The following is a 115,343-nucleotide window of genomic DNA, read 5'->3' as shown; positions in this document are numbered from 1 at the left end:
ATCTAAACAATCTCTTATCTCCAGTTGCTTTAATAAACTCTCTTTATCTACTCTTATACCCATAGAGGATAACTCAAAAGCTCTATCCAATACTGGATTCCAAAATAATATATCACCATTTAAAGTCCAATCATCATAATCAGGTGAACGGCCATCATGTGCCTCTCCTGATTTTAATTCTCCTCCGATCCCAATAATAAATACTGCCCCTTTTTCTTTACATATTGCATCTTCTCTTTCTTTTGAACTTAATCCTTCATACATATCTTCTAATTCTTGACTTGTAATAAATGTGATTTCTTCTGGTAAATCAAGTTTCAACTCAATGTATTCGCTACAAATATATTCTCCTGTTTTCTTAAAAACTTCATAAATATCTCTAACGATTTGTTTTAGTTTTCCTAACGTACGGTCTTCTCTAGAAAGTATTTTTTCCCAATCCCACTGATCCACATATAAAGAATGTAAATTATCTAATTCTTCATCTCTTCTTATAGCGTTCATATCAGTATATAAACCTGAACCACATTCAAATCCATATCTATATAGTGCAAGTCGTTTCCACTTAGCTAAAGAATGGACTATCTCTGCTGATTGACCTTGAATATCTTTTATGTCAAAACTTACAGCTCTCTCAACCCCATTTAAATTATCATTAAGTCCTGTTTCAGGAAATACAAATAATGGTGCTGAAACTCTTGTAAGATTCAATTTTTCAGCTAACATCCTTTCGAAATGATCTTTAATTTTTTTAATAGCAACTTCTGTCTCTCTAAGATTAAGTTTTGATTCGTATCCTTTTGGTAACATTAATTTACTCATAATATTATTCCTCCTCTGTAATTTAAAACGCTTTTTATATTTTAATTTAAAATAATCCTATTTGAAAAATTGTAATAAAAAAACTCCCGTCCTATAAATATATAAGGACGAAAGTATTATTCGATATGCCACCTTAATTAGCAAAATTTTCTTTTCGGTACAGAATTATTTCGATACCTATCTGATATAACGGTCAGCCCCCGTCATCACCTACTCTGATAAATCATTTCAGATTGAAACTCAAAGGTGTTCTTCTTTATAAACTCCATATCGATCTCCCACTATCACCGACTCGCTGTAATTTCTGTTTATAAGTACTCTCCTTATCAACGTTTTATTACTTTAATTCAATAAAATTTATGAATTAATTATATCTAATTAATTTCATATTGTCAACTATTTTTTTAATAAATTAAGTTATTTTGAATTATTTCATTTCTTAACTTTCACATTATCAACAATTCACATTTTTAAGATACTTCAAATATCCCGCTACATTATCAATACTACTGATTTTTTTTCTAATTGCATATATGTCATCGCTACTTAATTCATTTTTTCTGCTTAATACATCTATTTGTAATTGATTTAAAATAGAATTTACTCTAGCAATTATTAACCATTCTGAGCTCTCATCATATCCAATAATACAAAGTTTAATTGGCAGTGTAAAAAAAAGAATCTTTCTATTTATGCATAACATCCCATTCCTGTTCTTAATTTTTTTACTGTACTTTTTTACTTCCTTTTTCTTAATATTTCTAACTTCTAGTAATGACCTTTTTTTTATTTTAAAGTTGATATTTAATCTTCTATCTATCTCCTTTAAATAACACTCATCAGTACTTTCAACAATATTCCATTTTCCATTGATAGAATTTAAATCAATCATTTATTTCCTCCAAAAACTTTCATTTATACCTATACACTAATAAAATGTGCAGGCTTGACTACATAAAAAGTTTATTCATAGTTATTATCTACAATTCTTTATTCTTTAACCGTACACATAAGATTTAATAAATGGTATACGAGTCAAGTTTTCCTTCATTATTATATTCAAACTTTATTTCAAAATTTTTTTCATCTTTTAATAACATATTTAAAAAAACTAAATCGCCTTCCCAAGTGGGCATTTTCAAAACTTTATCCTTATCAATCCATTCCAAATGCCCTTCTGGAGAATCAATCAAGTCACCAGTAAATTCATTTGCAGTATATAAAAATACATACCAATCAATATTATCTTTAAATTGAGGAAAAGTTAGGATTCCTCTTAATTTAGGATTCATAATATTTAAACCACTTTCCTCTTTAACTTCTCTGATAATGCATTCTGCAGGAGATTCTCCTTGTTCAATCTTTCCACCTAATCCAATCCATTTTCCTTCATGAACATCATTTTCCTTTTTATTTCTCTTTAAAAGTAGTATTTTTTCATCTTTCTCAATATAACACAATGTTCCCAGTTTCATATCAATTGAGTTATTCATCTTTATCCCTCTCTATCCATATATTTTATGTATTTACTTTTTATTTCCTCTAATATTATTAATAATATATCATAAAATAATATAAATATCTAATCATGCTAGAGTTTTCATTATTTTTCTTTTTCAACTTTAACCTAAACCAATAAAAATATAAAAAAACATCAATTATAATTTTATAATTGATGCTTTTTTATTCTAGTGAAGCGCGTGAAACGCTCTTTTTTTGTTATTTAGTTAATTAGTATCATTTAGGTACTTTTTTATTCTATCCAATACACCTTCATCACCTACTACTAAAAGAATATCTTTTTCTTTGAATTCCCAATAAGGACCAGGTGAAATATAAACTTTATCTTCTCTTTTAACCCCTAAAATTGTGGCACCTGTATTGTGCCAAAATCTACTTTCACCTATACTTATATTTATTATATGAGATGATTCAGGTATTTCTATTTCTACATGATCGATTAAATTTGAGTTTTTGAATCTATATGAATAATCTATTACTTTTTCATTTAATTCATTAATTTCTTTTTCTATATCTTTTCTTTGTTGTAGTAGATTTTTAATATTACTTCTAATCATTCCAATACTTTCTTTATCTTTAAAACCATTAATAAAGTCTAATGCTTTTTCTTTTGACTTTACAATAACTCCACTTCCTTTATTTACTTTTACAACACCTGTATCATCAAGTAACTTCATTGATTTTCGTATAGTTTCTGGTGAAACATTATATTCACTTGCTAAAATAGATCTACCTCTCAATTTAACACCTTCAGGTAAATCACCTTTGTGTATTCGCACCGCCACATCTACTGCAATTTTTATATATCTGGGCATTTCAATTCGTTGGCCCATGCATTATTCCTCCAAACCAATTAATAATAAAATTTTATTTTATTATACCATGTTTAGTGATATATTCATCAAAAATATAGTTAATAATAACTTTTTTGTATATTTAAATAAGGTATTTACTAGGAATAAAAAGGCACGTTTTACGTGCTTCCCTAGTGAAACCTATGCTCACCTTCCGCACAACCTTCATTATGCATATTTTGTAAAAAAAATAATTTTGTAGAAATATTTTTACAATTATTATTAAATATGTTATAATTGAAAAGAGACAACTTTTAATATTAAAAAAATTGTTTCTATGTAATGATAAATTGGGTTGTAGTTATTTAATTATAATCGCTTAGACTGATAAAAGTAATTCAAACTAATAATACTTAGCAGCGCATTACTAAAGGGGTTGAATATGATGTTGACAATTGTTAAACAAATAACTACTGATAAAAATTTTATATTAATAGGAACAGGTTTTGCAGCATACAAAACTTCAAAGCCAGCAACTTATATGGTAAATAGAGTTCCTAAAGCTGACGAGGGAGTAATTCCTATGGTTGCAGTTTGTGATGAAAATGGCGAGATAAGTTGGATGAAAACAGACGAAATAAAAATAGTTGACATAAATGGGGAGTTACCTTTAAACATTTTAAAGGATAAATAGATTATTCCGTATTGATATATTACATTTAGACACATTCAAAAAACAAATTAGTAATATCAATACTTGGATAGGAGGTTCAAAAGATGAATTCTATTGATTTTAAATTGCAACAACAAATTGAAATTTCAATTAATAAACCTAGATCATTTAGTAAAAGTTTCAAAGGAAAAATCATATACATTTCAAAACATTTTATAACACTACAGAACGAAGATCACATTAGAGAGAGTTTTAAATATATAGATTTTTCAATAGGGGATATACAATTAAAGCATTAATTTGATGTATCGCTAATATAAAGGGAAAAGCCGTGAAAAATTTTTCACGGCTTTTCCCTTTATATTTATTTGGCTAAACACCAAGATATGCTCAAAAATATTTTTTCTTCGTGTTCATTTAATAAAGATTTAATTTTATCATTATATTGTTTTCTCTAAAGTATAGTTTCTTCATGTAATCTTCTTATTTTTCTTAATTCAGCCATTATTAAAATACTTGTTATTAGTGTTGATAGCAAATCTGATAATGGATATGTTATCCACACAGCCAATAATCTATCTTCCATTACCATTGGCAAGATTAATAATAAAGGTATAAATATTATTACTTGTCTTAACATTGTTATTACAAATGATGGTAATGCCTTTCCAATGGATTGATATAATGATCCCCCGACGATTTGAATACCAACTATTGGTATTACGCAAATTAATATTCTAAGTACCATAGCCGCATCTCCTACAAGAGCTTTATTACTGAAAAAAGCTCCTACAATTGGCTCTGCGAATATTTCACCAATTACAACACCAACAGTAGCTATAATTATAGTTACAATTGTTGTAATTTTAACCACTTCAAGTACCCTATCATATTTCTTTGCTCCATAGTTAAATCCAGCAATTGGTTGCATCCCTTGAATAACCCCAAATATAGGCATAAATAAAAACATAGTTATTCTATTAACTGCACCATATATACTTAATGCATCTGAACCACCAAATTCCTTTAACATGTTATTTACTAATATTGCTATTCCACTAGCTAAGAAATTCCTCATAAATGATGAGAATCCAACAGTACAAATTTCAGTGATTATACTAAAATCAACTTTAAAGTGTTTTTTTCTTAGTTTTACTGAACTATTACCTTTAAAGTAATATCTAAAAATATATAATAATGAAGCAAATTGAGATATTATTGTTGCAAATGCTGCTCCCTTAATTCCCATGTTTAAGACTCCAATAAAAATTGGATCTAGTATTAAATTAAGACCTGTTCCTATTATCATAATCATCATTGAGTCCATTGCATTACCTTCAGCTCTTATAAGGTTATTGCAGGCCACTACGAATGGATAATACAATGTTCCTATTAAAATTATAAAAGTGTACTCTTTTGCATAACCAATTATATCACCTGTAGCACCAAAAGCATTCATTAGTTGATCCAAAAATATTAAACCAACCCCACTAATTACAATACTGACTACTAAAATAGATATTATTGCATTTCCTACAACATGATCTGCCTTCTCTATTTCTTTTGCTCCTAGACTCCTAGACAGAGAAGAAGCCGCTCCTATTCCAATCATAAGGGCAAAAGCCATTATAATCATCTGTATTGGCATAGCTACAGTTAACGCTCCTAAGGCTTCTTGTGAAACATACCTTCCAACAAAGAAAGCATCCACAACATTATATAAAGCATTAACAATCATTCCTACAGTAGCTGGTAAAGAAAGTTTTAATAAAACCTTGCTTATTTTCCCATTTCCTAGCATTTCAGCTCTACTATTCATGTAAATCTACTCCTCTTATTTAGCTTTTTTATCAATGTCCGTTTATTCTATATTTACTCATAAAATAAATATATTTCGATTCACTAATAGTTTTATTTGCAACTATATTGTAACAAAAAATAGATTTATTAGCAATAAAATTGAATTCCTGATTTTTTACATTGTAATTATATCATGATATAACTCAAATTTGTTATACAAGAACAATACATAATTAATCATGTACGCCAAAATGGATGTCTCTCATATGCGTGAAAAGCTATATTTTTCACTCTATAAATACACTTTCATTTGAAAATTTCTTCAACCAAAAAAATTATCCGTAGTTTCAATAATTTATAGTTTCCTATAGAATAAAAAGAGGAAAATCAAATTAATATGATTTTCCCTTCTTAATCTTTGCTTAATGATTATGATTTTATATAAAATTTATACACTGCCTTTATATATCTTTTAATTTTGTTATAATTTCCCCTATATTTGTACCAATATTAGCTTCCACTGCTGCAACAATACTGCCTTCAACAATTGGTGCTTCAGCAATAATCACATTTGTATTTTGTTCTATTTCTACCGCAACCATCTCCACTGCCATCTCAGCATTCATCAATGCGCTTCCTAAATCATATATGATAATTACTCCATCACCTGTATCTGCTTCTTTTATAGCATTTAAAATTTTAATAGGGCTTGTTCCTATTTCGCCATCAGATGTACCTCCAGCTGATACGATAGAAACTTCATTAGAAGCGATTTGACTACATAGTTCTACCACACCTTCAGCAATTTTATAACTATGTGATACTATTACTAATCCAACCATAAAATCAGTTCCTCTCATTATTTCTTCTTTTATTATAACTTTTTAAGTGTTTCATAAACTGCATTTATCATTAAATAACTTGATGTTGCTCCTGGATCTTGATGCCCTATACTTCTATCTCCTAAATAGCTTGCTCTTCCTTTTGTTGCCTTTATTGTTTTCGTGAACTCCACACCTTCAAATGCTTGTTCAGTAGCAGTCCTAAATGCTTGTACTACATCTTTACCACTACCAAAGGATTCTTTCAGAGAATCGTATGCAGGTATAATTGAATCCAGCATAGTCTTTTCCCCTCTTTCCCCCTTTCCACGCATCTTTATTCCACCAATCATTTCTTCAAACATTTTTAAAATATCTTCATTATCTAAATTCATTTTCCCATTGACTACTATTGAAGCCTTCAAAAATGCAGTTCCATATAATGGACCCGATGCTCCTCCTACAGTAGATATGAGCGTCATGGCAAGCGTCTTGAGTATTGAACCACAATCTTTCTCTACTAACGTTAATACTTTTTCATCAAAAGCTTTAAACCCTTTGCTCATATTCAACCCATGATCGCCATCTCCAATAGCCGCATCAAGATCAGTTAAAAACTGTTTGTTTTCTTGAATTACTTTTGAAATATTCCTTAAAATTTCTATCAATTTTTTATTACTTTTCATGGAATCACCTCGTTGGTTTCTGATTTTATCCAATACTAAAGCATGTCCATAGCTTTAAAGATAATAATCTTATGAGTTTTATACTCTTGTCCTATCCCTTAGAACTGTTTAAATGCCAAAGTATTCGCTTTATCTCCTAAAAGTTCTTTAAGTTCATCATCAAGCTTCAGAATTGATATTGAAAATCCCGCCATTTCTAGTGAAGTCATGTAATTTCCAACATATGTCTTGACTATATTTATATCCTTATTACCTAATATACTATTAACCTCATCATTAATAATGTATAATTCCATAAGTGGAGTTCCACCGAGTCCATTAATCAATACTGCAACCTCTTCATCTTTTGAAACGGAATAATCATTTAATATTTTTTCCATAAGATGCTTAACTATATCTTTTGCTGGCATAATTTTATCTTTATGAGTTCCTGGCTCACCATGAATACCTAATCCAACCTCTATCTCATTTTCCCCTAATTCGAACCCAGGCTTACCTGCTGCTGGTACAGTACAAGGTGTTAAAGACATTCCCATAGATCTAACATTTGAAATAACTTTCTCAGCAATACGCTTTACTTCCTTTAATTCCATTCCTCTTTCTGCAGCAGCTCCTGCAATCTTGTGCAAGAATATAGTCCCAGCTATTCCCCTTCTACCTGTAGTATATGTGCTATTCTCAACTGCCACATCATCATTCATAACAACACTCTCTACTTTGATATTCTCCATATCAGCTAACTCAGCAGCCATTTGAAAATTCATTACATCACCAGTGTAGTTTTTAATTATTAATAATACCCCTTTCCCACAGTCAACATTCTTAATTGCCTCAAAAACTTGATCTGGTGTTGGTGAAGTAAATACATCTCCAGCTATAGCTCCATCCAACATACCGTATCCAACAAATCCTCCATGTGAAGGTTCATGTCCACTTCCGCCACCACTAACTAATGCTACTTTCCTATTATTTTTTTCTTTTCTAATAAGTACATTAAAACCTTCTACTCTCTCAATGAAATCAGGATGTGCTTTTACCATACCTTCTAACATTTCATTTACAACATTTTCAGGATTATTAATAATCTTTTTCATAATTATTACCTCCAATTATAGTTTTTTATATTACAAATTTTAATTTCATTAAATGAAAAAAATTCTAACTTAATTAAAAGCTTACTTAATTATATTAAGTAAACTTTATTATATAACCTTAATTTACTTTTTTATTTTACCTTGATACGAATCTCTACAACTATGTCTCTTCTTTCTGTTTTTCTTAATAATCCCATTAGTCTACATCAGTATATATAAATGTTTATAACCAATTTTATGCAAAATAATAAAAGAGCTTATATATAGCTCTTTTATTATAAATATCATATTAAAATTTTTCAAATTATTATAATATAATACAGATTAATCCACCATTACCCTCGTTGATAATTTTTTCTAATGTTTTTTGGATCTTAAATTGAACATCTTCTGGCATCTTGAATAACTTCTTCTGAAGCCCTTCTTTAACCAAAACTTCTAATGACTTACCAAACATATTGCTCTTCCAAATTGTATCAGGTTCATCATCAATCTTTTCGAGCATAGATTTTAACATATCTTCGCTTTCTTTTTCACTTCCGATTAGAGGAGCTATTTCTGTTTGAATATCAGCCTTAATCATATGCAAAGATGGTGCACTAGCCTTCAACTTAACCCCAAATCTATTTCCTTGTCTATATTGTTCTGGATTTTCCAACTTCATTTCACATAATTGAGGTGGTACCATACCATATCCTGTTTCCTCTGCACTCTTCAATGCTTCTGCAACCTTATCAAATTTCACTTTAGCTTTATGGAAGTCTTTTAATAATGTGAACAAATCATAATCACATTTAATCTCATGCCCTGTCATATCTCCTAAAAGACTATAGAACAATCCTTTCTTAGGCTTAATATCAACAACTGCTGTACCTTCACCCATATTAATTTCATCAATCACAAATGCTTCCATAACATCACTTTCCATGGAATTAGCATTTTCCAGATTGCTTCTAACATCTCTAACTTTTAAAATATCTCCAGCCATTCCCTTTACAATATTTACAAATTTCATCTTCATCCAATTGTCAGGTTCAAGCATATCAATCCATTCAGGAATATTTATGCTTATTTCTTTAATAGGGAATTCTTTTAATATTTTTTCAAATATGTCTTTTATCTGAGCTTCACCCATATTCATTACGTCCATTGCTTCAACAGGTATGTTATACGTAGCTTCCATTTCTTTTCTTAAATCTTGAGTTTCAGGTGAATCAGGCTCTCTACTGTTCAAGATAATAATAAATGGTTTATTGATTGCCTTAAGTTCATTAACAACTCTCTCTTCAGCCTCAAGATACTCATCTCTATGAATACCAGTTACACTACCATCAGTAGTCATAAGTACTCCTATTGTTGAATGTTCATTAATTACCTTTTTAGTTCCTATTTCTGCCGCTTCCTCAAATGGTATCTCATAATCATACCATGGAGTATGAACCATCTTAGGTTTGTTTCCTTCGAGATAGCCAAGTGCATTTTTAACAATATAACCTACACAGTCAACCATTCTCACTTTCAATTTAATCTCGTTAGCTATCGAAATATCAATAGCCTCATTTGGCACGAACTTTGGTTCAGTAGTATGAATCATTTTCCCAGATGCGCTTTGTGGCAACTCGTCTTTCGCTCTTTCAGCCTTATGAACATTTTGTATGTTTGGTATTACCATAAGATCCATGAATCTCTTAATAAATGTTGATTTACCTGTTCTAACAGGTCCTACAACACCAACATAAATATCACCTTGGGTTCTTTCAGCTATATCCTTATATATATCAAAGTTCTCCAAGATATACCCTCCTTTTTATACATATTAACATTATATATATATTGAGGTTGTTCATCTTTTATACCAACAAATTAAAAAAAGCACGCGCTGCGTGCTTTTTATTAAAATTCGCTTTTCTTTTCTCTTGTCATAAGTTCTGTAGTAGCTTCTTCAGGTTTCAATTTCCCCTCAAGTACTCTATATAAACAATTAGTTATTGGCATACTCACATTCATCTTCTCACTAAGTTCATGAAATGCTCTACATGCCTTTATTCCTTCAACAACCATACCTATTTCATTACATGCTTCTTGTTCTGAGTATCCTTTTGCAAGGAGTATACCAGCTCTTCTATTTCTACTATGCATACTAGTACAAGTAACTATCAAATCACCCATTCCAGTCAATCCATAGAATGTTTCCTGTTTCCCTCCAAGCTTCTCTCCTACACGAACAATCTCACTCATTCCTCTAGTCATCAATGCAGCCTTTGCATTATCTCCATATCCCATACCATCTAACACACCTGCTGAGAAAGCTATTATATTTTTTACAGCTCCTCCAACCTCAACACCGATAATATCATCATTAGTGTATATTCTCAAATTTGGTGTCATAAATATATCTTGCACCATAAGAGCTGTTTCCCTATTTTTTGAAGTTACCACTAATGTTGTTGGCATTTTCAATGCAACCTCTTCCGCATGACTAGGTCCAGATAGAATTACGGAAATACTCTGTGGTACTTCCTCATCTATTATTTCAGACATTCTCTTTAGAGAGCCTTGTTCAATCCCTTTTGCCACACTGGTGATTATAGTACCATTAGCAATATAATTACTTATATTCTTACATACACTCCTGACAGCATGTGATGGTACTGCAATTACAACCATTTCAGCATCTTTTAGCGCTTCTTCTATTTTCAAAGTTGCTTTTACCTTTTCAGGTAACTTACATTCTTTTAGATATAAGGAATTTTTACTACTTTTATTGATTTCTTCTACAACTTCTTCTTTTCTATCCCAAATAGTAATTTCATATCCCTTATCTCCTAATACCATTGAAAGTGCCGTACCGAAGCTGCCTCCACCTATAAAAGCAATTTTTTTCATTAACTATCTTTCCTTTCCCTAAAAATCAGCTTAATTCCAGTTCCTTCAAAACCAAAAGCATTTCTTAATTGATTCTCAAGATATCTTCTGTATGAGAAATGTAAAAGTTGAGGATTATTAACGAAAAATACAAACGTAGGTGGCTTTGTTGCTACTTGAGTAGCATAATAAATCTTTAATCTATTATTTGAAACAATTGGTGGTTCATTCATTAGAACCGCCTGAGAAACTACCTCATTAATCACACCAGTTGATATTCTCTTATTATAACTTTCATAACATTCCTTAACTACCTTCATTACTTTGTTAGCTCTTTGCCCAGTCAAAGCTGAAATAAATAAAAACTTAACATATGGAGCAAATTTAAGATCTTGTTGAATATCTTTCTTAAATTTTTCAAAAGTATTATTGTCTTTCTCTATAAGATCCCATTTATTTACGATAACCATAAGTGCTTTACTTTGTTCATGAGCAAAACCTATAATTTTTTCATCTTGGTCGGTTACTCCTTCTGTTGCATCAATCATTAAAACACATACATCAGCTTTTTCTATTGCTGCAAAACTTCTGATTACACTATATCTTTCAATTACTTCTTTAATTTTTGATTTTCTTCTTATACCAGCAGTGTCAATTAATATAAACTGACCTTCTTCTGTTTCTAAATATGAGTCAACAGCATCTCTTGTAGTACCAGGGATACTACTTACTATATTTCTTTCTTCCCCAATAAGTCTGTTTATTAGTGAAGATTTTCCTACATTTGGTTTACCCATAAATGCAACTCTTACCACATTTTCATCTTCATCTTCTTCTGCTACATCATCAAAATGAGCAACAACCTCATCAAGCATATCTCCAAGTCCAAGCGCTTGTGTCGCTGATATAGGTATTGGAGTACCTAATCCTAAATTATAGAATTCATAAAGATTTGCTTCTTCTGATCTTTTTTCAAGCTTGTTAACCACAAGAACAACTGGTTTACCCGATTTTCTAAGCATCAACGCTACTTCGTTATCAGCATCAGTCATTCCTAATTTACCATCAACAACAAACATTATAACGTCACAAGTTTCGATAGCAATAAGTGCTTGCCTTCTCATTTGTGCTAAAATAATATCATCCGCCTTTGGTTCTATACCACCAGTATCAATTAAAGTAAATTCATGCTGTAACCATTCTGCTTTAGCATAAATTCTATCTCTAGTTACTCCTGGTTTATCATCAACAATAGCAATTCTCTTACCTGCTAATTTATTAAATAAAGTAGATTTCCCAACATTCGGTCTACCTACAACTGCCACAAATTTTCTACCCATATTATCGCTCCTTCATTGCCTTATTCAAAAGGTGAATTAAGTCTTCACCAGTATAATCAACTATTATAATTTTTTTCCCAAGTTCTTCTTCAATTCTATCTACAGTGTAATCATCAAGAAGTAATTTATCTACACCTTCACCAAGCTCATACCCGCGTTTTATAACATTATCAGGTAAAATGATAAAATCGCCAAGATCTTTTTCTTTTAGCTGTTTAACTATATCTTGCCCGGTTAGCAGTCCTGTAACCGTTATTGTTTCACCAAAGAACTCATTTACAATTTTTTCAACTCTAATTTCAATATTTTTATTCCTGCTCATCATAAGATCAGTAGCTTTTTTAATTTCTTTATAAGAAGAAACCCCTGTTGCAAAAGTAAACACTCCACTTTGATCTTTTGTAAGTTCTTCAACACTATTTTCTATGTTATTTCTAAACATTCTTAACATACCTATCCCATCTTCCAACTGATCAAATCCGTTATAAAAATCGGTTTCTGGCACTTCATAGTTAGCCATAACATAAAACTCATCGGCAAGCCTCACAAAAGGACTTCCGATTTCCTCATTAAACTTATCTTGTAACTTTTTTATATTTTCTAACTGTGCACTTGCACTTACCCTATTAAATATCTCAACTTTCGTCAAGTGTTCTCTATATTTTGTTATACCAATAGGTACCACAGCTAAATCTTCTACCATAGGATAAAGCTTATAAAGATCCTTAACAGTTCTCTCTAATTCTTTTCCATCATTAACACCAGGACACAAAACAATTTGACAAGCCATTTTTATACCTGCTTCAGCCATCCTTTGCATTCTTTCGTACAATTTTCCAGCATTTTTATTGCTAAGCATCTTAACTCTTAATTCTGGATTGGTAGTGTGAACTGAAATATTTATAGGACTAATTTTATACTTTATAATCCTATCTATTTCTTCATCATTCATATTTGTAAGTGTTATGAAATTCCCCTGTAAAAATGATAATCTTGAGTCATCATCCTTAAAATACAGTGTTTCTCTCATTCCCTCTGGAAGCTGGTCTATAAAACAAAATAAACATTTATTACTACAGCTCCTTGCTTTATCAAGAATTCCTTGTTCAAACTCTATTCCAAGCTCTTCGCCATAATCTTTTTCAATTTCAATTTCCCATATTTCTTCATCTTTTTTTTCAATTTCTAATTCTAAATATTCATCAGCAATATGAAATCTATAATCTATAATATCTTTTATTTTATTTCCATTTATAGAAAGTAGTTTATCTCCACATTCAATACCTACTTCTTCAGCTATACTATTAATTTTAACTTTTTCAATGATGTTAATCATATTTCCTCCCATTATCACCTTGTTAGTATTTTTGTAAAAACTTATATACCAAATAACACAAACATAGTGAATGATAAAAGATAATACCTATCCTTTGTAATAATACAACAAAGCACATATTTAGTCAATGAAATATGTACCAGCGTCACTATATTATACGATTTGCATCAATTTTTTCACCATTACTTTCTACTATATGATGTAACTAATTTATTCCTATATCTAATAATATAGATATTATTTCATCTTTATATGGAGTTAGATACTTTTATGATTCATTTAATACCTTCATTATATATTACCTATAATTACTCCTATACATATACTAATATCTGGTTCTAAAAATATGTACAAATGTACTCAAATTAGATAATTCGCACTTATTCTATCTTAGTGATAGTTTAAAGCCTGGGTTGAGCCAGTGCATTTATTCATATGAATAAATCTCCCACAACCGTATTTTAAAGTTTTATAATTATAGATGTATTCAACCCTCATTTCTGATAAAATACATGCTTCATATTTCTATGAGGTACATATATTTGTGATTAAATATTCTTTGTAATTTCTATCTTATATAGCTCTATTCTCTAAAATCTTTTTAACCTTTTTATAGTTTGTATATAAACTAATTTCTTTATCATCTTTTCTATCTAAAATATTAATACTAGCATTTAAATCCGCATGAATTTCTCCACATTTAGGACAAGTAAACACATCACCTTTTCTTATTCCAAAACTACTACATTTATTACAAACCTTACTTGTATAAGCAGGATTGATATAAATATATTTTATATTATTATAATCACATTTATATTCTAGTCTTTCTCTTATGTATCCCTTTATCCATCTTGAAATCTTTCGCCTGACAGATTTAGGATATCTTCCATTCCAATTAACAAAGTCCAGTTGTTCCATAACTATTTCTTTTGGCTTTTCTGTGTCTATCAATTTGTTTAATGACTGGTTTATATAAGATTTAACTGCTTCATTATGCTTTAATTTATTATAATTATATTTTACTTTTCCTAAGTTATTTTGTAATATACTATTAGCCTTTTTAACATTCCCTTGTTCTATATGTTGATTATACAACGCATAGAACCTATTTCTTTTAGTATTAATTTCATTCAACCTTTCAGTTTCTTTGCTTAAATAATCATTTAGATTTTCACCATAAACCCTACCACTTGATACTGCAAATAAATACTTATATCCCTTATCTATTCCTATTATATTATTATAATCTTTGTGATATTTAGTTTTAATTTTCAAAGGAATATGAATTTCTATTTTATTTTCGGTTACTTTGATTATTAAAGTTCTATCATATTTATTACTATCGGTTAATCTAATAGGTAATCGCTTACCTTTTTTAGTACAGGTTATATTTATACCATCATCTATATATGAATATAAACCTGTGTCTACTGAAAAAGTAGTTAACTTATAAGAATAAGGTATCTTACCTTTATATTTTCTAGTATATCTTCTAATAAGGTTATTTAAGTATTTAAAATTCAAATCAACATCCTTGAATTTACTTGGAACATCATAGTATTTATGTGTAAGTATTCTGTGATATAATTCATTTGATTTAAGAATATAGTTTATATAATGTCTATCTTTTTTAGTTAAATTATCATTTACTTTGCATTGTTCTTTAATTCTTCTTTTGATATTACTCCATTCAGACTTTATATTAGTCATAGCTTCACTTAATGCTAATTTCCAATAACGAGCAGGTAATTTCCACTGCTGAGCAAATTTTGATTTTGTCCATTCATCTCTTATTTGTCTTGGGTTTGACAATAGTGGAATACCATTAATACCGCTATATCTTGAATATACGTAATTCTTAACATTCTTGAATTGATTTCCTATGAACCTTACCTCTTTTAAAGTTTCTTCATCTAATTCAAACGAGTGTTGTTTTACAGTTTTAACTATAGTATCCACTATTAAATACCTCACTTTTGAGTATTTTTATCATAATCTATAGTATTCCCATTTCACAACACTTTCCTCCCATAATTATAATAAAAATATAAATATTCAGAGATAATATTTATATTGTCTGTAAGTCAAAACAATATTTGAGCAAGATAACTCTTTCTATAGAAATCAATAAAGAATTATTAATTAAAGTTGAAAAAGAACAACGTTCAGTTAGTTATTTCGTTTATCTTTGATTATGAAGGCTTTAAAATATAATTAGTTTTTATGTACTTGTTCATTACGCCTGTTTTTATAAAACTTTAAAATACGGTTGTTTACAAATTATCTAATTTTACATTTTTTAGAGTGTTCACATGAAATCGCTAATTCTGATGCATTTCTCTTAGGAAGTATTCATATATACTTTTAACATTATCAAGTGAATTTGAATATTTTTTATCTCCATACGTTTATTAATATCTACTTTATTATTTTTTATAAACTCAAACATAACAAAAAGATAAGCATTAATTCTACTTATCTTCCTGATGACTTCTATATACTTATCATAGATTTCCTATTGATTTAAATCTACATGTTCTCCTGTTACTGAATATAAAGTCCATTCACAAATATTTGTAATATGATCCGCTATTCTTTCTAAATGCCTACATACAAATAGAAATTGACTTGATTGAGATATCATTGAAGGTTTCTCCATCATCTTCACCAATAACTCAGAGAATATTTGATCATTTAAACTATCTATCTCATCATCAACTTTACATGTTTTTTGTGCCATATGGACATCTTTTTTTAAATATGCCTCTAAAGCATCATGTAGCATACCATCTATTATATTAGCCATTCTTGGTATATCAATAAGTTTCTTAATATACTCTTGGTCCTTTAATCTAATTGTAATTTTTGCTATGTCAACACTAAGATCTGCAATTCTTTCTAAATCTGTTACAACCTTAGTGATTGTAAAGATATCTCTTAAATCACTTGCCATTGGTTGTTGACGTGCTACTAGTATAATAGCTTTTTCTTCAATACTTTTCTCAAAGTTATCTGCAATATCATCATCTTGTATTAATTTTTCAGCAAGTTCAATATCTTTATTCTTCAATGCTTCGATTGACTGCTTTACCATTGTTGCAACAAAACTTCCCATCTCATCAATATCCTTGTGAAGCTCTTTAATACTATTCTGGAATAAATTTCTTACCATTAATAATCACCCCTTTTAATTATATAAAAGAAGTTGAGAATGGTGAGTTGAGAGTTGAGAACGTAGGATATTTCTCTTCGAGAAATTTGAATTTTATTGTTCTTTAACCAATGATGTTTTACTCGTTTCATGTTTGATGAAACCTTGTATTCGAAATACAATATTTTATCTTTAGATAAAATGAGTTAAAGCCACCTTGTTCTAAAAAACAATAAATGTTGTTTTGCGGAGCAAAACCTCCATCATTCTCCACTCTCCACTCTCAACTTTTGAGTTATGGTTTTATCTACACTCTCAACTATGTTTTTCGACGCTTCTTAACCAAATCTTCCTGTAATATAATCCTCTGTTCTCTTATCCAGTGGGTTAGTGAATATGTCATCAGTATTATTAAATTCAACAACTTCCCCAGTTAAGAAAAAGGCAGTATAATCTGATATTCTTGCCGCTTGCTGCATGTTATGTGTAACAATAACTACAGTATACTTTTTCTTTAGTTCTTGTATAAGCTCTTCAACTTTAGTTGTTGAAATTGGGTCTAATGCTGATGTAGGCTCATCCATAAGGATTATCTCTGGCTCAATTGCTAAAGTTCTAGCTATGCATAATCTCTGTTGCTGCCCTCCTGAAAGACCCATAGCACTTTTGTCGAGTCTATCTTTAACCTCTTCCCATAAAGCAGCCCCTTTAAGGCTTTTTTCAACTATCTCATCCAATCTTTTCTTATCTTTTATTCCATGTAACTTAGGACCATATGTTATATTATTATAAATTGATGTTGGAAATGGATTAGGTTTTTGGAACACCATACCAATCCTCTTTCTCAATTCATTCACATCGTAACTATTTAAATAAATATTATTATCTTCAAACATAACCTCGCCTTTAACAGTTACATTATCAATAAGATCATTCATTCTATTTAAGCATCTTAAGAATGTAGATTTACCACATCCTGATGGTCCAATAAGAGCAGTTACAGCCTTTTCTTTAATATTCATATTTATATTTTTAATTGCACGATTTTTTCCATAATGCAAGTTTAAGTCATTTACTTTTAAAATATCCATCATTTCATCACCTTCAAATTCTAATTATAATCTTTCTCATTCAATAACAAATTTATAATTATCTATGCTTCATCATTCTACGCCCTAAAAGTCTTGCAGACATATTAAATATAAATACCATTACAACTAATAAAGCGGCTGCTCCTGAAGCTATACTTGCAGCATCTGGCACAGTACCTTCTGAATTCAACTTAAAAATGTGCACTGCTAAAGTTTCAGCTGGTCTCATTACATTTAATAGTCCTTTGTTATTTGAACTCATACCTGAAGTATATAGTAATGCTGCTGCTTCTCCAAAGATCCTTCCTGCAGTAATTATAATACCTGTTAATATTCCTGGAAAAGCTGTTGGAATAATCATCTTCCATATTGTTTGCCACTTTGTGCCACCTAATGCCATTGATGATTCTTTAACATCCAAGGCTGCCTCAGTTATTGCATTCTCACTTACCCTTGCTAAAGCTGGCAAATTTAACAGTGTCAATGCGAGTGCACCACCTAAAAGAGTGAATCCCCATCCTGATAAATTTACAAATATTAAAAATCCAAATAATCCTACAACAATAGATGGCAATGATGCTATTGTCTCAATACTCAATCTTAATATTCTTACAAAAGGACCTTCTTTAGAATACTGTGATAGATAAACTCCTGCTCCTATTCCTATTGGAACCGATATTGCTAATGTTATTATCAACATATAAAAAGAATTAAATAATTGTGGTCCAACACCTCCACCTTCTTCTCCGTATTTGGGTTTGCCAAATATAAAGTCAAAATCAAGAAAGTGTTTACCATTATTTAAAATATATAAAACTAATGCCACTAGTAATAATACAACTGCACATGATATCAAATACAATATTGAAGTCCATATTTTATCTTTAAGTTTTCTATCCATTATGCCTCACCTCTTTTACTAATAGCCTTTATAATCAATATAAATATACAAGAAACTATCAATAACACAAATCCTAAAGCCCATAGCGCATCATTCCATATAGTTCCATAGAAAGTATTTGCCATATCCATAGTTATTGCTCCAGTCAATGTCGCCATTGGCTTTAGTATATTGAAAGGAAGTCTAACAGTATTACCAATTACCATTGTTACTGCAAGTGCCTCTCCAAAAGCTCTTGCAAGTCCTAATATAACCCCAGTAAGTATTCCGTTTTTACTTGCTGGAATCGCTACTTTACTTATGGTTTCCCATCTTGTTGCACCTAAAGCAAATGATGCATTGGTATAAGAACTTGGTACTCCTTTTAAAGCATCATAAGCTAATGAACTTATTGTAGGTAAGATCATTATTGAAAGAACCATTACACCTGCCAACAAACTAAACCCAATACCACCAAAAACATTCTTTATAAGTGGTACAATTACGGTTATCCCAATCCACCCATAAACTACAGATGGAATTCCAACAAATAGTTCCAAGGCCGGTTGCATTATTGTTTTACCTATTTTAGGAGAAATATATCTCATAAACACAGCAACCCCTATACTTATTGGAGTACTAATCAATACTGCTCCGAAAGATACAAATGTGGAACCTAAAATGAATGAAAGTGCTCCTAATTGCGGCAAATCTCCTTCTGGATCCCAGTTACTACTAAAAAGAAGGTCATAAACTGAATATCCATGTTTAGTAAATACGTTTATTCCCTTTATTCCTATGAATAAAATTATACTCACTGTTAGTGCTATAATGAGAGCACCACAAGAATATGCTATTACTTTTCCAATTCCTTCTTTCATAAATTTCTTTATATTAATCTCCATAACTTTATCGCCTCTTATCTAAATTATCTATCATGCTATGACCTTGTATTATTTCACATAAATAATATGAATGAATAATTCCCTAAATTTTTTCACTCCATTAAACTCAATAATTACATCTGCCATATTTAATATTAAAAATACAAGGGAATCATAAAACTAACGATTCCCTATTTACAATAACTATATAGCTATTTCAATTTTGACATTGGAATATAACCAAGTGCTTCAACATTTTTTTCATTTTCTTCGCTAATCATATAATCTATAAATGATTTCTCTACCCCTTCAGCTTCACCTAAAGTATACATGTGCTCATATGACCAAAATGGATAATCACCCTTGGTAACATTGTCATTACTTGGTTCAACTCCGTTTAAACTAATTGGTTTAACATCTCTCATAACATCTTCACTTAAATATGAAAGTGCTAAATAACTAATCGAGCCTTCTGTAACTTTTACCGCTTCCCTAACTGCACCACTTTCTGGCTTTGTTATCCCAATACTAGAATCTTCTTTTTCACCATCCATGATTTTATCAACGAAGGTTAATCTAGTACCTGAGGAAGACTTTCTATGAATTAATACTATTTCTTTATCAGTTCCACCTACTTGACTCCAATTAGTTATATTTCCTTGGAATATATCTTTAATCTGTTCTTTTGTTAATGAATCTATAGTAACATCTTTACTTACAACTACAGCAAATCCTATTCCACATACTTTATGATCAACTAAGTCTTTTACCTTCTCTTGATCTCCAAACTTTACATCAGCAGTTACGTCTGAGTTTCCAATATCACAACTACCTTCAAGTACACCTTTAATACCAGCGCCGCTACCTCCACCTTGAACATTAATTATTGCATCTGTATTTTTTTCCATGAAATCTTTAGCAGCAACCTCAGCTAATGGTTGAAGAGCGGATGACCCTAACACCATTATTTCTCCACTGTTTGGTGATTTTTCTTTTTCTATATTTGAAGTATCTTTTCCACATCCAATAAAACTCCCTGCCACAACCGCGACAGTTACAAAAACTATAAGTCTTTTCATTAATTTCTTTTTCATAATTCCCCTCCGTTTATTATTTTTGATGAGTTATACTACTTAATTAGTATAATTCTCATTAGCTAATAAACTTATTCCTTCAACAACCATTAATAAAATTACTATTCTAAGTCAACTAGCTTTTTTGTATATTCACTACTGGCTCTGATGATCAGGGGGATCAGGAACCTAATGGTTCCTTATTAATACAATGATACTTTGATATTTATTTTAATTTTGACATTGGGATATACCCAAGTGCTTCGACATTTTTAACATTCTCTTCACTAACCATATAATCAATAAATGCTTTTTCTAATCCTTCAGCTTCTCCTTTAGTGTACATATGCTCAAATGACCAGAATATATAATCACCTTTGATAATATTCTCATTACTTGGTTCTACTCCATTAATTCCAATAGGCTTAACATCCTCTCTAACATCTTCACTTAAGTATGACAGAGCTAAGTAACTAATAGAACCTTCTGTAACCTTTACTGCTTCTCTAACTGCTCCACTCTCTGGTTTAGTTATACCAATACTTGTATCTTCTTTTTCCCCATCCATTATTTTATCAATGAATGACATTCTAGTACCTGATGAAGATTTTCTGTGTACTAAAACTATTTCTTTATCTGTTCCACCAACTTGATTCCAGTTTGTTATGTTTCCTTTAAATATATCTTGAATTTGTTCTTTTGTTAATGACTCTACTGTCACATCTTTACTTACAACAACTGCAAATCCTATTCCGCAAACCTCATGATCAGCTAACTCTTTTGCCTTCTCTTCATCACCAAGTTTCTGCTCTGCTGTCACATCTGAATTCCCAATATCAGCGTTTCCTTCAAGTACACCTTTAATACCAGCGCCACTTCCACCACCTTGAACATTAATTACTGCCTCGTTATTCTTTTCCATGAAATCCTTCGCTGCAACCTCTGCTAAAGGTTGAAGTGCAGAAGAACCTAATACCATTATTTCGCCACTTGTTAGTGATGTTGTCTCTCCAACATTTGAATTCTTACTACCACATCCAACAAAACTTCCTGCTACAGCTACTGCAGTTACTACCCCTATAAATGTCTTCATTATTTTCTTATTCATAATTACCCTCCATCAATCATTTTTTTTGATGATTACTTAGTACTACCTTAGTATAATTCTCATAGGTTAAGTTGGTATTATCATAATGTAAAATTAAGTTATCAAATTGTTAAGTATAATTTTACATAAAAAAAAGCACGCAATGCGTGCTTGAGTTTGTTGACAAAGTTACAATATATTGTTTTCACTCTGTTTTCTATCTTTAGAGTGTCAGGCGTTGAAAAAGCCCAAGGTCAAGGAACAAGAGGAGCGAGCAGCGCAGTGTACAAATAGTACTCGAGCAGCATAGCGAGTCTTAGTGACGATGAGATTGGGCTTTTTCAACAGCCTGAAGCACGCAATGCGTGCTTAAAAGCAAATGGATAATTGAGAATGGTTTTATGTAACTGTCCACTATATTTTTTTATCCTTCACCTTAATTATTTTTTCTTTTTGTATGGAATAATAACTGTGAATTTAGTACCAATATCTCTATGACTTTTAACTTTTATTCTTCCATTAAATGAAATTACAATGTGCTTAACTATAGCTAATCCCAGCCCAGTTCCACCAGTTGCTCTTGATCTAGCCTTATCCACTCTATAAAATCTTTCAAATAACCTTGGAATCTTATCTTCTGGAATTCCAACTCCAGTATCTTCTACTTCAATAATACATGATCCTTTATCGTAATAACTTCTAATATATATATTATCTCCAGCTTCAGAATACTTAACAGCATTATCAACAAGGTTTATTAACATCTGTTTAAATCTATCACTATCACCCCAAAGAGGAGCAACAGATTGTAACTTCATACTTATTTCTCGTTCTTTTCCCTTTTTAGTACTTTTAATTAAATTATAAACATCATCAATGATTTCATTTACATGTACACTCTCATTAATCATCTCTTTCTGTTGTTCAATATGAGATAAAATTAATATATCATTAATTAATCTTGTTAATCTCTCAGCTTCAGTGTTTATAATATCAAGAAACTTATTCTTTGTCTCTACATCATCTACATCCTTCAATGTTTCAGCAAATCCTTTAATAGAGGTTAGAGGTGTCTTTAGTTCATGTGAGACATTTGCCACAAATTGAGTCCTCATCTTTTCTAATCTTTTTATATCTGTTATATCTTGAAGTACTGCCACAGTTCCAATATGATCATTAACATTAATAATATCTGCTGTTTTTACCCTAAAATACCTTCTCTCAGTAGTATCAATAATAATTTCAACATATTCTTGTATATCAGTCGAAAAAAGTCTCGCCAACTCTTGATTATCAATACATTTATCTAGTCTTTTACCAATTACATTTTCTTTTATTTTAAATAAACTTTTAGCACATGAATTTATCATTATTATATTTCTATTTCTATCTAAAGCTATTAATCCACTATCCATGCTTCCCAAAATAGCTTCTAATCTGTTCTGTTTATCCGTAACCTCTTTAATCATGCTTTGTAATTGCATAGCCATCTTATTAAAACTTCTTCCAAGCTTTCCAATTTCATCATCACTAGTTACATTAACTCTTCTAGTTAAATCCCCTTTAGCAATCCTTTCGGTAGTAACTTCTAAATTTTTTATTGGTTTTACAATTACATATGCAATCTTATTTGAAAACCATATAGACAGCAAAAAAATGATTATTACTGAATAAATATAATAGGAAAAATAATTTCCAGTAAGCATATTTATGTAATGAATAGGCAGTGCTGTTCTAACATATATATTCTTATACTTTACAGCGTAGTATACCATACTTGTCTCCAATGATTTACTATACCGTATAGAATACCCTTCTCCACTTTCCCTAGCTAGTTCTATTTCTTCTCTCATTCTATGATTATCAAGTGATTCTGCATCTGCATGGGTATCATTTATAACCGTACCTTCTTTATCAATAATTGTAATTCTGAGATCCTCTTCTTCACTCATGTAGTGTTCAAAATCAATCTTACCGTTGCTCTCCAAACTATTAATTATTAGTTTACTATTTATTTTCAAGTTATTTTTTACATTCTCCTCATATTGTCTATTAAATATTGAAGAAAATAATATTGTTAATGTTACTAAAAACAGTGTAAAAAAACCTAATATATATATCGTTAATTTTTTTTTCATTATTATTCACCACTATTAAATCTATATCCTATCCCTCTTACCGTTTGGATGTATTTAGGATTTTTATCATCATTTTCAATTTTCTTCCTCAGATGCCTTATATGAACATCTACCGTTCTTGTCTCACCAACATATTCATATCCCCAAATCTTATCCAAGAGATATTCTCTTGTCATCACTCTTCCTTTATTTCTACATAATATACTCAATAGTTCAAACTCCTTAAGTGTGAGTTCAATCGCTTCTCCATTCTTTTTTACTTGATGCTTATCAAAATCAATAACAACTTCGCCAAAAGAAGCTTTATTTTCTTCTTGCTTCATATTTGTTCTTCTCAAAACAGCCTTTACCCTTGCAACTAATTCTCTCACAGAAAATGGTTTTGTTATATAATCATCAGCTCCAAGTTCTAATCCCAATATCTTATCAAATTCTTCCCCTTTAGCTGTTATCATAACAACAGGTATGTTAGTAGTAATGTTGTTCTTGCGTATTTCCTTGCAAACATCATAACCGTCCATCCCTGGCAGCATAAGGTCAAGTAATATTAAGTTAGGTATTTCTGAACAGGCAAGCGCAATAGCGTCGTTACCATTATCAGCGCATATAACCTTATATTTATTCTTTTCAAGATTAAATTTCAGTAATTCTCTTATATGCTCCTCATCATCTACAATTAGTATCTTAATATCACTATTCATTGTACTCCTCCTCAAAATCTATTTATATTCCTAATTATTTTAAAAATACAAAGGCAAAATTTCTTCCACTTGATTCTTTATCCCTTCTATAAGAATGGAATTCTTTATTACAAATTGTACATTTGCCTATGTCATGTATGTTTTCTTCTTTAATTCCAAGTTCTTTTAATTGAAGTTTAATACATTCTGTTAAATTTAACATTCTTCCGTCATTTATGTGTCCTCTATATAACTCTTTAGAATTAAACTCATCAATCAATTCATAATTTACCTCATAACAACATCTTCTAGCATGCGGCCCTATAAAAATCTCTATATCATTACATTTAGAATTAAAGCTATTAATTAATTTCTGTATACACTCTGTTAATATACCATTAAGAGTTCCTTTCCATCCACTATGGACAGCTCCAACTATCCCATTATGTTTATCATGTATTATTATTGGAGTACAATCAGCACCAAAAACTCCTATAGCTACTTTTTCTTTTGAAGTTATGATTCCATCACCATCAATAACTTCTTTAGGATCAACCAAAATATCATTGGAATGTGTTTGATTCAAATAAATCACCTTTTCAAAGTTGAACCACTCTGGAAGCATTGAAAGGAATCTTTTACCCTCTTTTGTATCTTTCTTAAAATCTATACCATTTATATTCGTACTGAAGAATATCTCAGCCTTCTCAGTAGAGAAATTATAGAATTTAAAGTTTTTAACTATTTTTTCTTTAAAATCATTTAACATTATCTTTCACCCTTTATGTTTATTCTATAATATATATTCCAAATTTAAAATATTAGTTGTATTTATTTAACCCAATCTTAACTTTATATATTTGTATTCACAGCTAATTAAAAGAATTCAAATTCCAATATATTTTATAAAAATTTATGTATATAACTAAGATATCCCTATAACTAAGCATATCTTTGGGTGTTGAAAAAGCCCAATTTCATCGTAACTAAGGCTCTCTGCGTTGCTCAAGTACTACTTGTACCTTCTGCCGCTCATTGGCCTTGTTCCTTGATCTTGGGCTTTTTCAACGCCTGAAACTCTGAAAATCAGAATCAGAACAATATTATTCAAATTTTTGAGTAAACTAAGCATATCTTAGTTTTAACTTTTCTTCTTTAAAGCAGCTATTTCTTCCATAAAACTATCTATATCCTTGAACTGTCTATATACTGATGCAAATCTCACATAAGCAATCTCATCAATTTCTTTAAGTTTTTCCATAACTAACTCTCCAACATATTGAGATTGCACTTCAGTTCTCATCTGATTATATAATTTCTTTTCAATTTCATCTGCCACTTCTTCAAGAATTTTTCTTGAAACTGGCCTCTTCTCACACGCTCTTATAAGGCCATTAAGTAATTTATTTCTATCAAAGTTTTCACGATCCTTATTTCTTTTTATAATAAGTATTGGAATATTTTCTACTTTTTCATAAGTTGTATAACGCTTATTACATTTAAGACATTCTCTACGTCTTCTTATAGCTGACTTATCTTCACTTGAACGTGAATCAACAACTTTACTCTCCTCAAAATTGCAAAATGGACATTTCATCTTCATCATCCTAATCTATGATTTTTTGTACTTAGTATCATAATATCATTTTTTTCTCTATAGGGCAATTCTCAAATGAAAATAAATCATTATAAAGCTTTAGACAAGTTCAAATATATAACAAATCAGTATACTCGTCTATTTTGCATCTTTAACTTGTTATTTATTTTCACATGCCTTACTCCTTGTCCATGTATTCTTCGCCTTCTACTAAAATAACATCCACTCCAATTTTATATATCTTATCCCAAGGCACCTCAACATAACTATCTTTTGCGAAAAATGAAACTTTACCATATGGGATTATTACCGATTCTACTTTTTCGCCATCACAATCTACAACAAAATCTTTTATGTATCCCATTCTTGCTCCGGTAGAAATATCAATTACCTCCATGCTCTTTAAACTATTTATTGAAAACAAACTCAAATCCTCTTCCATATATTCTCCCTCCTATTCTCTATTAAACATCTATAGCATATTCTAATAACTATTAAATAAAAGATGCCTTATGCTCTTATAAAAATAATATTAAAATATAATTCTAAATATGAATATTATGATCATATTTCAACTTGTATTTTAATATTATTTTGACTGAATATATTAATATGCAGAAAGGTTCAAGTTAACTATCCACTATAGTCAACCTGAACCTTTCTACATATCAACACTTGAAAAAACACAATCTAGGTATCTATAAAACTCTCTGTAGTGATACCGTAAATCTTTTACACTTCTCGGTTCCACAGCCTTATACATGCTTTCTCATATGTTTTAATGCTGATTTTTCTAACCTTGAAACTTGAGCTTGTGAAATCCCTATTTCATCTGCCACTTCCATTTGAGTCTTTCCATTAAAGAACCTCAAATTTAATATTAATTTTTCCCTTACATTTAACTTCTTCATAGCTTCTTTTATTGATATATTTTCAATCCAACTTTCATCACTGTTTTTATTATCACTTATTTGATCCATAACAAATATAGCATCGCCACCATCATGATATATTGGTTCAAATAATGATACTGGATCTTGGATAGCATCTAGTGCAAAAACAATATCTTCACGTGGTATTTCTAACTCTTTACTAATTTCTGAAATTGTTGGTTCTTCATTATTTTTCTTAATTAATCTATCTCTAACTTGTAATGCTTTGTAAGCAATATCTCTTAGGGATCTACTAACTCTAATGGAATTATTATCTCTCAAATATCTTCTAATTTCTCCAATTATCATTGGAACTGCATAGGTTGAAAACTTTACATTTTGTGATAAATCAAAATTGTCAATTGCTTTAATAAGTCCAATACATCCAACTTGAAATAGATCATCAACATTTTCCCCTCTGTTGTTAAATCTCTGAATTACACTTAGCACTAATCTCAAGTTGCTTTTTATAAATCTTTCTCTACATTCAGTCTCTCCCTCCTTTATTTTAAAAAGAAGTTCTCTCATTTCTTTTTCTTTAAGAACAGGTAGTGTCGATGTATTTACACCACATATTTCAACCTTATTAATTAACATGATACTCCATCCCTTCAGTATAGTAGCATTTAAAATTATCCCCTAAAAGATTTCTTTTTATACTGAAGACAACTATACCATTTTACTGATTTCTTTCTTCAATCGCTTTATAATCCGCTTCTCGAGCCGAGATATATAGGATTGAGAAATTCCTAAAAGATCAGCAACTTCCTTCTGTGTTTTCTCTCTCTTACCATTTAATCCGAATCTTAATTTCAATATTTTCTTCTCTCGTTCATTTAATTTTTTCATTGCAAGAAGTAATAATTGCCTATCCACCTCGTCTTCTATATAGTGATAAACTATATCATTATCAGTCCCCAAAATATCCGATAATAACAGTTCATTACCATCCCAATCAATATTAAGTGGCTCATAAAATGATATCTCTGCTTTAACTTTATTATTCCGTCTCAAATACATTAGTATTTCATTTTCTATACATCTTGATGCATATGTTGCAAGCTTAATATTTTTATTTGGATCGAATGTATTAACTGCTTTAATTAGTCCTATTGTTCCTACTGAAATTAAATCTTCAACATTAACTCCTGTATTTTCAAACTTTCTTGCAATATATACAACAAGCCTTAAATTTCTCTCTATTAATGTTGCTCTAATTACTTCATTTCCATCCCCCAGTTTATGAACAAGTTCAAATTCTTCTTCCTTACTTAATGGTGGTGGCAGAGCATCACTCCCTCCAATATATAATATTTTTTTAGAAAAGAGCTTGAATTTCGTTAATAATTTGTTTATAATTCTATCAATTTTTATCAAATTTATCCCCCTCTTCAACGTAGAAAATATTAAAATTTTACAAACATTTAACCCATTGATATATATATAATTACTTATGGTAATTCATTTTTGAAATTTCCCCAATTTCCTAGAATAATAGATTCTCAATTTCACTTCAATTGCAATAAAACATTGCTTGGTAAAACCCCCTGAAAAGCCTCCTCAAATTCACCTTTTTTCCCTGCTATTAAAATATCTATTAGTTCCTGATCCTCTCCTTTTTTATTAATTATTCTTACCGCATCTGGTTGAAATCCATATAAATACTCAACCTTATTGTCCACACAACTGTAGGGAATCCTATAACAGTCCTTTTGTTGAATGTATAACTCCCTATATTTTTTACTCTCTATAACAATTACACCTTTACCACTTATTGGCTCAGTTAAAAAATTCCCGGTATCCAACAATGCTTTTAATTCAATTTGTTTATCTTCTTTTATAATTTTTACTGTATATATATATTGTGCTTTTATCCTCTGTTCATTTATAAAATAATATATTCTTTCAAAAAATATTGCAATTATCAAAATCGCAACTATAAGGCCTTTATATGTAAAATTGAGAAACATACCTCTAAATATAACCCCTTTGCCTAATGACACATGTACAAATAGAAATGCACCACTCAAAACAAAACTCACAATTATAAATGCCAACCATAATTTTAATAATTGTTTTAATCCCATTTCCTTCTTTTGAAAGGCTATCATAACCATTCCTAACCCCATAATCAATTTCAAAATGGTATTACTCAATATCTCGCTACGAACTACTAGAACAATAATACTATATATAACCCCCACTAATGCCCCTAAAACACACCTCCAAACACGTACTTTTTTCTTCTGAATCCTCCCAGTTGTTATTAGCAAGAAATAATTAATTATAAGGTTCTCTAATATAAAAACATCAATATTAACAACCATATACATCACCCTTTGAATACATTATACACCGTTTAATTTCAAAATTTTGTCAATTCCAGCCCTTTCGATTACTTTTCTTTTGGTTTTTTATTACATTTACCAACATCATTAGATAGAGAACCGTCAAATGAAAGCTGAATACAATACATTTCTTTGTAATTTGTAAAAATTTAAATAACTAAAAAAGGGTTGTATCAAAATGACTTAATCATTTTGATACAACCCTTTTATTTAACTTAGTTATTTCTTCTTCTTAGAAATGCAGGAATTTCTAAATCAGGTGAATTAAAGTCATACTTTTTCTTTTCTTCTACCTTTTCTTCAATTTCCTTAACATCTATTTTTTCGCAATTTTCTACTTTAACTTCCTCACTTTTAGATACAGTTATTGAAGAATTAACTTGTGGCTCCTCTACAATCCTATCCTTCTCAAAGCCTGTAGCTATTACAGTAATTCTTATCTCATCTTTAATATTCTCATCAATTACAGCACCAAAAATTATGTTAGCATCCATATCAGCGGCTTCTTGAACAATTTCAGCTGCTTCATTTATCTCTAACAATCCAAGATCTGGACCACCTGTTACATTTAAAAGTACTCCTGTAGCACCGACTATTGATGTTTCAAGAAGTGGACTTGAAATAGCTTCCTTTGCAGCATCTGCAGCTCTGCTCTCTCCACCAGCTTTACCAACTCCCATATGAGCTAATCCTTTATCTTGCATTATTGTTCTAACATCTGCAAAGTCAAGATTAACTAATCCTGGAATAGTAATCAAATCTGAAATACCTTGAACACCTTGTCTTAATACATCATCCGCCACTTTAAATGCTTCCATTAATGAAGTCTTTTTATCTACAATCATTAGAAGTCTCTCGTTTGGAATAGTAACAAGAGTATCAACCTTATCTTTTAATTCCTTAATTCCCATTTCAGCTTGCATCATTCTTTTTCTTCCCTCAAATGGAAATGGTTTTGTTACAACTCCTACTGTAAGTATGTTCATTGATTTGGCAATTTCAGCCACAACTGGCGCAGCACCTGTACCAGTTCCTCCACCCATACCAGCAGTAATAAATACCATATCAGCACCTTTTATTGCCTGTTCAATTTCTTCTTTACTCTCTTCGGCTGCCTTTTTACCAATAGACGGATTAGCACCCGCTCCAAGCCCCTTTGTAAGCTTGTCTCCTACCTGGATCTTCTGGTTCGCTTGAGACAATAATAATGCCTGCTTATCCGTATTAATTCCTATAAATTCAACGTTCCTTAATCCTTCGATAATCATTCTATTAACAGCATTATTTCCACCGCCACCGCACCCGATGACTTTTATTTTAGCAAAATCTTGTAAATCCACATCAAAATCAAGCACAACACTACCTCCTTAACTAAAAAGATTTGAAAAAATGTTTTTTATTCTCTTAGCTAAGCCTTTTCTCTCAGCATAAATTTCATCATCTTCATCATCATATAAATCATCATCAATAAAATCACTAACAACATTTTTTCTATTACTAGACTTATTATTCTCATCTATAGCATTTTTAAGCACACCAACTACATTAGAAAATAGTGGACTAGCGGCGCCTATGTAATCAGGCAAACCAATTCTCACTGGCTTATTGAGTATTTCTTCCCCAACATCTTTTATACCTTTAAAAAGAGTTATTCCTCCACCTACTAAAATTACTCGCTCAATAGATTTTTCATACCCACTTTTTTCAAGCTCAGCTTTAATAAATTCCAAGAGTTCAGAAACACGTGCTTCAATAATATCTACTAAAAAGCCATGCTTAACTTCTATAAACTCCCCTGAAATGTTATTGCATGTGAAAGTTTCATTTGATACATCCTTCTTTAGCGTACCATATTTTAACTTCATATTCTCTGCTTCATCCATTGAAACTTTTAATCCAACAGATAAATCATTTGTAATAGCTTTACCACCAAAAGGTATAATAGAAGTATAACATAATTTCCCGTTTGAAAAAACAGATAAATCAATTGTTTCAGCTCCAACATCTACCAAAGCTGCTCCAAATTTTTTTTCCTCTTGTGATAAAACGACACTTGCGGCTGCTATGGGTTTTAATTCCAACCCTTTAACAGTTAATCCCGCAGCCTCAACAGATTTTATTAGATTGTTAATAACACTTGATCTAGCAGTTACAACCTTTACATTTGCTTCAAGTTTATTACCACACATACCAACTGGATCTTTTATCTTGTCACATTCATCAATAACATAATCCTGTGGAATTACTCCAATAATTTCTTTATCACTTGTTATAGATATAAACTTTGAAGCTTCAATAGCTCTATCTTTATCTTTATGAGTTACTGTATTTTCTAGAGCGCTCACAGCAACGACACCTTTACTTTCAATTAAATCACAGATTCCGCCTGGAACAACTAAATATGCTGAGTTAAAATCTTGCTCAACCATTTTTTGAAGCTGTCCTTTACATTTTTCTATAGATTTAGCAGTACTCTCTATATCAATAACTATACCTTTATTTAAACCTTCACATTTAGAAGAACTGATTCCCATAATTTGTAGGTTTTCTTCACTATCTATTTTCCCAACTGCTGCATAAATTTTTGATGAACCGATGTCTATTCCAATTACATATTCATTCATGGACTAAACCTCCTTAAGAAAACCCTCTATAATTATATTCAACATAAACTTTTTATTTCCTTTATTTTTGTTTATATTTTTGTTTATATTTAAAATATACCCTTTTTAATTACTTTTTTCTGAAAATATGTATTTTTTAGAAAACCAATAATCTATTAAGCATCGCTTGATCAATGGAAAATTTAATAGCATCTTCTTTAGAAATAACACCTTTCTTACATAGGTCCGCCAAACACATATCCATTGTTTTCATGTCATATTTTGAACCTGTTTGTATCAATGATTCTATTTGATGTGTTTTTCCTTCTCTTATCAAATTCTGTATGGCATTAGTATTTTTCATTATTTCTTGAGCACAAATTCTTCCATTTCCCTCTGTACTAGGAATAAGCTGCTGTGATACAACACCCTTTAAAACAGCTGCCAATTGAACCTTTATCTGTTGTTGTTGATGTGGAGGAAATACATCAATAATCCTATCAATTGTTTTAACTGTTCCAACAGTGTGTAGTGTTGATAAAACCAAATGTCCCGTTTCAGCAGCTGTTAAAGCTATTGAAATAGTTTCCAAATCCCTCATCTCTCCAACCAAAATCACATCAGGGTCTTCTCTTAATATAGCTCTTAGTGCTCTATTATAGCTTGTACTATCTTTTCCTATCTCTCTCTGATTAACAATTGATTTGCTATGTTTATGTAAATATTCAATTGGATCTTCAAGTGTAATAATATGTGCTGATCTATTATTATTAATTTCATTTACTAAAGCTGCTAGAGTGGTACTTTTACCGCTTCCTGTAGGCCCTGTAACAAGCACTAGTCCTCTCTGTTGTTCACTAAGTTCTTTAAGCGCCTTAGGCATAGATAATTCCTTCAGTGAAGGTATTTTTTGCCCTACCACCCTAATAGCTATAGCATGACTTCCTCTTTGTTTATACACATTAACTCTAAATCTACCTAACCCAGCTAATGAAAATGAAATATCGTATTCTCCCATTTCCATGTATTCATCAAACTTTTCTTCAAGAATCTCTTTAGCATACTCTTCTGTATCTAACGGCATTAGCTTTTTATAATTTAACCTTTGAAGTTCCCCATCTACTCTAACATTAGGACTAGCTCCTACCGTTAAATGTAAATCCGAAGCATTGCATTGTATTGTATTCTCCAAAAGTTCCTTTAATGGTATCATATTTTTTCCTCCTTCAAGTTGATAATCTTCCCCTTAAAAGAATAGATTTTAATCAGTCTTGACTCGTCTTTTTAATTGGATTATCGAGTTCTTTATTTAGTTTTTTAAGTGCCCTCTTTTCTATCCTAGAAACATAAGATCTTGAAATACCCAATAATTTTGCTATCTCTCTCTGAGTTTTTGGTTTTCCATTATTCAAACCATACCTCAACTGTATAATGATTTTCTCTCTTTCCTTTAAAGATTCATTAATTTCTTTGTATAGCCTTTTAACTTGGATTTTATTCTCTACTATTTCAATTATAGAATCTTCTTCAGAACTCAAAACGTCCATTAAAGATATCTCATTACCTTCTTTATCTATTCCTATTGGATCTTGTAAAAATATCTCTGCTTTATTTTTAGTTCTATACCTAATAAACATAAGAATCTCATTTTCTATGCACCTAGCCGCATATGTGGCTAACCGCGTACCTTTTTCACTATCAAATGAATCTATAGCTTTTATTAATCCTACAGTTCCTATGGAGATGAGATCATCTACTTCCTTATATGAATATGAATACTTTTTCACAATGTGAGCTACAAGCCTCAAATTTCTCTCCACAAGAACGTTCTTTGCTATTAAATCTCCATCTTTAAGTTTGTTTAAATAATATTTTTCCTCTTTTTCACTTAGAGGTTGTGGAAATGAGTTCCCCCCAGTGATGTACGCTGTTAAAAGTGTCATATCACCAATAAGTTCAATCAAGTAACTTAAAAATATCACTATATTTCCTCCTAAAACACTGCTTATTACTATAATATGATGATATCAAGTGAAATGTGACCTTATTTATGTTTATTTAAAAATAAATATATTCCTCTTTTATTATCGTAACTTTTCAGAAATTATGCAATGCTTTTATAATAAAATTAAAATTTTCTCTCACTTTTATCTTAAATAGTATTTTATTTATTTTTTCTCTAACATTTTCACTCTTGAAAGAAATAAAATAATTGATAATAATTTTTACTGTAAACTCAAAAATCATGTTTCACGCATTTTCCTAGGAAAACTTATTGATATAAGCAAGATTACATGAGATAATTTCTTTATTTTTTTCAATTTCATAAAGAATAAAAAAAGAACATAAAAATGTTCTTTTTTTATTCTTGAAGACTATGCTTTATTTTTGAAGTTATCAAATCAACTGCAACTTTATTATATCCACCTTCAGGTATAATTATATCCGCATATCGTTTTGTTGGTTCTATAAATTGCATATGCATCGGTCTTACAACATTAAGATATTGTTCAATAACAGATTCCATACTTCTGCCTCTTTCTTCAATATCCCTAACTAATCTTCTGATAAATCTAACATCAGGGTCTGTGTCAACATATAACTTAATATCTAACTGCTCCCTTAATAACTCATCATCTAGAACCAGTATACCTTCAACAATTATTATACTCTTTGATTCTACCTTAATTGTTTCTTCTACTCTATTATGGATAGTGAAATCGTAAATTGGTTTTTCTATCTCATCTCCATTAACCAAACTCTTTATGTGAGTAACTAATAATTCTGTATCAAAAGCATCTGGGTGATCATAGTTTGTTTTCACTCTTTCATCTGGAGTTAAATGACTTTGATCTTTATAATAAGAATCCATCTGTAATATAGATAAATTCTCATTAAATTTGTTACAAATCTCTTTTGTTACAGTACTCTTCCCTGAACCCGAACCACCAGTTATCCCGATTATTAAGGGACGCTCCATCTATTTTTCCCCCTTGCATTTTACAATAATATCGTTCTTTTCGATCATTCCATCAACCTCAGCTGTAAATATCATTTGAGGTTTATTTGCAGACTCTATCTCATTCCCGTTCTCATCTTTCATATTTCTAAGATGAACGTGAAGATTATCACCTTTAGGTTTCATTACTTCTGCGGAATCACCGTTAACTATCTTGTTTCGCTGCTCTATTGTAACAATTCCATTTTCATAGCTTCTTACAATCCCTATAATGTCGTATCCTCTTTCATATGCAGAAGAATCATAAACTTGCATATTTTCTTTACCAAAATAAAATCCAGTATGATATGTTCTATGGCTAGGTCTCATCAATAGATCCATCCATTTAGGGTTAAATTCATACCCCTCCGGATTTTCAAAATATGAATCTAGCGCTTCCCTATAAGCTTTTACAACTGAAGCTACATAGAAAATACTCTTCATTCTTCCCTCAATTTTTAAAGAATCTATTCCAGATTCAACTAATGCTGGAATATGCTCAATCATACACATATCTTTTGAATTCATGATATATGTACCTCTTTCATCCTCGTAAACAGGGAAATATTCTTCTTTTCTTTTCTCTTCCATTAAATGATACTTATATCTACAAGGTTGCGCACATGCTCCTCGATTAGCATCTCTTCCAACCATATAGTTTGATAACAAACATCTACCTGAATAAGAAATACACATTGCTCCATGAACAAAAGCTTCAATTTCACAACCTTCAGGTAAGTTTTTCTTAAGCTCCTTAATTTCATCCATAGTAAGTTCTCTTGCTAATACAATTCTCTTTACACCTTGCTTATACCAGTATTGACAAGTTTTATAGTTAACAGTGTTAGCCTGAGTACTCAAATGTAATTCCATATTTGGCACAGTTTGCTTTGCAATCATAAATATTCCTGGATCTGCTACTATAATAGCATCTACATTCAACTCTTCCAATTCCTTAAGGTATTCCTCTAACCCTTCAAAATCTTCATTATGAGGAAATGCATTTAATGTTACATATACCCTCTTTCCTCTTACATGGGCATATTCAACACCTTCTTTTAACTGCTCATAATTAAAATTATTAGCAAAAGCTCTAAGATTAAGCTTATGCCCTCCTAGATAAACAGCATCTGCTCCAAAATTAATTGCTGTTTTTAGCTTATCAAGATTTCCAGCTGGTGCAAGTATTTCTGGTTTAAACACTTCTATCCCTCCTTGTGGTTATCGCTATTCCATCACCCATAGGAATAATTGTCGTTAAGAGATTCTTGTCTTTTGAAATCATTTCCAAGTATTTTCTCATTCTTTTTACTATCGTTATCTTTCTTCTTATAACAAGATCGTCTGATGCTACCATTCCTCTGAACAAAACATTATCAGATATAATTATACCATCATCCTTAAGAAGATCTAAACAATAAGGTAAAAAATGATTATAATGACCTTTACCGGCATCCATAAATATAAAATCATATTCACCTTTCTGGGTTTCAGCCATTTTTTCAAGTGCTTCAAGACACTCTTCATGAATGATAGTAATATTTTCACCATATCCATGTTTATTTATATTGTCTTGAGCAATTTCAACCATTTCATCATTTCTATCAATTGTTACAATTTCACACTGTTTATTTAATTCTCTACTCATAAGTATAGATGAATATCCTATGGCTGTTCCTAATTCTAATATTTTCTTAGGTTTCTTAATTGTAACCATAACCTTTAAGAAATTAGCAACTTCTTTTTGTACAATAGGAACATGATTTTCTCCACTGTACTCTTCCATACTCTTTAAAGGTTCTTCATTTTCATCTATTAAATTTCTTAAATATTTTTCCATATAATCATGCGCTATTCCGCTCATGAGATCCCTCCATTGAAGGCACATTCAAATAAATAACTAGCCAATATGCGAGTCTATTTTGCATAATACTTCTTCGTCAGAACCCACTGATAGAACCACTATCAGTGGAACCCAACTCATCGTCTGATGCAAAATATCCTTTGCATCTTTGACTAGTTATTTATTTTCATGCACCTAATTTCCTTGTGTCTGAGCTTTAACTCTGAGAAAATCATTGTAATCATCAGTAAAAAAATGTGTACCATCGTTTTGGGATACAAAATAAAGATAATTTGTATCTTCTGGATACAATGCTGCTACAATACTCTCTTTTCTAGGAGCCCCAATAGGTCCCGGCGGCAAGCCTTCATTCATGTATGTATTGTACGGCGATTCAACTTTAAGATCCTTGTTCAACACAATTAATTTGTCCCTCTCATAGAATACATTACCAATAGAGTATATCACTGTAGGACATGATTGAAGTAACATACCAATTTTTATCCTATTCGAGTACACTGAAGAAATCAAAGCTCTTTCTTCATCTTTAACAGCCTCTTTTTCTACAATAGATGCTAAAATTATTACTTCGTGAAGGTTTTCTATATTCGTATTATATTCTTCTTCAATACTTTCGATAGTCTTCTCAAATCTATTTATCATAATTTCAATAACCTCTGAGGGTTTACTATCCACATAAAAGTTATATGTCTCTGGATATAAATATCCTTCTAAGCTATAGTTTGCATCTGAAGAGTCTATTACATACTCAGGCAATTCATATTCTTGTACAGCTTGTAGAAACTCTTCTTCAGTAAACACTCCTGCTTTTTGAAAAACTTCTGCAATCTGTTCAATATTCATACCCTCAATAATTGTAATCCTATAGGTATCTTTTTGTGTTCCTTTTGAAAGTTTAGAAATCAATGCATCAAAATTCTCATCCACATTAACCTTATACTCTCCTGGTTTTATATCACATTTTACATTATTCTTCTTAACATACAATTTAAAAACCAAAGGATTCTTTACTTTCTTCTCATTATATAGTCTTTCCAATAATGAATAAAAGGAATCCCCTTGACTAACAGAAATTTCAATATTATCTGTTCCCGTCAAGGGGTGATTCAGTGCCTCATTATAATAATTTATACCGTAAAGATATCCCCCAATAATGATGGCACTCAAAACAACAATGAAAACTAAAAACTTCTTCATTTCATCTCCCCCATACTACTAAAATAAATGGATAATGTATAATGGAGAATGTATAATGATGGATGTTTTGCTATGCAAAACTACATTTTATTATTCTTTAGAACAGGAGAATCTACTTATTTTATATTCAGATAAAATCTTGTTTAAAATACAAGACTTTATCCATAATGAAACGAGTAAACTATCCTTGTCTAAGGAACAAAATAATTTACATTTCTCAGAGAGAAATATCCTTCATTATCAATTATCCATTTCTTTTCTAAAGCCTACTTTCTGTTTCTAACTCTTTTTCTTGCATTAGAATCAAGAATCTTCTTTCTTAATCTAATGTTTTTAGGCGTTACTTCCACAAGTTCATCAGAATCAATAAATTCAATACTTTTTTCAAGTGATAAATCTCTAGGCGTAACAAGTTTCAATGAATCATCTGCTCCAGATGATCTAGTGTTTGTAAGTTGTTTCTTTTTACAAACATTAACTTCCATATCTCCTAGACGTGGTTGTTCACCAACTATCATTCCTTCGTATACATCTGTTCCTGCTCCTATGAATAATACTCCTCTTTCTTGAGCATTGAATAATCCATAAGCAACAGCTGTTCCTTTTTCAAAAGCAACAATAGATCCTTTTGCTCTCTCAGGAATATCCCCTTTGTATTGTTCATATCCTTCAAGACTACTGTTCATTATACCGTTACCTTTTGTAAATGTCATGAAGTCTGATCTAAATCCAATTAACCCTCTAGCTGGAACCAAGAACTCAATTCTAGTATACCCATTAACAGCAGATGTCATATTTACCATTTCTGCTTTTCTTGGTCCTAGTTGTTCTATTACTCCACCCATGAATTCTTCTGGAACATCTATTACTAGCTTTTCCATTGGCTCTAGTTTCTTACCATTTTCTTCTTTGAAAATTACAGAAGGCTTAGAAACTGAGAACTCATATCCTTCTCTTCTCATAGTTTCGATTAAAACTGATAAATGCAATTCCCCTCTTCCACTTACCTTAAAGCAATCAGCAGAGTCAGTGTCTTCAACCTTAAGACTTACATTTGTTTCAAGCTCTCTATAAAGTCTATCCCTTAAGTGTCTAGATGTAACATAATCTCCATCTTGCCCTGCAAATGGTGAATCATTAACCAAGAAATTCATTGCAAGTGTTGGATCATCAATTTTAACAAATGGAAGTGCTTCTGGATTTTCAAAATCTGCTAATGTATCACCTATATTGATGTTAGCTATTCCTGTTACAGCAACAATATCTCCAATCATAGCAGAAGAAGTCTCAACTTTTCCTAATCCTTCGTATGTGTATAAGTTTGATACCTTTACTCTCTTAATTTCGCTCTCTTTATTTATGTGTGCAAGTTGTTGATTTCTATCGATTTTTCCTCTAACAACTTTACCAATACCAATTTTACCTACGTAATTATTGTAGTCAATTGAACTAATCAATAATTGTAATGGTGCATCTAATTCACCTTCTGGAGCTTTAACATTCTTTACTATACCATCAAAAAGATCTTCCATGTTATCCTTAAGCTCTTCAGAATCATAAGATGCGTGTCCTTCTTTTGCTGAAGCATAAACTACTTTAAAATCAAGTTGCTCATCATCAGCACCTAATTCAACAAATAGGTCAAACATTTCATCAAGAACCGCTTCTGGTCTTGCATCTTTTCTATCAATTTTATTTATTACAACAATCGGTCTTAATTTTAGCTCAAGAGCTTTCTTAAGAACAAATTTTGTTTGTGGCATTACTCCTTCATAAGCATCCACAACTAACAGTACACTGTCAACCATTTTTAGCACTCGCTCTACTTCTCCACCAAAATCTGCATGTCCTGGTGTATCTATAATGTTGATTTTTATCCCTTTATAATCTATAGCAGTATTTTTAGATAGTATAGTTATTCCTCTTTCTTTTTCAAGATCATTGGAATCCATAACTCTCTCATCAATCTTTTCATTTTCTCTAAAAATGTTACTTTGTCTCAAAAGAGCATCTACAAGTGTTGTTTTCCCATGGTCAACATGAGCTATAATAGCAATGTTTCTAATATCGTTTCTAACAAAATTACTCATGCTATTCCTCCTAAAGTTTTGATTTTATAAAAAAATGGACACCAAAGTATCCAATTTTGCACTATCTCTTATTTTAGTCTCCTTCAGGTAAAAAGTCAATCATTATATTACAATTTTTATGCCGATTTATAAAAAAAGACACGTGCTGCGTGCACATAAAAATTTAAAAACCTTTAGAAAAACTTGACAGTTGACAATTGACAGTTGACAACGATGGATGTTTCTTACTAAGGTCAGAACCTACATTATATTGTTCTTAAGACCAAAAGGGTTAAACTCATTTTATCAGTGATAAAATATTGTATTTGAACTACAATGTTCCATATAGTTAAAAATGATAAATCTTTTTTTCCAAAGAAACAATAAGATTAAATTTTTTTGAAGAGAAATGTCAATCATTATCCATTATACATTTCTCTTAAACTTCCAACTCTCAACTAAAACGAAAGTGGCATTGAATCAAATAGATTCAATGCCACTTTTATTTTTTTACACTTCTACAATTATAGGTAATATCATTGGATTTCTCTTTGTTTTCTCATAGAGATACCCTCTCAGATTTTCTTTCATTGTATTTTTAAGCACAGCCCACTCTTTAACATTCTGTTGTTCACATTGTTTAAGCACTGCCTTAACTCTCTTCTTAGCTTCAAAAATAAGATCTTCACTTTCTCTTACATATACAAATCCCCTTGTAATTATATCTGGACCTGCAATAATTTTTCCGCTATCTTTTTCCATTGTAACTACAACAGTTAAAATACCATCTTGAGAAAGATGCTTTCTATCTCTTAAAACTATATTTCCTACATCTCCAACACCTAATCCATCAACAAATATTTGTCCTGCATTCACGGTGCCTGTCTTTTTAATTTCGTCACTTGATATCTCAATAACATCTCCGTTGTTACATATAACAACGTCTTCATTGTTCATACCAAGTCCTTTTGCTAACTCTGCATGTTGTTTTAAATGTCTAAACTCACCATGTACAGGAATAAAGAACTTAGGTTTTATTAGTGAATGCACAAGCTTCAACTCTTCTTGACACGCGTGCCCAGACACATGAATATCAGCTAGTTTCTCATATATTACTTCAGCACCTTTTTTAAATAACTGATTTATTACTTTAGTTACTGGCTTTTCATTTCCAGGAATAGGAGTAGCTGAAATAATAACCATATCCCCTTTATTGATTGAAAGTTTTTTATGATCACCTCTAGCCATTCTAGTCAATGCTGACATTGGCTCTCCTTGGCTTCCAGTTGTAATTATTACAATTCTATTTTTAGGATATTTATTAATTTCATCAATAGCTATAATAATACCATCACTTACATCTATATATCCTAATTCAATAGCAACACCAACAATGTTCTCCATGCTTCTTCCAGAAACAGCAACTTTTCTATCATTTCTTCTTGCTGCTTCAATTATTTGAATTATTCTGTGAACATTTGAAGCAAATGTTGCTACAATAATTCTCTCTTCACAATCTGTCAATAAACGTTGGAATGTTTCTCCAACCATTTTTTCTGACATTGTATACCCGGCTCTCTCTACATTTGTACTTTCACACATCATGCAGATTACACCTTTTTTACCTAACTCAGCAAACCTAGCTAAATCTGCAGGTAATCCATGAATAGGTGTATAATCAATTTTAAAATCTCCGCTATGGAACAATACGCCCATTGGTGTATGAACTGCTATAGCAGAAGCATCTGCTATACTGTGCATAGTTCTAATAAACTCAACTGACATATTCTCTAATTTAACTACATCCCTTGATTCAACCGTTCTCAGCTTTGTTGTAGCTAATAGACCGTGTTCTTTTAATTTTGATTCTAATATACCTAAAGTTAATTTCGTTCCATAAACAGGTACATTCATTTCTTTTAAAACATATGGTAGTGCACCAATATGATCTTCATGACCATGAGTTAAGAATATCCCCTTAACTTTATCTTTGTTTTTAAATATATAACTCATATCCGGAATTACCACGTCTATTCCCAACATATCGTCCTCTGGGAATTTTAATCCACAATCAATCAAGATTATTTCATTTTTAAATTCAATCGCCGTTGTGTTTTTACCGATCTCATTCAAGCCTCCCAGAGGGATTATCTTTATCTGTTCTTTATCTTTTCTCAAAAGAATCCCTCCTTATTCACTTAGTCATTTTCTCTTTTACACTCTTCGCAAATTCCATAAAACTTCAATGAGTGATCTAATATTTTAAAGCTATAATTTTTCTCAATATTCTTTTCTAATTCATCTAAAAGATCGCCTTCTACTTCAATTACTTTACCACATCCGTTACAAATAAGATGATGATGTTGATGCGCTTCCCCTTCCATAACCAATTCATATCTACTGCATCCGTCATCTAAATCCAACTTCGATACAACTCCTAATTCTTCTAGAAGCTGTACAGTTCTATATACAGTAGCCAATCCAATCTCAGGGCAATCAACCTTTACTAAATCATATATTTCTTCAGCAGTAAGATGTCTATCCTCACTATTCATAATACTATTTAAGATAGCACGTCTCTGAGGAGTCAACTTATATCCTTTATTCTTTAAATTCTCCTTTAATTCATTTATCTTGTTAAGATTTCCACTCATGTTTTTCCCTCCTCTTCTCTTTATTCCCGCTTAACATTAAAATATTAGATTGTTTTATTAATCCGCTCAAATACTCTTAATATTAGTTTAATGCCCCATTAGGTCTTTGTCAAATAATAATCATTATTATTTATGTTTTATTTTCATTCTACTCTTCTTCAAATAGAATTTCATATGCTTCACTTACCATCATTAATTCATTCTCTTCCTCTACAGGAACAAATAATTCTTCTCCATCTTTATATACAAGTTTTAATGCTATTGCTTCTTCTACATCCTCATCTTTAGGAATTACAATAAAATATTCAACCTCTTCAATATCCAACTTTGTTACTACTTCAAATTCAACTTCTGTACCTTCCTCATCAAGAAGTGTTACATAATTAATTTCTTCATTCATATTTTCTCTCTCCTTATCTAATTTTATCTAGGTATCCTTGCAGTATGTACGTTGCAGCTATTTTATCCACTAATCCTTTTCTTTTTTTCCTTGAAAAGTCTGCTTCAATCATTATCCTATTCGCTGCTTTAGATGTTAATCTCTCATCCCACATTTCAATTTCTATGTTAAATTCTTCTTTAAGTTTTTCGCTAAATTCAATAGCTTTTTCTCCTTGTTCACCAATTGTACCATTCATATTCTTTGGTAATCCACATACTAATACAGTTGGAGAATACTCATCAATTATTTTTTTTAGTTCCTGCATATCATATTGAATGCTCTTTCTTCTAATTGTTGTTATACCTTGAGCTGTCAACCCTAATGGATCACTTACAGCAATACCAATAGTTCTGTCTCCTATATCTAACCCTAATACTCTCATAGCATTCTCCTTTTGGTAATATAAGCAAATGCCCATTTAGGGCATTTGCTTATTTAATATTTAAGTAAACTTTTAAAACCTCTTCTAAAAATTCATCTCTTTCTAGCTTTGTAATAAGCGTCCTAGCACCTTTATGATTAGTTATATAAGTAGGATCTCCTGAAATAAAATATCCTACAAGTTGGTTTACTGGATTATATCCCTTCTCTACAAGTGCATTATATACTTCATTGATAATAGCTTTTGTAAAATCGTCTTTATTCTTTATCGGATCAAATTGCATCGTATTTTGGTTATTCACACGAACACCCCACTTAAATCATTTTTATTTTATCATTTCTTTAAGCATCTCTTCAACCTTTAAAAGTGCTTCAGGAATTTTTTCTGGATTCTTACCACCAGCTTGAGCCATATCTGGTCTTCCTCCACCGCCTCCTCCAGCGATTGAAGCTGCCTCTTTTATAATTTTACCACAATGTACCCCTTTTGGTAAAACATCTTTAGATGCCATTGCAGCAAACATAGCTTTATCATTTGCTTCACTTCCTAAAATAACAAATCCACTTTGCAGCTTATCTCTTAGTTTTTCTACTAATTCTCTTAAAGCTCCACCATCGATATCTTTTACTGCTCCAATGATTACTTTTACTCCATTAATTTCTTTTGCATTGTTGAAAAGTTCATCTGAAGCACCTGTTGATAATTTACTCTTAAGTTCTTTTATTTCTTTCTCTTTATCTTTTAAGTCTCCTAAAATAGAAGCCATTTTATTTAACAAATCTTTTTCATTGCACTTAACCATAGATGTAATTTCATCTATGATGCTAATTCGTTCTTCAAAGTACTGTAATGCCTTTCCCCCTGTAACCGCCTCAATTCTTCTTACCCCTGAAGCAATTCCACTCTCAGATATAATCTTTAAAAGACCAATCTCTCCAGTATTCTTTACATGAGTTCCTCCACACAATTCTGTACTCATTTCTCCTACAGATACAACTCTAACTGAATCTCCATATTTATCATCAAATAATGCCATTGCATCTTTTTTCTTTGCTTCAGCAGGTGTCATTACTTCAGTTATTACAGAATTAGCTCTCATTATTTCTTCATTTACAAGCTTTTCAACTTTTGTTAGTTCTTCTTTAGTTAATCCTTCGAAATGTGTAAAGTCAAATCTAAGTCTATTCTCATTAACATAAGAACCCTTTTGATGAACATGCCCACCTAATACACTTCTTAAAGCTGAGTGAATTATATGTGTAGCCGTATGATTTTTACATACGTTACTTCTTCTTTGTGACTCAATTGATAATTCAATTTTATCACCAACACATACTCTTCCCTCTTCTACCTTTATATAATGGACAATTTTATCAGAAATATTCTTTTGAGTATCTTCAACTATTCCTTTAACCTTTTCAGACTTGAAGAACCCTGCATCTCCTATTTGACCACCCATCTCAGCATAAAAAGGCGTTTTATCAGTAATTATTATTCCTTTTTCTCCAATTTCAAGTGAATCAACGAATTCGTTATCTTTAACAATTGCCTTTACTTCACCTTCTGCTGTGATTTCTTCATATCCTAAGAAATCTGTAAATATACTATTTTCAAGGCTATCAACTGCTTTTATTTCAGCTCCCATATAAGTATCTTCGCCTCTTGCAGCTCTAGCTCTCTCTCTCTGTTTTTGCATTTCACATTTAAAAGCTTCTTTATCTACCTTAATCCCCTTTTCCTCACAAATCTCAATTGTAAGTTCAACTGGGAACCCATAAGTGTCATAAAGCTTAAATGCGCTCTCTCCACTTAAAGTATCTTTTCCACTTTCTTTAACCTGTGTAATATAACCCTCTAGAATTTCAATTCCACTATCAATAGTTTCATCGAATCTCTCTTCTTCAAGTTTTATAACCTTCTTTATATAAGCTTCTTTCTTAACTAATTCTGGATATATGTCGGTAAATTGTTTTATGACAATCGAACATAACTCACTTAAGAATGTCCCTTCAATGTTAAGAAGTCTACCATGTCTAGCTGCTCTTCTTAATATTCTTCTAAGAACATATCCTCTACCTTCATTTGAAGGTAAAACCTCATCACAAATCATTATAGTCATACTTCTTAAATGATCAGTTATTATTCTTAATGAAATATCACTTTTTTCATCTTTTCCATATTCAACATTAGCTTTTTTACATATAGGATCTAATATATTTTTTATTGTATCAACTTCAAATACTGAGTTAGCTCCCTGCATTATCATTGCTATTCTCTCAAGTCCCATACCTGTATCAATATTTGGATTTTCTAAATTACTATATGATCCATCCTCATCTTTATTGAACTGAGTGAATACAAGGTTCCAGAACTCAATTATTTTATCTTCATCACTAGCTCTCTCAAATTCTTCACTTGTTTTAATTTCTCCAGCGCCCACATCAAAATGGATTTCAGTACACGGACCACAAGGACCAACTCCATGCTCCCAGAAGTTATCTTTTTTACCTAATCTGAATATTCTATCTGGTGAAACGTCTGTCTTATTTACCCAAATATCATGAGCTTCATCATCTTCAAGATAAATAGTTACATATAATTTTTCCTTTGGTATTTCTAAAACCTTTGTAATATACTCCCAAGCCCATGGAATTATCTCTTCTTTAAAATAATCTCCAAAAGAAAAGTTTCCTAACATTTCGAAAAACGTACAATGTCTTGAAGTTAATCCAACTGAATCAATATCTCCTGTTCTTACACATTTCTGACATGAAGCCACCCTCTTACTTGGAGGAACTGCCAATCCAGTGAAATATGGCTTTAATGGTGCCATACCAGCATTTATAAGCAATAAACTTTTATCATTCTTTGGTACTACAGGAGCACTTGCTAATTTATAGTGACCCTTACTTTCAAAATATTTTAAATAAGAATCTCTGATCTCATTTAATCCCATTTTTCTCATCGTAAATCTCCTCCGTTCAATTATAAACCCTTCTTTATTTAAACTTAAGGCATATTCAAATAAATAGCCACTTAGCATACTAGTTTATTTTCATACGCCTAATTAATTTCATAATTATTATCGTATAATAAAAAACTTTTATTTCTTAGAAATAAAAGTAGAATAAAATCATAACTATCCAACTTAAGATGATTATATGAAAAAAACTAACTTCTGTCAATGCCTTCCTCCCGTGACTTATACCATTTAACATTGTATTATTTACTAAAAAGGAAATGATTAATATCAATATATAGCACCTTTATAATTACTCCAGCTGGAATTGCTAGTACCATACCTATGAACCCACCAATTTCCCCCCCTAATATCAAAAGAGCAATTATCATTACTGGATGCATATTCACACTCTCCCCAATAATCATTGGACTTATTATATTACTTTCAATAGCCTGACTAACCAGCATCCAAACAATTATGTACATCCATGATGCATTCCCATTAACAATCGCCACTAAGATTACAATTATACCTCCAACAGGAGCTCCAATGTACGGAATCACATTCAAAATTCCATTCATTAAAGATAATAACAATGGAAACTCTACACCATATACCTTTAATATTATGTAAGTCGAAAGCGCTATTATAATACTAAGTATCATTTCACTAAATATATATTTTGTTAACACTCTATCTATGTCTCTTAAAATGTTTGAAATTATTCTTCTACGCTTATATGAAAATAACACAAGAAGTTTATTTCCTAGTTTGTCACCTTCACTCAAGAAAAAGAATGCAATAATAGGTATTCCTAATGATTTTACAATGTTCTCTTTAAATGATTTAACCCCTTCCATACTGTTCTCGATCAAATTATTTACAATTACCTCAATAAACTCACTCCCCTTTTCCATTATGTTATCCATGAGTTTAAGATCTTCTAATATCTTAATCCTAAATGAAAAATTATTTATAAAGTCCCCAATCCCTTGAACAAATTCAAGTATATTACTCCCTTCACTTATGATTCTAGGTATCACTAATAAAAGTGCAGATATAAATATCATTATAAATGAGAATATAATTATAGCTGCGCTAAAAGTTCTATTTATTCCTTTCTCAACTATAATATTATGTATTGGTTTCAAGGCGTATGAAAGTATAAAACTTAAAAAAATAAGTTCTACAATTTCTCTTATAGGAGGTATAATAATTGATAGTATAATTGCTATAACTATAATAAAAACTGCTATTATTCTTCTTAAATTATCTTTGCTAAATCTCAATCTATCATCCCCTCCTTATATATGCACAAGATTCCGAAACATAATCCGTTCTTTTCCATAATAAATAATATTTTCTTCGCCTAATATTATCCGCTTAACAGAAATAATTCTTCTACCTTGAAAAATATCTTTTAATAATCCACCGCTAAGTACCAGTCCTACTAACCTCAATTCTTTATCAATTATAACGTCACTAACAATTCCTACTATGTGTCCATCAAGATTATAAACATCCATATTCAATATATTTTTTAATGGAATACCCTCTATCACCCCAAAGTCCTTTGCAATCATATTGTCATTGAAATAGATTACATCGTTCTTGTGAATAAATCCATTTTTCTTAAAGGGAATAGCACTTTCCACTGTAAACCCTACTACAGTATTTTTACTGAAATTAAAACATATATCATTCACTGTTCCAAGTCTCTTACCTTTTAAATTATAAATTTCCATTGACATAAAATCATATTTTCTATACATATCTACTCACCACTTTTTATTTTTCACTCACTTTTATTTATTATTATCTTTAAGCATGAGTCTTATTAATGAAAGTGAAAGAAATTGAATATAAATCTATTAAAATATAGAAAAACTAAAAATATCTACATACCACTATGGGATAAGGGAGTGGTATGTTTTTATAAATATATACTTTACTAGCTGGTCTTTTTTAAAAAGATGTTGAAAAATATCAGACATTTAATGGTATAATAAGGTTTAGAATACATAAAATGTTTTCAGCGGTATTTAAAAAAAGAGAGCTACTTCAAATGTATTTACACATAAGTGTTAGCTATGATGCAGTATACACGCGCTAATCATAAAGCAATTAATTCATAACATATTTGAAGTGTGTCATAAGCAGCTAATATTTTAAGCTGGAATTGTAGATAGTATGTCATTAATCGGTATGTAATACAAACTAAAATTAAAGGAATTGGAAGGGGTTGCTTAATGTATAAGAATAGAGTAATTAAATTTTTTGTTACAATTATTATAATTATATTTACTATCAATAGTCCTATAATATTTACGGCACAAGACAATAATAATGAGGTTAATTTTAATAAGATTGATAAGTATATTAAGAGTGAAATGGAAAAACTAAATATTCCAGGATGTTCAGTTGGAATAGTAAATAAAGATGAGGTTGTCTTTCTAAAAAGTTATGGTAAAGCTGATAATAATGAAAGAATCATTGATGAAAATACTCCGTTTATCCTTGGCTCTGTAAGTAAAACATTTACAGCCATGGCCATCATGCAGTTAGTTGAGGAAGGAAAGATAGAATTAAATTCACCTGTACAAAAATATATTCCATGGTTTACTCTTTCTGATTCTGAATTATCTAAGAAAATTACAATTAGACAACTTTTAAATCATACAAGTGGATTGCCTAGAGAGGCTCCTGTTGAGTTGCGATTAAGTAAAGATGATTTGACAATAGAAGAATTTGTTCGTAAACAAAATAATACAGAAATTATTAATCCTGTAGGTTTGAAATTTCAGTATTCAAATTTAGGTTACATTATTCTTGGCCAAGTTATTCAGTCTGTTACAGGCATATCTTATGAAGAATATATAGAACAAAATATATTTGAGCCTTTAGAAATGGAACATAGCTTTACATCATTGTCGAAAGCTAAAGAGAATGGATTAACTAGAGGATATCAGCCATTCTTTGGATATATGTTTCCTACTAATCCACCATATAATCAATATGATATACCCAAGGGAGTTCTAATTTCAAGCAGTAAAGACATGAGTAATTTTTTAATTGCTCTTATGAATAATGGGGAATATAAGGACAAGTCTATTTTATCTAGTAAATCAATACTGGCTATGAAACAACGTTCAAATGTAGCAAAAAACTATGGATTTGGATTGATGATTTATAAAGGTGAAATCCTGCATGGAGGTGATACACAAAACTTTAATTCAAATATGAAGATTTTCGGACAAGGTGAATGGGGATTAGTTATATTAATTAATGCAAATGACCTTACTTATCAATATATTCAACGTGAAGCATGGTATGACGATATATCAAACGGAATAAGAAATATTATCTTAGACAAAGAGGTAACTGAAACTGAAGTGAGTTTAACTAAAAAGTACTTACCAATTAACATAATACTTTTTGTAATAGTAGTATTTTGTGTACTAGGATTTATTAGATTACCCAAATGGTATAATAAAATGACTGAGAATTATAGAAATTTTAAGGATTTTAAATATAGTATATTGGCACAGGTAATATTCTATATAGTATTACCAGTAATATATTATCAATTAATTTCAAAATATCTAATTGCTTGGAGAAGTTTCTTGATTTTTTTGCCTGGTGTAGCACATATATTATTTGCAGCACCAATGATTTTAATATGTACAGGGATTTTAAAGATTTTTTTAATAATTAAAAATAAAAGAAATAATATCAATAATACAATTCAAAAATAGTAGAAAACGATAGATTATTTATTATAATTTAAATTAAATATTTATAAAACACAGCCTTGTTATTTAAATAATAACAAAATAAAAAGCTTCTGCCCAATAGGGCAGAAGCTTCCTTCCTTCTACATTCTCAATTATCCATTTTCCATTAATTAAAGGACTTTATCAATGACTCCTCCGCCAACAACAATATCGCCATCATAAAACACAACAGACTGACCTGCAGTTATCGCTCTGACCTTTTCATCAAAAACTACTTTCACATTTCCATTGTCCATTGGTATTAGTGTTGCTGGTTCTTCTTTTGCAGCATAACGAATTTTCGCAGCAACTTTCTTCTCTTCTTTTAATTCATCAAAAGGAATAAAGTTAAGCTCTTTAGCTATTAATGTATCCTTAAAAATTTCTTCCTGATCTCCAATAACAACCTCATTTTTCTCAGGATTAATATCAATTACAAAACCTGGTTTCCCAAGTGATAATCCAAGACCCTTTCGTTGACCAATAGTATAATAGGCTATTCCCTTATGCTTACCAAGCACTTTACCATTTTCATCAACAAAATTTCCTACTTTCACTCTACCTTCAGTTTTTCTCTCTATAAATCTTCCATGTTCATTGTCTGGAATAAAGCAAATTTCAAAGCTGTCTTTTTTTTGTGAAACATCTAATCCAATCTTTTCAGCTATTTCTCTTATTTCTGGTTTAGTATATTTAGCATTTGGCATTATAATATGACTTAACTGTTCCTGTTTAAGAGTGTATAGCATATAAGTTTGATCTTTTTTTACATCTAATGGCTTCTTAAGTAAATATCTATCTCCAACTTTTTCTACTCTTGCATAGTGTCCAGTTGCTAAATACTCAGCTCCAAAGGTTTGAGCTTTGTTCAAAAACTCACTAAATCTCACCTTTGAATTACACATAACACAAGGATTAGGTGTTCTACCACTGCAATATTCCTCAATAAAAGGTTCAATTACCCTCTCTTCAAAAATCCTCTTAAAATTCAACACATAGAATGGAATATCTAGTTTATTTGCAACTCGTCTAGCATCCTCTGTTGCTGATAATGAACAACATCCGCCATAGTCATCTCCATATTCTTCATCATCTGGAACCTGTTTTAACATTATTCCGATTACATCATACCCTGCTTCTTTTAAAAGATATGCAGCCACAGAGCTATCGACTCCACCACTCATACCTATTACTACTTTCTTTTTCATAAAATCACCTATTTCTATTCGTCTCCATGAACCTGATCATGTAATTCATCATGGTCAGTCTCTTTAAAATCCCATAACTCAAGTCCAGCTTTTTCTCTATAATCATTGATTGCCTTATGAATAGCTTCTTCTGCTAAAACAGAACAGTGCATTTTAACAGGTGGAAGTCCATCTAATGCTTCAGCTACTGCTTTATTTGAAAGTTCCCAAGCATCTTCTACTGATTTACCTATGATTAACTCTGTTGCCATACTTGATGATGCTATTGCGCTTCCACAACCAAATGTTTTAAACTTAGCATCTTTAACTATATTATCCTGTATTTTAAGATATATTCTCATTATATCTCCACATTTTGCATTACCAACTTCCCCTATACCATTTGCATCAGCAATTTCCCCAACATTTCTTGGGTTTGTAAAATGATCCATAACCTTTTCACTATATAACATATTACTTCTCCCCCTTAGCAAAATTATCCCATAATGGTGACATTTCTCTTAATCTTTGTACAATCTGTGGAACAACCTCTAATACATAATCAATCTCTTCTTCAGTAGTTTTTTCACCTAGTGATAATCTTAATGATCCATGAGCTATCTCATGAGGTAATCCAATAGCAAGTAATACATGTGATGGATCCAATGACCCTGAAGTACATGCACTTCCACTAGACGCTGCAATTCCTTTTGCATCTAACATTAGAAGAATTGATTCTCCTTCGATAAACTCAAAAGTAATATTAGCATTTCCCGGAAGTCTCATCTCTCCACATGGTCCATTTAATCTACTATGTGGAACTCTTTCTAAAAGCCCATCAATAAGCTTATTTCTTAACATAACAAGCTTTTTATTTTCCTCTTCCATATTTTCTACTGCAAGTTCAAGAGCTTTTGCCATCCCAATTATTCCTGGAATATTTTCAGTACCTGCTCTTTTATTCCTCTCCTGTGCTCCACCATGTATAAGATTCTCTAATCTTATACCTTTTCTCACATAAAGAGCTCCTACACCTTTAGGTCCATAAAATTTATGAGCCGCCATAGAAAGCATATCAATATTCAATTCCTGAACATCTACAGGTATGTGTCCTACTGCCTGAACAGCATCTGTATGGAATACTACTTTATTCTCTCTACATACCTCACCGATTTCTTTAACAGATTGTATTGTTCCAATTTCGTTATTGGCAAACATTATAGACACTAATATAGTTGTATCTTTTATTGCATTTCTTAAATCATCTATATTTATAAATCCCTTCTCATCTACAGGAAGATAAGTAATCTCAAATCCATTTTTTCCAAGATATTCACATACATGTAGAATAGCATGATGCTCAATAGTTGTTGTTATGATATGGTTTCCTTTATGTTTGTTTGCATTAGCATATCCTTTTATTGCCCAGTTATCAGCTTCTGATCCACCACCTGTAATGAATATTTCTCTTCTGTCAGCATTGATAGCCTTTGCGATTTTCCCCCTGCTCTCATCTATTGCCATGTTAGTTACTCTTGCTTGAGAGTATATTGAAGAAGGATTGCCAAAATTCTCTGTAAAGTATGGTATCATCTCTTCTAATACTTCGGGCTTAACGTAAGTAGTTGCAGCATGATCCATATATATATTTCTTTTTTCCATGTATATCACTCCTTATTACTCATCTTCTTATAGTCATTAACTATATCTTGCAATGTTATAGCTTTAGTAACATCATCTATACTATCCTTTATCTTTTTCCAAACAACTCTTGTTGCGCAACATTCAATGTTGTTACAAGAACTACTATCAAGACATGTTGATATTTCAATCGGACCTTCTAGAACATCTAGCACCTTATGTATGGTGATATTTTCTGGTTTATCATTTAGAATATATCCTCCACCTGCGCCCCTGATACTCTTTATAAGACCAGCTTTTCTCAGACTTGAGAATAATTGCTCTAAGTAACATTCAGATATATTTTGACTCTCACTAATACTTTTTATAGATTTTGGATTTTCACCATAATGGATTGCTAAATCCACCATAGCTTTAACTCCATATCTTCCTTTTGTTGAAAGTTTCATTAAATCACTCCTCTAATCCTGAGTGTTTTACTCTGTTTTAATTATCATAACAATAATAGCAAATCCGAGTATTCTTGTCAACATTTTATATTGATTATTTCACTCATTATTTTTTCACCTTATCCCAATAAGTTTTAAGGGCATTTTCATACTTATTATTCTGTGACATATAATATCTTGTATCTTTAATATCATCTGGTAAATATTGCTGTTTAACATAATGATTTTCATAATTATGAGGATATTTATACCCTTTAACTCCTAGCTTTTTTGCCCCTCCATAATGAGAATCTTTCAAGTACACCGGAATATCACCACAATCCTTAGTATTCAAATCATTAATTGCCGAATCTATAGCTAAATATGCACTATTTGATTTTGGCAGTGTTGCAAGATAAATAACCGCCTGTGCTAATATTATCCTCGCCTCTGGAAATCCCACCTCTTTTGCTGCACTTGTACATGAATGAACAACTGAAATTGCTTGTGGATGAGCCATTCCAATATCTTCAGCTGCTATCACTAATAATCTTCTGCATATTGATGTAAGATCTCCCCCCTTTACCAATCTGGCAAGGGCATGAATGGCAGCATTTTCATCACTACCCCTTATGCTTTTCTGAAGAAAACTTAAAATATTATAATGTTCATCGCCTGATGGGTCAAATCTCATATTACTCTGATATAAAGCCTCTACATCTTCAGGTTCAACCACGTTTCCTCTTCCTTTAAAATTGTAACTGGTTTCTAAAATATTCAGGGACTTTCTCATATCTCCACTAGAAATTTCACTTATATAATTTAATGCTTCTTCTGTTACATCAAATTTTTCATCTTCATTTTTTATCAAATTAACTGCTCTATTAAGACCATTTATAATATCTTCTTTTTGTAATGGTTTAAATTCAAATATAATACTTCTGCTCAATATCGCCTTATAAATCGAAAAATATGGATTTTCAGTAGTACTTGAAATTAATGTTATTCTTCCATCCTCTATATACTCTAAAAGAGACTGTTGTTGTTTTTTATTGAAATTCTGAATCTCATCTAAATATAAAATCACACCTTTATATCCCATAAAACTATTTAATTCTTTCACAACTTTTTCAATATCTTTTGTAGAACAATTTGATGCATTTAGTTTATATATTTTCTTTTGAGACTTCTCAGCAATAATATTTGCAACTGTTGTTTTCCCTACTCCTGGCGGTCCATAAAAAATCATATTAGGTATATTTCCAGATTCCATTATTCTTCTTAACACCTTATTCTTACCCATTAGATGTTCCTGTCCGTAAAACTCATCTATACTATATGGCCTTATTCTATCTGCTAAAGGCATAATTTTACCTCCACACTTCAATTTTCTTGCGAATAATATTATACCACAATATATTAGTCACTCAAATTCATCCTTTTGTGGCATGTTTTTTGAAAGTAAGGTTAATTTTTCATGCATCTTTTAATGGATATTTATGATTATTTTCGAATACTTATTGAATTGTCTGAATATTTTGTATTATAATAGATATATAAACAATAAAGGGGGAATTTATTTTGACTACTGGTAAAGTAAAAAAAATGAGTTTGGGGTTATCTTTACTTAGCTTAACTTTCTTAGTTGTATTTCTAATTTGCACACTTAAGTTTTGGGGCGGGGATCCTCACATGGCACTTATTGCTGGAGCTATATTTGCTTCAATTATAGGCTTAATAGCAGGTTATACATGGAAAGAAATTGAAGAAGGAATTATTGATACTATTAAATTAGCCATGCAAGCTTGTTTGATTTTAATGATTATTGGTGCAATCATAGGAACTTGGATTCTTGCTGGTGTTGTTCCAACTATGATATTCTACGGTTTGAAAATTATAACACCTAGTATATTCTTAGTTGCAACTTGTTTAATCTGTGCCGTTGTTTCAATTGCAACTGGTAGTTCATGGACTACTGCTGGTACTGTAGGTATTGCACTTATTGGTGTAGGAACTGGATTAGGAATTCCTCTAGGAATGACTGCTGGTGCAATAATATCTGGGGCATATTTTGGGGACAAGATGTCACCTTTATCAGACACTACAAACTTAGCGCCTGCTATGGCAGGTACCGATCTTTTCACACACATTAAACATATGATATGGACTACTGGTCCTGCACTATTAATATCATTGGTTATTTATGCAATTCTTGGTATTAAATTTGCAGGAAAACAAATTGACGCTGTTCAAGTTAATGAATTATTGAATGGATTACAAGCAAACTTTAACATTAACTTACTTTTATTCATACCACCTATCTTGGTTATAGCAATCGTTGTTATGAAAGTTCCTGCTATACCTGGACTTATTGGCGGTGTTATACTTGGTGGATTATTTGCATGGTTGTTCCAAGGTGCTGGAATGTCAGAAATTATTGGTGCTGCTCACTATGGATATGCATCTAGTACAGGTATTGAAGCACTTGATAATCTATTGACGCGTGGTGGTCTCGACAGTATGTTGTGGACTGTATCATTGATAATTTGTGCTATGTGTTTCGGTGGTGTAATGGAAAAAACTAAACAACTTGAAACTATAGCAATGAGTCTTATGAAATTTGCTAAGAGCACAGGTTCTATTATCCTTACAACTGTTATTACTTGTATCGTAACTAACCTTTTAACAGGTGACCAATATCTTTCAATCGTTCTTCCAGGAAGAATGTATAAAGATGTTTACATTGAGAAAGGACTTGATCCAAGAAACCTTTCTAGAACACTTGAAGATTCAGGTACTGTTACTTCACCATTTATTCCGTGGAATACATGTGGTGCTACAATGACCAAATTCCTAGGTGTTGGCCCTTGGGGACCTGATGGATTCGCTATTTACGCATTCTTGAACATTTTATGTCCAATAATAGCTGTCTTCTATGGTTTTACAGGAATTGGTATCAAAAAATTAGAAAAAGCTCCTCAAGAAGAATCAGTTTCAGTATAATATAAAATTATATAAAAATTGTCAGGAATCATTCTTTGATTCCTGATTTATTTGTATAAATATGGCTTATATACATAATAATGAGAGAGGTGATTAGTATGTTGTTGCTCTTAATTCTTCTAGGTGTCTTTGTCCTTGTTGTCATACTAAGGGCATTTTTGAACATTTATTTTCCACCTAAAGAGCTTTCGGTATTACCTGATAATTTTAAAATAACAGAAAATCTTGTAAGTATAAATGAAAAAGGGAAAATGGAGCATTCTCTATATATTGATAAACATAACAAGAAAGCTCTTCTTTGTAAAAAAAATAAAAAAGCTCTTCAGATTTTAAAGGAATTTAATCTTAAAGATATTAAAAAAATCTCTAAATTTGAGGATGTAAATACAGAATTAACCGAAAAAAACTTTATCTATGTTAGAAACCTGGGATTAAAAATAGTACTCAAAGACTCTTATATATTCTCATTAAATTTCATTAACGAAGATGCTTATACAAGAAAACCAGAACATGTATATGATATGAATAAAAGACTTTTAGATGAGCATATAAGATCATTGAAAGTAAGTTAACATTGTTTTCCTTGAATTTATTTTCCTTATAATCAAATACTAATAGAGATCCAAATTTCTTATAAGGAGACTACTCATGAATAAAAAACAAGAGAAAATGAATACACCACAAAGTGAACTTCAAAATACTGCTAGACAGCATCAATCAGAGAATAGTATGACTTCAAAGACTGGTTATAAAGAGCAGGAACTTGTTCCTTCAAGAAAAAATTTGAAGAGATAAAAACTCATAGTATTCTTCTCCTTTTAAGGCCTCTACTTTATTAAATGTAGGGGTCTTATTTCTATGTATAAATCTTGTTGTTACTATATGGATGTTTTATAATGAAATTAGCAATAATTATCATTTTTCATCTATGCTTCTATATTATAATTTATTTATAAATCACTTACTGTTGGAGGGATAACATGGACTACTTAAAAACAATCAATGATTCTATTACCTATATTGAAGAGAATATTACTAGTAATCTCACTCCAGAAGATATTGCTGCTAGAGCAGGATTTTCAAAGTTCCATTACCATAGGATATTCTCCGCAATAATTAAATTCTCAGTTGCTACTTATATTAGGAAAAGGCGCCTTTCTAAATCAGTACAGAGACTTTTAGACTCAAATGATAAAATTATAGATATGGCTTTTGACTATGGATTCGAATCAAGTGAAGCCTTTAGTAGATCATTCAAAAAAGAGTTTGGTATATCACCTCGTCTATGCAGACAAAACAACATTAGAGTAGATTTATTTGAAAAAATAATACCAAATATAGAAGGAGTGTTGGATATGATACCAAAATTAGTTCATAAAGAAGAAATGTATTTAATAGGTGTTGAAGGTAGGCATATACCTGGAGATGGTCGACTAGGGGAGTTATGGCAGGACTTATTTCTTAAAAAAGAAGACATACCTAATATTATAAATCCTAATTTTATAGTTGCTTATGAAGATTATAGCAAAGATTACATTGAAAACGATGATGGCTCAATAGAATTCACTCATCTCTGTGCTTTTGAAGTTGAAAACTTAGAAAAAATTCCTGAAGGCATGGTGGGAAAAATAATCCCTAGAGGTGAATATGCTAACTTTACTCATAACGATTCAGCCTACAAATGCAAAGAAACCTTTGATTATATTTATAGTACATGGTTACCTACTACAAACTTATGCGTTAGATCTTTTGACTTTTATATATGCGACTATGTTACCTATGAAACCCCTGATATATTGAGCCCAACTGAAATCTTCTTACCAATAACACAATAAGAAAAGCACGCAATTGCGTGCTTTTAATTTACTCTTCCATAATTTCTATTCCACTATTATCATTTTTTTCTTCAACATCCCTATTTGTATTCATAGCTCCCATACTAGATTTACCATTAAAAAGTCCTCCCTCGACTACTGAGAGACTCTTAACTATAATATCTCCATCTACTACTCCATGGCTATAAATCTCTAATAGTCCATCACATTCAATATTTCCTTCTACCTTACCTGATACACAAATTGATTGAGCTTTTATGTTTCCCTTAATAAATCCGTTGTCTCCCACTATTACTTCACCATGAGATTCAATATCACCTTTATAAGAACCATCGATTCTAACATTACCCTCAGCATTAATGTTTCCAGACATTGAAGTATTATTAGCAATTATTGTGTCAAACTTATCACTCTGATAAGTAGTACTTGCATTTTTTTTGTTACTAAACATTTATATCCCCCTTTTAATCATTTATTATTTTTAATGGATTGACAGACGTACCAAAATACCTTATTTCAAAATGACTATGTGTTCCTGTAGATAAACCAGTGCTACCCATCTTCGCAATCTGAGAACCTCTTGTAACATATTCTCCTTGATTTACTTGCAAACTTGAGTTGTGGGCGTAATATGTTTCATAGCCATTCTGATGATCAATAATAACCAATTTCCCAAAACCACTGTGATATCCAGCAAATTTCACTACACCATCTGCTGTTGCATATATTGGAGCTCCTGTGTAATTAGCGATATCTATCCCCTTATGAAACTTTCCTAATTCCCCTGTAACTGGATGAGTTCTTCTTCCGAAATAGCTAGTAATACTACCTTCTGCTGGTAATCTATTTGGAATTCGTCTTAGAAGTTTAGATTGGAGTTTTACCTTCTCTACAAGTTCAACCGTGGCGTTTATTTTCTCACCAAAAGTTTTTCTATAATCAGCAAATGCATATTCACCAATTTCTGAATACTTTGTCATCAAATCATTATCATCTAATGCTTCTGCAAGAGCTTTTTCCATTTCAGTTATCTCTTCAAGTTTTGAATTCATTTCAATCTTTTGTTCTATTAAATCCTTATTCTCACTAAGCAACTCCTCATTCACATTCTCAAGTGCATAAAGTTGTTGCGTTAGTTCTTCTATTCTCTCTGCTTGTTCTAAGACCTTATGCTTTATACTTCTACTTTTATATGCAGAAACTCTATTCACATAAGTAACAAGTGCAGTATAAGAAATTATCCCAATAAAAACTATTAATGTCAACCAGATTCCTACTACACTAATGCTAATTTCTTTAAGTTTCCCACCCCGACGGGGAATTATCATAATAGTATATTTTCTGTTTTTTCTAACTTTCAGTTGTTTCCCCACAAGCTTCCCCCTAATACTCTCAAATCCAAGGCACATTCAAATACCTATTATTTCTTTTTCTTGTTCATCTTAATGTATATATTTACAAGGTTAAATGGTAACCCAATGGCTCCTATTATAAGAAGGTATACCCACCAAGGATTTTTAGCTTCAGTTAGTATAATACTAAAATTTTTCAACATATACATATCTTTTCCTAAACATATTTATATATCCTTTCTTCTCAAAACTTCCTTGATATACAACTTCTACATTTGATTTATTATTTCCTTTTTTTTGAGTAAGCAAGTATTGCACCTAAGGCAATAGACAGCACAGCTGCCATTAAAACTCTATACTGTTCTGGTAACATAAATGTTATTGTATGTGCCGGAATCCAGAAAAAAGGAATTGTCTTTAATATAACAAAACTAATATACCCATACCAATCAACTTCTTTACAAACATCAAATAATCTTACTTTAAAGATTTTATTAATTTTACCTTCCCCTAACTCAATAAAGGTATCCAGTATTCTGTGGAGAGCCATAAATGTTGGTGCAAAAGCGGTATTCATAAAAAAACTAGTTAAGAAAGCACGAGAAACATTATTTACGGCACCATTTTCCCAAACAGGAAGTAATCCCTTCTCAGTTGCTGCTACTGTCCCAGCACCAAAAATTTTAAATACCACAGTGAATGCTAAACCAAATATTCCCCAGACAATAAATTTCCAAAACACTCCTATTGGTTTAATAAACTCGCCTTTTGCAATTCTAGTTGCTAGCAATTCCCCCATAGTTGCAAGTATCGATACTTTAATGAACCCCAATATATATGGATGTTCTACTGTTAATGATTCAAAAATCGCCCTTGTTTGTGGAACAGCTAAAAACGCTCCAAATAAAACAATGACTAATGCCCATAAAAAATCCTTTAATTTCATCTTCATCAACTCCTAATAATTATTTTTCCCTTTTAGTTATACTTATATTAAACCCCTAAAAAAGATATTATTAATGGTATTGTTAATAAACAAATTAAATTGGTAATAAATATACTTTGTGAAGCATAAAGTGCATTGCCCTCATATTTTTCGGCTATAATTGCAGTGGTAACTGCTGCAGGCATAGCTACTAAGATTATACATATATTTCTAACTTGTTCTTCTACTCCTAAAACACTCATTATAAAATAAAGAATTATTGGAGCAGCCAACAATCTTATAAATGCTCCATAATAAATTGATAAATCTGTAAAGATCTCATGTACTTTCATTTCAGCCAGCATAGCTCCTATTATAATCATAGATAATGGGGTAGTTGTATCTCCAACCAACTCTAATGCCCCCCAGATTGATTCTGGAAGAGGAATTGAAAATCTAAATATTATAATACCTATAATTACAGCAATAAACGATGGATTCACAATCACTTTTCTTATAGATTTTAAATCCCTCTCACCTGTAAATATACTCACACCCAATGTCCAAACCAAAAGGTTGAATGCAATATTAAAGATTGCAGCATAGAAAACTCCTGTATCACCATATATACTGCCCAATATCGGGAAACCCATGAACCCAGTATTAGAAAAAGTGGTATAAAATATTAGAACCTTCTTTTTGCTCTCTTCATTTCTAATATATAAAACTTGTCCCAACAAAAACAGAAATATATGTATTAGGAAAGAGTATATAAGAATTTTAGTTCCATTCTCCATAAGTTTTGAATCATATGCTCTATTAAAGGATGAGATTATCAATAGTGGCAATGTAACATTCACCAATAAACCAGATAATCCTTTATTCAACTCTCTAGTAATTATATTAGTTTTTCTAGCAATATATCCTACAATAATTATAAAAAATAAAATTAATACAGCAGTATTAATATCGACATTGTTCATAACTTTTTCTCCATATTTCATAATAATATTTTTGAAATGTGACTTTGGTTACATTTTTGTAACATATCTATTATATAATATTCTACTCTATATGACCATAAGTAAGATATATTTACTTTCATAATTTACAAAATAGGATACTTTTTCATAAATTTCACTTTCTCACTTTAAACAGCTTAAAAAAATAATTTGAATTTTTAGATTTTATTTCTTCTTAGGTGGTAAACAGCTACTACTAATATGCTATAATAAAAAATAGAGTATGACTAAAAATTCCTATTTACAAAGAATTTTTACTATCTAACAGTTTATTACATTAAATTGTAAAGGAGAGATACCATGAGTAATATCAAAACTCCCTCTGAAAGAGCAAGAGGTCTAAGAGATATTTATTACATGACTCTTTCAACTACCGATATGGAATTCCCTTATTGGTATAATAGAAAGTGGAAAGAGCTTGACGGTGAAGTAACAGTAGTAAGAAGAGCTATGGCTCTTAAGGAAGCATTTTCAAGAATAACTCCAAACATATTACCAGGAGAGAAGCTTGTAATGCAAAAAACTTATAATTATAGAGGATCTTTTCCAATGCCTTGGTTATCAGAAGGTTTCTTTATTGCTAAAGAAGATGATCTATTTAAAGAGGTTGAAAATGCAGCTAATGCTAGTGCAGATGAGTTAAGTGAATTTGGACAAGGTGGCGGAAATGTTACAAAAAGCTTTGGTAATGTAGTTTCTATTGCGGGAAAATTCGGAATGAGAAAAGAAGAGATTCCTGTTCTAGTTAAAATCGCCAAAGAATGGACAAACAAATCTGTAGAGGATCTTGGAAGAAAATATGAACAAATGGTTCCTAACTATCAGATGAAAGAAGATATAATGAAGACTCTTATCTGCATGTTTGATTCAGGTTACACATTACCACAAGGAAGAGAAGTTATAAACTATTACTACCCTCTTCAATATGGTTTTGATAAATTGAAAGAAATGGCCATTGAATGCAAATCTGTTGTGGCTGGTAATGCTCATGGAGATGGCATACTAGGTATGGAAAGATTGTACTTTTATGAGGCAGTAATACATATTATTGAAGGTTTACAAAATTGGATAGGTAACTACGCAAATCACGCTGAAGAATTAGCCGATAAAACTCAGAATGAAACATTAAAAAAAGAATATACTGAAATATCAGAAAACCTTAAATGGATCACACATAATCAACCAAGAACCTTCAAGGAGGCATTACAGTTAAGCTATGCTCTTCATATAGCAGTCCTTAATGAAGATGCTATATCTGGTTTATCAATAGGTAGATTAGGACAAGTTCTGTATCCTTGGTATGAACAAGATATTGCAGAAGGTAGAATAACACGTGAAGAAGTTCTTGAACTTATGGAGTTATATAGAATCAAAATAACAGCAATTGATTGTTTTGCTTCAACTGGAGTAGTTGGTGGGGTTCTTTCTGGTAACACATTCAACAACCTTACTCTTGGTGGAATAACTAAAGACGGTCAAGCAGCTTGCAATGAACTGGAAGAGATAATCCTTGAGTCTGGTGTTTCTTGTCAAACTCCACAACCAACACTTTCAGTACTTTATGATGAGAAACTTCCAGAAAGTTTCCTTTTAAAAGCATCTGAGTGTACAAAAACTGGTTCTGGATACCCTGCTTGGATGAACAACAGGGTTGGGATTGATTTCATACTTGATCAATATGGTGAAGAAGGTATGGATATCAGAGAGGCTCGTTCTTTAGCTATCGGCGGATGTCTTGAGACTTCTCCTTGTTGCTGGAAAGAGCTTACTCTTAATGATAAGAAATACGCAGTACCTGGTGGTGCTGGTCAACCTACAAGTGTTGGTGTCCACTTCGTATCAAATCCAAAGATACTAGAACTAGTGCTTACAAATGGATATGATAAGAGAACTGATATACAAGTTTTCCCTCCTCATAACAAAGAACTAGCTACCTATGAGGAACTTGTAGAAACTTTTAGTGATTACTACAAAGTTGCTGTAGATATTCTTGCTAAGACAAATAATGTTCAGCATGATATCTGGAGAAAACATAACATGTCAGTTGTTAACTCATTTATGAAACCTGATTGCCTTGATAAAGGACAACATATCGGCAATATGGGTTATAGATATAATGCAACTTATAATGTTGAGAGCTGTGGAACAATAACAATGGTTAACTCGCTGGCAGCAATGAAAAAGCTTGTTTATGATGATAAAAAATATACATTAGAAGAGCTTAAAAATGCAATATTAAATAACTTTGGATATAAAAACGCACTTGAGACTGGTAACTATTCAATGGCTACTCAAATCAAGGAAGATGGAATAACTGAATGGGATAAAATCCACAGTGATTGCATCAATGCACCAAAATACGGAAACGATGATTTTTATGTTGATAGTATTCTTAAAGATTACGAAGAATGGTTCTGCGATATGACAAGAGAGGTTGAATCTCTATTTGGTAAGAAGATGTACCCTTGTCAAATTTCTGTTTCCACTCACGGAGCACAGGGAGCTGCAACTTTAGCTTCAGCTGATGGAAGATTATCAGGTACTACTTTCTCTGATGGTTCAATGTCAGCATGCCCTGGAACTGATAAAAAAGGTCCTTATGCGATTTTTAATTCTGCAACAGTTTGGGATCACAGTCGCTCTCAAAATTCACAACTTAATCTTAAGCTTCATCCATCTGCAATAGTTGGTGCTAAAGGAACAAGAAGTTTACTGGATCTTACTAGAGCTTATATGAGAAAAGGTGGTTTCCATGTTCAATACAACGTCCTGGACTCAAATACACTTATTGATGCTCAGAGTAAACCTGATAATTATAGAGATTTAATGGTTAGAGTTGCAGGATTCACTCAATACTGGTGTGAGATTGGTAAACCAATACAAGATGAAGTTATAGCTAGAACTGAGTACGAAGGAGTGTAGAAATATGAACATAAAACATAATGATTGCTTACACTTTTCAAATATTGATGCTGCTAAAGGAATCTGCAGACTCACTGGAAATATTGTTGAAATAGACAGTGATGCATGCGCTTCTTATGATAAGAAAGCAAAATGTAAATTCTGCAAAAACTTCACTGAAGAGAGCACAGATGGAATAGGTACATGTGTAGGTTTAAAAGTTAATGATTGGGTATACGGTGAACTTAATGCCGTTACTTGTTCATCATATGAAGAAAAATAATTTAGGAGCGCTTAGCGCTCCTTAAATATTAGGAGAATTGTTATGGATTTAAAGGGTAATATTTTCGATATACAGGGTTTCTCTGTTCACGATGGCCCTGGTTCAAGAACAACTGTATTTTTAAAGGGCTGCCCTTTGAAATGCGAATGGTGTGCTAATCCAGAAAGTTGGATAACCTCTCAGGAGATTATGTATAGAAAGTTTAAATGTAAATCTTGTGGCAATTGTTTAGAAAGCTGTAACTTAAGTGCCATAAGTATTGACAATGGTGTCTTAAAATTTAATAAAGAACTTTGTTCTAATTGTACATCTTTTGAATGTGCAGATAGCTGTTACAATGATGCTATAGATGTTATTGGTGATGAATATACTGTAGATGCTCTTATGGATAGACTTCAGAGAGATAGAGATTCATGGGGACCTGAGGGCGGTGTAACCTTTAGTGGTGGAGAACCATTAATGCAACATGAATTTCTTCTAGAGGTTCTAAAAAAGTGTAACGAAGAGTATATCCACACCGCCATTGAAACAACAGCATTAGTTAGTACTGATATCTTCATGACAATCATGGAATATATTGATTTTGCATTTATTGATGTAAAGCATTTTAACGAAGCATCACATATTAATAAAACAGGGGTCTCAAATAAGTTAATTCTAGCTAATATTAAAACACTTGTTAACTCAAACTGGTCTGGTGAATTAATTCTCAGAATGCCTGTAATTGAAGGCTTTAATGATACGGAAGAAAACATCTCAGCACTTATTGATTTTATGAAAGAAAATTCTCTAAGTGAGATAAATATACTTCCCTTTCATCGAATGGGAGAAAGCAAATGGAATGGAATAGGAAAAGATTATTCCTATAGTTCATTTGAAGCCACATCTGAAGAAACTCTTTTATATATCAAGAATCGATTTACTCATGCTGGATTACAGTGTTATATAGGTAGTGATACTCCCTTTTAACGGTTACAAAGACGAACATTTGTGACTCCGAGATTGAACTTTTTAACAACCTGAGGCACAGATGTAAATCATCTGTGCCTCACTTATTTAATCATATTTAATTAGTCTAAAATAGGTAGTGCTACTACCGTTAACTGACCTTCGTCTCCTTCTATACCATTTACATCGATATTGTACTCTAACTCATCGTCAACTTCTGCTTTCTGAGATACTGTATACTGTAAAAGATAAGAATTATAACCATCTGCCAATTCAGGTATTACAATTTCAAATGTTTTCTTTCCTTCAATACTTTCTCCTTTAATTTCTACAAAGCCAATATTGCCATAATCAACAGTTAAATTTCCTGAATTATCAACTTTGAATAATTTTAATTGAGCTATACTGAACTCTTTATCTAAAATTAATTTTATTTCTGGTTCTTTATCGAGAACCTTAAATTTAGCTGCTAAGTGCGCATCGAATCCGGTAACAACTTCATCAGTTTCAACAAATTTATTATTAATATACATACCATTGTTTATTATTGTGGTACTATTTAATAATTCAAATGTAGCCACTTGGTCATACTTCTCATATTTCAAATCTATAGTTTTTAAATTTTCATCCTTAACTATAAGATTTTCATCTAAATCCTTTAATGTAAATGTATATATTCCTGATGGTTGATCACTTAATGTAATAATTCCATCTTCATCAGTTTCATAATCTTCAGTACTTCCATCTGGTCTGGTAACAGTTACTTTAACTGTACTATCACTATTTACTACTTCAACTCTTATTTTACCAGATCTAACTCTAATTTCATGTGTATCACTTCTAACATCTCTATTACCACTCAAATATTCATATTTTAAATGATTAGTTATAGTTATTGGTTTGTCATCATCTGGTTTATTATTCACCTTAAAACTTAACACTGTAGATGGTGGATTATTATTAGGTGGATTATCATAAGTTATTGTTTTACCATCGACGTCTATATCTCTTATATTCCAACTTTCATTTGGAATCAATTCTAAAGCGTCATTAATATCTCTAGACATCCAGTATTCAATATTTCTAAAACGAGTCCTTATATTTTCATCATCATTATGAGCAATTGCTGTTAAAGTAATCTCTGCAGTGTCTCCTACTAAATATCCATTTTTACTCTCCGATATTAAATCAAGTCCAATTTTACTTTTATCTATTAATTCAAATTTCGCTTTTTGTATATTATTACCATATGACAATTCAAAAGTTTTAAAATTTCCACCTTTAACCATATACTTATCTGGTAAATCTTTTATTGTAAATTTATAGCTTCCTGGCAGCTGGTTACTTAATGTAGTAATTCTCTTATCGTTAGTATGATAATCTTTAATACTTCCATCTGGTTTTTCCACTTCTACTTTTACACTTTCAAAAGCTGTACCATCACTATTAACTACTTCAATATCAATCATTCCACTTCTCACATTAATAGGATAACTATATTCAACTTCTTGCTTATCTACACTTATATTAGAATAATCAAAAGTTATTATATTTTCCACTGAGTAATTACCCTCTTGTTCTAATTTGAACTCGAAAGTTTTTTTCTGTAATTGTGGTTGTGGATCAGGGTTAAATGTTATATTACTTAACTCTTCCCAGTTACTATCACCAACAACTTTCAGCGCATCATTATCATATTCCATTGAAAAATCTATATTATTAGTTTTTGTTTTAAAATCATCACTAAATCTATCTGCAATAACCTTCAATTTAAATGATGCTGTTTCTCCAACTAAATATCCTCGTTTTTCATCAATGGTCATATATATAGGATTATTTAGATACCTTAGAAGATATATTTCTTCTGCTATTGCTCCTTTTGGGTCTTCCACAACTATTCTTATTGTAAACTCATTATTATCTCCTACATATTCGTCTAAAATACCTTGATAAATTTCAACATTTACCTGTTCACCATTCTTAATATCACCTTCATCATAGCTTATAACTGAATTTCCATTGATATAAACTTTACCACTTAAAGGATCCCCATCTAAATCTCTAGCGATAAAACTAAATTCAAATTTTTCCTGAGACTTAGATATTTTTTTATTTTCCTCAAGATTTGTTACTTCAAGTGTTGGAGCATGGTTAGCACTTCTTGAAGCTTTAATTATTGTATTCATGAACATTTCATGCTCATCTTTCTTTGAACCATTTCCGTCTGGGTTAACATGCCCAGTTCCTGAATAAGTTATATTCCCCTTAGTATATGTGTAATAATTATTTCTTCCATCATATTTATCATAGATATAACTATTGGAACCTTCACCATCTAATGTAAACCATGGAATAACATCTTCATCTTCTAAATTAAGCTGAAAATATTGTTCATGTGTTGTTGCAACATTAAGCTGTTTCTGAGGATTATTTGCTAAATTATAAGGGTATCTTGTAAATAATCCTTCATTTAATTTATAAGTTTTATTAATATGTGGATGACTTGGCGTTATCCCATTTTTAACATCTAAAATACCTTTAGTAAATCCATAAGAAGCTTTTGTAGCGTCTGGTAAAGCATCATGGACTATTTCATTTAAATAAAATTCATCATTATTATAACTTATCCTATCATTATTTTTTATAGAATTATTATTATATCTGCTTTGACCAATAATATCTCTAAATTGTTCAGTTAAATTTTCACATTGAGCTCCATAATTATTTACATGATAACTCATAGTATCATGGGTAAACATTACACTCTGACCTGTTTTAATAAATTCTTTAATCGCTTCTATAGCCTCAATTGTTAAATCACCATTCTCAAATCCATCATCAAAACCTAAAATTATCATGTCATAGTTACCGTTCAATTCTGTCTTTATATCACCAATGTTATTAGGATAATTATCATTAAAATCATCAGTTCTTAAAGTAGTAACTTCAACGTTGTAATAATCTGTAGATAAAGGAACTTTCATATCATCACTAATATCAAAAGTATTTCTTGGTGGAATTAATTGTAATACTCTAACTTCCAACTTATCACCCTTATATGCTGGGTATCCAGTTTTATAAGCTTTAGAACCTGTTTTAATATCCTCTATTTCCAATTTCCAAGGCATCATTCCAGTAAAATATTCTTCAAGTCTATAATTAAGTACATATCCTCTTCTATTGGGTTTTGACTCATGTTCCTCAACAATTTCATCTTCTCTAAAGAATCCATCACCGTTTTTATCCAAATATAATCTTACATTCATAAGATTTTCGTTATTACCTGTTACATTTATATTATTTATATCAAATACAAAATTCATATTTTTAGTGTCTTCATAAAAGTTTGAAGTTGTAGTACTATCATTATCTATAGTCCCTAAAAAATCAATCGGTGACTCAGTGATAGACAAAATCGGTCTTTTATTACAGTCTTCATATAGTTTGCTTATTGATTTGATTTTTTCAACAATATCATCTGTAGTTATAAAATTGCTTTTATTACCAATATAAGAATTGAAATTAGAATGTAGTTTGGTTTCATTATCTTCAAACACACTGTTTGAGAAAATTGTAAGTTGTCCAGAATCTACAAACTCTTTTAAATCATCAGCTTTTCTATTGGTAATATCATTTTCACTGTAGTATTCTAAAGAATCTGTTCCGTTATCTTTTGAATTATTATATGGAAGTTTATTTGGTCTACTTCCTATATGCGCATACGAACCATTTTTGCTTCCTATATAAACCACATCATAATTACCATTTATTTTATCTATATCAGATATAAACTGCGGCATTGACATTTGTGTCAAATCAATTCCATCTTCTTTAGCAATACTTGTAAACATAGATGGTTCTAATTCAAAATTTAGAGTTGGTTGTACTTCTAAAACCTTTAAATTTTCTCTAAGCTGATGTTTTACAGTTATATTAACTGGCTCAAACTCAATTTGTCTATTAGCTTCATTAACATCTGTAAATGTAATAATTGACTTACCTGTTTCACTTAAAGTATAATCTCCAAGTTCTTTTGCACTTAAATAAACTTGTATTTTTATTGGCTCTGCTGAATATATTTTTTGTCCATTCTTTGTAATTAAATTATATTCTATCTTCTTGATCTGCACTGTAATTTTTTGACCATTCTTAACTATATTACTCTGATTAGGTCCTGTTTTAATTTCAATGCTATTAGGATATTCATCCTGCAGTTGTACATTGTTTAAGAATATTTTTTGCTTTAATTCACCATTTTCTTTAAAAGTACTTCTAGGTTCTATATCTGCTGGATTAATCGTATATTCAAGGATAAATTTATTCTTTTCATTAACTATATTTCCACCCTTAACAACCTTCGATACATTTATTGTACTTTTCCCATTAACAGTAAATGGACCATAAATTCCTTCTCTAGTAATATCAGTTCCTTTACCAGTTCTAAAAGCAATGTAATAATCACCAGATTCAGATGGGAATTTAACTCCTTTACTTCCTGTAAATATACTAGTAGCATATTCTCCAGGTGTTATATTTTTAGATGGATAGAAATAATTTTGAGGTACTCTTTTCCATGATGATCCATTGTTATCAGAATACTTTATTTCAAAAGCAGCGCTGCCTCCCCAGTTGAAGTACTCTAAATAAATCGGATAATATTTACCTTCTTCTAAGCTATATACATTATTAGTAGTTCCAATATTCTTATTTCGCCCTTGTGGTTTAAACATATCAACAAAAGCTTTTGTTTCTCCATTAACAGTTATATATCCTCTACAACCATCATCTGAATGTGCACCAAACTTATAATCACCAGTTTCATCCACTTTGATGTATCCCCAAAACTTTGAAGATTCTTTATATTGTCCACCTATAGACATTTTTTCTATAAATACAGAATTAGTTACCCATCTCTTCCCATTAGTACCATCACTCTTTATGTAATCTTCTAATTTACCATACTGTTGTGGACTTGATGAATATATTGCCTCTTTATAAGTTGTAGCATCAAAAGGATCCTTGAAAACTTCTTCAGAATCACTCCACTTTGTTGTATCATTTAAAAGTGGCATATGGCTAACATCAAAAGATCTTTGGTTTAAGAATCCTCGTTTTTCTGTTACAACATCTTCATTTACCGTCTCTTCATTTAAGTCTATACTCTCCCAACCAGTTATAGGCATATGTGAAGGTGTTTCCGAGCTATTTAAAAATTGATATTTGAAGAAGTCAACATCTTTTCCTTTCACATTTATATTGGCAAAAGCATCTCCTTTAAGTGTGATACTTGGATCTAAGATTTCATCTACTCTTTTATCTTCATTTTGAGAAGATACATCGTATGTATCTCTTAGTCCTGATGCATCTGAAACTTTGATATTCACTTCAGGTGCTATTGCATATTTTTCTATTACCTTTATTACTGTTTCTGTAGAAATATTCTTAAATTGATTCTCTACAGTAATATCTATTGAATTACTTCCTTCTTTAAAATCCACTCTTTGAGAATATGTTCCTTCTTCAGTTAACAATCTATTTTCAGCAACAATATCTCCATTAATTTTTACACTTGTAATTGTAGAGTTTAATTCAGTTTGTAAATCTAATATCCCTTTTATGGTTTTATCATTTTCGTTCCAACCAAGAATTTCTATGGGCTTCAGATTAATTAATGGAACAGTTTCTTCTGCTTTATTTCGTGATTTATCCTCTGCTTTGATATTAATTAAATTACCCTTTAAATCGGCTTTATCAAGCTGTACAGAAAAAGTTTTAGGATAATTATTAGGACTTTCTCCTGTTTTATTCTTATACCAAAGACGCTCTCCATCACTATTAAGAATTTCTATTTTTGAAGGTTCATCAATTATTAATGATAATTTATATTTATCTTCATCAGTACCATGTTGTGATAAACTCGCTGTTATCTCTGGTGGTTTATTTTCATATACTGATATATCTACTCCTGGAAAAGCTTTATGCCCATCAGTTCCATCAATATCTTTATAATCAATATACGATGTAATGTTATCAGTATTCTCTTCACCTAAATTATAGTCTCCTATTTCAGTACCTTTTAACTTAATAAAAAATTCAAATGGTTCAGCTTCAAACTGATTACTTTCTTCATTTAAGATATATGAAATACTTCCTATATCTCCTGTTACAGTCTGACCATTAAATTCTAATCCCTCCGATACCTCAACTATATTAATTCCTTGAGGGAATGTTTCTTGAAAATTTATGCCGTGAATAGGTAAATCACTTTGTATTTGTTCAGCTAGTTTTTGGTATACTTCATCTAATGCATTCCCATCAACTGCTTCTTTGTAATATCCATTAGCACTATTTGCTATATTTTTTAACTCACTTTTGTCTGCATCATTACTAAATGCAATCATAAAAGATTCAATTTCTTTTCCACCCTTTAATATTAAATCTTCAGCAGCCTTATTTGCATATAATTTATCGTCTTCAGTAGCATAATGACCTCCACCCTCATAATCATAATTATTTGGATAACTTCCATCTCCAAAATATAATTCTTTATACCATTTCTTATGTCTACGCCGGCCAGAACCCTCCCATTTCCATTTTTTTATAAAACTATGAAAAGTAGGTTCACCATCAGTCATTAAAATCACATATCTACGAGTATCTTCATCAGAATCAGAGAATTTATAAAATGCTTTCCTTAATCCATCTCCAATATTAGTTCCTCCATCAGCACTCAAAGCTTCAATTTTATCTGTTAAACTTTTATATTGAGTAAAATCTGATAACTTTGCAAAGTCTTTATTATTAAAATTATTATCTTGTGCATAACTTGCATAAGGAACTAAAGCAACTTTTACACCACTATTATTATCATCTTTTAGTTTTTCTAAAAAGTTTTTAGCAACCTCTTTCATGACATCAATTTTTGGTTTTTTATTTGTTGTTCTCCCAATTGTATTTTTAGCTTTTGTTAAACCTATAACTTTACCATTATTTAAATCATTAATAGTTGCTACATATACATTATAATATTTATTGCCACTAAAAGAATATCCCTCAATATCACTAAGCCAATCCGGAAGAGATCGGTATTTAGAATTATCCGAACTTATACCTAATGCTCTATCTGAATCATTATAAAGATATTTTAAATTACTTGAATTTAAATTTTTAATCCAATTTCCTACTACATCTATTTCTCTCTCTGAGTAAAAGATTAAATATCTTGTATCTACATTTTCACCTGCTGATGGTTCAGTAAATTGTATTGTGTAATCATATATATCTTGACCATTATGATTATCTCTCAAATTCACACTTACATTTTTTGTCGCATATTTCTCTTGAAATATAGATTGATGGTCATTTTCTTGATTATACCTTATTTCTTCTTTCATACTTCCCGATGTATCCATTACTAAAACGATTTCTTTATCCTTCAAATAGGATTCTGGAAGTATTTTATCTGCTTGTATTGGTTGAGATTGAATCTTATAATTGATTGTAAACTCCTCATCTATTAAAAATTGATTCTTCTCAACTGCTTTTAAAAGATTTATAGGTGCTTTAGGTAATTCATTAGCAAAAACTGGCAAAACACCTACTTGTGTTAACATTAATACAAGAACCATAAGAAAACTTAATAATCTTTTTTTTCGCATAAACGCTCCTCCTTTTTAAATTTTATTCCCCAGTGCTCTTTCTCTCAAAGCTTGACCTTCACCTGTGCAATTCAAGTACCCAATACAAGGTGATTTATTAAATCTTCAATTTCTAAAGCCTTATTATTTATGGAATAATATATCCCATGTATATTCTAATTATTTCTTCACCAAAGAACATTGTTATAAATGTTCCCAATGCCAAAAACGGTACAAACGGAACATACTCTCCTCGTTTAATTTTCTTAAAACCCAAGGCTATTATGGATAATATTGCGCCAATTGTTACTGATAGGAAAAAACTCAATATGAATTTAGAAAGTCCTAATGTTAATGCCATGCAAAGTATGACTTCTACGTCACCTCCGCCAAGTCCCTGTTTCTTAAATATAATTTTGGAAAATAAATTAATTCCTCCAAAGACAATTACCCCAATTAGTGCTGCAATAATATAACTTGATACATCTTCTTTATTTAAAAATTGAATAAATACAAATATCACAGACACAATTATTGAACTCCATGAAACTATGCTATAAACATATTGTGTATTATAGTCTATTAGTGCTAAAACTATTAAAATTGAACCTATGACAGCATATTTTACAAAAATTAAGGTGAATCCAAATTTAATATACAATAATAGATACAGCGTCCCATTTATAAATTCAATCAGTGGATATTGCATACTAATTTTCTTACCACAACTCCTGCATTTCCCTTTTAAAAACATATAGCTAAATATAGGTACTAAATCCTTAACTTTAAGCCCATATCCACATGCTTTACAATGAGAACTTGGTATCAAGCTCTCTTCTTGTGGAATTCTATAAATGCAAACATTCAAGAAACTTCCAATACTGATTCCAATTAAAAATATAAAAAATTCTATCATGTTTAACCCCCTATCTCTTCTTGGTTTGGGTTTATGTTCCTCAACTTTATGATGACCTTGCCAGTCTTCTCCTTAACAATCTTTTTATATGATGTTGTTACAGTATAGTTAATCTCTAGTGCACATGCTTGTGCAGGACTAGTTGTTCCACCACTTTCATTAATGAAATTTATATTGAAATTTTTAACATATGACATAAATGTATTTGTGAGCTCTTCAACTTTGCTTTCAACTTCTCTTTTTGAGTGTAGTTTCAAGGTATATAATCCGTCATTTTCTACTAAATAAAGATCACCCTCATATGGTTCTTTATTATCTTTATAATAATAATTAAAACTCAATAGCACTGTATCAGATACACCAATATCCCTATTTTCTACGATTTCACATGTACCCATTAGTCTATTAGAAAGTCGAGTGAGTCCTCTATCTATATCTTCCTGTAGGTATGTTTCTCTACCTTGTGCTTCTATTCTCATATAATTACTCATGAAAACCGAAAAGATCACAACTGAGGCCATAGAGAAGATTGCCATTACAAGCATTACCTCCATCAATGTAAATCCTTTTTTATTTTTCATCATTTTACCACAACCCATTTCTCAATTGTTAATGGCACACTAGTATTAGGCTCCGGAGTAACAGTTGCTGTATTATTATCATAAACTTCTACCTTCACTTTATCTAGTTCATACCCTGATAAGCTCTTAAAAACATTTTTTAATGTATCATAATTCCTTGCTACAACCCTCTTTACTAAGGCATCATCATAATAAATTTTCACATTTGAACCATCTACTACATACAAATCTCCAAGTGTTATAATCGTTCCTGTGAATTCAAAGTCTCCTTCAAGATAAACATCTCCTTCACATATGATTATTCCAAATGAATTATTATTAAGCATAACTCTCTCACCATCTAAGCTGCTATCACTCTGACCCTTATCTGTCAAAACAGTCTTAGTTTCTGCGCCTTTGCTTATATAAAGACCATTATTAAAAGGCTTTACATTGTGATCGATCTTTAATAATTTATGAGGTGTTACTTCATAATCCAAAACGTTTTCTGGAGGGTTAATCAAAGATTTATATCCCAGAATATCATACTTGCCAATATCCTGATTATAGTTATTATCACTTTTGTTTTCAAACATGTCCATGTAATAAATTTTATCCTTAAGCTCTGCTTTCTTTTGTCTAACTAAATAATCATTATCATAATTTTCTTTGCCGTAGTTTGTACTAAAAGCACTTTTATTTGAGATAATAGCACCTGTATAAATACTATCACTAATATGTTTAATTGTAATACCGTTTCCTTGCTCTATTTTATTCTTATTTTCATCATAGAACTGCTTAAAGTATTTGCTTTTATCATATACATTGAAATTTTGAAAATACGTCGAATAACTTAATAGATTGATTTTTGTATTGAAAGGATCTCTCCCATCGCAATGTACATCTATAGATATGTCTTGCCCCACAACTGCTTCAGAAACCGCAATAAATTCATCAAAGGAACCTCTTTGCTCTTTTATTACCCCCTCACTTGTTTGCTCTTTTACTACAACTGCACTTGCTCCATTAAGAGAATCCTCCATTTTACCTTTTGGAGTTATAGTTACAAAAACATTTTTATTCTGTGAGTCATCAATATAAAGAAATGCTTCGATATTATTTTGAAGTTTAGGAACCTTAATAACTTCTATAACTTCACCACTTCCATTAACCAATTCAATACTCAGTTCATTAGAATCTTTAATGGAATCCATTTCAACTGGTATAAGCAATTCCTTATTGCCGATTCGAAACTTTCTATCTCCAACTTTGTCTATCTTATAAAGAGCTCCTTCATATTTTTCTTTTAACTGGTTGTCCATTCCTAGGTAGATTTCATTTTTCCCCTCTTCAGTGTATATGGTAAACCATTTTGAATATTTATTATAATTAGTTGCTAATACCAATGGAGATAACATATTTTTCTGAAGTTCATACTTTAAGTCTTTATCTCCAATTTCTAAACTTCCATTTAAGCTTCCTGAATACGCTTTGTAATTCCCCTTTATTGATATAGATTCTCCTGTCTGGTAATCATAAGTCCCTGTAGTCACTGGATTTTTCAATCCTTTGATATAGGACGTACCTGCCAAATATACTTTATCTTCTATATTTACAGAGCTCCCATCTTCCCCCAGATCCTCTGAGTTGATAATTATGGAACTTGAATTATCTACCTCATTATCTGCTGCACCCTCTCCACTAGAAACACCATAATATGAACCACCCACATCTGGAACCCCTACATTTAATGTAGAATTTTTAGCATTAATCTCGCAATCATCAAGAACATATATTGAGTGTTTAACAGACAAATCAGCCCCTTGTGCTCCTTTATTGAAAAGTACTCCCTTTGTGTAAAGATTTCCTCCTGTTATATTTACCTTAGCTCCATTTGATTTTATTGTCTGAAAATTATAATCAAACTTAACACCTTCACAGGCAATAACCTTTCCATTATTCACAGTAAGGTTGCTCTTATGAGAATTCATTTGAATTGCTACTTTATCTTTCCCGTTAAACACACCATCTTTATCTTCTCCATTAACATAGGCATCTCCATTAACATTAAGTGTAGCATTCCTAATACTTAAAGTCTCATTCACCACAAGCCCTTTATTCCACACAGGTGATTCAGGAAAAACCTTGTATTTAGTAGGAAAAGATAATTTCGATCCATAGTTTGGTACTGTAAAATTCAAATCAGCTGCGATAATCTTTTCTATCCCTTCATTATTGAAGGTTGATACAACATTGAGATTGAATCCGTCATTTGTTATAACACTTTCCTTTATAACTTCTTTATTAGTAACTTCCAGAGAAAGTGTATCATCATCACCAGCAGGATCTTGATAATTTTCTATACTAGCTATCATCTTGTCGATATTCTCTTTATCTTTTAAATTAAAGAAATCTATATAGGATATCTTGAAATAATTATCTTGATTTGTCTTCAGTGATTCTTCAATCAATTCACCATATTTATTAAATAAAACAAGATTGATATTTTCTAATTTAATCATATTATCAATTTGCTCTTCAATTTCATCAACTCTTTGCTCATAGTCTGGAACTTGTCTCATGAGAAATATCTTTTCTAATTTTTCTTTATCTTCTTCTATCATAGCTTCAATTATTTTATTTGTTTCATCATGCGCATAATTTGAAGCTAATTTCACATATTCAGATGCTACACCATATGCTTCATCTATCCCACTTTCACTATAGTATAAGTTTACCCTGCTGTTTGAATAATATTTTCTATTCTTCATGCTCTGAAGTGTAAGTGTTGTTAGTGTTGCACCCATTATCATCAGAACAGCGAATATTGTCATCACATATATTAGAATTGATCCTCTCTTCTTCCTCATATCTTGAACCTCTTAATTTTCTTGTGTCCTTTTAATTCAATCATCTTAGTGATGTTATTTCCATGTTCTCTAAAAACTGCAACATTGAAATCATATAAACTGTCAATAGTTATATTTTCTCCATCAGGGGTTTTCTCTCTATCATTACTATAAACTTTAATCTTATTTCCATATGTTATAAAGTCAATGTTACCAGCTGTTTGGTGTTCAACATATAGTTTTAACCCTAAGGATCCATTATTACTTAATATATACGAGAAGTCTTCTCCTGTATTATCTTTTATAAACATATTTCCCTTTGTAATTGCTTCTTCGAATTTTTTGTTCTTTTGGGAATATATTTTTATCACATTTCCCTCTAAACTCACCTTAGGGAACAATTGCTCTTTTGAACATTGAAATTTTGTATATTCTTTACCCTTTAAGTAAAATATTACTTCATACTCTATTTCTCCATGTTCAGTTATTTCCATACCAACCTCACACTCTTTCATAGTTTTCCATTCCGGTACTAGCTTATTATCACTCTTTTTTTCTTCTTCACCAGTTTTTAAGTTAGGAAATGAAATCACAACAAAGAGATCCGTATTTTCTTTATTGAATACTTTCGAAGAATCAATGTTCTGTCCATATTTCTCTAATTCATCTATTATGTCCCCAGACCTTATTTCTTCAAATTTGCTACCAAGAAATGAATCCTCTGAATTATTTCCCTTTGATTTATTAGTTTCTGCAATTGACATAACAAGTTCTTTGAATCTAGTATCCCCCATATTCTTTATCTCTTCAAAAACATGTTGTGCTAATATGCTGCTATTCTGTTTCCCATCAATCTCCTTATTAACCTTTAAGGAAAAATATATATTGTTAAATACGGCAACTGATATTATCCCAATAATGGATAATGCAATAATAATCTCTAAGAAAGATGTCCCCTTTTTCTTTTTTATATATATCACTCCCATTATTTTAATTCCACCTTACCTACAGAATCTATTAATAAGAATCTAGGTCTTTCCTGATCATCACCTATTACTTTAACCTTAACAGGTAATGAGGTTTCATTCTCAATGATTACATTCACCCCGTTGTTATCTTTATCTGAATTCCTCTTGGTTGAACTCACCTCGATTTTAATCATATCTTCACTGTTTGGAGTAAATATTTCGTATCCAGAGTGAGGAAAATTCAAATCTCCAATAGAATACTTAATATAATATTTTTCCTCTTCCTCTCTTATGGAAATTTTACAATTTTCATAAGTTGCACTTTCTAGTACAACTGCACTTTCACTATTTCCATTTGAAAGATTAATATTCATTGTTGGCAAATCAGAACTAGTAGGTTTTAACATCATACTCACATCAGCCTTCTTGGTCATGAAATCCAATATAGTGCTATCCAGATTTTTTGAAACAAATGGATTGTTCCTGTCAGCTGAATTGTAGAATTTCATATACTCTTCATCATTCATTATAGGAAGATAGTATAGCTCAAGTGCAATATTCCCTGTTAATTGAAACATTTCTCCACTAGTAATATTAATATTCCTAATAACAATCTTTCTTCTAAAAGCCTCTATTTCAGATATGAATTTCATCAACTGATTGAAATCCCCTTTATATGATAATGTAACCCCCATCTTTGCAATACTTACACCATTACCTTCTACATCATCATTTTGAGATTCCATTTCCTGAATATCTTCCTTTGCAACCTCATCCTTATTAGAAGCACTAACCTTATCATATGCCTGTTCAATTGAACTTTTCTCTGTTCCATTAACACCTTCACTACTGTTTATAGACAAAATTTCATTACTTTTTTGAGTGATAGACATATTATTTATATGTATTCCTGAATTGTCAATAATTTCATCCATTACTGCAATTACATCCTCTTCTCCAATAAAGTTGAATAAATCAAGTGATAATGAATTTACTTCTTTCGTTAGTTCCTCTATCAACTTAATATTTTGTTTATCTCTTCTATCCTTTTGGTCAATCATCTTTACTCTCTGCTCTAGCTGAATCTTTTCCTCTCTTAAGCTCTGGAGTTTCTCTTGTCTTGGATTAAGAAGAAACTTTGAATAGAGAAACATTGAAATGACAGCAAAGAGTACCATAACCATAACTTTTTCTCTTCTAGTCATATTCATTATTCTCACCCTCCCTTATCTTCCCAGAGACCATAAACCTATACTTTAGTGTTCCATCTTTTTCAACTGTAACTATAGAGGGTACATATACCTCTTCAAGCCCTAATTTTTTAAGATTGCTTATGGTTGAAGCAACTCCTTTTCTGTCACCTGTCTCGCATTGCATTGATACTTGTCCTGTATTGCTTACAAATGATGAGATACTTACATTCTCAGGTAATGAGTTGAATATACTCAATATCTCCTTAGTAGTAATATCAGTAGATTTATCTATGTATTCTTTTGCACTCTTTACTTGTGATAAGAACTCTGTTAAAGCTCTAGCTTGTTCCTCACCATTATTAAGATTTTCCTCTATCTTTGATACACTTTTAGAACTAAGTAATTTATTATTTGTCTCTATACCCGATCTTTCACTTGAAATTAAAATCTCCAAATACACAACGGAACTTATGGCAGCACCGAAAATCACTATTATTGCAATTAGAAGAACAGACACTATTTTATTCTTGCTCTTCTTGTCTTTAATAAACGAATTAAAAAAATTTAAATCCCGCATGCTTACCTCCCGTTTCTAAATGAAGCTCCAATATTATTTATGAGCATCTCTATATTTTCATCTTTTAAGTGAGTACTTTTAAATTTTATTTCATTTAATTTTCTAACTTCAATATCCACTATCTCTTTGAGAATATTCTCTATCCCATTGAGTTTACTTCCTCCACCATATATATAGATGATATCCACTTCATTTCTCAAAGTATTTGAATAATAATTTAGGAGTCTCTCAATCTCTCTTCCCCACTGAAGCGTAGTATCGTATATAATTGAAGATTCTACTCCATTTTCTTCTTCTGAATTCTTATCCAAATCTATATTCTCAATAAGCTTCATAACATTCTCTTCTGACTCGCCTCTTTCCTCATGGAAATATCTAAATATATCTCCAAATCCAGATTGGATGATTCTTGAGAATTTAAGTTCCTTGTTCTTATAACCATTAAAGGTGATACTGTTATCTCCTATGTCAACCAATGCAAAAGATGATCCCTCAAGATTTAAACCATTAATTTTTTGAACTCTCTTCACGAGTTTCGTTACCCCATTAGAGTGTATATCAAGGGCAACTGGCTTCAATCCTAAATTATGACAAAGATCATAGTAATTCTTAGCCATGTCTTTTGGAAAAACCACCACTCTCACTAAAAGTTTATTTTCAATTATCCCAAGTTTAATATACTCAAGAACATAAGAATCATAGGCTAGAGGAAGATATTGCTCCATCTGTGTTCTTATAATTCCTTTGATATTCTTATCCTTTGTCATTGGAATCTCTATTTCTCTAGTTATGATATTAGAACTATTTGTAGTAAAGATAGCATTTTTACACTTTATCTTATTCTCCTTAAGCCCGCTCTCAATCTCATCTTTTATGGATATAAGGTTTGTTATATTCCCATCATTGAAGGAATTCTCTGGGGTATCTAAAATGACTGCCTTCTTAATGTTAATTCCATTTTTAGAAACAGCAGCCTCGGTGATTTTTATTTTATTATTACCTATGTCTATACAGATTTTATTATTTAAATTTAACATTTTCTTTCCTCCGTAGGGGGATTTTGGAAAGGGCACTTGATGTGCCCCTATATTAATATTCTATTGAATGTACTATTGTGGCATCACCACTGGGATGAACCGTTATTGTTCCATTTGAATCTATTTTAGCTAACGTTGAACTAATTTTAACAGTCCAAGTACCACCAGTTTTTGGCGCACTAGTGTTTGAATCAACATAATTTAGTACATCAGTAAGATCTGTACCTGTTAAAGTATACATTTTTTCAACTGTAGTAACCTTTTCGCTAAATTCGCCATTTTCATATGCTAACAAGGTAGCTTCAGCAATTAATTTTGCTGCTGCTTTATCAGCTTTAATCTTTGCATTTTCTTTATAAGCCGAATACTTAGGAACAGCAATCGCTGCTAAAATCCCAATTATAGCTATAACAACTATAAGCTCTACAAGTGAAAATCCCTTTTTCTTTTTATTTTTAAACTTAGATAACATAAATATAACCCTCCATTTTTATAATTTCCTCAATATAATAATAATCTGCAACTACTGTTAATCTTTATCTACTGATTTCAATAGGGTCAAAATCAACTGATTTACCTGTTACTGGTTCCAAGTTAACTGAAATAGTAGCATCTGTAATTGTTACTGACCAGTGATCTGCATCTTTTGATTTAGGCGTTACGTCGCCTAAATAATTTTGGATTAACACCCAATGTGGTTTATAAGTAGTAGTGGGATTCTCCTTAGTACCACCTATAGTAGCTACACTATCCGTATCACTAATGTTACCATTATTATCAAGAGCTGTAAGCGTTGCTTCAGCAATAAGTCTAGCAGCTGCTACATCAGCTTTCTTATTTGCATTTTCCTTATAAGCTGAATACTTAGGCACAGCAATCGCTGCCAAAATTCCAATAATAGCTATAACAACTATAAGTTCTACAAGTGAAAACCCTTTCTTTTTCTTTTTTCTTAAATCTTTCATCATAATATTATCCCTCCATGTTTTTTCTTTTTTATTTATATTCATTGTGGATATGCTCCACATAGCTTACATTCCTCCGTTTACGGCATTTGCCATATCGAACATTGGTAGCATTATTGATAATACAATAAATCCAATGACAACTGCCATCACTATGATAAGTAGAGGTTCCATCATGGATGTCATCTTCTTTACTGCCTCTTCAACCTCTTCATCATAGAAGTCAGCTGTTTTCTCAAGGATTTCTTCAAGTTCCCCTGATTCCTCTCCAATCTTTGACATAGCTGAAATCATAGGTGGAAACTCTTTTATTTCACCAACTACTTCGGAGAATGATTCCCCTTTCATTAGTTTATCTCTACCATCTATTAGTTTATCTTTTATATACACATTACCCACAATGTCTGCTACTGCTTCCATAGCATCCACAATTGGTATACCACTCTTAATCATTGATGATGTGGTCCTTGTAAATCGAGCTGCTACAACCTTTCTCCTGATTTTTCCAAAGATAGGAGTTGAAAGCTTGTTCTTATAAATTTTATTAGCAACAGTATCTTTAGTTCTTATGTATCTATATCCTATAACCATAAGTATGATAACTCCAATAATAACCAATATGTAGTTTTTTAAAAAATCACTAGCACTCATTAACATTCTTGTTGGTAATGGAAGTTCAACTCCACCATCCCTAAACATCTCAACGAACTGTGGCATAACTGCTGTAAGTAAAAAGGTAACAACTGATGCACAAACCACTACAAGAATAATTGGATATGTCATTGCAGCCTTAACCTTGCTCATAAGCTTATTTTCTTTTTCATAATGAGTTGCCATTCTAAGACAAACATCATCAAGTGTACCACTCATTTCACCTGCCGCTATCATACTAATCAGCATAGGAGGAAATACATCACTATGAGCTTCCATTCCCTCTGAAAGGGATGTTCCTTTTTGTATACTATCTATTAGTTCCCCTATAGCAGCTCGTAATCTTTTATTTTCCATATTCCCTTTTATGATATCCATCGATTTTATAAGAGGTGCTCCTGCCTTTAACATTGTGTGAAGCTGCCTACAAAATATGGATAGTTCTTTAGCCTTTACCTTAGAGAACAAAGAGAACTCTATATCATTTGACTGTTCCTTCTCACTAACCTCTATTGCATAACATCCATTTTCCCTTATCATGGCCATTACTTCATTTCTATTATTAGCACTGAAAACGCCTTTTTTCTCTTTTCCTGACTGATCAATCATTTTATAAACATATTGTGGCACTTATACACCCCCCTCATGTGCCTTATTCCAAGAAGGCTACCTTGGCATATTCACCAAGCGTTATTTCCCCTGAAATTAGATATTCTAGTGCTTGTCCTTTTAGAGAAGTAATCCCCTGCTCATCATTAAGTCGCCTTAAATCCTCCGTAGATTTACCCTCTTGTATCAAATCTCTATGCTTATTAGTTATTTCCATAACCTCAAAAAGTCCTATTCTTCCTTTGTAACCAGTATTTCCACATTTTGAACATCCTATTGCATTATAAAACTCAATATGATCATCATTAGTTCTTCCCACCATTTCACGTTGAGCTTTAGTAGGGATGAATTTTTCTTTACAATGTGGACATAATTTTCTTACCAACCTCTGTGCAATTATCCCTGAAAGAGCCGTTGAAACAATATAGGATTCAACACCCATATCCACCAATCTAATTACCGCTGAAGCTGCATCATTAGTATGTATTGTACTTAAAACAAAATGTCCAGTAATTGCTGCTCTTGTGGCTATCTGAGCTGTATCTCCATCTCTAATCTCTCCAATCATCACAATATCAGGATCTTGTCTCAATATTGATCTTAATCCAGCATTGAATGTGAGACCAGCCTTTGTATTTATGTTAACTTGATTTATTCCCTCCATCTCATACTCAACGGGATCTTCTATTGTCACTATATTTTTATCACTGTTATTTAACTCATTTAATACTGCATATAATGTAGTGGTTTTACCACTTCCTGTCGGTCCAGTAACTAGAACAATTCCAAAAGGACTTTTTATCATCTTTTCTATTCTTTCAATTTGTTTTTTGTTGAAACCTAAATTGTTCTTATTTACAAGGTTTTTGTCTTTCTTAAGTATTCTTATTACAGCCTTTTCTCCATGTATAGTTGGTAATATCGATACCCTCAAGTCAATCTTTTCATTTCCCATATCAGTCATTATACGACCATCTTGTGGTATTCTTTTTTCAGCTATGTCCATATTTGCCATAATTTTAATCCTAGCAATAAGAGCTGCCTGTGACTCTTTTGGCATCCTTATTACTTCATTTAATACTCCATCAATCCTATATCTTACCTTTACGTGACTGTCAAACACCTCAATATGTATATCACTTGCTTTTGATTTTATTGCATTGGCAAATATAGAATCTATCAACTTTACCGCTGGAGCATTCTTTATCTCTTCTAAGCTCACTTCTTCATCCGTTAACGTAATTTTTCTATCTCTAACTTCTTTATTTAACTCTTCAGCAACTTTTTCTACATTTCGCTTGGAATAACACTTGTCAATGGTCCTTTCAATTTCATCTCTTCTGCTAATTACAGGTACAATTTCTTTACCAGACGTTATTTTCAAATCATCAATCGCAAAAAGATTCAATGGATCAATCATAGCTACTTTCATTGTATTTCCCTCAATCTTATAAGGGAATACTACATATTTCTTTGCAATTCTTTCTGGAACTAGTTTTATTGCATCCAAATCTATATTTTCAGTTTCTAAATATACCCTATCTAATTTAAGTTGAATTTTTAACACTTCTATGATTTCATCTTCACTAAGAAGATTATTATCTATTATCAATTCACCAAATTTCTTCTTTGTTCCTCTCTGCAATGCCAATATTTCCTTCAATTGATCCTTTGTGAGTTTTCCACTCTCAACTAAAAGATCCCCTAGCCTCTTCCTACTTTTGAACATAAAACCTCTTCTTTCTTCTATTTATATATTTTTCCTATTAAAATTAATTATATACCACTTTGCATTATTATACAATTAAAAAAATGCTAAAAAATTAACATTTTGTTCTTTTTTTATTAAAACCCATTAAACTTTTCTCTTTTGAAAATCTAAAAGTAGATAAGAACACCGAAAACAATTAATTATTATTCTTAAAGCATCCATTCTAAATTACTTTTGCTTTTTTCCATTATTTACCAACAATTATTTTCTACCTTTTATCTAGTTATTTATCAAAAAGATTCACTTTATTACGCTTATTTATCAAATTTTAATTATTCTCCTCCAAATAAATGGAATATTTTTACTATTAAAATTCTAACATAAATTTTCATTTTTTTATGTTTTTTAGTCTGAAACATTAAATATTCCATGTGAATGGTTATTTTGGGGGTTTAAATGGTAATGAATTATTCTAATTAATATATCCATATTTAGCATAACTTCTTATTTTGGGTAAATAATTTAGGGTTTATTATTCTTTTTTTCTTTTATTTTATTGGCATAATTTCGACATTTTCTATTTTTAAGCCATCCTTCGACATTTTCTATTTAAATGTGAATCTAATTTTATTTTCTAATTTTTTAGTCCTCCACTCTAACAAATCACCACAAAAACAAAACAAAAAAAATAGAAGTAATAACTTCATTACTTCTATCCGCTCTATATTTTATATTCAGTTATACTATTAATTAATCTTTGACTTGTTATTAATTTTCATCTGCCTTACTAGAATAATTGATTGCATTCTCAATATTATTAAAGAAATTTTCTTCTCCAACCAAGTCATATACAGCTGCTTTTTTCAATACACTCTTTGGCTGTTCATTTATTCCTGAGATTAATATTTTAATTTTATGTCTCTTGCACATGGTTATCATTCTTTTAAACGCATGTAAAGCTGTTGCATCCATTGAGGGCACATTTCGCATTCTAATAATCAAAATTTTCGTTGTGTCCCCTAGTCCACTCAGAACTTCTACGAACTTATCTGCTGCACCAAAGAAAAAAGGTCCATTTATTTCATAAATTCGAACATTTTTAGAAGTTTTTAATTTCTTGCTCTCTTCTTCAAAATCGAAATACTCTTTTTCATCTTCTTCAGCAGCATCTAGGTTAACACTATTAACGTTAGCTACATCACTCATTCGTTTCATGAATAAAAATGCTGATAATACCATCCCTAGTTCAATTGCTTTAACAAGATCTATAAACACAGTTATTAAAAAAGTTACTAATAAAATCATAATATCACTTTTAGGAGATTTAAATAACTCTTTAAATTCTCTCCATTCACTCATATTATAAGCAACAATTATTAGTATAGCAGCAAGCGCTGTCAAAGGTATCATCTTTGCTAGGGGCATAAAAATAACCAAGATAAGCAATAGTGTTATAGCATGTACCATTCCCGCCACTGGTGTTCTACCACCATTTTTTATATTTGCCACTGTTCTTGCTATAGCTCCAGTTGCTGGAATTCCACCGAACAAGGCTGATCCCATATTAGCTACCCCTTGTGCAATTAATTCCATATTGGATCTATGTTTTCCACCAATCATTCCATCTGAAACAACTGCTGCCAACAAAGATTCGATTGCACCAAGAACAGCTATAGTAATTGCTGGTCCTATTAGCAGTGGTATCTTATTAAGATCAAATGCAGGTAACTGCGGGCTTGGTAATGATGAGGATATCTCTCCAAACTTACTTCCAATCGTTGCTACTTCTAGATTAAATCCCTTTACAATAGCTGATGTTACAATAAGCGCAATCAAAGCACCAGGTATCTTTTTATTTATCTTTGGCCATAAGATAATAATCAACAAAGCTATAATTCCAATAATAGTTGTTTGTATATCTATTGTATTCCCTGCGTGAAAATATGCTTTCCATTTTCCAATGAATTCTACAGGTACTTCACCTATTTTCAGTCCAAAGAAATCTTTAATTTGGGAAGAAAAAATAGTTAATGCTATTCCACTTGTAAATCCAATAGTTATTGGATAAGGTATGTATTTAATTATTCCTCCTAATCGTAAAAGCCCCATAAGAACAAGAATTACTCCTGCCATCAATGTTGCCATTATTAAACCATCAACACCATACTTAGTTACAATTCCGTAGACAACTACCATGAATGCACCAGTCGGTCCGCCAATAAGAACTCTACTTCCTCCTAATAAAGAAGTAAGGAATCCAGCAATAATTGCTGTGTATAATCCTTTTTCTGGGGATACACCTGAAGATATTGCCAGTGCTATTGACAATGGTAATGCGATAATAGCAACAATAATACCTGCTGTTATATCCTTAAAAAACTGCTCCTTTGTGTAATCTTTTAATGTAGTAAATAATTTTGGTTTTAATGTAGACATTCTAGTCCCTTCTTCCTTAGGCATATTCAAGAAAATTCACTAGTCTTTATGCCTTATTTTTAATGTCACAAAACTCCGTTAAAATAATATTTGAAAGGTTGGACACAATAATAATTTAATCATATATGAACAACCTTTACTATTTTAATCCCATTGTGTAGAAAAAGCAATATTTAACTTATCTTATTTTTTTTATTATACTTTTCTAAGAACATATATATTAGGAAGGTTCTTTTTGATTATTAAAATTATATTTCAAAAAAATAAACTCAACTCATATGCAGCATATAAGTTGAGTTCCATTTAAAATAACTTCCTGTTTTCTAACCCACTCCAAAATCAGTATTAACCCACAACACTTCACACTTTTTTTCTTGTTCAAGCCATCTATACTCATCTTGGAACCAATCTCTCAATTCCTTATCTGGTTTAATGTCTGTTGTGTTTTCAGTATATACATTCACCGTGAAGTGATCAAAAGTCTCAAGCGCTAACTTTATATCATTTTTTATCATCTCTTTGGTTTGCCCTTTAATTCCTACCATAAGACAAACCGAATCAAAGTATCCACGCAATTCTTCAAGGGACTTATAATTGAAGCCTTTTTTCAGAACATCCTCTCTGAAGCTCTCATTAAAAGTCTCAAGTCCTGTTTTATATATAATATCAACCCCAAAGAAATCTCTCATTTCCTGAAGCCTGCTCCTATATATCCAATGAGCCTCTAAAAATAACTTCTTTATATCCAATTCCTCAACCTTTTTCTTAATTGCCTCAAGAGTCTCCTTTGGTAACTCAAAGACATTTCCTGAGTTTATAATCTCAAGTACCCCATATTCTCCTGTAACTTGTTCAAGAGCCTGAAGGTTCACTTCATTAATGTAGTTTATATCCATTGAATTATCATGTATATAATCACAGAATGAACATTTTCCCCATTTACAAGGAGTTGCCTTTAAGAGCAGAATCTCTCTTGGAAATTTTTTCTCTATTACACTATATCTCATCATTTTTTCATCACCAAAGCTAGTATATCACAGCAAGATTAAATGTCAAAGACCCAAAATTAAAGGATAATTTCCTCAAAGAAACATTCTTTCCTTTCTCTCTATTCTCTGTTCTTTTGTATTTTTTCATCTCAAAGCTTGTACTTTAACAAAATATTCGATATAATAAACCTGTTTGCTAAAAAACCGCAGTTCGAAACCATCCTGCGTAAAAAAAACTAGGAGGAGATAATTATGAATAATTTATTAGTATTTTTAATCTTTGCAGTTGTAAATTTTGCACTTATAGCGGCTGCATACAAATTCTTTGGGAAACGTGGTATTTTAGGGTACATCATCCTAAGTGTTATTGCTGCTAATCTACAAGTTAACAAAGGTGTAATATTTGATTTTGGACTCTTTGAACTTGAAGCAACCTTAGGTAATGTTATGTTTGCAGGTATATTCCTTGCCACTGACCTTTTAAACGAGAAATATGGATATAAGGAAGCAAAAAAATCCGTTCATATTTCAATATTCGCAAACATTTCATTTATAATAATCATGTATATTTCCACAATATTTCAAGGACTTGATTATAGTTCAAACTTTAATGAGGCTCTAAATCTATTTTTCTCAATTAATGGTGGTGCTTTAAAAGCTGTTTTAGTAGGAAATTTGGTATACCTCATTAGTCAATCATTGGATGTTTACGTTTATTCAAAGCTTAAGAACTGGAATGACTCTAGAAAAACATTATGGATTAGAAATAATGGTTCAACACTAATATCACAACTTGTTGATTCTATTCTTGTAACCTTAGGTTTTGCATTAGTTGGTATCTTTCCAATGTCAATTGCTTTTACTGTAATTATCACAACTTTGATAGTTAAGTATATCGCTGCAATTCTAGATACACCTTTCATGTATCTAATGTCGAACATTACTCCAAGAGAGGGAGCAGATGATTAGAAATAAGGTTATCATAGATTGTGATTGTGGAATAGATGATGCGTTAGCTTTAATATTTGCTATTAAAGCTAAAATTGATATCATTGGCATAACAAGTGTAAGTGGAAATGTTAATAGTTTAGAAAGTGCTAAAAATATAAAAGCTATTTTAAATCTTTTAGGTGAGGATATTCCTGTTTATACTAGTGGAATTCCTAATCTTGATGGGGAGTACATTGACGCAAAAGATACCCATGGTGAAGATGGTCTTGGAGAAACTTACTATGGAAAAGATTTTGATTACCGTTCAGATGTACAAGCTGAAGATTTTATTTTAGAAAGTTTAAAAGAATATGATAACATAGATATCATTGCCTTAGGTCCTCTAACTAATCTTGCTAGAGCATACTTAAAGGATAATAATACTTTCAATAAATGCAACTCAATCATCTCAATGGGTGGTACCTATAAAGCATTTGGGAATATGTCACCTGTTACAGAGTTCAATTATTATCATGATCCAAGGTCTGTAGAACTTATTTTAGAGTCTACGGTCCCAATGACAATGGTAACATTGGATGTGACACGCAAAATATTCTTAACACCTGATGTAACCCTTAACTTTAAGGATAAAAATGAGGTTGGAAACTTCATATATGAGGTTACAAAGTTTTATATGGACTTCCATAGAAAAGTTGAGAACTTTGATGGTTGTATCATTAATGATATTTTAAATATAGCTTATTATCTAGATAATAGCTGTTGTAGTGGAATCACAGCACCAGTGAAAGTAGTTACACAAGGTGTAACAAGAGGACAACTTCTTGTAGATTCCTGGAATATGTTCTATCCTGAAAGTAAAAAATGCTTAATTTTAAATGAAGTTAATGCAGAAAAGGTTATGGATTTATTCTTAAATACATTAGAACTTAAATAATATTAAAGTTATTAAGAACAGGGGAATTATAAAACTTTTATTAGACTTTTATTAGACTTTTATTAGACTTTTATTAGACTTTTATAATAACCCTGTTTAATTATTTTTTATTTGATTTAATCAAATTATTTTACTACATTTATTAAGAAACAAATTCTTTCCTCCGTTTCCTCATTATGTATTTCAAAAACTACCCGTCCAGGTTGTAATGCTTTTATTAAACCATCCCTATGAACATCAATTATTCCTTTCCTAGAATTTGCAATATTTAAATGTTTGAAATTTGATAGTTTCTTCCCATTAGCTTTTAATTGAAATGTTTCTCCTTCCCTCAATGTTAAATCATTTGCATTAAACTTCATTCCGTCTTCTTTTTTGATGTTCAAAACGTTATATTTTCTTATATGACGTATTTTCTCGGTGTTTTTATTTTTAACTACAATCTTAGAAGTTCCTGCTTTTTTCGGCTTTATGAGTATTTGGGTATTTATTATCTTAACCTCTATTGATTTTCCATCTAAAGTAACATCTATAGCTTCACCATCTTTTAAAACAAAATATATAAACTCCGTCTCATCAATATATAAACTGCTTTCAATAATTTGTTCATCATAATCATCAAAATTTATATTTTCCTTTTTTAATTCACCTTGTGATTTCCTTTTCATTTCCTTTTTATAACTAATACTCTTAATAATGTCTTCATCTTCAATTAAATTTCCATCTAAATCATACCATTTATTATTTATATTAAAGTAACAATTGTAATTAGATTCTATTATAGCCTTACTTATCTCAAGACTATTCATAAAATCACTCGCATATTCAATAGTAAATTTCTTATTACCTACAAGCAAAAAATCTTCATTAGCATCTCCATATACATTAATAGCATATCCCATGCAAAACACACAGAATATGAAAACAATACCTAATCGCTTCATTATATCACTCCTTTAATGCTCATCTATTCTGTTACAACAACTTTAGTAGTACGAAACTTATTTTTTATTTTAAAAGTCATGTTGGTAACGCCTTCTTTTTCACCTGTAATTTCTAGATAATTATAACCTTTTACAATCTCTAATAGTCCATTTTTAGATACTTTAACTTCATAATCAATATGAGTTGGGTTAATTATTCTAAACCTCTTAGTTTCACCAATAGCTACTTCCCATTTTCCATCTTCTACAATTAAGAAAAACCCTTTTAAAGAACTTAATATTGATTTATCAATTTCTTGTTTTTTCTGAATTATTAATTCACCATCACCTTTTCTGTATCTTTTTATAACCCCATTTGAATATTTTAATTTAATTTGAGGTAAAGTATTGTAGTCTTCAAAAATTTGTCCTTGATTATCAAACCACTTATCATTAACTTTCACCAATATTTTACCTCTACTATTCTTAATAGCCTCTCTGATTTCAAGAGAATTATTTTCATCATGTGCATACTCAAAAGTGTATGCATTTTCTCCTATCACAACAGTCTTATTTGGAATATCAGCATATACATTTATAAATATTGATAATAGAACACCAAAATACACTAGTCCAATCGAAATTTTCTTCATTTTATCCCCCCTTAAAACCATATACATATTATACCATTCAAACTATTATATCTAACGACCTTTTTATTCAAAAATAAGCAATGCTTCTGCCAATATTATTATTATTCTTCTTTTACATATATATGACAATACATTATACTATTAATATTACAATACATAAGAATAAGGGGATGAATGTAATTGAAAATAGTATACGGCACAACAAATCCTGGCAAGCTTAATTCCATGAAAAAAATACTGGACACATTAGATGTTGATATTTTATCTTTAAGAGATTTTAATAATGATTTTCCTGATGTAGATGAGAGTGGTAATGACCCACTTGAGAATGCAAAACTCAAAGCACTAACCTATTATAAAGTCCTTAAGAGACCTGTTTTTTCCTGTGATTCTGGATTGTTTATTAAAGGGTTAGAAAAGAATGAACAGCCTGGGGTACACGTTAGAAGGATTAATGGAAAAACACTTAATGATGAGGAAATGATTGAATACTACGCTTCTCTTGCTGATAAAATGGGTGGTCAAGCTGTTGCTACATATAAAAATGGTATATGTCTGGTACTAGATGAGAATACGATTATAGAATATGATGGAAACGACATATCATCAGAAGAGTTTATAATCAATTCTCACCCTCATAAAAATAGGATTTCTGGCTTTCCCCTTGATTCATTATCAGTGGAAATTGAATCAGGTAGATTTTATATGGATATCCAAAATAATGATAATGTAGCAGGAAATAGTTATGATAGTGGGTTTATTAATTTCTTTAAGAGAGCTCTATATAGTTTAGAATAAATAAAACCAATTAACTGATGTCACTTTATTTTAATTCATTCTTATGCTAACCATAAAGGGCAAGAAAACTTATCTATGCCTTTTATGGTTAATCTAACATATCTACCCCTTCATTCCTGACAAAGTAACTCCTTCAACAAATTGCTTTTGCATTATTAAATAAAAAACAAAAGAAGGCATAAATGTTAGGGTTGCACCAGCCATAACCAATCCATAATTTACAGTATACTGAGCTTGCATATTTGAGAGTCCAACTGTAAGTGTTCGTACTGAATCATCAGTGGTCATTATTAACGGCCATAGGAATTCATTCCACGCACCTATAAATGTAAAAATAGTAAGGGTTATAATAGCTGGTTTTATAAGTGGTATAATTATTTGAAAAAACATTCTAATATCCGAGCAACCATCTATTCTTGCAGAATCCAACAACTCATCAGGTACATTTAGTATTGCCTGACGCATTAAAAACACCCCAAAAGCTGTTGGTATAGGAAGAATAAGCGCATAATAGCTATTTATCCATCCTAAATTCCTCATTATTATATAAAGAGGTATCATTGTAACCTGAGAAGGTATAATAAGTGTCATAATCATATAGAAAAATAATTTATCATTTCCCGGAAAATCTTTTTTGGCAAATGCAAATCCAGCTAAACTACTGAAAAGTACATTTAAAATAACTCCTCCCATAGATATAAACATACTATTGAAAAAATAATGTAAAAAGTTTTTCTCTTTAAATATTGTAATATAGTTCTGAAAAGTTACATTAGAAAGAGAAAAATCAAAATTATACGCCGTATATGTAACTTTAAATGAAGTTATTATCATATATATAAAGGGAACTATCATACAGCACGCAATCATCAATAACAAAATATCTCCAGTTATTCTTTTTATACTCTTCATTTATTTTCCCCCTAATATATTGACTCATCTCTTTTTAAAAACTTTTTCTGAAGTATTGAAAAAAATGCAATTATAAAGAATAAAACATTGGCTGCTGCCATTGCATACCCTGCATTAAACTGTTTAAACGCTAAATTATATATATGAAGTACTACAGTCATTGTACTCATACCTGGTCCCCCTCCAGTTAGAGTATATACTAGGTCAAATATCTGAAATGACCATATAAACCCTAAGAAGACAACCATAATTGTTGTAGGCTTTAAAAGAGGAACTGTAATATTCCAAAATTCATTCCACTTACTTGCACCATCTACCTTTGCCGCTTCATAATAACTTTTAGGAATATCCATAATTCCAGCAATATATATCACCATAAAATACCCTACATTTTTCCATATAGCAATGATCATCATTGTAATAAGAGCAAGTTTAGGGTCTCCAATCCAATTTGGTACATCAAAACCTAGAAATGTGAAAATCACATTAAGAGGCGATTCTTGCCCATTAAGAATAATTCTCCAAACAATTCCAATAAGTATCATTGAAGATATAACAGGGATAAACATTACTCCCTTAACAAACTCGGCTAACTTGCTTTTACCTCGTCCAGTGAGACATACTGCTAGAATTAAGGAAAGTATAGACTGAACAGGAACAACACATATAGTAAAAATAAAAGTATTTTTCAAAGATACAATAAACATTTTATCTTTAAAAAGATTCATATAGTTCTTTAAACCAATATATTTTGCAGGAGTCATAATATTATATTTAGTAAAGCTAAAAAATAAAGACATTATTATTGGTATTACATAAAAACTTGTTAGTAATATAAAAAGTGGTAATACATACCCATAAGCACTAGCTTTTTTTAATGATTTCTTCATAACATCATCCTTCCCTATCCTTTTATTTTTTTCAAAGAACAAGCATTAAAAATAGACTCTATTTTTAATGCTTGTTCTTAAGATGAGGATTTATGTTATTGTGCTAATAAATCATTTGCGTATCTTGCAGCTTCATCTAAAGCTTCTTGTGGAGTAACTTCTCCAGCCATCATACTTTGTAATTGTTTCCATAAATATTCATATACTTCAACACCATGAGGAGCTACCACTAATGGTCTGTATATTCCTTTATCATTTTGAATCATTTCTTTAAGTCTTTCATCTCCTTGGTATGGCTCTTCTTTAGATATTGGTGCTCTTGGATGATAAGCGTGAAATTTAGTCATAGAATCAACACTTAGCATATGTTCCATTAACTTAAAAGATAACTCTTTATTTTCAGCTGCTGACATTAATGTTAATTGGTCAACAGAAGCGAATGTCCCCATATCTTTGTTTTGAAGAGAAGTGATGAATCCATAGTTTAGATCTGGAAATGATTTATCTAGTATCTCATCTGCAGCAGATGATAACCATATACTAAATGCAGCTTTACCAGGTCCAAAAGTTGTTTGTAACATCTCTTTGTTTGTTTGTGCCATTGCGTTATTTGGAAGAACTTTGTCCACAAATTTAAGGTCATATAAGAATTGAGCTGCTTCAAGTCCTGCCTCATCATTAAATCTTACTGTTTTTAAGTCATCATTGTATAATTCTCCACCAGCTTGCCAATTGAATCCATACCAGTTCCAGTTAAGATCTCCGAACATTTTTCTACCCCAACCTTGAGCAAATCCCCATTGGTCTATTTTTCCATCACCATCAGTATCTTTTGTAGCTTTTTTAGCTATTCTTCTAAAATCTTCCCAAGTTACAGGAGGTTCTTCACCTATTTCAGCTAATATATCCTTGTTATAGTATAATACTGCTGGGTTAGCAGCTTCAATAGCAAGTCCATATAAGCCTCCTAACATCTTTCCATCTTCTATATATATGTAGTTTTCATAATCTTCTTCAGTTAAGTAAGATGTTAAATCTTCAACTGCCCCAACTTCAATGAATTGCGGGAACATTTCAGCATACATATACCCAACATCAGGACCTTCCCCTGCTGCTATACCTGTAGCGTATTTCTCAGGATAGTTTTCCCAAGATATAATTTCTAAATCGATTTCACAATTATTAGCCTCTTCAAATTCTTTTAGGATTGGCTCCCAAACTTTTTCATCATTTTCACCAATAGGTGGTAACCATAAACTTATATGTTCTTTTTTCGATTCTTTTGTATCTACTGATGAGTCTGTAGACCCCTCTTTCGCTCCACACCCAACAAAAGCAGCCATTGTCATGATTGAAATCATAACTATGGAAATTATTTTGTTAAATTTTTTCATCTCTTATTCTCCTCCTAAAACATTCTTTTGTACTTTTAACACATACCATCTAATATTACTAAATTAGCGTTATTTTGTCGAATAGGTAATTTCTATAGAGCCTATCCATCTTATTCATTTTTTCGATAAGACAAAAAAACACACAGCAATCTTCCACTGTGCGGTCTAATTATTAATATTCTATTTAAAAACCTTAGCAACATACTCTGAAGTGCTTACATTCAACAATGCACCATAATCAACCTTAAATTCAATGATATCTCCAACTCTATATTCTTTTGAAGAATTTGTAACATCCATTAAAAGATGATCACTACTAGCTCCAAGTATATCTATTTTCTCATCCAAAGGATCAAGCCCATCTGGATTTACATCCTGTCTTCCAACTGCTATAATTGCTCTTCGAATTTCTCCTCTGTCTTCAAATGTAGGTTTATTTCCAAATGCATCCATCCCTATTGTACCTATTGGAACTGATGGTTTCTTCTTAAGTTCAACTATCTCCCCTTTAAGAGTAAATGCATCCTCATGCATACCTTCTACCAACTCTCCATAGGCTGTTTCTCTTCCTAAAACTATGGTTTCTCCAATTCGTAGCATGTTTACCCCTTCAGGCATTGTATCATTTAATACCTTATATAAACTACTTGAATTTCCACCTGACACAGTCTCAAGAGTTATATTGTGTTTCTTCTCTATTTCATTTTTTATTTCTAATAACTTTCCAAGATTCTCATCATCTGGCATAACACCACCATAACAAGTAAGGTTTGTTCCAATACCATGAAGTTTAATATTTTTAAGTTTTAATATATCTTCAACAATGGTATCAATACTCTGGAACCATACCCCTTCTCTTAAATCTCCAAGATCAATCATTAATATAATCTTATGAACCGTCCCCTGATTTCTTGCTTCTTCATCTAGTTGCATAATAGTCTCTATTTCTGAGTTCAAACTTATATCCGCAAGTCTAACTACATCATGAGCCTCACTCTTCATAGGGATTCTTAGTAAAAGTTTAGGACAATCAAGTTCTTTTACCTTCTCAAGATTCTGTACTCTTGAGTCAGCAAGTCCATATGCTCCGCCTCTAAGTGACGCCTCAGCAATTTCTTTAAAGCCACAATATACCTTCATAACTACAAAAGATTTTATTCCCTTTTCACTGCATTTATCAACAATAAATCTAGTGTTTTCTTCAACCTTTTTTAAATCCACTTCAAGACAAGGATATCTCACAATAATCTCCCCCATTAATATCAAATTCTTTATATTATCGCTGCTGTGATTGAATTATTTCAAAATTCGGTTAGTGAATACTGAACTCTAATAATTTTCTAGCCGCCTCTTCATCTTCTAAACTTAGCACTCCTGCGCATGCCATGATGTACATGGTATCAATCTTTATCTTAGCATCTTCACGAGGTAACATTGAAATGTCTTCGCCTCTATACTTTATTCCCTCAAGTATCTCTCTTCCATGTGGCAATCTTGTTAAAGCACCACCTGTTCCAACTATATATTGAACTTTAGATAGGTCTTTTCCATATGCAACAAAGCTATTCTTACCAACAAATAATCTCTTCACATATCCAGCATGTCTTGCAACCGCAAGTTCAACAGCTTTTTTACAGAGAATCTCACTGCATTCTCTCTCTTCATCACTTTCTGGAATTGCTCTTATGTGCTCGGTTACATATTCTTTTGTAAGTCCTTCAAGATCCCTTTCAGCTAGAAGATCAATTACATTCTTACTGTTAACAAATAATCCAAGATCTCCTTCAACTGTTCTCTTAGCTTTTGGTTCTGGATTTACTAATATATCTGCAATATCAGCTCCACCCTCAGTAACTGAATGGAGGTCAGTAGTTGCTCCACCAACGTCTAAAACAATAACATCTCCTATCATTTCATAAAGCATCTTTGTTGCCTGCATAACAGCTCCTGGTGTTGGCATTATGGCTCCATCAACCATATCCCTTATCTTATCCATACCAGGTGCCTTGATTATATTGTTTTCAAATGCATTCTGAATAACATCTCTAGCAGGTTCAACATTTAACTCATCTATTCTAGGATATACATTATCAACAACATACAACTCTTTTCCCTCAAATATCTCTCTTATCTCTTCCTGGTTAGCAACATTGCCACAGTATATTACAGGTATATCTAAATCTGCTTCTCTAATAAGTTCAGCGTTAAATAGTGCAGTATCTCTTTCCCCATGATCTGTACCACCAGCTATCATTATCAAGTTTGGTTGAATTTTCTTTATCCTTCTAATATCACTTGCTCTCATCTTTCCTGATGTAACCATTTTTATTATTCCACCAGCGCCAAGAGCTGCTTCTCTCGCTGCTTTTACTGTCATATCGTGAACAAGTCCATGAACTGTCATTTTAAGACCGCCAGCTGCACTACTTGTTGCTATCATTCTATCCCAAGTAAGTTTCTCTTCGATCTGTCTTTCAATATCATCTATAGCCTGCTTAAGTCCAATGGTGACATCACCTTCAAGAACTGTTGTATATCCCTTTCCTTGTGCTAATACATGTGGTAATTCACCACTGAAGTCAAAAGCTGTTACCAATGTAGTAGTACTTCCAATCTCAGCTATTATATAATCTGCTTTCATCATTTCACCTCCACGAATTTCTATCAATTTCTGAAAAGAGAACACCCTAAGGTGTCCTCAATATTTGTTCTTTCTTCTCGTTCTTTAGTCTCTATATTTAAATAATTCCCCAAAACTTCCCCAAATTAACGGTATTATTCTGCTATATAAACTCTCTCTCTATCGTCTCCTTGCTTTCTCATTCTCTCTTCAATCAAGAATGTAGCAACGTGCTTACCTCTTTTACCTCTTCCAAATCCAGCATCCATTCCATTTGCTTTTGCAATCTCATTTGTTACCTGAGTACCACCACAAGCTAGAATTAGCTTATCTCTTACCCCTTTTTCAACACAAAGATCGTGAATCTTCTTCATGTTCTTTGTATGAACATCATTATGTGTAATTATTGTACTTGCAAGAATTACATCTGCTTCACATTCTATAGCAGCATCAACAAGTTTTTCTATTGGACAAGAAGTTCCAAGATACTCGTACTTGATACCATACTTTTCAATACCACCGTGCTTAATATCTATTGTTTCTCTTAGTCCAACTGAGTGTTCATCTTCTCCAACAGTAGCACATACAACCTTCATTGGCTTCTCAGCTATATAATCTTTCATAAACATCTCATCAAGAACCTTAACCTTCTCAGGAACCTTAAGAGTTGCCTTATCAACAGTGAAGCTTACTCTACCTTTAATCTCAACAAGTGTTCCTTCTGAAGCTTGTTGCACCTGCTTATGAATTATTTCAACATCAGTAAGATTCATCTTTCTTCCTATTTCTAGAGCAGCTGCCTCTGAAACTAATTCATCCTCTGGTATGAATAATGTTACTGTTACGTATCCATCTTTCTTCCACTCAACCTCAGGAGTTATAGTTCCATCATCTTTAACTCTTTCCATTCTATTTGCTACATTATCTTCCTCATCTAACTCATCAATGTAAACTATCTTAGAGTGATCACATAATGTACAATCATTAATAGCGTCACATGGCTTATTATACTCTTCTGGTACGTTGTTATATCCAAAGTGTGCACATACTGGAGCGAAGTAATCTTCTTCTCTTTCAACAACAGTACCTGCTGCAACACCTTTATCTATGTCTCTTGGAATACCATCATTGTTTCTTGCAGGATAATTACCAGAATCAATAAAGAATCCTTTTTCAACTGCTTGGAAGTATCCACCTTCCTCAATTATTTCCTCCATGAATAATATAGCTCTCTCTTGTATATCTCTAACTGTATCAGCTAAGTAACCAGTTTCTTTAAGCTGAACCATCTCTTTAATTCCATCCATAGAGATCAATGCTTGCTTTGCAGTGTTTGTAGCATGGATGTTATTGTAATGCCAAGGTACATTTCTTCCCTCATCAGGAGTGATTGTACTCTGAATGTCAGCTGAAGTTAATGCTGATATTAATAAGTTCATGCAGTGTGTTACTGTTGCTTCTCTTGTACAAGAAGTCATGTATTTAGTGTTCATCTGTGCTCTCATCTTATAATCTGAGAAGAATTCTCTTAAAGCAACTGCATATGGAAGGTCAAGCTTTAATAATGGAGCTGGTGCTGCACTTGGTGGAACTGTAGAAAGTGCTATATTCTCTTTCTTCATTCCAACCATTTCAGAAAATTTACTATTTATAGCATGCTGAACCATAAGTTCAGGCATAACAGCATATCCTTTCATAGCTGTAGCATTAGCATTATGAGCACCGTCTATTTGAAGAATATCAGCCCAAGCCATTATTCTTTTAGCAACTGCTGCATCAACAAATGATCTTACCATATTAATGTTTCTGTAAAGTACGTTGTACTGAGGATCTTGGTGAGCACCATTGATTCCCTCTTCTGCGAACATTACTGCAACGTCTGGTCCTGCTACTCCTGAAACATATGAGTGGAAGTTAATCTCTCTTCCTACTTCATCTTCTATTAAATCAATAGCTTTTCTTGTAGCTCTAACTTGCTTTCTTGTTATTGGAACTCCACCAGTTCCCTCTGGAGATCCTTCTATCAATCCATCAAAGTGAGATTGTCCAGCTGTTCTGATAACCATCAAGTGATCAGCACCATGCCATGCAGCCATTCTCATTCTTCTTAAATCATCTTCAAATCTTCCTGATGCAACCTCTGAAGTTATAACTGGCATAGGTTGTGGATCAATATTCCCAAAGCTAGGAGCTGCTGGGATCCCCTCGTAATTATTTAAACTTTTTGAAATTTCACTATATTGGAACTCTCCTATTTTACCAGTTTCATGAGGCTCTCTCCAATGCCAACCTCTTCTTCTTGGCTCGTACTTATCTAAGTCTTTTAATATCTCATCAACATCAAGCTTAATGTTCTTTTCTAACTTATCCTGCATTAGTTCTCACCTCTCATCTTCTGGCTTACTTCATTCCAACCCTTACCTTCTGCCAACTCTTTAGCAGCTTCTCTATATTCTATATTGTTCATCTTAGCATAAGTAAGTACTACATTTCCCATACCTTTTCCTAGTAAGTTCCATGCACTTCCTTGTTTTATTATCTCCCCAGCTTCAATACTAGAGATTCCCATTCTTAATAGAACGGAACGCTCGATTGAAGCAGATGTATTCTTCTCAGCAAGTTCAACTAAAGGCTTAACAACCTCTTCAGTCAATGCCCAAAATCTCTCTTTTAATTGTTCACTACTTAAGTTCTTTAAATGTTCTCTTCTTTTCTCGAAATCATCTTCTCTCTTCATGTTCATCCTCCATAATAATTATTTTACACATATATCGAATTCGCTTAACATCTCTAATACTTTAACTTGATCAAGTCTAGTTTCTTCGCATAGATACTCAAGATCTTCTTTTCCAATTGTCTTATCTTCTAATCCCTTAACTACATTCTTTATCAATGATCTTCTGTATCCATTAAGATCCATCTCTTGAAGAGTAAACTTTTCTGGATGCTCTGGAAGTATTATATTCTCTCCTGGGATTTCTTCTGATGGATTCCCTTTCATAACCTTAATACCGTTCTCCTTAGCAAATGATAGCTGCGGGCCAACGTGTTTTCCTGCTCCTGTATATTCTGTTTCCTGAACTACAATAATCTCATCATTCTCCATTTCTTGAGCAATAACAAATGCAGCTGCAAGAGAAGTATTTCCAGCAGGTCCTCTCTCAAGGCCTTCTATTTGAGCAAGTAACTCAGTCATATAGAATATCTGACCTTGTGAAATCGTAACATATCTATCCATATATCTTAACGGTCTAGCTGCGCTTCTAGGAACATCTGATCTATCAGGGTTAGTCATGAATGGTATTCCAAAACCAGTATGCCCTGTTGTAAATGACTTTCTGTTAAATTGAGTATCAGATGCCATATGAAGTCCTGATAAATTAGCTGATGCTCCAACAACTTTTGTTTGAAGAGCTCCCGCCTTTTTTAGTCCTCTCGCTGTACCAGTAAGATTTCCTCCTCCAGCATGTGTACATATAACAACTTCTGGATCTTTACCAAATTTCTCTCTACATTCCTCAGCTATTTCATAACCGAGAGTTTCAACACCAGCTACTCCGTAATTTGAGTAAAGTGAAGCATTATAGAAAGATGTATCATCTAACACCTTTAAGAATGTGTAGAAAAGTTCTGGTCCAACAGTTAATTGAAGTACTTCAGCACCAAAACATTCACACTTTCTAGCCTTCTCTACAATCTCAGGTTGACCAACTTTTCTTGAATCAAAACACTCCTGAACAATAATACAATCTAGACCTCTCATATTAGCTTGAGAAGCAACTGCAGCTCCATAATTTCCAGAAGTTGCTGAAACTACACCTTTATAACCTTTTTTCTTTGCCTCAAATACTGAAACAGATGCTCTTCTATCCTTATAGCTTCCAGATGGATTGCATTGTTCATCCTTTACCATTATCCTAGCAGCCTTACCTGTTTTAGATACCTTTCTAGCAAGTTCAGTCATATTTCTAAGTTCTAATAAAGGTGTATTACCTACTCCTGTTTCCTGCTGAATCTTCATAACATCATCAAGAGTATAGCCTGTATCTCTCATTAATTTTTCGTAATCAAAAGCAATTTTCCCATATTCATACTGATCATAATCAACACCGACAGACTTTATCATTATCTCGCTTTTTCTTCCCATCATCTTTTCATACTTGTTCATTCCACTTCACCCCCTTATTCCTCTCCTCTAAGAATAGCCTTTGCTTGCTTTCCTATATATGATGTTTCTCCAATATAATTTCCAAAGCTATGAGTATAGTTTGGCTCAACATTCACTACCTTACCTTCTTCAACTCTTCCTATTATTGTCTCTACCTTAACCCACTCACCTATTTCACAGTCCTCAAGGCAGAAACCTTTAATCCACATAATCAAAGGAGTTTTCTTAGTATCTTCAGGTATATGAGGTGATCTCTCTTCTGGTTCTAAGACTGTTCTCTCAACCTCCACCCAAGTACCTTTTTTTATCATATTAATCACCGTCCTACTGGGTTATTTCCAAAACACATTTAAATCATATTCAAAATCCTCATTTTAATAATCAATCATATCTTTATATCTATTTTTTTATATTTTTTATTTTTATATTTTTATATTTTTTATTTTTATCTATTTAATCATGTTTCTCATGTCACCCATGATTGCTCTAGGTACTGGTAAATCAAGCATAGTTTTCAATCCAGCATCAGCATTAATAACCTGTGGAATCATATTAACACACATAGCGATTGTTCCTAGTCCACCTTCAACCTCAGGTTTGATTGCCATATTTACTTCTGGAGTACCTTTGATTGTTATGTAATCTCCAGTGAATGTTCCTTCCATCTCTGGCTCTATTTGTTGTGGGTGAATCATATCAATTTTAACTTCTCCATCAACATATCCTTGTCCTGTCATGTTAACACCTGCTACATTACCAGCTGCTGCAAATCCATATGGTGATTTTCTATCAACAGTTGTAACGATTGGCTTCATTTGTTGCTCAAGCTTTTCAACATTCCATCCAATAGCATCTCCAATCATTCTGATAGACTCTGAGAAACCAACATGTCCAGCTAAAGAGCCATCTTTAACACCGTTATTGAAATCCTCTACAGTAATTCCTACACCTTGTTCTTCCATTACTGCTGGTCCAAATGGAGATAAACTATTTACTCTCTTTGCTTCAACATGTTCAACATCTGTCATACATCCAGTTAAACATACAACTAATAAATCCATTATTAGTCCTGGGTTAATACCAGTTCCTAAAATTGAAACTCCATTTTCTTTTGCGATTCTATCTAACTCTGCAGCAAGTTCTGGATTCTGAGCTTGAGGATATGACATCTCTTCTGCTGTTGATATTACATTAACTTTCTTTTCAAGAACATATTTTAATCTTGGGAAAGCTTTTTGTGTAAATGAATCTGTAGCACATAAACATAAGTCACAGCATTTTTCTGTTACAACTTCTTCAATATTCTTATTAATTATTACTGGCTTTCTATCTCCTCTTTCAATTCCTAAAACTTCATACATATCTCTATCTGCTCTTGCAGGATGCATATCACAAACTCCTACAATCTCAACACCTTTTTTCTTAAGAAGCATTCTAGCCATTCCACTTCCCATAGCTCCAAATCCCCAAATAGCAATTTTAACGTTTTCTCTCATTTTTAATTCCCCCTGTTTATTTTTTATTATAAATTCGTTAATACACAGATTTAATATTATCTGCGATTTATCATTAAAAATACATTGTATTTATCTCAAATTTCTTCACATTTATTATTTAAGCAATTTCCGTGCCAAGTTTTGCACTAAATTATTTTTCTTTTTTTATATTTTTCACCATAATCTTTGAATATTTCTAAATTTTTAGAATATTTATTCACTTTATTCATTTCAGTATTCACGTAATATTAAAAAGGTGCAAAATAATTTGCACCTTTTTGTAAAAATATTACTTTTTTGAATATTATTTTTTTATTTTAACTTCTTTTATGCAAATATTTTTGCACCTTAGTGCCGATTTTTCAGCACTTTCTTTTCCCATATTATGCATAACCAATCTCAAAAAAAAATTTTTAATAAATTCTATAGTGAAATTTATCCTATATCATCTATTTTTTTCTGAATTGCTTCTTTTATTTGAGAAAATTCTGCTCCATTTTCCATACAGTAGTCTCTTATAACTACAGCTTCATCATATATCTTCCCATTAATTATTTCTTCTAAGCTCTCTTTAGAGACTCCCCAATCTATTACTTCTTCAAAAGTTGTTTTTCCTTTTATGAACTTTTCATCATTATCTTCAGAGTCCTTCTCCGAAATCTCATTCTGATCTTTTATGTTTGATATATCCACTGTATGTTCATTAAGATATTCTTTTTGTTCTTGGCTGATTTTTTTTTCAGTCTTCAACATTTCAACTGCTGATTTAGGAAGATAAATCTCCTCAACCATTTCATAAGGTAAATTTTTATAAAGTGCAACAAAATATCTAACTGAAGCTGTTCCAATTTCCTTATCCCCTTCTAAACCACCATATAAATCTTCCAAGTCTTTTACTTTAATTAAAGAAGCTTCACCAATATTATTTAATCCAAAAGCTTTTGCCAATTCTTCAGGTGATATTTGAAACGCATTATTTATATCTTCAAATGTATAGGAACCTCTTATATCAGCAGGATTATACTCTCCCTCAAATTCCCCTTCTTTAAATACAACAGGCACTTTAGTTGATTCAGTATGCCAAATATTCAACCCTTTAGAAAGGCTAATTCCTCCAAATAAAATTACAATAAGAATAATCCCTATGGTTTTTGAATTTAACTTCATATTATTAAGACCTCCTTTTACATGTAAAACTTACGGTATCATCTATATGGCAACCCTCTTCAGATGTACATTTCATACAAGATATACATTGATGATTTCTAACCTCTTTAACTTCAGAAACCTTTATATTCATAGGACACGCTCTATCACAAGCCTTACAAGATATACAACTCTTAGTATTTCTCTTAATCTTAAATATTCTAAATAGATTAAAAATCCCTAATACTGCTCCATATGGGCAAAGATATTTACACCAAGGTCTTTCAATAAAAATCGAAGCCAATAGTGTTACTATAAGAATAACCATTCCAGTAACTGCTACCTCACCTGTCCAAAAGTTAAACAAACTATAATAAGGGTCAATATCTGAAAATCCTATTTTTGCCGTTACAGCTGTCACATATACAACCCATATCAATACAAAATATCTTAAAAACCTTAAATATTTATCATACTTTAATGGAATAAAATTATTATGCTTTGACTTAAATATTTTTTTACCTATTTTGCTAATCCATTCTTGAATCGTTCCAAAAGGACAAATCCATCCACAGAATATCGCACCAAAACCAATTGCAATTATAAAAATAATTATCATTAATATAAATGAAGATTCATGTATTTTCTTAACAAAGGTACCCACTGATAAAAATTGATAAATTGATACAACTCCTCCAAATGGACATATTGCATGTAGAGATGCTGACGATAAAAATTTAAACCCTTTACCTGATTCAACTAATGTTTTGTTTATTGCAATAAATGCAATAAGGATAAAGAAAAAACTCTGAATAATACCTCTAGTCTTTAATTTCTTTTTCATTTTCACTCCCCCATATATTTTAGTTCTTTACTGTACATCACTAACTTAGTAACATCCAAGTACCTTAAATACTTCCTTTATGTCTTACATTTATATAATAATCCTCATATTTGATTAAATATTGTTATAATTGTGATAGAATTGTGAAAATAAAAAAAACTATCAAAGTTATTTAATAAACTTAGATAGTTTTCATATGTGAGAAAAATATTAATTTCCATTAGTGTCATTTTTATATTTTTTGATTTTATACTGAAGAGATTGTCTTGATATTTTTAAATATGCTGCTGTCTTTGAAATATTACCATTCATTCTAAGCAACGCATCTAGAATAATATTTTTCTCTACATTACCAAGATATTCATCAAGGGATTTCCCATTAAGTACTATCTTTTCATGTTCTCCCCTACTAAACTTTTCTTCAAACATTTCTAAACCAATTTTATTATAATCCTCTGCCATATTCATTGCCGATTCAATAGCGTTCTTTAACTCTCGTATATTACCAGGCCATTCATGATTAATTAGCCTTTCCATAACTTCTTCTTTAACACCTATTACTTCTTTACCAAGAATTTTATTATAATATTGGATAAAGTGATTTACCAATTCTTCAATATCTTCTTTTCTATCCTTTAAAGGTGGAATATCAAACTTTACCACACTCAATCTGTAATATAGATCCTTTCGAAGCTTCCCCTCTTTTATAAGTTTCTCTGGATTTTCATTGAGTGTTGCAATAACTCTCACATCAACATCGATTGTTCTATTGCTACCTAAAGGTCTAATATATCCTTCTTGCAATACCCTTAAAAGTTTGGATTGCAAGTGAGTATCCATGGAATTAAGCTCATCTAATAAGAGAGTTCCTCTGTGAGCAGCTTCAAACAAACCTTTCTTGTCTATTGCACCAGTAAAGCTTCCCTTTACTGTACCGAAAAACATTCCCTCTAATAGCGGACTAGGTACCGCTGCACAGTTTACAGCTATAAATGGTTTATCTCTTCTTATACCATTATAATGAATACTCTGAGCAAGAACTTCTTTTCCTGATCCAGTCTCACCATATATAAGCACAGATGAATTTGACAAACTAGCTCTCATTGCTTTATTAACAACACTTCTCATTTCAGTACTATTTCCGATAATATCTTTAAAAGAATATCCATTATTTGATTTTCTTTCTTTCTCTTCAAGTTTCAATACCTTCTCATTAAGCATCTTCACTTGAGTCATATTTTTTGAAATCTCAATTGCTCCTATAACTTTCTGCTCATTAAGTATTGGTATTGATGTATTAATTGTTGTTATTAATTTATTATTATTATTGTAATATTCCTGTAGTATCTCAGAATACTTCTTCTTATTCTTAATTGCACCTAATAATGTAGAATTCTCTTCCTTAAGTTGACCTAGATATTCTGTGATGCCTTTTCCAAGAACCTCATCTCTTGTTGTCCCTTCAAGATTTGCCATTGCCTCATTGTAGTATATGGTGGTACCTTTCTCATCAATGATATGTATTCCATCATGAAGATTATTTATCAATTCCTCAAGTATAATTCTATCCTTATTCATAGTCTTTCTAAGATTCCTCCCACCATTATTTATTGTTTTTTTAATTATAAAACATATTGCAATAAATAACTAGTAAGTAATCTTCTATTCCTATCCATCTTTACTAAAATAATTCCAACTATTATGAATTATTTTTCTTGAAAAATTCTTATTGATAATTACCAAGATTTTATGTATAATGAAACGAATTAATTTATAGGGGGTTATTACTTCTCTGCAAAGAATAACTGGTTTATAATTTATCCTTTATATATTCAGGAGGTGTGTGTATGTCTATTAAAGATATTTTAGAAGTTGCTGAAACTGCCGGTCAAATTATATTAGAAAACGGTGGAGAAGTTTACCGTGTTGAAGAAACAATTACAATCATTTGCAAGGCTTATGACGTACATGTGGTAGAGAGTTTTGTAACTCCCTCAGTGATAATGATCTCATTAAAAGATGAAGATGGAAATCCTACTACATTTATTAAGAGAATTAAGAAACGAACTATAGATCTGAGCAAGATACACAATGTAAACGAACTTTCAAGAAAAATATCCAATAAATCAGCTTCTTTAGAAGAAGTAAAGAAAGAACTAGTGAAAATCAAACATGGTACGAACTATAAATATTTTACACAAATATTAGCTGGTGGTGTTGTTGCCGGATGCTTTACAGGTTTATTTGGAGGTAAAAGTTTAGACTTTGTTATATCCATTATTATAGGTTGTATAATAAAAGTTTTATTAAAAAAATGTGACGAATTACAATTAAATGACTTTTTCACTAATATTCTTGGAGGAGCCTTGGCAAGTTTTATAGCCCTGTTCTCTTCTCTATTCATCAATATTGAATCAAATGTAATAATTATAGGCTCTATAATGTTACTGGTACCAGGTTTAACTATTACAAATGGTGTAAGAGATACTATTGCTGGGGACTTTTACTCAGGTATTTCTAGAGTTATGGAAGCTTTATTTGTGGCCCTTGGTATTGCTCTTGGTTCAGTGATAATTTTTTCTTTGTTTTATTACGTGAAAGGGGTGATATAGATGGGCAGAATCATATTTGAAGTTTTATTGGCGATAGTAGCTTCCTTAGGATTCGGAATTCAATTTAATATTCAGAAAAAGCATCTATTAACTGCCTCTTTAAGTGGAGGTATAAGTTGGTTATTTTATTCGCTACTTCTTTCAGTAGATTTTAACAATACTTTTGCCCTTTTTATTGGGTCTGCACTAATGTCTTTATATTCGGAAGTGATGGCTAGAAAAGCAAAAACACCAGCAACAGCTTTTATTGTATGTGGAATGATTCCTTTAGTTCCTGGTGGAGGAATGTACCGTACAGTCTATCAATATGTTAACCATGAATATGACAGAGCAGTTACTACTGGCATTAACACTTTGACTGAAGCTGTAACTATAGCTATAGGTATTGTTTTTATATATTCTATTTTTAGAATGATCAATATGAAAAAAAGAATGAGCATGCAAAAGTAATTATGGAATGATTTCGCTGACCATTCACTAATGAAAATTCGAATATTAAAAGCCATCAAAGTAGCTTTACCTACTTTTGATGGCCTGTCTTGTTTTTAAACTAATTTTTCTTACTTCTTATAAATTCAATAAAATTCTTAATTTTTTAAATTTCACCTTCACGTAACAGAATATCTACTTTAGTCGCTTAGAATCTCAAATTCTTGCAAAGACCATTTCCATAATCAATTTCTTACAGTGATAGTCACTTTTATGAAGAAATCTCACTTCATTTATTCATTTTTCGTAAGGTAAACTGATGATATATTACAAAAAGGTAACCTTTCTATTATTAACATTAAAATATTCATCATTAAAGTACAATTACCGTCAATATTGTTATTTTTTTTATATTTAAATAGTAATTATTGACAGTAACTAGTCCTTTTTAATAAGATAATTTTTTATATACCAAATTTATACTAGATAATATTTTATTTAAGCTTACAATTTTCCTCCTTAGATTACATTATTGTAATTAGTCTGTCAATTGAGTAAATGCTATAATTTAACTATAATACTTAAATGTAGAAAATTTTATCGAAAACGGGGGAGAAAAAATGGATATTAGTAAATTTACAGATTTTAGAACAAAAGTAAATGAAAATATAAGTAAAGTTATTGTAGGAAAAGAAGATAAAATAGATAAAATAATTGTAGCTTTTATATGTTCTGGACATGTTTTACTTGAAGATGTACCTGGATTAGGTAAAACAAAGCTTTCAAATAGTTTATCCAAGACATTAGACTGCAGTTTTAACAGAATACAATTTACACCTGACTTACTTCCATCAGATTTGACTGGAATATATTATTACAATCAGAAGACTTTAGATTTTGAATTCAAAAAAGGACCTCTTTTAAGTCAAATAATACTAGCTGACGAAATTAACAGAGCAACTCCAAGAACTCAATCTGCTCTTTTAGAGTGTATGGAAGAAAGGCAACTCACAGTAGAAGGAAATACAATACCATTACAAAAACCCTTCTTTGTAATAGGAACCCAGAATCCTGTTGAACAGTTTGGAACATTCCCACTTCCTGAAGCACAACTTGATAGATTTTTTATAAGACTTTCTATGGGATATCCGAATTTCAATGAAGAAAAGATTATGCTTGAAAGATATAGGTTAGAAGATCCATTGGAAACTTTAGAATCTGTTGTTACTATGCAAGAGATTGAATATGTTCAAAGTAATTATAACAAGGTTTTTATAAGTCCACAAATAGTTGAGTATTTATTAACTATCATAAGCGAAACACGTAAATCAAGTAATATTGAATTAGGCTGTAGTCCAAGGGCTTCATTAGCATTGATGAAAGCTAGCCAAGCTCATGCTGCTATTATGGGTAGAGATTATGTTATACCTGAAGATGTAAAAGCTATGGCTGTGCATGTATTAAGCCATAGGTTAATACTAAAAAATGATATGAGTATCGGTGTAGACGCTTCAGAAAAAGCTATACAAGACATATTGAGTTCTATAAACACGCCACTAGAAGAAATATAGTAAAGGGTGATATTATGTTTATTAAAATACTGTTTATGTGTTTAATTATTTGCATTTTGATTATGCTAGGAGAAATAACAAAGGTTAAGGGATTTGAAAAATTAAAAATAGAGAGAAATATAGAAAATAACAAAGTACATCAAGGTGAATCTTTCACACTAGAAACAGTTGTGGAAAATAACAAATGGCTTCCAGTATCTTTTTTGCTTATCAAGCAAATGTTACCAAATGAATTTGAATATGTTGAGAATATAATTATAGAGGATGCTGGTAGTAAGTTTTTTCATATTTCAATGTATAATATGATGAACTACGAACGACGACGAAGAAAATACAATGTTAAAGTTAATAAAAGAGGCACTTATTTATTTCATTACATGGAAATAACTGTTGGAGATGTATTTGGATTTAGTGCTCAAACTAGAGATGTAGATAATTTTAATGAGGTGGTTGTATATCCTGAAATTATGGATTTATGCGATTTTAGATTTAAAACAGTGAATTCACTTGGTGATAATATTATAAGAAGATGGATATTTAAAGACCCTCTTTATATTAAAGGAATTAGAGAATACAACACAGAAGATAGAATGAAAGATATACATTGGAAATCAAGTATGAAAATGAATAAGCTTATGGTAAAAGAATATGATTATACCTCAGAGAGAGAACTTGTTTTTATAATTAATGTTCAATGTTGCGATATAGCATATAGTGGGATACTTGCCGATAGAATTGAGTCTGGTATAAAAATAGCTGCAACTTTAGCGCAGAAGGCATTAAAAGACAGCATACCTACTGGAATGTGGACGAATGCCAGAATAATTACTAGGGGTTCAAAAACTATTAATAAAGTTATACCTGCTGTTAATTCTTTTGAAAAGATTATGGAATTATGTGCTAGAATGGATTATCTAACTGAAGTTGAGTTTGATAAATTTTTAGAAATAAACAGAAAAAATTTTAATAGAAATGAAACTTATGTTGTTATAACCCCTTACCTTAATGAGCGATGTTGTAACATTTTTAGCAAGTTAGCTAAGCAAGGAATAAATATTAAATTAATAGATATTTCACAAGAATCAAATTTATGCAAAATTCAAGGAATAGAAAAACTAGACTTTATAGAGGAGGCGAAATAATGAGTTGGGAAAGAGAAATTAAAACCTTAATAACTTTCTCTATATTACTTTTATCATTTATTATTTGGTCCTTTTTAATTAATGTGTTTGGTGGAATAGATATTAATCATGATTTATTTTTATTTACCACACTTGGATGCTTTATTATGCAACTACTATATACTAAGTTGAATACTACTCATAGAAAAATTATTTCTTGTATAATTCCTATTATAATTTGTATAACATTGTATTTCGTAAATTATACATTTTTTATCGGTGTTACATACAGCATATATACTGCATCTATGATAGTTTATATGAATTGCATTGAAGAAAAAGCTATTGATTATGATAATTGCAAAACAATGTCTGTAAATGCATTAATAGTTTCTTTTACAGTGAGTATACTGACTATGATAGTAGATAAAGAATTTGCTTTTCATCTATTTAGATATTATGTGTTTTTACTAGTTGTCATTATTATGCTTCTAAGAGAAAGTAGAAATTTCAAGTTCAAAATTAGAAGTAAGTATTCAAAATATTTTAATCTATTTATTTCAGTTGTCATACCTTTAGCGTGTTTTAGTAAAACTGAAATTATTTTTAAGAAGTGCCTAATGTTTATCATTGACAAAGTCCTCAATGTACTATTATGGTTATTACATTTGCCTCTTACACTTTTGGAAAAAGCCGTTGATGTAATGCGTGCACATATAGACCCTGCATATGCAGACGAATTGCTGGCTCGTATGAAAACCTATATTCCACATAGAGATATTTTTGATCAAGGACTTACCCCACAATATGAAGGGAATTATTTTATATCTCAAGTCCTCAAAATTTTATTCTTTATAATTATAGTATTTATAATTGCAAAGCTTTTATTGAAACTTATCAGTAAGTTTCAATTTATAAAAAAAGACACAGAAGAAATAAGAGAGCAAATAAAAACAGCTACGGAAAATAAAAAAAGTGGAAAAGTAAAAAAGTTTTTTAAAAAAACCTTTAAAGGAAATTTGAGTATTACTATGAGAATTCTTGAAGTCTTTAAAGAATTTCAAACCGCCACAAAAAATAAGAAAATATTTAAGAGCTCTATGACCGCCTCTCAACTTAAAGAAGTAACTAAGCTTCAAGTAGATACCCTTAATGAGTTAGATGAGATAGCCTTAATATATAATGAAGCCAAATTTTCAGATCACGAAATGAACGAAAAACAATATAGAAAAATCAAGGAAAATTATATTGAAATAAAGAAACAGTTATAAAAATGCCCCAAGTGTATCTTTTAGACGTATCAAATAGTTATCGTCAGGAGTTCCTTTTCTAGTTACTATTTAGATATATGCAACAGTCACCAGGTAAACTTATATAGATTGGGTTTGATTTTCTTTATGAAAAACTTTATTTAAATTTGAATATTAAAAAGCCATCAAATTTAGCTTTCCCTACTTTTGATGGCCTGTTTTGTTTTTACAACTAATTTTTCTTACTTCTAATAAATTCAATAAAATTGTTAATTTTTTAATCATACTTGTTTTGATTACTTTTTCGTAAGGCATTTTAATGGAATATTACAAAAATGTAACTCTTCCATTATTAACATTAAAACATGCAACATTAAAGCGCAATTGCCGCCAATATTCTGAAAACTTCTTATATTTAGAATAATTCTAATTAATACGGTAAATTTATATATTACCCTATTTTCACTAGGATAATATTCCATTTTTGCTTATAAATCGATAGACTAATTACAATAACGTAATTAGTCTATCAATTATCTAGATGTTATAATTTAACTATACTATTTAAATATAGAAAATTTCATCACAAATGGGGGAGAAAAAATGGATATTAACAAATTCACAGATTTCAGAACAAAAGTAAATGAAAATATAAGCAAAGTTATTGTAGGAAAAGAAGATAAAATAGATAAAATAATTGTAGCTTTTATATGTTCTGGACATGTTTTACTTGAAGATGTACCTGGATTAGGTAAAACAAAACTTTCAAATAGTTTATCCAAGACATTAGACTGCAGTTTTAACAGAATACAATTTACACCTGACTTACTTCCATCAGATTTGACAGGAATATATTATTACAATCAGAAGACTTTAGATTTTGAATTCAAAAAAGGACCTCTTTTAAGTCAAATAATACTAGCTGACGAAATTAACAGAGCAACTCCAAGAACTCAATCTGCTCTTTTAGAGTGTATGGAAGAAAGGCAACTCACAGTAGAAGGAAATACAATACCATTACAAAAACCCTTCTTTGTAATAGGAACCCAGAATCCTGTTGAACAGTTTGGAACATTCCCACTTCCTGAAGCACAACTTGATAGATTTTTTATAAGACTTTCTATGGGATATCCGAATTTCAATGAAGAAAAGATTATGCTTGAAAGATATAGGTTAGAAGATCCATTGGAAACTTTAGAATCTGTTGTTACTATGCAAGAGATTGAATATGTTCAAAGTAATTATAACAAGGTTTTTATAAGTCCACAAATAGTTGAGTATTTATTAACTATCATAAGCGAAACACGTAAATCAAGTAATATTGAATTAGGCTGTAGTCCAAGGGCTTCATTAGCATTGATGAAAGCTAGCCAAGCTCATGCTGCTATTATGGGTAGAGATTATGTTATACCTGAAGATGTAAAAGCTATGGCTGTGCATGTATTAAG

General features: G+C 31.1%; 101 protein-coding genes and 1 other annotated feature (1 of these 102 running past the window's edge). Of the genes, 19 read left to right on the top strand and 82 right to left on the bottom strand.

Features of this window, described 5'->3' with window-relative positions; genetic code table 11:
• The 4 genes from asnA to KDK92_RS14335 all read right to left on the bottom strand — a co-directional run.
• A protein-coding gene (gene asnA / locus KDK92_RS14350; protein ID WP_250860022.1) for an aspartate--ammonia ligase crosses the window boundary here: on the bottom strand, positions 1–822 show its 5' portion. Its footprint begins 189 nt before the window's first position; only the first 822 of its 1,011 coding nucleotides appear in the window; it begins with the start codon at positions 820–822; the stop codon falls past the left edge of the window.
• A gap of 100 nt (positions 823–922) precedes the next feature.
• Positions 923–1,161: a binding site (T-box leader), on the bottom strand.
• A gap of 115 nt (positions 1,162–1,276) precedes the next feature.
• Complete coding sequence (locus KDK92_RS14345) at positions 1,277–1,714, bottom strand: hypothetical protein (protein WP_250860021.1); 438 nt, start codon at positions 1,712–1,714, stop codon at positions 1,277–1,279.
• Between the two features lie 124 nt (positions 1,715–1,838).
• Complete coding sequence (locus KDK92_RS14340) at positions 1,839–2,315, bottom strand: NUDIX hydrolase (protein WP_250860020.1); 477 nt, start codon at positions 2,313–2,315, stop codon at positions 1,839–1,841.
• A 234-nt stretch (positions 2,316–2,549) separates the two neighbouring features.
• Positions 2,550–3,176 (bottom strand): GntR family transcriptional regulator, encoded by a 627-nt coding sequence (locus tag KDK92_RS14335; protein WP_250860019.1) that lies wholly within the window; start codon positions 3,174–3,176, stop codon positions 2,550–2,552.
• A 403-nt stretch (positions 3,177–3,579) separates the two neighbouring features.
• Here KDK92_RS14335 and KDK92_RS14330 point away from each other — a divergent pair, with 403 nt between their 5' ends.
• Both KDK92_RS14330 and KDK92_RS14325 read left to right on the top strand, forming a co-directional pair.
• Complete coding sequence (locus KDK92_RS14330; RefSeq protein WP_250860018.1) at positions 3,580–3,831, top strand: hypothetical protein; 252 nt, start codon at positions 3,580–3,582, stop codon at positions 3,829–3,831.
• 83 nt (positions 3,832–3,914) lie between these two features.
• A complete protein-coding gene (locus KDK92_RS14325; protein ID WP_250860017.1) occupies positions 3,915–4,109 on the top strand; it encodes a hypothetical protein in 195 nt (64 codons plus the stop codon).
• A 155-nt stretch (positions 4,110–4,264) separates the two neighbouring features.
• On the opposite strand, the gene KDK92_RS14320 is transcribed toward KDK92_RS14325, so the two are convergent.
• The 40 genes from KDK92_RS14320 to KDK92_RS14125 all read right to left on the bottom strand — a co-directional run bounded on the left by KDK92_RS14320 (position 4,265) and on the right by KDK92_RS14125 (position 48,559).
• Positions 4,265–5,629 (bottom strand): MATE family efflux transporter, encoded by a 1,365-nt coding sequence (locus KDK92_RS14320; protein ID WP_250860016.1) that lies wholly within the window; start codon positions 5,627–5,629, stop codon positions 4,265–4,267.
• A gap of 442 nt (positions 5,630–6,071) precedes the next feature.
• A complete protein-coding gene (dhaM, locus tag KDK92_RS14315) occupies positions 6,072–6,452 on the bottom strand; it encodes a dihydroxyacetone kinase phosphoryl donor subunit DhaM (protein WP_250860015.1) in 381 nt (126 codons plus the stop codon).
• A gap of 32 nt (positions 6,453–6,484) precedes the next feature.
• Complete coding sequence (dhaL, locus tag KDK92_RS14310; RefSeq protein WP_250860014.1) at positions 6,485–7,117, bottom strand: dihydroxyacetone kinase subunit DhaL; 633 nt, start codon at positions 7,115–7,117, stop codon at positions 6,485–6,487.
• A gap of 98 nt (positions 7,118–7,215) precedes the next feature.
• Complete coding sequence (dhaK, locus tag KDK92_RS14305; RefSeq protein WP_250860013.1) at positions 7,216–8,211, bottom strand: dihydroxyacetone kinase subunit DhaK; 996 nt, start codon at positions 8,209–8,211, stop codon at positions 7,216–7,218.
• Between the two features lie 307 nt (positions 8,212–8,518).
• Positions 8,519–10,003 (bottom strand): stage IV sporulation protein A, encoded by a 1,485-nt coding sequence (gene spoIVA, locus KDK92_RS14300; RefSeq protein WP_250860012.1) that lies wholly within the window; start codon positions 10,001–10,003, stop codon positions 8,519–8,521.
• Between the two features lie 101 nt (positions 10,004–10,104).
• Positions 10,105–11,097: an NAD(P)H-dependent glycerol-3-phosphate dehydrogenase gene (locus KDK92_RS14295; protein ID WP_250860011.1), complete on the bottom strand. Its 993-nt coding sequence runs from the start codon at positions 11,095–11,097 to the stop codon at positions 10,105–10,107.
• Positions 11,097–12,416, bottom strand: coding sequence for a ribosome biogenesis GTPase Der (der, locus tag KDK92_RS14290; RefSeq protein WP_250860010.1), 1,320 nt, complete (start codon positions 12,414–12,416; stop codon positions 11,097–11,099). Before der ends, KDK92_RS14295 begins: the two co-directional genes overlap by 1 nt.
• Before the next feature lies 1 nt (position 12,417).
• Positions 12,418–13,752 (bottom strand): DUF512 domain-containing protein, encoded by a 1,335-nt coding sequence (locus KDK92_RS14285; RefSeq protein ID WP_250860009.1) that lies wholly within the window; start codon positions 13,750–13,752, stop codon positions 12,418–12,420.
• A 573-nt stretch (positions 13,753–14,325) separates the two neighbouring features.
• Positions 14,326–15,714, bottom strand: coding sequence for an RNA-guided endonuclease TnpB family protein (locus KDK92_RS14280; RefSeq protein WP_250860008.1), 1,389 nt, complete (start codon positions 15,712–15,714; stop codon positions 14,326–14,328).
• 556 nt (positions 15,715–16,270) lie between these two features.
• Positions 16,271–16,927 carry a phosphate signaling complex protein PhoU gene (gene phoU / locus KDK92_RS14275; protein WP_250860007.1) on the bottom strand — a complete coding sequence of 219 codons (657 nt, stop codon included), beginning with the start codon at positions 16,925–16,927 and terminating at the stop codon, positions 16,271–16,273.
• 317 nt (positions 16,928–17,244) lie between these two features.
• Positions 17,245–17,997 (bottom strand): phosphate ABC transporter ATP-binding protein PstB, encoded by a 753-nt coding sequence (gene pstB / locus KDK92_RS14270; RefSeq protein ID WP_250860541.1) that lies wholly within the window; start codon positions 17,995–17,997, stop codon positions 17,245–17,247.
• Between the two features lie 58 nt (positions 17,998–18,055).
• Positions 18,056–18,898, bottom strand: a complete 843-nt coding sequence (gene pstA / locus KDK92_RS14265) for a phosphate ABC transporter permease PstA (RefSeq protein WP_250860006.1) — start codon at positions 18,896–18,898, stop codon at positions 18,056–18,058.
• The gene (gene pstC, locus KDK92_RS14260) at positions 18,898–19,782 is read right to left on the bottom strand and encodes a phosphate ABC transporter permease subunit PstC (protein ID WP_250860005.1); all 885 of its coding nucleotides are present in this window, start codon (positions 19,780–19,782) and stop codon (positions 18,898–18,900) included. The genes pstA and pstC overlap by 1 nt, the downstream gene beginning before the upstream one ends.
• A 191-nt stretch (positions 19,783–19,973) precedes the next feature.
• Positions 19,974–20,855, bottom strand: coding sequence for a phosphate ABC transporter substrate-binding protein (locus KDK92_RS14255; RefSeq protein ID WP_250860004.1), 882 nt, complete (start codon positions 20,853–20,855; stop codon positions 19,974–19,976).
• A 205-nt stretch (positions 20,856–21,060) separates the two neighbouring features.
• Positions 21,061–21,942 (bottom strand): phosphate ABC transporter substrate-binding protein, encoded by an 882-nt coding sequence (locus tag KDK92_RS14250; protein ID WP_250860003.1) that lies wholly within the window; start codon positions 21,940–21,942, stop codon positions 21,061–21,063.
• A 419-nt stretch (positions 21,943–22,361) separates the two neighbouring features.
• Positions 22,362–24,059, bottom strand: coding sequence for a sensor histidine kinase (locus tag KDK92_RS14245; protein WP_250860002.1), 1,698 nt, complete (start codon positions 24,057–24,059; stop codon positions 22,362–22,364).
• A gap of 2 nt (positions 24,060–24,061) precedes the next feature.
• Entirely contained in the window at positions 24,062–24,760 is a 699-nt protein-coding gene (locus KDK92_RS14240) for a response regulator (protein ID WP_250860001.1), read from the bottom strand.
• Positions 24,761–24,794: 34 nt separating this feature from the next.
• The gene (gene pgeF, locus KDK92_RS14235) at positions 24,795–25,508 is read right to left on the bottom strand and encodes a peptidoglycan editing factor PgeF (RefSeq protein WP_250860000.1); all 714 of its coding nucleotides are present in this window, start codon (positions 25,506–25,508) and stop codon (positions 24,795–24,797) included.
• Between the two features lie 372 nt (positions 25,509–25,880).
• Positions 25,881–26,336 (bottom strand): transcriptional regulator NrdR, encoded by a 456-nt coding sequence (nrdR, locus tag KDK92_RS14230; protein ID WP_250859999.1) that lies wholly within the window; start codon positions 26,334–26,336, stop codon positions 25,881–25,883.
• A gap of 178 nt (positions 26,337–26,514) precedes the next feature.
• The gene (locus tag KDK92_RS14225; RefSeq protein ID WP_250859998.1) at positions 26,515–26,778 is read right to left on the bottom strand and encodes a YlmC/YmxH family sporulation protein; all 264 of its coding nucleotides are present in this window, start codon (positions 26,776–26,778) and stop codon (positions 26,515–26,517) included.
• Positions 26,779–27,091: 313 nt separating this feature from the next.
• Positions 27,092–27,865 (bottom strand): RNA polymerase sporulation sigma factor SigG, encoded by a 774-nt coding sequence (gene sigG, locus KDK92_RS14220; protein ID WP_250859997.1) that lies wholly within the window; start codon positions 27,863–27,865, stop codon positions 27,092–27,094.
• 72 nt (positions 27,866–27,937) lie between these two features.
• Positions 27,938–28,645, bottom strand: coding sequence for an RNA polymerase sporulation sigma factor SigE (gene sigE / locus KDK92_RS14215; RefSeq protein WP_250859996.1), 708 nt, complete (start codon positions 28,643–28,645; stop codon positions 27,938–27,940).
• 131 nt (positions 28,646–28,776) lie between these two features.
• Positions 28,777–29,595 (bottom strand): sigma-E processing peptidase SpoIIGA, encoded by an 819-nt coding sequence (locus tag KDK92_RS14210; protein WP_250859995.1) that lies wholly within the window; start codon positions 29,593–29,595, stop codon positions 28,777–28,779.
• Between the two features lie 236 nt (positions 29,596–29,831).
• Positions 29,832–30,971: a cell division protein FtsZ gene (gene ftsZ / locus KDK92_RS14205; protein WP_250859994.1), complete on the bottom strand. Its 1,140-nt coding sequence runs from the start codon at positions 30,969–30,971 to the stop codon at positions 29,832–29,834.
• Between the two features lie 12 nt (positions 30,972–30,983).
• Positions 30,984–32,240 (bottom strand): cell division protein FtsA, encoded by a 1,257-nt coding sequence (gene ftsA / locus KDK92_RS14200; protein ID WP_250859993.1) that lies wholly within the window; start codon positions 32,238–32,240, stop codon positions 30,984–30,986.
• 136 nt (positions 32,241–32,376) lie between these two features.
• Positions 32,377–33,432 carry a type IV pilus twitching motility protein PilT gene (locus KDK92_RS14195; protein ID WP_250859992.1) on the bottom strand — a complete coding sequence of 352 codons (1,056 nt, stop codon included), beginning with the start codon at positions 33,430–33,432 and terminating at the stop codon, positions 32,377–32,379.
• 52 nt (positions 33,433–33,484) lie between these two features.
• Positions 33,485–34,201, bottom strand: a complete 717-nt coding sequence (gene sigK / locus KDK92_RS14190) for an RNA polymerase sporulation sigma factor SigK (protein WP_250859991.1) — start codon at positions 34,199–34,201, stop codon at positions 33,485–33,487.
• Positions 34,202–34,581: 380 nt separating this feature from the next.
• The gene (udk, locus tag KDK92_RS14185; RefSeq protein ID WP_250859990.1) at positions 34,582–35,199 is read right to left on the bottom strand and encodes a uridine kinase; all 618 of its coding nucleotides are present in this window, start codon (positions 35,197–35,199) and stop codon (positions 34,582–34,584) included.
• Positions 35,200–36,420: a peptidase U32 family protein gene (locus KDK92_RS14180; RefSeq protein ID WP_250859989.1), complete on the bottom strand. Its 1,221-nt coding sequence runs from the start codon at positions 36,418–36,420 to the stop codon at positions 35,200–35,202.
• Positions 36,413–37,081, bottom strand: coding sequence for an O-methyltransferase (locus tag KDK92_RS14175; protein WP_250859988.1), 669 nt, complete (start codon positions 37,079–37,081; stop codon positions 36,413–36,415). Before KDK92_RS14175 ends, KDK92_RS14180 begins: the two co-directional genes overlap by 8 nt.
• Positions 37,082–37,255: 174 nt before the next feature.
• Positions 37,256–38,278: an endolytic transglycosylase MltG gene (mltG, locus tag KDK92_RS14170; RefSeq protein WP_250859987.1), complete on the bottom strand. Its 1,023-nt coding sequence runs from the start codon at positions 38,276–38,278 to the stop codon at positions 37,256–37,258.
• A 266-nt stretch (positions 38,279–38,544) separates the two neighbouring features.
• The gene (typA, locus tag KDK92_RS14165; protein ID WP_250859986.1) at positions 38,545–40,368 is read right to left on the bottom strand and encodes a translational GTPase TypA; all 1,824 of its coding nucleotides are present in this window, start codon (positions 40,366–40,368) and stop codon (positions 38,545–38,547) included.
• A 489-nt stretch (positions 40,369–40,857) separates the two neighbouring features.
• Entirely contained in the window at positions 40,858–42,525 is a 1,668-nt protein-coding gene (locus tag KDK92_RS14160) for a ribonuclease J (RefSeq protein ID WP_250859985.1), read from the bottom strand.
• Positions 42,526–42,545: 20 nt separating this feature from the next.
• Entirely contained in the window at positions 42,546–43,001 is a 456-nt protein-coding gene (locus tag KDK92_RS14155; protein ID WP_250859984.1) for a Fur family transcriptional regulator, read from the bottom strand.
• 148 nt (positions 43,002–43,149) lie between these two features.
• Entirely contained in the window at positions 43,150–43,401 is a 252-nt protein-coding gene (locus KDK92_RS14150) for a DUF1292 domain-containing protein (RefSeq protein ID WP_250859983.1), read from the bottom strand.
• 13 nt (positions 43,402–43,414) lie between these two features.
• A complete protein-coding gene (gene ruvX, locus KDK92_RS14145) occupies positions 43,415–43,825 on the bottom strand; it encodes a Holliday junction resolvase RuvX (protein ID WP_250859982.1) in 411 nt (136 codons plus the stop codon).
• Between the two features lie 49 nt (positions 43,826–43,874).
• Positions 43,875–44,108, bottom strand: coding sequence for an IreB family regulatory phosphoprotein (locus KDK92_RS14140; RefSeq protein WP_250860540.1), 234 nt, complete (start codon positions 44,106–44,108; stop codon positions 43,875–43,877).
• A 42-nt stretch (positions 44,109–44,150) separates the two neighbouring features.
• Positions 44,151–46,790 (bottom strand): alanine--tRNA ligase, encoded by a 2,640-nt coding sequence (gene alaS, locus KDK92_RS14135; RefSeq protein ID WP_250859981.1) that lies wholly within the window; start codon positions 46,788–46,790, stop codon positions 44,151–44,153.
• A gap of 257 nt (positions 46,791–47,047) precedes the next feature.
• Positions 47,048–48,076: an AI-2E family transporter gene (locus tag KDK92_RS14130; RefSeq protein ID WP_250859980.1), complete on the bottom strand. Its 1,029-nt coding sequence runs from the start codon at positions 48,074–48,076 to the stop codon at positions 47,048–47,050.
• Between the two features lie 15 nt (positions 48,077–48,091).
• Positions 48,092–48,559 (bottom strand): PRC-barrel domain-containing protein, encoded by a 468-nt coding sequence (locus KDK92_RS14125; RefSeq protein ID WP_250859979.1) that lies wholly within the window; start codon positions 48,557–48,559, stop codon positions 48,092–48,094.
• 477 nt (positions 48,560–49,036) lie between these two features.
• On the opposite strand from KDK92_RS14125, the gene KDK92_RS14120 reads away from it, so the two are divergent.
• Entirely contained in the window at positions 49,037–50,542 is a 1,506-nt protein-coding gene (locus tag KDK92_RS14120) for a serine hydrolase domain-containing protein (protein WP_250859978.1), read from the top strand.
• A gap of 149 nt (positions 50,543–50,691) precedes the next feature.
• Here KDK92_RS14120 and mnmA read toward each other — a convergent pair whose 3' ends face one another.
• From mnmA to KDK92_RS14095, 5 genes are all read right to left on the bottom strand, one after another.
• Positions 50,692–51,768, bottom strand: coding sequence for a tRNA 2-thiouridine(34) synthase MnmA (gene mnmA, locus KDK92_RS14115; RefSeq protein WP_250859977.1), 1,077 nt, complete (start codon positions 51,766–51,768; stop codon positions 50,692–50,694).
• A 14-nt stretch (positions 51,769–51,782) separates the two neighbouring features.
• Complete coding sequence (gene nifU, locus KDK92_RS14110) at positions 51,783–52,220, bottom strand: Fe-S cluster assembly scaffold protein NifU (protein WP_250859976.1); 438 nt, start codon at positions 52,218–52,220, stop codon at positions 51,783–51,785.
• Position 52,221: 1 nt separating this feature from the next.
• Positions 52,222–53,409, bottom strand: coding sequence for a cysteine desulfurase NifS (gene nifS, locus KDK92_RS14105; RefSeq protein ID WP_250859975.1), 1,188 nt, complete (start codon positions 53,407–53,409; stop codon positions 52,222–52,224).
• Positions 53,410–53,414: 5 nt separating this feature from the next.
• Complete coding sequence (locus tag KDK92_RS14100; RefSeq protein WP_250859974.1) at positions 53,415–53,837, bottom strand: RrF2 family transcriptional regulator; 423 nt, start codon at positions 53,835–53,837, stop codon at positions 53,415–53,417.
• 106 nt (positions 53,838–53,943) lie between these two features.
• Positions 53,944–55,185, bottom strand: coding sequence for a replication-associated recombination protein A (locus KDK92_RS14095; RefSeq protein WP_250860539.1), 1,242 nt, complete (start codon positions 55,183–55,185; stop codon positions 53,944–53,946).
• A gap of 212 nt (positions 55,186–55,397) precedes the next feature.
• Here KDK92_RS14095 and nhaC point away from each other — a divergent pair, with 212 nt between their 5' ends.
• The 4 genes from nhaC (at position 55,398) to KDK92_RS14075 (ending at position 58,654) form a co-directional block, all read left to right on the top strand.
• On the top strand, positions 55,398–56,819 hold the full coding sequence (nhaC, locus tag KDK92_RS14090; RefSeq protein ID WP_250859973.1) for a Na+/H+ antiporter NhaC: 1,422 nt from the start codon (positions 55,398–55,400) through the stop codon (positions 56,817–56,819).
• A 98-nt stretch (positions 56,820–56,917) separates the two neighbouring features.
• The gene (locus KDK92_RS14085) at positions 56,918–57,391 is read left to right on the top strand and encodes a hypothetical protein (RefSeq protein ID WP_250859972.1); all 474 of its coding nucleotides are present in this window, start codon (positions 56,918–56,920) and stop codon (positions 57,389–57,391) included.
• 76 nt (positions 57,392–57,467) lie between these two features.
• Positions 57,468–57,614: a hypothetical protein gene (locus tag KDK92_RS14080; RefSeq protein ID WP_250859971.1), complete on the top strand. Its 147-nt coding sequence runs from the start codon at positions 57,468–57,470 to the stop codon at positions 57,612–57,614.
• A 185-nt stretch (positions 57,615–57,799) separates the two neighbouring features.
• Positions 57,800–58,654, top strand: coding sequence for a helix-turn-helix domain-containing protein (locus KDK92_RS14075; protein WP_250859970.1), 855 nt, complete (start codon positions 57,800–57,802; stop codon positions 58,652–58,654).
• Positions 58,655–58,682: 28 nt separating this feature from the next.
• On the opposite strand, the gene KDK92_RS14070 is transcribed toward KDK92_RS14075, so the two are convergent.
• The 4 genes from KDK92_RS14070 to KDK92_RS14055 form a co-directional block, all read right to left on the bottom strand.
• Positions 58,683–59,105: a bactofilin family protein gene (locus KDK92_RS14070; protein ID WP_250859969.1), complete on the bottom strand. Its 423-nt coding sequence runs from the start codon at positions 59,103–59,105 to the stop codon at positions 58,683–58,685.
• 13 nt (positions 59,106–59,118) lie between these two features.
• The gene (locus KDK92_RS24820; protein WP_250859968.1) at positions 59,119–60,027 is read right to left on the bottom strand and encodes a peptidoglycan DD-metalloendopeptidase family protein; all 909 of its coding nucleotides are present in this window, start codon (positions 60,025–60,027) and stop codon (positions 59,119–59,121) included.
• A gap of 262 nt (positions 60,028–60,289) precedes the next feature.
• Entirely contained in the window at positions 60,290–60,952 is a 663-nt protein-coding gene (locus KDK92_RS14060) for a hypothetical protein (RefSeq protein WP_250859967.1), read from the bottom strand.
• A gap of 47 nt (positions 60,953–60,999) precedes the next feature.
• Positions 61,000–61,914 (bottom strand): AEC family transporter, encoded by a 915-nt coding sequence (locus tag KDK92_RS14055; protein WP_250859966.1) that lies wholly within the window; start codon positions 61,912–61,914, stop codon positions 61,000–61,002.
• A gap of 339 nt (positions 61,915–62,253) precedes the next feature.
• Between KDK92_RS14055 and hpdB the strand changes: the two genes are divergently transcribed.
• From hpdB to hpdA, 3 genes are read left to right on the top strand one after another with little or no spacing between them, the layout of a single operon-like run.
• Positions 62,254–64,875, top strand: coding sequence for a 4-hydroxyphenylacetate decarboxylase large subunit (gene hpdB / locus KDK92_RS14050; RefSeq protein WP_250859965.1), 2,622 nt, complete (start codon positions 62,254–62,256; stop codon positions 64,873–64,875).
• A gap of 4 nt (positions 64,876–64,879) precedes the next feature.
• The gene (hpdC, locus tag KDK92_RS14045) at positions 64,880–65,137 is read left to right on the top strand and encodes a 4-hydroxyphenylacetate decarboxylase small subunit (protein WP_250859964.1); all 258 of its coding nucleotides are present in this window, start codon (positions 64,880–64,882) and stop codon (positions 65,135–65,137) included.
• A 42-nt stretch (positions 65,138–65,179) separates the two neighbouring features.
• Positions 65,180–66,106, top strand: coding sequence for a 4-hydroxyphenylacetate decarboxylase activase (gene hpdA / locus KDK92_RS14040; RefSeq protein ID WP_250859963.1), 927 nt, complete (start codon positions 65,180–65,182; stop codon positions 66,104–66,106).
• Between the two features lie 101 nt (positions 66,107–66,207).
• On the opposite strand, the gene KDK92_RS14035 is transcribed toward hpdA, so the two are convergent.
• From KDK92_RS14035 to KDK92_RS13970, 14 genes are all read right to left on the bottom strand, one after another.
• A complete protein-coding gene (locus tag KDK92_RS14035; protein ID WP_250859962.1) occupies positions 66,208–73,743 on the bottom strand; it encodes a VWA domain-containing protein in 7,536 nt (2,511 codons plus the stop codon).
• 127 nt (positions 73,744–73,870) lie between these two features.
• Positions 73,871–74,638: a prepilin peptidase gene (locus KDK92_RS14030; RefSeq protein ID WP_250859961.1), complete on the bottom strand. Its 768-nt coding sequence runs from the start codon at positions 74,636–74,638 to the stop codon at positions 73,871–73,873.
• A 2-nt stretch (positions 74,639–74,640) separates the two neighbouring features.
• A complete protein-coding gene (locus KDK92_RS14025) occupies positions 74,641–75,222 on the bottom strand; it encodes a PulJ/GspJ family protein (RefSeq protein WP_250859960.1) in 582 nt (193 codons plus the stop codon).
• The gene (locus tag KDK92_RS14020; protein WP_250859959.1) at positions 75,219–78,068 is read right to left on the bottom strand and encodes a hypothetical protein; all 2,850 of its coding nucleotides are present in this window, start codon (positions 78,066–78,068) and stop codon (positions 75,219–75,221) included. The genes KDK92_RS14025 and KDK92_RS14020 overlap by 4 nt, the downstream gene beginning before the upstream one ends.
• Complete coding sequence (locus tag KDK92_RS14015; protein ID WP_250859958.1) at positions 78,065–79,033, bottom strand: hypothetical protein; 969 nt, start codon at positions 79,031–79,033, stop codon at positions 78,065–78,067. Before KDK92_RS14015 ends, KDK92_RS14020 begins: the two co-directional genes overlap by 4 nt.
• Positions 79,033–80,226: a hypothetical protein gene (locus tag KDK92_RS14010; RefSeq protein ID WP_250859957.1), complete on the bottom strand. Its 1,194-nt coding sequence runs from the start codon at positions 80,224–80,226 to the stop codon at positions 79,033–79,035. The genes KDK92_RS14015 and KDK92_RS14010 overlap by 1 nt, the downstream gene beginning before the upstream one ends.
• Positions 80,213–80,785 (bottom strand): hypothetical protein, encoded by a 573-nt coding sequence (locus tag KDK92_RS14005; RefSeq protein WP_250859956.1) that lies wholly within the window; start codon positions 80,783–80,785, stop codon positions 80,213–80,215. Before KDK92_RS14005 ends, KDK92_RS14010 begins: the two co-directional genes overlap by 14 nt.
• 2 nt (positions 80,786–80,787) lie before the next feature.
• Positions 80,788–81,822 carry a pilus assembly protein PilM gene (pilM, locus tag KDK92_RS14000; RefSeq protein ID WP_250859955.1) on the bottom strand — a complete coding sequence of 345 codons (1,035 nt, stop codon included), beginning with the start codon at positions 81,820–81,822 and terminating at the stop codon, positions 80,788–80,790.
• A gap of 52 nt (positions 81,823–81,874) precedes the next feature.
• Positions 81,875–82,294, bottom strand: a complete 420-nt coding sequence (locus KDK92_RS24585) for a prepilin-type N-terminal cleavage/methylation domain-containing protein (protein ID WP_276575997.1) — start codon at positions 82,292–82,294, stop codon at positions 81,875–81,877.
• A gap of 64 nt (positions 82,295–82,358) precedes the next feature.
• Positions 82,359–82,790: a prepilin-type N-terminal cleavage/methylation domain-containing protein gene (locus KDK92_RS13990; RefSeq protein ID WP_250859954.1), complete on the bottom strand. Its 432-nt coding sequence runs from the start codon at positions 82,788–82,790 to the stop codon at positions 82,359–82,361.
• A gap of 63 nt (positions 82,791–82,853) precedes the next feature.
• Positions 82,854–84,068 (bottom strand): type II secretion system F family protein, encoded by a 1,215-nt coding sequence (locus tag KDK92_RS13985; RefSeq protein ID WP_250859953.1) that lies wholly within the window; start codon positions 84,066–84,068, stop codon positions 82,854–82,856.
• 22 nt (positions 84,069–84,090) lie between these two features.
• Positions 84,091–85,776 carry a GspE/PulE family protein gene (locus tag KDK92_RS13980; protein ID WP_250859952.1) on the bottom strand — a complete coding sequence of 562 codons (1,686 nt, stop codon included), beginning with the start codon at positions 85,774–85,776 and terminating at the stop codon, positions 84,091–84,093.
• 750 nt (positions 85,777–86,526) lie between these two features.
• Complete coding sequence (locus tag KDK92_RS13975; RefSeq protein WP_250859951.1) at positions 86,527–88,194, bottom strand: SulP family inorganic anion transporter; 1,668 nt, start codon at positions 88,192–88,194, stop codon at positions 86,527–86,529.
• Between the two features lie 323 nt (positions 88,195–88,517).
• Complete coding sequence (locus tag KDK92_RS13970; protein WP_250859950.1) at positions 88,518–89,204, bottom strand: radical SAM protein; 687 nt, start codon at positions 89,202–89,204, stop codon at positions 88,518–88,520.
• A 231-nt stretch (positions 89,205–89,435) separates the two neighbouring features.
• Between KDK92_RS13970 and KDK92_RS13965 the strand changes: the two genes are divergently transcribed.
• Complete coding sequence (locus tag KDK92_RS13965; protein WP_250859949.1) at positions 89,436–90,152, top strand: queuosine precursor transporter; 717 nt, start codon at positions 89,436–89,438, stop codon at positions 90,150–90,152.
• Complete coding sequence (locus KDK92_RS13960) at positions 90,145–91,068, top strand: nucleoside hydrolase (RefSeq protein WP_250859948.1); 924 nt, start codon at positions 90,145–90,147, stop codon at positions 91,066–91,068. The genes KDK92_RS13965 and KDK92_RS13960 overlap by 8 nt, the downstream gene beginning before the upstream one ends.
• A 125-nt stretch (positions 91,069–91,193) precedes the next feature.
• On the opposite strand, the gene KDK92_RS13955 is transcribed toward KDK92_RS13960, so the two are convergent.
• Positions 91,194–92,012 carry a hypothetical protein gene (locus KDK92_RS13955; RefSeq protein ID WP_250859947.1) on the bottom strand — a complete coding sequence of 273 codons (819 nt, stop codon included), beginning with the start codon at positions 92,010–92,012 and terminating at the stop codon, positions 91,194–91,196.
• 23 nt (positions 92,013–92,035) lie between these two features.
• On the bottom strand, positions 92,036–92,644 hold the full coding sequence (locus tag KDK92_RS13950; RefSeq protein ID WP_250859946.1) for a hypothetical protein: 609 nt from the start codon (positions 92,642–92,644) through the stop codon (positions 92,036–92,038).
• Between the two features lie 180 nt (positions 92,645–92,824).
• On the opposite strand from KDK92_RS13950, the gene KDK92_RS13945 reads away from it, so the two are divergent.
• Entirely contained in the window at positions 92,825–93,442 is a 618-nt protein-coding gene (locus KDK92_RS13945; RefSeq protein ID WP_250859945.1) for a non-canonical purine NTP pyrophosphatase, read from the top strand.
• A 102-nt stretch (positions 93,443–93,544) separates the two neighbouring features.
• On the opposite strand, the gene KDK92_RS13940 is transcribed toward KDK92_RS13945, so the two are convergent.
• The 13 genes from KDK92_RS13940 to KDK92_RS13880 form a co-directional block, all read right to left on the bottom strand.
• Entirely contained in the window at positions 93,545–94,354 is an 810-nt protein-coding gene (locus KDK92_RS13940) for a carbohydrate ABC transporter permease (protein ID WP_250859944.1), read from the bottom strand.
• Positions 94,355–94,365: 11 nt separating this feature from the next.
• The gene (locus KDK92_RS13935) at positions 94,366–95,244 is read right to left on the bottom strand and encodes a carbohydrate ABC transporter permease (RefSeq protein ID WP_250859943.1); all 879 of its coding nucleotides are present in this window, start codon (positions 95,242–95,244) and stop codon (positions 94,366–94,368) included.
• Positions 95,245–95,339: 95 nt separating this feature from the next.
• Complete coding sequence (locus KDK92_RS13930; RefSeq protein ID WP_250859942.1) at positions 95,340–96,638, bottom strand: ABC transporter substrate-binding protein; 1,299 nt, start codon at positions 96,636–96,638, stop codon at positions 95,340–95,342.
• 180 nt (positions 96,639–96,818) lie between these two features.
• On the bottom strand, positions 96,819–97,880 hold the full coding sequence (gene orr, locus KDK92_RS13925; RefSeq protein WP_420852340.1) for an ornithine racemase Orr: 1,062 nt from the start codon (positions 97,878–97,880) through the stop codon (positions 96,819–96,821).
• A 70-nt stretch (positions 97,881–97,950) separates the two neighbouring features.
• Positions 97,951–99,282 carry a GlmL-related ornithine degradation protein gene (locus KDK92_RS13920; RefSeq protein WP_338115271.1) on the bottom strand — a complete coding sequence of 444 codons (1,332 nt, stop codon included), beginning with the start codon at positions 99,280–99,282 and terminating at the stop codon, positions 97,951–97,953.
• 131 nt (positions 99,283–99,413) lie between these two features.
• Complete coding sequence (gene oraE / locus KDK92_RS13915; protein ID WP_250859941.1) at positions 99,414–101,633, bottom strand: D-ornithine 4,5-aminomutase subunit OraE; 2,220 nt, start codon at positions 101,631–101,633, stop codon at positions 99,414–99,416.
• On the bottom strand, positions 101,633–101,995 hold the full coding sequence (locus KDK92_RS13910) for an ornithine aminomutase subunit alpha (RefSeq protein ID WP_250859940.1): 363 nt from the start codon (positions 101,993–101,995) through the stop codon (positions 101,633–101,635). Before KDK92_RS13910 ends, oraE begins: the two co-directional genes overlap by 1 nt.
• Before the next feature lie 18 nt (positions 101,996–102,013).
• The gene (gene ortB / locus KDK92_RS13905) at positions 102,014–103,426 is read right to left on the bottom strand and encodes a 2-amino-4-oxopentanoate thiolase subunit OrtB (RefSeq protein WP_250859939.1); all 1,413 of its coding nucleotides are present in this window, start codon (positions 103,424–103,426) and stop codon (positions 102,014–102,016) included.
• Between the two features lie 14 nt (positions 103,427–103,440).
• On the bottom strand, positions 103,441–103,737 hold the full coding sequence (gene ortA, locus KDK92_RS13900; RefSeq protein ID WP_250859938.1) for a 2-amino-4-oxopentanoate thiolase subunit OrtA: 297 nt from the start codon (positions 103,735–103,737) through the stop codon (positions 103,441–103,443).
• A gap of 138 nt (positions 103,738–103,875) precedes the next feature.
• Positions 103,876–104,922: a 2,4-diaminopentanoate dehydrogenase gene (gene ord / locus KDK92_RS13895; protein WP_250859937.1), complete on the bottom strand. Its 1,047-nt coding sequence runs from the start codon at positions 104,920–104,922 to the stop codon at positions 103,876–103,878.
• Between the two features lie 435 nt (positions 104,923–105,357).
• The gene (locus KDK92_RS13890) at positions 105,358–106,089 is read right to left on the bottom strand and encodes a hypothetical protein (protein ID WP_250859936.1); all 732 of its coding nucleotides are present in this window, start codon (positions 106,087–106,089) and stop codon (positions 105,358–105,360) included.
• Positions 106,090–106,093: 4 nt separating this feature from the next.
• Positions 106,094–106,912 carry a 4Fe-4S binding protein gene (locus tag KDK92_RS13885; RefSeq protein ID WP_250859935.1) on the bottom strand — a complete coding sequence of 273 codons (819 nt, stop codon included), beginning with the start codon at positions 106,910–106,912 and terminating at the stop codon, positions 106,094–106,096.
• Positions 106,913–107,122: 210 nt separating this feature from the next.
• Positions 107,123–108,490, bottom strand: a complete 1,368-nt coding sequence (locus KDK92_RS13880; RefSeq protein WP_250859934.1) for a sigma-54 interaction domain-containing protein — start codon at positions 108,488–108,490, stop codon at positions 107,123–107,125.
• A 269-nt stretch (positions 108,491–108,759) separates the two neighbouring features.
• Between KDK92_RS13880 and KDK92_RS13875 the strand changes: the two genes are divergently transcribed.
• The 6 genes from KDK92_RS13875 to KDK92_RS13850 form a co-directional block, all read left to right on the top strand.
• Positions 108,760–109,524 (top strand): threonine/serine exporter family protein, encoded by a 765-nt coding sequence (locus KDK92_RS13875; RefSeq protein ID WP_250859933.1) that lies wholly within the window; start codon positions 108,760–108,762, stop codon positions 109,522–109,524.
• Positions 109,525–109,974 (top strand): threonine/serine exporter family protein, encoded by a 450-nt coding sequence (locus tag KDK92_RS13870; protein ID WP_250859932.1) that lies wholly within the window; start codon positions 109,525–109,527, stop codon positions 109,972–109,974. It begins immediately after the preceding gene.
• A 599-nt stretch (positions 109,975–110,573) separates the two neighbouring features.
• A complete protein-coding gene (locus tag KDK92_RS13865; protein ID WP_250859931.1) occupies positions 110,574–111,524 on the top strand; it encodes an AAA family ATPase in 951 nt (316 codons plus the stop codon).
• A 14-nt stretch (positions 111,525–111,538) separates the two neighbouring features.
• Positions 111,539–112,666, top strand: coding sequence for a DUF58 domain-containing protein (locus tag KDK92_RS13860; RefSeq protein WP_250859930.1), 1,128 nt, complete (start codon positions 111,539–111,541; stop codon positions 112,664–112,666).
• Positions 112,666–113,916 carry a hypothetical protein gene (locus KDK92_RS13855; RefSeq protein ID WP_250859929.1) on the top strand — a complete coding sequence of 417 codons (1,251 nt, stop codon included), beginning with the start codon at positions 112,666–112,668 and terminating at the stop codon, positions 113,914–113,916. The genes KDK92_RS13860 and KDK92_RS13855 overlap by 1 nt, the downstream gene beginning before the upstream one ends.
• Before the next feature lie 582 nt (positions 113,917–114,498).
• The coding region (locus KDK92_RS13850; protein ID WP_250859928.1) for an AAA family ATPase at positions 114,499–115,343 on the top strand (845 nt) is incomplete at its 3' end.

Origin of the sequence: Oceanirhabdus seepicola (assembly GCF_023684385.1) — a bacterium.
GTDB classification, from domain to species: domain Bacteria; phylum Bacillota; class Clostridia; order Clostridiales; family Clostridiaceae; genus Oceanirhabdus; species Oceanirhabdus seepicola.
This window is presented reverse-complemented; position numbering and strand designations above follow the sequence as displayed.

Bases quoted from the DNA above. Each gene is read 5' to 3' on its own strand.
- KDK92_RS14345 (WP_250860021.1), bottom strand. From the start codon at position 1,714: ATGATTGATTTAAATTCTATCAATGGAAAATGGAATATTGTTGAAAGT.
- KDK92_RS14340 (WP_250860020.1), bottom strand. From the start codon at position 2,315: ATGAATAACTCAATTGATATGAAACTGGGAACATTGTGTTATATTGAG.
- KDK92_RS14335 (WP_250860019.1), bottom strand. From the start codon at position 3,176: ATGGGCCAACGAATTGAAATGCCCAGATATATAAAAATTGCAGTAGAT.
- KDK92_RS14330 (WP_250860018.1), top strand. From the start codon at position 3,580: ATGATGTTGACAATTGTTAAACAAATAACTACTGATAAAAATTTTATA.
- KDK92_RS14325 (WP_250860017.1), top strand. From the start codon at position 3,915: ATGAATTCTATTGATTTTAAATTGCAACAACAAATTGAAATTTCAATT.
- KDK92_RS14320 (WP_250860016.1), bottom strand. From the start codon at position 5,629: ATGAATAGTAGAGCTGAAATGCTAGGAAATGGGAAAATAAGCAAGGTT.
- dhaM (WP_250860015.1), bottom strand. From the start codon at position 6,452: ATGGTTGGATTAGTAATAGTATCACATAGTTATAAAATTGCTGAAGGT.
- dhaL (WP_250860014.1), bottom strand. From the start codon at position 7,117: ATGAAAAGTAATAAAAAATTGATAGAAATTTTAAGGAATATTTCAAAA.
- dhaK (WP_250860013.1), bottom strand. From the start codon at position 8,211: ATGAAAAAGATTATTAATAATCCTGAAAATGTTGTAAATGAAATGTTA.
- KDK92_RS14295 (WP_250860011.1), bottom strand. From the start codon at position 11,097: ATGAAAAAAATTGCTTTTATAGGTGGAGGCAGCTTCGGTACGGCACTT.
- der (WP_250860010.1), bottom strand. From the start codon at position 12,416: ATGGGTAGAAAATTTGTGGCAGTTGTAGGTAGACCGAATGTTGGGAAA.
- KDK92_RS14285 (WP_250860009.1), bottom strand. From the start codon at position 13,752: ATGATTAACATCATTGAAAAAGTTAAAATTAATAGTATAGCTGAAGAA.
- phoU (WP_250860007.1), bottom strand. From the start codon at position 16,927: ATGGTAAGAAATTTATTCCAGAATAGTATTAAAGAGCTTCACAAGGAT.
- pstB (WP_250860541.1), bottom strand. From the start codon at position 17,997: ATGGATATTTTAAAAGTAAATGACTTAAACTTGCATTATGGAAAAAAT.
- pstA (WP_250860006.1), bottom strand. From the start codon at position 18,898: ATGGATAGAAAACTTAAAGATAAAATATGGACTTCAATATTGTATTTG.
- pstC (WP_250860005.1), bottom strand. From the start codon at position 19,782: ATGGAGATTAATATAAAGAAATTTATGAAAGAAGGAATTGGAAAAGTA.
- KDK92_RS14255 (WP_250860004.1), bottom strand. From the start codon at position 20,855: ATGAAAAAGAAATTAATGAAAAGACTTATAGTTTTTGTAACTGTCGCG.
- KDK92_RS14250 (WP_250860003.1), bottom strand. From the start codon at position 21,942: ATGAATAAGAAAATAATGAAGACATTTATAGGGGTAGTAACTGCAGTA.
- KDK92_RS14245 (WP_250860002.1), bottom strand. From the start codon at position 24,059: ATGAAAAAAAAATTAACGATATATATATTAGGTTTTTTTACACTGTTT.
- KDK92_RS14240 (WP_250860001.1), bottom strand. From the start codon at position 24,760: ATGAATAGTGATATTAAGATACTAATTGTAGATGATGAGGAGCATATA.
- pgeF (WP_250860000.1), bottom strand. From the start codon at position 25,508: ATGTTAAATGATTTTAAAGAAAAAATAGTTAAAAACTTTAAATTCTAT.
- nrdR (WP_250859999.1), bottom strand. From the start codon at position 26,336: ATGAAATGTCCATTTTGCAATTTTGAGGAGAGTAAAGTTGTTGATTCA.
- KDK92_RS14225 (WP_250859998.1), bottom strand. From the start codon at position 26,778: ATGGAAGAGGATTTGAGTTTGTTTTCAATAAATAGTTTAAAGAGCATG.
- sigG (WP_250859997.1), bottom strand. From the start codon at position 27,865: ATGTTAATTAATAAGGTTGAAATATGTGGTGTAAATACATCGACACTA.
- KDK92_RS14210 (WP_250859995.1), bottom strand. From the start codon at position 29,595: ATGGTTGTTAATATTGATGTTTTTATATTAGAGAACCTTATAATTAAT.
- ftsA (WP_250859993.1), bottom strand. From the start codon at position 32,240: ATGAATGAATATGTAATTGGAATAGACATCGGTTCATCAAAAATTTAT.
- KDK92_RS14195 (WP_250859992.1), bottom strand. From the start codon at position 33,432: ATGATACCATTAAAGGAACTTTTGGAGAATACAATACAATGCAATGCT.
- udk (WP_250859990.1), bottom strand. From the start codon at position 35,199: ATGGAGCGTCCCTTAATAATCGGGATAACTGGTGGTTCGGGTTCAGGG.
- KDK92_RS14175 (WP_250859988.1), bottom strand. From the start codon at position 37,081: ATGAGCGGAATAGCGCATGATTATATGGAAAAATATTTAAGAAATTTA.
- mltG (WP_250859987.1), bottom strand. From the start codon at position 38,278: ATGAAGAAGTTTTTAGTTTTCATTGTTGTTTTGAGTGCCATCATTATT.
- typA (WP_250859986.1), bottom strand. From the start codon at position 40,368: ATGAGTAATTTTGTTAGAAACGATATTAGAAACATTGCTATTATAGCT.
- KDK92_RS14155 (WP_250859984.1), bottom strand. From the start codon at position 43,001: ATGAGTGGAAATCTTAACAAGATAAATGAATTAAAGGAGAATTTAAAG.
- KDK92_RS14150 (WP_250859983.1), bottom strand. From the start codon at position 43,401: ATGAATGAAGAAATTAATTATGTAACACTTCTTGATGAGGAAGGTACA.
- ruvX (WP_250859982.1), bottom strand. From the start codon at position 43,825: ATGAGAGTATTAGGGTTAGATATAGGAGACAGAACTATTGGTATTGCT.
- KDK92_RS14140 (WP_250860540.1), bottom strand. From the start codon at position 44,108: ATGCAATTTGATCCGATAAAGAATAAAGACGATTTTACAAAAGCTATT.
- alaS (WP_250859981.1), bottom strand. From the start codon at position 46,790: ATGAGAAAAATGGGATTAAATGAGATCAGAGATTCTTATTTAAAATAT.
- KDK92_RS14125 (WP_250859979.1), bottom strand. From the start codon at position 48,559: ATGTATAGAAAATATGATTTTATGTCAATGGAAATTTATAATTTAAAA.
- KDK92_RS14120 (WP_250859978.1), top strand. From the start codon at position 49,037: ATGTATAAGAATAGAGTAATTAAATTTTTTGTTACAATTATTATAATT.
- mnmA (WP_250859977.1), bottom strand. From the start codon at position 51,768: ATGAAAAAGAAAGTAGTAATAGGTATGAGTGGTGGAGTCGATAGCTCT.
- nifU (WP_250859976.1), bottom strand. From the start codon at position 52,220: ATGTTATATAGTGAAAAGGTTATGGATCATTTTACAAACCCAAGAAAT.
- nifS (WP_250859975.1), bottom strand. From the start codon at position 53,409: ATGGAAAAAAGAAATATATATATGGATCATGCTGCAACTACTTACGTT.
- KDK92_RS14100 (WP_250859974.1), bottom strand. From the start codon at position 53,837: ATGAAACTTTCAACAAAAGGAAGATATGGAGTTAAAGCTATGGTGGAT.
- KDK92_RS14085 (WP_250859972.1), top strand. From the start codon at position 56,918: ATGTTGTTGCTCTTAATTCTTCTAGGTGTCTTTGTCCTTGTTGTCATA.
- KDK92_RS14080 (WP_250859971.1), top strand. From the start codon at position 57,468: ATGAATAAAAAACAAGAGAAAATGAATACACCACAAAGTGAACTTCAA.
- KDK92_RS14075 (WP_250859970.1), top strand. From the start codon at position 57,800: ATGGACTACTTAAAAACAATCAATGATTCTATTACCTATATTGAAGAG.
- KDK92_RS14070 (WP_250859969.1), bottom strand. From the start codon at position 59,105: ATGTTTAGTAACAAAAAAAATGCAAGTACTACTTATCAGAGTGATAAG.
- KDK92_RS14060 (WP_250859967.1), bottom strand. From the start codon at position 60,952: ATGAAATTAAAGGATTTTTTATGGGCATTAGTCATTGTTTTATTTGGA.
- KDK92_RS14055 (WP_250859966.1), bottom strand. From the start codon at position 61,914: ATGAACAATGTCGATATTAATACTGCTGTATTAATTTTATTTTTTATA.
- hpdB (WP_250859965.1), top strand. From the start codon at position 62,254: ATGAGTAATATCAAAACTCCCTCTGAAAGAGCAAGAGGTCTAAGAGAT.
- hpdC (WP_250859964.1), top strand. From the start codon at position 64,880: ATGAACATAAAACATAATGATTGCTTACACTTTTCAAATATTGATGCT.
- hpdA (WP_250859963.1), top strand. From the start codon at position 65,180: ATGGATTTAAAGGGTAATATTTTCGATATACAGGGTTTCTCTGTTCAC.
- KDK92_RS14035 (WP_250859962.1), bottom strand. From the start codon at position 73,743: ATGCGAAAAAAAAGATTATTAAGTTTTCTTATGGTTCTTGTATTAATG.
- KDK92_RS14030 (WP_250859961.1), bottom strand. From the start codon at position 74,638: ATGATAGAATTTTTTATATTTTTAATTGGAATCAGTATTGGAAGTTTC.
- KDK92_RS14025 (WP_250859960.1), bottom strand. From the start codon at position 75,222: ATGATGAAAAATAAAAAAGGATTTACATTGATGGAGGTAATGCTTGTA.
- KDK92_RS14020 (WP_250859959.1), bottom strand. From the start codon at position 78,068: ATGAGGAAGAAGAGAGGATCAATTCTAATATATGTGATGACAATATTC.
- KDK92_RS14015 (WP_250859958.1), bottom strand. From the start codon at position 79,033: ATGGGAGTGATATATATAAAAAAGAAAAAGGGGACATCTTTCTTAGAG.
- KDK92_RS14010 (WP_250859957.1), bottom strand. From the start codon at position 80,226: ATGAATATGACTAGAAGAGAAAAAGTTATGGTTATGGTACTCTTTGCT.
- KDK92_RS14005 (WP_250859956.1), bottom strand. From the start codon at position 80,785: ATGCGGGATTTAAATTTTTTTAATTCGTTTATTAAAGACAAGAAGAGC.
- pilM (WP_250859955.1), bottom strand. From the start codon at position 81,822: ATGTTAAATTTAAATAATAAAATCTGTATAGACATAGGTAATAATAAA.
- KDK92_RS24585 (WP_276575997.1), bottom strand. From the start codon at position 82,294: ATGTTATCTAAGTTTAAAAATAAAAAGAAAAAGGGATTTTCACTTGTA.
- KDK92_RS13990 (WP_250859954.1), bottom strand. From the start codon at position 82,790: ATGATGAAAGATTTAAGAAAAAAGAAAAAGAAAGGGTTTTCACTTGTA.
- KDK92_RS13980 (WP_250859952.1), bottom strand. From the start codon at position 85,776: ATGTTCAAAAGTAGGAAGAGGCTAGGGGATCTTTTAGTTGAGAGTGGA.
- KDK92_RS13975 (WP_250859951.1), bottom strand. From the start codon at position 88,194: ATGTCTACATTAAAACCAAAATTATTTACTACATTAAAAGATTACACA.
- KDK92_RS13970 (WP_250859950.1), bottom strand. From the start codon at position 89,204: ATGATGAGATATAGTGTAATAGAGAAAAAATTTCCAAGAGAGATTCTG.
- KDK92_RS13965 (WP_250859949.1), top strand. From the start codon at position 89,436: ATGAATAATTTATTAGTATTTTTAATCTTTGCAGTTGTAAATTTTGCA.
- KDK92_RS13960 (WP_250859948.1), top strand. From the start codon at position 90,145: ATGATTAGAAATAAGGTTATCATAGATTGTGATTGTGGAATAGATGAT.
- KDK92_RS13955 (WP_250859947.1), bottom strand. From the start codon at position 92,012: ATGAAGCGATTAGGTATTGTTTTCATATTCTGTGTGTTTTGCATGGGA.
- KDK92_RS13950 (WP_250859946.1), bottom strand. From the start codon at position 92,644: ATGAAGAAAATTTCGATTGGACTAGTGTATTTTGGTGTTCTATTATCA.
- KDK92_RS13940 (WP_250859944.1), bottom strand. From the start codon at position 94,354: ATGAAGAGTATAAAAAGAATAACTGGAGATATTTTGTTATTGATGATT.
- KDK92_RS13935 (WP_250859943.1), bottom strand. From the start codon at position 95,244: ATGAAGAAATCATTAAAAAAAGCTAGTGCTTATGGGTATGTATTACCA.
- KDK92_RS13930 (WP_250859942.1), bottom strand. From the start codon at position 96,638: ATGAAAAAATTTAACAAAATAATTTCCATAGTTATGATTTCAATCATG.
- KDK92_RS13920 (WP_338115271.1), bottom strand. From the start codon at position 99,282: ATGATGAAAGCAGATTATATAATAGCTGAGATTGGAAGTACTACTACA.
- oraE (WP_250859941.1), bottom strand. From the start codon at position 101,633: ATGCAGGATAAGTTAGAAAAGAACATTAAGCTTGATGTTGATGAGATA.
- KDK92_RS13910 (WP_250859940.1), bottom strand. From the start codon at position 101,995: ATGAAGAGAGAAGATGATTTCGAGAAAAGAAGAGAACATTTAAAGAAC.
- ortB (WP_250859939.1), bottom strand. From the start codon at position 103,426: ATGAACAAGTATGAAAAGATGATGGGAAGAAAAAGCGAGATAATGATA.
- ortA (WP_250859938.1), bottom strand. From the start codon at position 103,737: ATGATAAAAAAAGGTACTTGGGTGGAGGTTGAGAGAACAGTCTTAGAA.
- ord (WP_250859937.1), bottom strand. From the start codon at position 104,922: ATGAGAGAAAACGTTAAAATTGCTATTTGGGGATTTGGAGCTATGGGA.
- KDK92_RS13890 (WP_250859936.1), bottom strand. From the start codon at position 106,089: ATGAAGTTAAATTCAAAAACCATAGGGATTATTCTTATTGTAATTTTA.
- KDK92_RS13885 (WP_250859935.1), bottom strand. From the start codon at position 106,912: ATGAAAAAGAAATTAAAGACTAGAGGTATTATTCAGAGTTTTTTCTTT.
- KDK92_RS13880 (WP_250859934.1), bottom strand. From the start codon at position 108,490: ATGAATAAGGATAGAATTATACTTGAGGAATTGATAAATAATCTTCAT.
- KDK92_RS13875 (WP_250859933.1), top strand. From the start codon at position 108,760: ATGTCTATTAAAGATATTTTAGAAGTTGCTGAAACTGCCGGTCAAATT.
- KDK92_RS13870 (WP_250859932.1), top strand. From the start codon at position 109,525: ATGGGCAGAATCATATTTGAAGTTTTATTGGCGATAGTAGCTTCCTTA.
- KDK92_RS13865 (WP_250859931.1), top strand. From the start codon at position 110,574: ATGGATATTAGTAAATTTACAGATTTTAGAACAAAAGTAAATGAAAAT.
- KDK92_RS13860 (WP_250859930.1), top strand. From the start codon at position 111,539: ATGTTTATTAAAATACTGTTTATGTGTTTAATTATTTGCATTTTGATT.
- KDK92_RS13855 (WP_250859929.1), top strand. From the start codon at position 112,666: ATGAGTTGGGAAAGAGAAATTAAAACCTTAATAACTTTCTCTATATTA.